Genomic DNA, 115,343 nt, shown 5'->3' on the forward strand with positions numbered 1-115,343 from the left:
CTAAAATAGCTTTATTGTTTTTTATATCGTTAATTAATTTCATGTTTTTTTTTTTAAAATGTTAAATTAACTTTAAGACCAAATCTTTTTCCACTTGGGGCAGCAGAAGTTTCGATACCCTGTAAAGTAGAATTCCCGTAACTAGTAGTTTCTGGGTCAAAATTGGTGTATTTTGGAACATTCGGAGCATAATACCATAAGTTACTACCCAAAATACTAAAGCTAAGTCTGCCAAATGGTGTTTTGTCTAAGACTTTAGAAGGCACATCATAAGTTAAGTTTACTTCTCTTAGTCTAAAAACTGTACCGTCATATATATCAGCTTCGTCAACACTGTTTATTGCAAATGTGTTACCTCCTGCAGGAGAGAAATATAACTCTTGAGTAGATAATTGAATTGTATTTGGTATTTGATTACCATTAGCATCTAAAATTGGCTGACCAGTAGCACTGTCTCCATAGTAACCAGGGATGATATGAGTTTTTTCTCTGTCTTCAGTATCTTTAGTAACACCTCTACCAAGTAATTGTTGAATAGTTGAAGAAGATATATCTCCACCTTGTTTCCAGTCAAATTGAGTTCTTAAGCTCCAAGCTTTGTAAACAAAAGTATTAGCAAAACTCACCTTAAAATCAGCATTTGGATCTCCGATGATTCCTAAGTTAGGATCTTGAATGATTGCTCCTCCAGATCTGTTAATCAAGAAATTTCCTTTTGCATCACGTGCAAATTTTGTACCGTAAAATACTCCAAATGCTTCACCAGGAATAGCGTATGCTATTTGATTAGGGTCTAATTGTATTCTTTCTAATCCTTCTTTTAAAGATAATACTTCATTTTCATTTTTCGTAAAATTAGTGCTTAATGTCCATTTGAAGTTATTTGTTTTTACTGGAACTAAGACTAATCCAATTTCAATACCTTTGTTTCTTATTGAGCCTGCATTTGTTCTTAATACTTCGAAACCAGTTGAACTTGGAACTGTAACATCAGTAATCAAATCGGTGGTTGTTTTGGTATATAAAGTTAAATCTAAAGTTATACGTTTAGAAAAGAATTCTAAATCTGTACCAACTTCAAACTCTTCCGAGAATTCAGGTTTTACTTGCTGATCACCTAATGTTGTATTGTTTCCAAGTTGTGGTTGAGTATTGTAAGCTTGTCCTTGATCATATGAGATTTTTAAAAACTCAGCATCATTATCTCTACCTACTTTAGCGAATGAAGCTCTTAATTTAGCGAAGGTTAATACTTTGCTGTCAATATTAAATGCATCAGTCAAAATTACAGAACTACTTACAGATGGGTAGAAGTAAGAATTGTTATCTTTTGGTAGTGAAGAACTCCAGTCGTTCCTTGCAGTAGCATTAAGGAATAAATAGTCTTTGTATGACAATGTTACATCGGTAAAAACACCTACGTTTCTTTTTTGAGCTCTGTCATCCCCTAAGTTGATAATACTTTTAACATTGTGAAATGTAAATATATCAGGATTAATAAATTCTCTACCTTCGTTTGTAATTCTTGAATAATTATTTTGTAATACGTTATTACCTATTATGGCAGCTAATTTGAACTTTTCACTTAAGTCATAATTGAAGTTAACTAAAAGTGTAGATTCTATGTCTTCATTCATGTATTTATCACTTAACAAGTTTCCTAAACCGTTATTAGCTCTTGATGCTAAATCGCGAATTTGGATTCTGTCTAATGAATATTTGTTTAAACCTACTCTATAGGAAGCAGAAATATTATCGTTGAATGCATAATTTAAATTGATTCCAGCAACAATTCTGTCTGTATTTGTAGTAATTTGATCATGTTCCCAAGACCATAGTGGATGGTCAAATTGAGTTCCGTTTGGTGTTACAGATCCACCCGTAACAGGATCGGTATATGGTAAGTTTAAATCCCAGTTTCTAGCTAAGAATAATGTTCTAGCAAATGATGACGATGCACCTGCGAACTGATTTTCTCCAAAGAAACCTCCAACTTGTTTAGTTTTAGCATAACTCATGTTACCGCCAACAGTAAGCTTTTTGCTTAATTTGAAATTTCCTCCTACAGACATAGAAGTTCTGTCATATGTATTGAATGGAATATATCCATCTTGATCTAAATTAGAAATAGTAGCATTAAAAGTTCCATCAGGTCCAGAGTAGTTAAATCCAATGGTTCTGTCTAGTACGGAGCCTGTTCTAAATAAATCTTTAACGTTGTTAGGTTTAGCAACATAAGGAACTGTAGGTCCAAATTGATCAGGAAATGCAGTTAACAAAGTAGGCCATGTTGGAATTGTTTCTAAAGAATCAAAACGTGGTCCCCAAGATCCATTTGCATTTGAGTATTGATAAAGAGTTCCTGCTCCATATTTGTTTTGGTATTCAGGTAAGTTGGCAATATTTTCCAAATAGGATCCCAAACCAACATTTACGCTTAGTTTTTCTGTTTTAGTTGGTTTTGAAGCTCCTGATTTGGTTGTTACAACGATAACTCCATTCATAGCTCTTGAACCATAGAGTGCTGCCGCTGCGGTACTTTTTAGGACGTTAACACTTGCAATGTCATTTGGATCTAAAGATGATAATGCTGATTCGTAGCCACCACCACCGGTAATTTGACTTGTACTTGTTACTGATACATTACTGTACGCAATACCATCCACGATGATTAGAGGGTCTGTATTTCCAATCAATGAGTTAACACCTCTGATGGTGATTTGGTTAGCAGCCCCTGCTACACCTGTAGATACATTAACATTTACACCTGCAACTTTTCCTTGTAAAGCTTTTGATAAATCAGGCTCTGAAATCTGTGTAAGTTCTTCAGGTTTTACTGAACTAACAGCATATCCTAATTTTTTTGGATTTCTTTTAATCCCAAAAGCAGTTACTACAACCGATTCAAGTTGTGTAGTGTTATCAGCTAACTTTACATTTAAAGATGTTGAGGAAGCAACAATCTCTTGAGCTTTCATCCCAATGTAGCTGAATACCAATACCTGGTTTGGTGAAGCTTTAATAGAGAATTTACCATCAAAGTCTGTTTGTGTTCCAGTTTTTGTTCCTTTAACTAACACACTAACACCTGGTAAAGGCATTCCTGCATTATCGGAAACTGTTCCGGAAACAGCTCTTTCTTGCGCAAATGTGATTTGTGCAAATAGTGCCAATAAAAGCACTAAAAATCCATTGAACTTTAGTTTCATTTTTAAATATTTTGAATTAGTATCGCAAAACTCTTAATAATTTGTTAACTATCCTAATAAATAAAAATGTTTTTTCGGTAAACATCAAAATTTAACATTATAACATATGTTTACGATAGTGTTATATAATTTTAAATTTTGTTCGTCTGTTATGCTATTTGTGATGTTAATTTTTAAAATGCCGCTTGTGGTTTGTATTGTTGTTCCGAGTCCAATTCCTGTTAATTTGTTGAGTTTGGTTTTGTTCTCGCTTCTTGTTAGGTCTTGATATACTCCATAATCAAGAATTGAATTGATATATAGTTTTTTTGAAACAAGGTATCTGTATTCTGTAAGAATTGATAAAAAAAGATTTGCTTGTAAACTGTTTTCCAGAAAACCTCTAATTGAATTTATTCCTCCAAAACGGAATAATTCGTTTGCTATATAGTTTTTACTTGAGAGATAAAAATTTTGTGAATTTATGTTAATAAAATTCTTTTGATTGAGTTCAAAGTTGTATGAGTAGTTTAAGTTAGTGTAAAATTGATTGCTAGAAGTCACTGTTTCGGGTTGGTTGTTTGTGTTTCTCTTTCCAAAAGCTAATAATAAGTTAAGACTGGCCTTTTTTGGTAACAAATAATTAACAGGATCTGTTTTTATATAATCGAATGTGGAAGTGGTAAATGAACTTTTGAAATCGCTTATTGTTGTGCTGTTTGTGTTTTGGATATCACTGGACTCTGTTGTTTGGTATCCTATGTATATTTTGGTGTTGTAATTTAGGTAGTATCCTAGATCGATTGCTGTTTTTGTGTTTTGGAATGTACTGTCCTGTTTAAAAATATTTAGTTGTGCTTTGATTCCTAAGGGAGATTTGAATATATAGGGGATTTCCAGCTTTGTGTTGAATGTTTTTTGTTGGTTTCCATCGCTTTTCCAGTATAGTGAAAATTGTTCTCCAGCTAAAAGAGTGTTTAGTAAGGTTATGTCAAGGTAACCGTTTAGATTGATTTTTTTATTTTCATCATTTGAAAAACCAATGTAACCATCGAAATTGTTTGCTTTTCTTTTTTCGATGTAGATGTAGATTTTTGTAGAGTCATTCGTGAATAATATTTCCGGATATTTAGATTGGTTCACAATGCCAAAATTGTTGATGTCGTCATAAAGTTCTTTGACTGTTTTTTGATTGAATGTTTTATTGATGTATTTTTTGTTTAATTGTTTTAGGTGTCCTTTTGGAAAATAATCTTTACGATTATCGTTTGTGTAATTTACTATAATGGAATTTAGAAGACGTTTTTTTTCTGGATTTAAAAATAAATCGGCATAAATTATCAAATCCTTTCTTCTGATGTTTTCCAGTTTTATTTTGCTCAAAGAGAAACCTAGTTTTTCTGCATCAATAATTTTTTGATTGAGATAGTTTTCGGTCTCATTATATGGTATAATTACAGTGTCTTTTTGTATTTCTGTGTCTTTGAAAAAAGAATGATTTCTACCTATATATATATAGGTGTGTTTTATTTGTTTTCCAATGGATAATTTACAGGTGTATGTTGAGTCGTTTGTTTTGTTGTTTTCAAGTGTTTTGACGTCTAAATATCCTTTTTTGTGGAGTTTTTCTATTGAGGTGATTATTTCGGTTGTTAAGGATTTGGTGTTAGGGTGTTTTTGAATGTAATTTAAAGAGTCTATAATTGTATTTTCAGTTTTATTTGTCCCCTGTATTTTTAAATTAAAACTTTGGGTATAAGCAGGTAAACTTATAAGGTAAAAAAGAAATATTTGGATTAACTGTTTCAAAAGTAATTGTCTTGTTTGTTTAGTTAGAGTCTTGCAAATATCTGCAGATTGTTTCGAAAATCATAAGGATAAATAATGTTGTTGAAAATTAATGATTTAACGTTTGTATACTGGGATTTATTTTATACATTTGCAACCCCGTAAAAAGCGGGAATTTAATAAACATAATAATTTTTAGTATTAATTATGCCAACAATTCAACAATTAGTAAGAACAGGAAGAACTCAGATCACTAAGAAGAGTAAATCGGTTGCTTTAGATTCTTGTCCTCAAAGAAGAGGGGTTTGTACGCGTGTTTACACTACTACACCAAAAAAACCAAACTCTGCAATGCGTAAAGTTGCGCGTGTACGTTTGACAAATGGTAATGAGGTGAATGCTTACATCCCTGGAGAAGGACATAATCTACAAGAGCACTCGATAGTATTAGTGCGAGGTGGAAGGGTAAAAGATTTACCAGGTGTTAGATATCATATCGTTCGTGGAGCGCTTGATACGTCAGGTGTTGCAGGTAGAACGCAAAGAAGATCTAAGTACGGTGCTAAACGCCCAAAAGAAGCAAAAAAGTAATTTAAAAACTTTTAAGAAAAAGACATGAGAAAAAGAGCGGCAAAGAAAAGACCACTTTTACCGGATCCAAGGTTTAATGACCAATTAGTAACACGTTTCGTGAATAACTTAATGTGGGATGGTAAGAAATCTACAGCTTTTAAAGTATTTTATGATGCAATTGATATCATCGAAACTAAAAAGCAAAATGATGAGAAAACTTCATTAGAGATCTGGAAAGATGCTTTAACAAACGTTATGCCTCACGTAGAAGTACGTAGCCGTAGAGTTGGTGGAGCTACATTCCAAATTCCAATGCAGATTCGTCCAGACAGAAAAATTTCTATGGCAATGAAGTGGTTAATACTTTATTCAAGAAGAAGAAATGAAAAATCTATGGCACAACGTTTAGCTTCTGAGTGTTTAGCTGCTGCTAAAGAAGAAGGTGCTGCGGTTAAGAAAAGAATGGATACTCACAAAATGGCAGAAGCTAATAAAGCATTCTCTCACTTTAGATTTTAATTCGTAAGAAATGGCTAGAGATTTAAAATATACAAGAAATATCGGGATTGCTGCTCACATTGATGCTGGTAAAACAACAACAACTGAGCGTATTCTTTTTTACACTGGAAAGTCACATAAAATTGGTGAGGTACACGATGGTGCTGCAACAATGGACTGGATGGCGCAAGAGCAAGAAAGAGGTATTACAATTACTTCTGCTGCTACAACTTGTACTTGGAATTTCCCAACAGAGCAAGGTAAAGTTCTTCCAGAATCATTGCCTTATCACTTTAATATTATTGATACTCCTGGACACGTTGACTTTACTGTAGAGGTAAACCGTTCTTTACGTGTACTTGATGGTTTAGTTTTCTTATTTAGTGCTGTTGATGGTGTTGAGCCTCAATCAGAAACTAACTGGAGGCTTGCTGATCAATATAGAGTTCCTCGTATGGGATTCGTAAACAAAATGGACCGTCAAGGTGCTAACTTCTTAGCTGTATGCGGACAGGTTAAAGATATGTTGAAATCGAATGCGGTTGCAATTACTTTACCTATTGGTGATGAAGCAGATTTTAAAGGTATTGTTGACTTGGTAAAAAATCAAGCTATTGTTTGGCATGATGAAACTCAAGGAGCTACTTTTGATATTGTGGATATCCCAGCTGATATGGTTGATGATGTAAAACACTACCGTTCTATCCTTATCGAAGAGATCGCTACTTATGATGAGAATCTTTTAGATAAATACATGGAAGATGAAAACTCTATTACAGAGGAAGAAATCAACAATGCATTAAGAGCAGCTACTATTGATATGGCAATCATTCCTATGCTTGCTGGTTCTTCTTTCAAAAACAAAGGAGTTCAATTCATGTTAGATGCTGTTTGTAAATATTTACCATCTCCATTAGATAAAGAAGGTATCGAAGGAATTCACCCTGATGATGCTGAATTATTAGAAGAAGATCAAACTAAAATCTTACGTCGCCCAGATGTAAAAGAGCCGTTTGCTGCTTTAGCATTTAAAATTGCTACTGACCCATTCGTAGGTCGTTTAGCTTTCTTCCGTGCTTACTCTGGACGTTTAGATGCTGGTTCTTATGTTTTAAATACTCGTTCTGGTAACAAAGAGAGAATCTCTCGTATTTACCAAATGCACGCTAACAAACAAAATCCAATCGAATTTATTGAGGCTGGAGATATTGGGGCTGCTGTAGGATTTAAAGATATCAAAACTGGAGATACACTTTGTGATGAAAAGAATCCAATCATTTTGGAGTCTATGAAATTCCCAGAGCCTGTAATCGGTATTGCTATTGAGCCTAAAACTAAAGCTGACGTTGATAAGATGGGTATGGCTTTGGCTAAATTAGCTGAAGAGGATCCAACTTTTACTGTAAGAACTGATGAGGCTTCAGGTCAAACTATTATTTCTGGTATGGGTGAGCTTCACTTAGATATCTTAGTTGATCGTATGAAACGTGAGTTTAAAGTAGAGGTTAACCAAGGTGAGCCGCAAGTAGAGTATAAAGAGGCGTTTACTAAATCTGCTCAACATAGAGAAACTTACAAGAAACAATCTGGAGGTCGTGGTAAATTCGGTGATATCGTATTTAGAATTGAGCCTGCTGATGAAGTTGATGGTAAAGTTCCTGTAGGATTACAGTTTGTTAATGAGGTAAAAGGTGGTAACGTTCCTAAAGAATATATCCCTGCAGTTGAAAAAGGTTTCCGTGAAGCTATGAAAACAGGTCCATTAGCTGGATACGCTGTTGATAGTTTGAAAGTAACTTTATTAGACGGATCTTTCCACCCTGTGGATTCTGATGCTCTTTCTTTTGAATTAGCTGCAAGAATGGGTTATAAAGAATCTGGACGTGCTGCTGGAGCTGTTATTCTTGAGCCAATCATGAAAATCGAAGTTATTACTCCTGAAGAAAACATGGGTGATATCGTAGGTGACTTGAACCGTCGTAGAGGTCAAGTTAATGACATGGGTGATAGAAATGGTGCTAAAACTATCAAGGCTGATGTGCCTTTATCAGAAATGTTTGGTTATGTAACTACATTAAGAACATTATCTTCTGGTAGAGCTACTTCAACAATGGAGTTCTCTCACTATGCAGAAACACCTTCTAATATTTCAGAAGAGGTAATCAAAAAAGCAAAAGGTAACGCTTAATTTTAAGAAAATGAGTCAAAAAATCAGAATAAAACTAAAATCTTACGATCACATGTTGGTGGATAAATCTGCTGAAAAGATCGTAAAAACAGTAAAAACTACTGGAGCAGTTGTAACAGGTCCAATTCCGTTGCCAACTCACAAAAAACTTTTCACTGTATTGCGTTCTCCGCACGTTAACAAAAAAGCGAGAGAGCAATTTGAAGTAATGTCATACAAGAGATTGATTGATATTTATTCATCTTCATCTAAAACTATTGATGCTTTAATGAAACTTGAATTGCCAAGTGGTGTTGAAGTAGAGATAAAAGTATAATTTTTTTATATTTTTTCATATAAAAAGCGAGTCAGAAATGTCTCGCTTTTTTTTGTTTTTTAAAATAGCTTTCATTGTGTCTTCTTGCGGGATTTTAAGATTGGATTTTTCTGGAAAATTTATATAAATCCCTTTGTTTTAAAGCGATGCAGAGTTTTTTTGTTGTGATTTTATTAATTAATTGTTATGTGTCATTTGTTTGTTGAAGGAAAAAATAAGATTGAATTTCGGAATAAAGAAGATCGTTTTTAGTCTTTGTTTTGAGCTTGGATTTTGATTATGAGCGATTTAATTTTTGTAACTGTTTGGTATATTCAATTTTAATAACTACTTTTGCACTCCCTGTTTGGAAATTTCTGTTATTTTCAAATTGAAGGGAATTTTAGTAATTAATAATTAATATTTATGTCTGGGTTAATTGGTAAGAAAATCGGCATGACTAGTATTTTCGACGAAAACGGGAAAAACATTCCTTGTACAGTAATCGAAGCTGGTCCATGTGTTGTTACCCAAGTCAGAACCAACGAGGTTGACGGGTATGAAGCGTTGCAACTTGGTTTCGATGACAAAAACGAGAAACATTCTACTAAAGCGGCTTTAGGTCACTTTAAGAAAGCTGGAACTGTTGCTAAGAAAAAAGTCGTTGAATTCCAAGATTTTGCAACTGAACAAAAATTAGGAGATCTTATTGATGTTTCTATTTTTGAAGAAGGAGAATTTGTAGATGTACAAGGTGTATCTAAAGGTAAAGGTTTCCAAGGTGTTGTTAAGCGTCACGGTTTTGGTGGTGTTGGACAAGCTACTCATGGTCAGCACAACCGTTTAAGAGCGCCAGGTTCTGTAGGAGCTTCTTCTTATCCATCTAGAGTGTTCAAAGGAATGCGTATGGCTGGAAGAATGGGAGGAGAAAATGTAAAAGTTCAAAACCTTAGAGTTTTAAAAGTAGTTGCTGAAAAGAACCTACTTGTTGTTAAAGGGTGTATTCCTGGACACAAAAACTCTTATGTAATCATTCAGAAGTAATGGAAGTAAAAGTATTAGATTTCAACGGAAAAGATACTGGAAGAAAAGTTCAACTTTCTGATTCAGTATTCGCAATTGAACCAAACAATCACGCAGTGTATCTTGATGTTAAGCAATATCTTGCTAATCAAAGACAAGGTACTCATAAGGCTAAGGAAAGAGCTGAAGTAGCTGGAAGTACTCGTAAGATTAAAAAGCAAAAAGGAACTGGTACTGCTCGTGCAGGAAGTGTTAAGAATCCTTTGTTTAAAGGTGGAGGAACAGTTTTTGGGCCAAGGCCAAGAAGTTATTCATTCAAATTGAATAAAGGTTTAAAGAGATTAGCTAGAAAATCAGCTTTCTCTATCAAAGCAAAAGAGTCAAATATCGTAGTTGTAGAAGACTTTAATTTTGAAGCGCCAAACACTAAAAATTTCATTAACGTTTTGAAAGCTTTAGGGTTAGAGAATAAAAAATCTTTATTTGTGTTGGGTGAGTCAAATAAAAACGTATATTTGTCGTCACGTAATTTAAAGGCTTCAAATGTCGTAACTAGCTCAGAATTAAGCACTTACGCAATATTAAACGCTAACAATTTAGTGCTTTTGGAAGGTTCTTTAGAGTTAATTGAAGAAAATTTAAGTAAATAATAGGAATATGAGCATCATAATTAGACCTATAGTAACGGAAAAAGTAACCAAAGAAAGTGAAGTTCTAAACCGCTTCGGATTCGTAGTTAACAAAAAAGCAAACAAAGTTGAAATTAAGAAAGCTGTTGAGGCTGCTTATGGAGTAACTATTGTTTCTGTTAACACAATGAATGTGAGACCAGATAGATCTACTAAATACACTAAAAGTGGTTTAATCAGTGGAAAGACAAATGCATACAAAAAAGCAATTGTTCAAGTACAAGAAGGAGAAACAATTGATTTTTACAACAATATCTAAGATAGAAAAATGTCAGTAAGAAAATTAAAACCTATTACCCCGGGTCAGCGATTTAGAGTTGTGAATGGTTATGACGCTATTACAACTGATAAGCCGGAACGCTCTTTGATAGCGCCGATAAAAAACTCTGGAGGTAGAAATAGTCAAGGAAAGATGACCATGCGTTATACGGGTGGTGGTCACAAGCAGAGATATCGTATTATTGATTTCAAAAGAACTAAAGATGGAATTCCAGCTACAGTGAAATCAATCGAATACGATCCAAATCGTACTGCATTTATTGCTTTATTAGCTTATGCTGATGGAGAGAAAACTTATATTATCGCTCAAAACGGATTGAAAGTTGGTCAGAAATTAGTTTCTGGTCCAGAATCTCAACCAGAGATTGGTAATACTTTACCTTTAAGCAGAATTCCTCTTGGAACTGTTATATCTTGTATTGAGTTACGTCCAGGACAAGGAGCTGTAATTGCTCGTTCAGCAGGAACTTTTGCTCAGTTAATGGCAAGAGACGGGAAATATGCAACAATTAAAATGCCATCTGGAGAGACAAGATTAATCTTGTTGACATGTTCGGCTACAATTGGAGCTGTTTCTAATTCTGACCACCAATTAGTTGTATCTGGAAAAGCAGGTAGAACAAGATGGTTAGGAAGAAGACCTAGAACTAGACCAGTAGCGATGAACCCAGTTGATCACCCTATGGGAGGTGGTGAAGGACGTTCTTCTGGAGGGCATCCACGTTCAAGAAAAGGATTGCCAGCTAAAGGTTACAGAACTCGTTCTAAGAAAAACCCGAGTAACAAGTATATCGTAGAACGTAGAAAGAAATAATAAGATATGGCACGTTCATTAAAAAAAGGACCTTTCGTTCATTATAAATTAGACAAGAAAGTTCAAGAAAACGTAGAAAGTGGTAAAAATGCAGTTGTAAAGACTTGGTCTAGAGCTTCAATGATTACTCCAGATTTCGTTGGGCAAACTATCGCAGTTCATAACGGTCGTCAATTTGTACCAGTTTACGTAACAGAAAACATGGTAGGTCACAAATTAGGAGAGTTTTCACCAACTAGATCTTTTAGAGGTCATGCTGGAGCAAAAAATAAAGGTAAAAAATAAGAAGCAATGGGAGTTCGTAAAAGAGAAACAGCAGATGCGAGAAAAGAGGCTAATAAGTCTATTGCTTTCGCAAAATTGAATAACTGCCCTACTTCACCTAGAAAAATGCGCTTAGTAGCGGACTTGGTAAGAGGTCAGAAGGTAGAAAGAGCACTTAACATTTTAAGATTCAGTTCTAAAGAAGCTTCAAGAAAATTAGAGAAACTATTATTATCTGCAATCAATAACTGGGAGCAAAAAAATAGTGAAGGTAATTTAGAAGAAGCTGGATTATTTGTTAAAGAGATCAGAGTAGATGGTGGAATGATGTTAAAAAGACTTCGTCCAGCTCCACAAGGTCGTGCACACAGAATAAGAAAACGTTCTAACCACGTAACAATCGTGCTTGGAGCTATCAATAACACACAAAGCAATTCTTAAGCAGCATGGGACAAAAGACAAATCCAATTGGAAATAGACTTGGTATCATCAGAGGATGGGACTCAAACTGGTATGGTGGAAATGATTACGGTGATAAATTAGCCGAAGATCACAAAATCAGAAAGTATATCCATGCTCGTTTATCAAAAGCTAGTGTATCTAAAGTAATCATCGAGAGAACTTTGAAACTTGTAACCGTTACTATCACTACTGCCAGACCTGGTATCATTATCGGAAAAGGTGGGCAAGAGGTAGACAAGTTAAAAGAAGAACTTAAGAAAGTTACTGACAAAGAGGTTCAAATTAACATCTTTGAAATCAAAAGACCTGAGTTAGATGCTTATCTTGTGGCGACAAGTATCGCTCGTCAAATCGAAAGCCGTATTTCTTACAGACGTGCAATCAAAATGGCTATTGCTGCTTCTATGCGTATGAACGCTGAAGGTATCAAAGTTTTGATTTCTGGTCGTTTGAATGGTGCTGAGATGGCGCGTTCGGAAGGTTTCAAAGAAGGTAGAATTCCTCTATCAACTTTCAGAGCTGATATTGATTATGCTTTGGCTGAAGCTCACACTACTTACGGTAGAATGGGTATCAAAGTGTGGATCATGAAAGGTGAAGTTTACGGTAAGAGAGAACTTTCTCCACTTGCTGGAATGGACAAAAAACAATCTGGTACAGGTGGTGGAAAAGGCGGAGATGCTCCTAGAGGCAAATCTAACTTTAACAAAGGTGGAAAACCAGACGCTCGTAAAAGAAAGTAAATTTTTAAACTAAAGAAAAATGTTACAGCCTAAAAGAACAAAATACCGTAAGGTACAAAAAGGTAAAATGAAAGGTAACTCTCAAAGAGGGCATGAACTTTCTAATGGAATGTTTGGTATTAAATCTGTGCATGAAGATGGAATGTTCTTAACTTCTCGTCAAATCGAAGCTGCGCGTATCGCTGCAACTCGTTACATGAAGAGAGAAGGACAATTATGGATTAAAATATTTCCAGACAAACCTATCACTAAGAAGCCTCTTGAAGTACGTATGGGTAAAGGTAAAGGAGCAGTTGAGTATTGGGCTGCTGTTGTTAAACCAGGAAGAATTATGTTTGAAGTTGGAGGAGTTCCGTTATCAGTTGCAAAAGAGGCTTTACGTCTTGCGGCTCAGAAGCTTCCAGTAAAAACTAAATTCGTCGTTGCTAGAGATTTCGAAGCATAATTTATATTTATTATGAAACAATCAGAAATAAAAGATCTTTCTGCAGCGGAGTTGCAAGAAAAGCTTAGTCAAACTAAGAAAGTATATGCTGACCTAAAAATGGCTCATGCTCTTTCTCCAATTGCTAACCCACTTCAGATTAGAAGTGTTAGAAGAACAGTTGCAAGATTAGCTACAGAGTTAACTAAAAGAGAGTTACAATAATTGTATTCTGCTGAAAGATGGAAGAAAAAAGAAATTTAAGAAAAGAAAGAATAGGTGTTGTTACTTCAAATAAGATGGATAAATCTATCGTTATTTCAGAAGTAAGAAAAGTAAAACACCCGTTATACGGTAAGTTCGTGTTGAAAACAAAGAAATATGTTGCACACGACGAAAAAAACGACTGTAACATTGGAGATACTGTAAGAATTAGCGAAACGCGTCCTTTAAGTAAAACAAAATGTTGGAGATTAGTTGAAATCTTAGAAAGAGCTAAATAATTATGGTACAACAAGAATCAAGACTAAAAGTAGCAGATAACACGGGAGCTAAAGAAGTTTTAACTATTCGTGTTTTAGGAGGTACTAAAAGAAGATATGCCTCTGTTGGTGACAAAATTGTAGTTTCTATCAAAGATGCAACTCCAAACGGAAACGTGAAAAAAGGAGCTGTTTCAACTGCAGTTGTTGTGCGTACTAAAAAAGAAGTGAGAAGAGCTGATGGTTCTTATATCCGTTTCGATGACAATGCATGTGTTCTTTTGAATGCTGCAGGGGAAATGAGAGGAACTCGTGTTTTTGGTCCGGTAGCAAGAGAACTTCGTGAAAAACAATTCATGAAAATTGTATCATTAGCACCAGAAGTGCTTTAATTCGTTTTAAGATGATAAAGCTAAAAATAAAATCAGGAGATATCGTAAGGGTTATTGCTGGAGACCATAAAGGTGCTGAAGGTAAAGTTTTACGTGTTTACCGTGAAAAAAACAAAGCGATCGTTGAAGGAGTAAACATGGTTTCTAAACATACTAAACCAAGTGCTAAAAACCCTCAAGGTGGTATCGTTAAGAAAGAAGCTTCTATTCAAATTTCTAACATTGCTTTAATTGATCCTAAAACTAAGGAAACAACTAGAGTAGGTGTTAGAGTAGAAGGAGATAAGAAAGTAAGATTTTCAAAAAAATCTAATCAAGTACTATAGTAATGGCATATACACCTAGACTAAAAGAAGAATATAAGAGTAGAGTAATCTCTGCTCTTAAAGAAGAGTTCGGATATACAAACGTGATGCAAGTTCCTAAACTTGAAAAAATCGTTTTGAGCCGTGGAGTTGGTGCAGCTGTATCTGATAAAAAACTTATTGACTATGCAGTTGATGAGTTAACAAAGATCACTGGACAAAAAGCAGTTTCTACAATCTCTAAGAAAGACGTTGCGTCTTTCAAATTGAGAAAAGGAATGCCTATTGGAGTAAAAGTTACTTTACGTGGAGAAAGAATGTATGAGTTTTTAGATAGACTTATCACTTCTGCTTTGCCACGTGTTAGAGATTTTGGTGGTATTAAAGCTACTGGATTCGACGGAAGAGGTAACTACAATCTTGGAGTTTTAGAGCAAATCATTTTCCCAGAAATTGATATTGACAAAGTAAACAAAATTTCAGGAATGGATATTACTTTTGTTACTACTGCAAAAACAGACAAGGAAGCAAAGTCATTATTGGCTGAATTAGGATTACCTTTTAAAAAGAATTAAGACATGGCTAAAGAATCAATGAAAGCCCGTGAGGTGAAAAGAGAGAAAACGGTAGCTAAGTATGCTGAAAAAAGAAAAGCTTTATTAGAAGCTGGTGATTATGAAGGCTTACAAAAATTACCTAAAAACGCTTCACCAGTTCGTTTGCACAATCGTTGTAAATTAACAGGTAGACCTAGAGGTTATATTCGTCAATTTGGTATTTCACGTGTAACTTTCCGTGAGATGGCTAATAATGGATTAATTCCTGGAGTTAAAAAAGCGTCTTGGTAATCTCGTAATAAGTTATTACTTTTGCAGACCAAAAAATAATTTTTAATTGATTAAAGGTTCGGGAAACGAGTGTTTCCCGAAAACCATAATCGCAATCAAATACATATGTATACAGATCCTATTGCAGATTATTTGACTAGAGTTCGTAACGCTGTGGCTGCAAACCACAAAGTTGTTGAAATTCCAGCATCTAATCTTAAAAAAGAGATAACTAAGATCTTATTTGATCAAGGTTATATCTTAAGTTACAAATTTGAGCAGAACACAGTTCAAGGTTCTATCAAAATTGCTTTGAAGTATGATAAAGATACTAAAGAGCCTGTAATCAAAGATATCCAAAGAATTAGTAAACCTGGTTTACGTAAGTACGCAGGTGCTGCCAAATTACCTAGAATCCTTAACGGATTAGGAATTGCTATTGTTTCTACATCAAAAGGTTTGATGACAGGAAAACAAGCTAAGCAATTAAATGTAGGTGGTGAAGTAATTTGTTACGTATACTAATTTTAAACACTAGATAAAGATGTCAAGAATAGGTAAAAGCCCAATTGTAATCCCTGCTGGTGTAACTGTTGAAGTTAAAGACGGTATAATTACAGTAAAAGGAAAAAGAGGTCAACTAGTACAAGAGTTTTCGGACGTAAATGTAACTGTTGAAGGCGATCAAGTTTTAGTTGAAAGATCGTCTGATCATAAAGACCATAGAGCAAAACACGGATTATTTAGATCTTTGATCAATAATATGATTGTTGGTGTATCTGAAGGTTTCACAAAAGAACTAGAATTAGTTGGAGTTGGTTATAGAGCTTCAAACCAAGGTCAAAAATTAGATTTAGCTCTTGGATATTCTCACAATATTGTTTTAGAAATTGCTCCAGAAGTATCTTTAGAAACAGTATCTGAAAAAGGTAAGAACCCTATCGTAAAATTAACATCGTTTGATAAACAACTTTTAGGTCAGGTTGCTGCGAAAATCAGAGGTTTCCGTAAGCCTGAGCCATACAAAGGAAAAGGTGTTAAATTTGTGGGTGAAGTATTAAGAAGAAAAGCAGGTAAATCAGCTTAAAATATAAGATTATGTCATTAACAAAATCTGAAAGAAGACAGAGAATTAAATTCAGAATTAGAAAATCGGTTAGTGGTTCTGCTGCAAGACCTAGACTTTCTGTTTTTAGAAGTAATAAAGAAATTTACGCTCAAATTATTGATGATGTAAATGGAGTTACTATCTTAGCTGCATCTTCTAGAGAAAAAGAAATAGGAAAAGGTACTAACGTTGAAGTAGCTGCTGCTGTTGGAAAACTAGTTGCAGAGAAAGCGTTAAAAGCTGGGATTGATACCATCACTTTTGATAGAGGTGGATATTTATATCACGGGCGTATTAAATCATTAGCAGAAGGCGCAAGAGCCGCTGGACTTAAATTCTAATATATTATGTCTAAATACAAAAATGTAGAATTGGTAAAACCTAGTGGTCTTGAATTAAAAGATCGTCTAGTTAGTGTTAATCGTGTTACTAAAGTTACAAAAGGAGGTAGAGCTTTCGGTTTTTCTGCTATTGTAGTTGTAGGTGATGAAAATGGAGTAGTTGGTCATGGATTAGGAAAATCTAAAGATGTTTCTGAAGCAATTGCGAAAGCAGTAGAGGATGCTAAGAAAAATTTGGTTAGAATTCCTTTGAATGGACAATCTGTTCCTCACGAACAAAAAGGTAAATTTGGTGGTGCACGTGTGTTCTTAATTCCAGCATCTCATGGTACTGGAGTTATTGCTGGTGGAGCTGTTCGTTCAGTTCTTGAGTCAGTAGGTATTCACGATGTATTGTCTAAATCTCAAGGATCATCAAATCCACATAACGTAGTAAAAGCAACTTTTGATGCTTTATTGCAAATGAGAAGCGCTCATACTGTTGCAAAACAAAGAGGTGTTTCTTTAGAGAAAGTTTTTAAAGGTTAATTCAGGAAATTATGGCTAAATTATTAGTAAAACAAGTAAGAAGCAAAATCAACTGTCCTCTTTCTCAAAAGAGAGGGTTGGAAGCTTTAGGTCTACGTAAAATTGGACAAGTTGTGGAGCATGAGTCAAATCCTGCTATCCTTGGGATGATAAACAAAGTTAAACACTTAGTTTCTGTTGAAGAAGCTAAATAACAAATACTGTTATGAATTTAAGTAACTTACAACCTGCTGAGGGATCTACACACAATCAAAATAAAAGATTAGGTAGAGGAGAAGGTTCTGGAAAAGGTGGTACCGCTGCACGTGGACACAAAGGAGCAAAATCTCGTTCTGGTTATTCTAAAAAGATTGGTTTTGAAGGAGGGCAGATGCCACTTCAAAGACGTGTACCTAAGTTTGGTTTCAAAAACATCAATCGTAAAGAATACGAAGGTGTTAATTTAGATACGCTTCAATTATTAGTTGATAACGGTGTAATTACTGATTCTGTTTCTATGGCAGATTTCGTAGCAAACCGTCTTGCTTCAAAAAATGAAATCGTTAAGATTTTAGGTAGAGGAGAATTGAAAGCAAAATTAAAAGTAACTGCTCACAAATTTACTGCTACCGCAAAAGCTGCTATTGAAGCTGCTGGAGGTGAGGCCGTAACAATATAATTTTTCTATTGTATGAAGAAATTTATTGAATCAATAAGCAATGTTTGGAAAATCGAAGAGCTGAAAAACAGAATCCTGATTACATTAGGTTTGCTTTTAGTATATCGTTTCGGTGCACACGTAACGCTTCCTGGAATTGATGCAACTCAATTAATGGGATTGGCAGGACAAACTAAAAATGGTTTGGGATCTATTCTGGACATGTTCACAGGTGGTGCTTTCTCTAAAGCTTCAGTTTTTGCTTTAGGGATTATGCCTTATATTTCTGCTTCTATTGTTGTTCAGTTAATGGGAATTGCTATTCCATATTTGCAAAAACTTCAAAATGACGGAGAAAGTGGTAGAAAAAAGATTAATCAAATCACACGTTGGTTAACTATTGCAATTACATTGGTTCAAGGTCCAACTTATATCTATAATTTATACAGAACTTTGCCTAGCAATGCTTTTTTGTTAGGGTTTGACTCTCCTGAGTTTTTATTTTCTTCTGTTATTATCTTAGTTACAGGTACTATTTTTGCTATGTGGCTAGGAGAAAAAATTACTGATAAAGGTATTGGAAATGGGATTTCATTATTGATTATGGTTGGTATTTTAGCTCGTTTACCTCAAGCTTTTATGCAGGAATTTAAATCAGTTGTTACTAATAATACAGGAGGTTTAATGTTAATGGCTATTGAGATTATTGTATGGCTTTTAGTGATTATCTCTTGTGTATTGCTTACTATGGCTGTTCGTAGAATTCCGGTTCAGTATGCACGTCGTACAACAACTGGTGATTATGAGCAGGATTTAGCAGGTGGTAACAGACAGTGGATTCCTCTTAAGCTTAATGCTTCAGGGGTTATGCCAATCATTTTTGCACAGGCAATTATGTTTATACCAGCGGCTGTAGCTGGATTGTCTAAATCAGATACATCACAATCTATCGTTGGGACATTTAGTGATATGTTCGGTTTTTGGTATAATTTTGTATTTGCAACTTTGATTATTGTATTTACATTTTTCTATACTGCAATCACTGTTCCTACTAACAAAATGGCTGATGATTTAAAGAGAAGTGGTGGTTTTATCCCAGGAGTACGTCCTGGTGCTGAAACGTCTGACTTCTTAGACAAAGTGATGTCTTTAATAACTTTCCCAGGATCTTTATTCCTTGCTTTGATTGCTGTGTTCCCAGCTATTGTTGTAAGTATTATGGATGTACAACAATCTTGGGCGATGTTTTTTGGAGGTACCTCGTTAATAATAATGGTGGGAGTTGCAATAGATACGATTCAACAAATCAATTCATACTTGTTAAACAAACATTATGATGGTTTAATGAAGACTGGTAAAAATAGAAAAGCAGTAGCTTAATATATTTATGGCAAAACAATCAGCAATAGAACAAGACGGATCAATCATTGAAGCATTATCTAATGCGATGTTCCGTGTAGAGTTAGAAAATGGACACATTGTAATTGCTCATATTTCTGGGAAAATGCGAATGCATTATATCAAATTATTACCTGGTGATAAAGTGAAACTGGAAATGAGTCCTTACGATTTGTCAAAAGCAAGAATTACTTATCGATATTAAAGGATAATTACTATGAAAGTTAGAGCATCAGTAAAAAAGAGAAGTGCCGAGTGCATTATCGTGCGTAGAAAAGGGAGACTGTACGTAATAAACAAAAAGAATCCTAGATTTAAACAAAGACAAGGATAATTATGGCAAGAATAGCAGGGGTAGATATCCCAAAAAACAAAAGAGGTGTTATCGCACTTACCTACATCTTTGGATTAGGAAAAAGTAGAGCTATTGAGATTTTAGAAAAAGCTCAAGTAAGCCAAGATAAAAAAGTTCAAGATTGGAATGATGACGAGATCGGAGCAATTCGTGATGCAGTTTCGTTTTACAAGATTGAAGGAGAATTACGTTCTGAAGTTTCTTTGAACATCAAACGTTTAATGGATATTGGTTGTTACAGAGGTATCCGTCATAGAACTGGTCTTCCGTTGCGAGGACAAAGAACTAAAAACAACTCTAGAACAAGAAAAGGTAAAAGAAAAACTGTTGCTAACAAGAAAAAAGCAACTAAATAATAAGTAATATGGCTAAAGCAACTGCAAAAAAACGTAAAGTTATCGTTGAATCAACGGGTGAAGCTCATATTTCTGCCACTTTCAACAATATTATTATTTCTTTGACGAATAAGAAAGGTGAAGTTATTTCTTGGTCTTCAGCTGGTAAAATGGGTTTCAGAGGTTCTAAAAAGAACACTCCTTATGCAGCTCAAATGGCAGCAGAAGACTGTGCTAAAGTAGCACTTGAGGCAGGACTTAAAAAAGTGAAAGTTTATGTAAAAGGACCAGGTAACGGACGTGAGTCAGCTATCCGTTCTATTCATAACGGTGGGATTGAAGTTACAGAGATTATCGATGTTACTCCAATGCCTCACAATGGTTGTCGTCCTCCAAAAAGACGTAGAGTTTAATAATATTTTTTAAGTATAACAAGGTAGAATAAACGATTATCGAAGGATATGACCTGAATTCATAATCTCTACCTTAAATTTAATTTTTAGAAATGGCAAGATATACTGGTCCTAAAACTAGAATTGCTCGTAAATTTGGCGAGGCAATCTTCGGAGACGATAGAGCTTTCGAAAAAAGAAATTACCCTCCTGGACAACACGGGATGGCTAAAAAAAGAGGAAAAAAATCTGAATACGCTGTTCAGTTAATGGAAAAGCAAAAAGCTAAATATTCTTACGGAATTTTAGAAAAACAATTCAGAGGTTTGTTTAAAAAAGCATCAGCTACTAAAGGTGTTACTGGTGAGGTTCTTTTACAATTATGTGAAGCAAGGTTAGATAATGTTGTTTTTAGAATGGGTATTGCTCCATCTCGTAGAGGTGCAAGACAATTAGTTTCTCACAGACACATTACTGTAAATGGTGAAGTTGTAAATATTCCTTCTTACCACCTTAAGCCTGGTGATAAAGTAGCTGTTCGTGAAAAATCTAAATCTTTAGAGGCTATCGAACGTTCTTTATCAAATTCAAGTCATGTTTATGAATGGATTACTTGGAACAACGATCTTAAAGAAGGAACTTTCGTTTCTGTACCTGCGAGACTTCAAATTCCAGAAAACATTAAAGAACAATTAATCGTAGAGTTGTACAACAAATAATAATTGACTTAGTCGAAATTTATGGCAATATTTAATTTTCAAAAGCCCGATAAAGTTATCATGATCGATTCAACCGATTTTGAAGGTAAATTCGAATTTAGACCTTTAGAACCTGGTTATGGATTGACTGTTGGTAATGCACTTAGAAGAGTTTTGCTTTCAGCATTAGAAGGTTATGCAATTACATCTGTTCGTATCGAGGGTGTAGATCATGAGTTTTCTACTATTTCAGGTGTTGTTGAAGATGTTACCGAAATTATCCTTAATCTAAAACAAGTACGTTTCAAACGTCAAATTGAAGATATCGATAATGAATCAGTTACTATTTCTGTTTCTGGTAAAGATCAATTAACAGCAGGTGATTTTCAAAAATTTATTTCAGGTTTCCAAGTTCTGAATCCAGACCTAGTTATCTGTAATTTAGATTCTAAAATCAAATTGAACTTCGATTTAACAATCGAAAAAGGTAGAGGATACGTGCCTGCTGAAGAGAACAAAAAACAGAATGCTGCAATTGGAACGATTTTTACAGATTCTATTTTTACTCCGGTAAAAAATGTAAAATATGCAATCGAAAACTTCCGTGTAGAGCAAAAAACAGATTACGAAAAATTAGTTTTTGAAATCAAAACTGATGGATCTATTAATCCTAAAGATGCTCTTACTGAAGCTGCTAAAGTTTTAATTCACCATTTCATGTTGTTTTCTGACGAAAGAATTACACTTGAGGCTGACGAAATTGCACAAACAGAATCGTATGATGAAGAGTCATTGCATATGAGACAATTGCTTAAAACTAAGCTTGTTGATATGGATTTATCTGTGAGAGCATTAAATTGCTTGAAAGCGGCTGAAGTTGATACACTTGGTGATTTAGTATCGTTCAATAAAAATGACTTAATGAAGTTCCGTAACTTCGGTAAAAAATCTTTAACTGAGCTTGATGAGCTTGTTGCAGTTAAGAATTTAACTTTCGGAATGGATTTAGCTAAATACAAATTAGATAAAGAATAATTTACTTCATATTTTGCTCTCCATAGTGGATTGTAGCAAGATGAAGATAAAAAAAACACGTCATGAGACACGGAAAAAAATTCAACCACTTAAGCAGACAGACTGGACATAGAAAAGCTATGTTGGCTAATATGGCTTGTTCTCTTATTGAGCACAAACGTATTAACACTACTGTTGCTAAAGCTAAAGCGCTTAAACAATTCGTTGAGCCTTTAATCACAAAATCGAAAGAGGATACGACTCACAACCGTCGTATTGTTTTTGCTTACTTACGTAGCAAATATGCTGTAACAGATTTGTTCAGAGATGTGGCTGCTAAAGTTGGAGACCGTCCAGGAGGATACACTCGTATCATTAAAGTTGGAAATCGTTTGGGAGATAATGCTGATATGGCAATGATTGAACTTGTTGACTTCAATGAACTTTACAACGGAGGTAAAAAAGAAGTTAAAAAAGCGAAAAGCCGTCGTGGTGGTAAAGCTAAAAAAGCTGAAACTGCTGCTCCAGAAGCTCCTGCTGCTGAATCAGAAACGACTACTGAAGCTTCTGAATAATTATGAGAGTAATCATTCTATAATATTAAAGGATAAACTAATTTTTAGTTTATCCTTTTTTTTTGATTTTTTTAAAATCTTAAAAATCTAACTTATTTAAAATGATAGGTTTTATTTTTAAGAGTGAAAGTTTTAAAAAATCTTGGAAGAGCTTCTTTAAAGAAGTAAATTTGCAAAATATCTAATTATAAATGAGACGGAATAAGTTTCATAAACAATTAAAAAACAATACAAATTAAATAATGAAATACACAACACGACAAAGCGCCATTTTATTACTAAGTGATGGAACTGTTTTTCATGGAAAGTCTATCGGTATTAGCGGTAAAACTTTTGGTGAAGTTTGTTTTAATACTGGGATGACCGGATATCAGGAGATTTTTACAGATCCTTCATATTTTGGTCAAATTATGGTTACTACTAATCCGCATATAGGGAATTATGGTATAAATGATTTAGAAGTTGAATCAGATAGCGTGAAAATTGCTGGTTTAGTTTGTAAAAATTTTAGTTTTAATTATTCGAGAGAAGGTGCTTCAGGTAGTTTAGAGGATTATTTCGCTAAACAAAACCTAATTTGTATTTCTGATGTTGATACAAGAGCTCTTGTTAGTTACATTCGAGATAACGGTGCTATGAATGCTGTTATTTGTACTGATGGAACTTCAGTTGAGGATTTGAAAAAAGAGTTGGCTAACGTGCCTAACATGGAAGGTTTAGAATTGGCTTCAAAAGTTTCTACAACTGAACCTTACTTTGTGGGAGACGAAAATGCAACATATAAAATTTCGGCACTTGATCTTGGAATCAAAAAGAATATTCTAAGAAATTTTGCAAAAAGGGATTGTTATATTAAAGTGTTTCCATACGATGCTTCGTACGAAGATTTAAATTCGTTTAATCCAGATGGGTTTTTCTTGTCAAATGGGCCTGGAGATCCAGATCCTTTGCATGGAGTAATTGAAGTGGCTAAAAAAATTATTGCTGAAGACAGGCCATTATTCGGAATCTGTTTAGGACATCAAATTATTGCTTTGGCAAATGGAGTTCAGACTTATAAAATGTTTGGCGGACATAGAGGAATTAATCATCCTGTAAAAAACCTTTTAACGGGTAAAGGAGAAATTACATCTCAAAATCATGGTTTTGCGGTTAAGAGAGAGGCTTTGGAAGGTCATCCGGAATTAGAGCTTACACATATTCATCTAAATGATGATACTGTTGCCGGAATGAGAATGAAAAACAAGAATTGTTTCTCAGTACAATACCATCCAGAAGCAAGTCCAGGACCACACGATTCGTCGTATTTGTTTGATCAGTTTGTGGAGAATATCAAAACTGCTAAAGCCTAAAACGATGTAGTTAATAAATAAAGGTGTTTAATATTGAGAATGCGTTTATAGTATTAAATATTTTTATAATTTCGAAAAAAAAATATAATTTATTAATAAAAAACAAAAATAATGAGTATTATAATTAAAGTTCACGCAAGACAAATTCTTGATTCTAGAGGTAATCCTACTATTGAAGTTGATGTAGTAACTGAAAATGGAGTTTTAGGTAGAGCTGCTGTTCCATCTGGAGCATCAACTGGAGAGCACGAAGCTGTTGAATTACGTGATGGAGGTAAAGCTTATCTAGGTAAAGGTGTTTTGAATGCAGTGAATAATGTAAATACTGTTATTGCTGAAGAATTAGTTGGAACTTCTGTTTTCGAACAAAACACAATTGACCAATTAATGATTGATTTAGATGGAACTCCAAACAAATCTAAATTAGGAGCTAATGCTATTTTAGGTGTTTCTTTAGCTGCTGCAAAAGCTGCTGCTAACGAACTTGGTTTGCCATTATACAGATATGTAGGTGGAGTTTCTGCTAACACATTACCTGTTCCAATGATGAACATCATCAATGGTGGTTCTCACTCTGATGCGCCTATCGCATTTCAAGAGTTTATGATTTTTCCAGTAAAAGCAACTTCTTTTACACATGCAATGCAAATGGGAACTGAAATTTTCCACAACTTGAAAAAAGTATTACATGATAGAGGTTTAAGTACTGCTGTAGGTGATGAAGGAGGTTTTGCTCCAAACTTGGCTGGCGGAACTGAAGACGCTTTAGATACTATTAAATTAGCAGTTGAAAAAGCAGGATATTCTTTCGGTGACGAAATTATGATTGCTCTTGACTGTGCGGCTTCTGAGTTTTATGTAAACGGAAAATACGATTACACTAAATTTGAAGGTGAAACTGGAAAAATTAGAACTTCTGAAGAACAAGCTGATTATTTAGCTGAACTTGCTGCTAAATATCCAATTATCTCTATAGAAGATGGTATGTACGAAGATGACTGGGACGGATGGAAAGCTTTAACTGAAAAAATTGGAGATAAAGTTCAATTAGTTGGAGACGATTTATTTGTTACTAACGTTGCTCGTTTATCAACTGGTATTGAGAAAGGAATTGCTAACTCAATCTTAGTAAAAGTAAACCAAATTGGTACTTTAACTGAAACTATAGCAGCTGTAAACATGGCTAAAAATGCAGGGTATACTTCAGTAATGTCTCACCGTTCAGGTGAAACAGAAGATAATACTATAGCTGATTTGGCTGTAGCTTTAAACTGTGGTCAAATTAAAACAGGTTCAGCTTCTCGTTCAGATCGTATGGCAAAATACAACCAATTATTAAGAATTGAAGAAGAATTGGGGAATACCGCTTATTTTCCTGGGTTAAACGCTTTTAAGATCAAATAATTGTAAGGATTATATTGTATAGTAAAACCATTCGTGAAAACGGGTGGTTTTTTTTTGGGGTTTTAACAAATTCATAGCATTATTCCTTTTTTAATTAGTCTTAAATTCCTTAGATTTGATAAATTATTATTTTTAAGAATTATTTCCCATATATTATGTCAAAAATAGCTACATTAGAAGTAGATGGTAAGAAAATTGAGCTTCCGGTAATAACAGGAAGCGAAAATGAATCAGCTATCGATATTAACAAATTACGTGATTTAACTGGTATTATTACTATTGATCCTGGTTATAAAAACTCTGGTTCCTGCAAAAGTGAAATTACTTTTCTCGATGGTGAATTAGGAATTTTACGTTACAGAGGATATTCAATCGAAGATCTTGCAGAGAAAGCAAGTTTCTTAGAAGTTTCTTATCTTTTGATTTTTGGTGAATTACCTACTGCTGCACAATTAGAAGAATTTGAAAATGGTATTAAAAAGCATTCTCTGGTAAACGAAGAAATGAAAAATATCATCGATGGTTTTCCTAAAACAGCTCACCCGATGGGAGTTTTATCTGCCTTAACAAGTGCCTTAACAGCATTTAATCCTAAAGCAGTTAATGTTGATAACGAAAAAGAAATGTACGAAGCTATTTGTAAAACAATGGCTAAATTTCTTGTAATTGCTACATGGACTTACAGAAAGTCAATGGGGTATCCTTTGAATTACTACGACAATACAAAAGGATATGTTGAAAGTTTTATGCAATTAATGTTTAAATTACCTACAGGTCCTTACTCTGCAAATCCGGTAATTGTTAATGCTTTAGATAAGTTATTTATTCTTCACGCAGATCATGAACAAAACTGTTCTACGTCTACAGTAAGAATGGTAGGGTCTTCTCATGCAGGCTTGTTTGCTTCAGTATCTGCAGGAGTATCTGCTCTTTGGGGGCCTCTTCATGGTGGTGCAAATCAGGCTGTACTTGAAATGTTGGAAGAAATTAACAAAGATGGTGGGGATACTGATAAATTCTTGGCGAAAGCAAAAGACAAAAATGATCCATTCCGTTTGATGGGATTCGGGCACAGAGTTTACAAAAATTTTGATCCAAGAGCAAAAATCATCAAAAAAGCGGCTAAAGAAGTTTTGGAAACTTTAGGTGTTGAAGATCCGATTTTAGATATTGCAAGAAAGTTAGAAACTGCAGCTCTTGAAGATGATTACTTCAAATCCAGAAATTTGTATCCAAACGTTGATTTTTACTCTGGTATTATTTACAGAGCATTAGGAATTCCAACTGACATGTTTACTGTTATGTTTGCAATTGGAAGATTGCCGGGTTGGATTGCACAATGGAAAGAAATGCGAGAAAATAAAGAGCCAATTGGACGACCAAGACAAATTTATACTGGCCATCCGTTGAGAGAATTCAAATCTAATAAATAATCATACTGAAAGCTTCACTTAACTGTGAAGCTTTTTTTTATATTTGCAACAAAATCTAACATTTATGTTGCAATTAAATATTAAGAACGAAACGTCAAGATTACGCGCCGTTGTTTTGGGGTCTGCCGTTCATAATGGGCCAACTCCATCAATTCAGGAAGCCTATGATCCTAAATCGTTGGAACATATAAAAGCAGGTACATACCCTCTTGAAAAAGATATGGTTCTCGAAATGGATGCCTTTAATGCTGTTTTTCAAAAGTACAATGTAAAAGTTTATCGCCCAAAAATGATTGAAAACTACAATCAGATATTTGCCAGAGATATTGGTTTTGTAATTGATGATGTGTTTGTGAAATCGAATATTTTACCAGATAGGGAGCGTGAATTAGATGCAATTCAGTATGTAATCGATGAGATTGATCCTTTGAAAGTTATACGTCCGCCTGAAGAAGTTCATATTGAAGGTGGTGATGTTATGCTTTGGAATGATCATATCTTTATAGGAACCTATAAAGGAAGTGATTATAAAGATTATATAACTGCCAGAACTAATATGCAGGGGGTTAATTTTATTAAAGAATTATTTCCAAACAAAATTGTCAAAGAATTTGATTTGGTAAAATCTAAAATAGAAGCGAGGGATAATGCACTACATTTGGATTGCTGTTTTCAGCCTGTTGGAAAGAATAAGGGTATTGTCTATAAAAGAGGTTTTCGTGAAGAAGCCGATTATATGTACTTAGTGAATCTCTTTGGAAAAGAAAATTTGTTTCATATAGAAAGAAATGAAATGTATAATATGTTTTCCAATGTGTTTTCTATCGATGAAAATGTTATTGTTTCAGAAAAGAATTTCACAAGATTAAACAATTGGTTAAGGGCTAATGGTTTTATAGTTGAAGAAATACCTTATGCTGAAATTGCTAAGCAGGAAGGTTTATTAAGATGTTCGACATTGCCATTAATTAGAGATTAAAATGGTTTCAGGCTTATCTGTTATGAGTTTAAGACCTGAACAAAAAAAATATAAATCATGAAACAAACAACTAATGCAATAGTAATGATTCGTCCGGTTGCATTCAGAATGAATGAGCAGACAGCTGTAAATAATTATTATCAAAAAGTTTTAGACGGACTTTTGCCAAGTACTGTAAATGCCAAAGCACAGCAAGAATTTGATGCTTTTGTTGAAAAGCTAAGAGCAGCAGGTGTTGATGTCACTGTAGTCGAAGATACGCTCGAAACAGATACACCGGATAGTATTTTTCCAAACAACTGGATTTCTTTTCATGAAAGCGGTGATGTCGCTTTGTATCCTATGTTTGCTGAAAATCGTCGTCAGGAACGACGAGAAGATATTTTGGATATTTTGGAAGAAAAAGGTTTTGAAATTAATGACATCATGGATTATACTTCTGCAGAAGAAGACGGTATTTTTCTTGAAGGAACAGGAAGTTTGCTTTTGGACAGGGCTAACGGAAAAGCATATTGTGCCTTATCTCCTCGTGCAGACGAAGAATTGTTTATTGAATTCTGTGAAGATTTTGACTATGCTCCAGTAATTTTTGAAGCTTTCCAGACAGTGGACGGAGAACGTAAATTGATTTACCATACCAATGTTATGATGTGTATTGGTGAAACTTTTGCAGTTATTTGTGCAGATAGTATTGATGACAAAAAAGAGCGTAAAATGGTTTTGGAAAGCCTGAAGGCTGATAAAAAAGAAATTATTTTAATTACTGAAGATCAGGTGAATAATTTTGCAGGGAACATGCTGGAAGTAAGAGGAAGAAATGATGAAAAATATATCGTTATGAGTGCATCAGCGCACCAGAGTCTAACCGAAAAGCAAATTAAGCAATTGGAAAATCATGCTAAAATTTTAAGTTCAAGTTTAGATACTATTGAAGCTTGTGGTGGAGGAAGTGCCAGATGTATGATGGCTGAAGTTTTTCTGCCGAGAAGCTAATTTTAAAATTTTGAATAATGAAAAATCCAAATTCCACCTTAAATTAATATAGATGGAATTTGGATTTTTTTTTGATGTCTTAAGATTTACATTAAATTTCCTCTTACAATATTAATTATGGAACTGATTATATATTGAATTCCTATTGCAATTACAATAAAACCAATTATTCTGGAAATTGCAACAATACCTGAAGCGCCTAAAATACGCGCTAAGTAATGCGCACTTTTTAAAATGATAAAAATAGTAACTGCTATTGCTAAAATAGCTAAGCTTGAAATTATTATTTCTGTCATTTCATGATGCTCCTGATAAAAAGCTATTAATAAAGAAATAGATCCCGGACCGGCCAGCATCGGAATTGCTAATGGAGTTAATGCGATATCGTTTCTCTTTTGAGCATCATTTTCAATCTTTTTATTGATTCCCCTCTTCTTGCTTATTTTTCCGGACAATAAGGAAAAACCAGAATTCAAAATTACCAAGCCTCCTGCAATGCGCAGTGCATCTATACTGATTCCGAAAAAAGTCAGTACATATTGTCCAATAAAGAATGAAACCATCAAAATAATAAAAACATTAATGGCAGTCCACAATGAAATGCGTGAGCGTTCAGCAGCAGAATCATCATGGGTGAGCCCAACAAAAATAGGAACAGTACCAATTGGATTCAGAACAGAAAAAAGAGCAGCAAATAAATAAATGAATAAATCCATGATGTTTGGGTTGATGAAGTAAAAGTAATTAAATTTTAAGATTTTACTCTAAAATGATGTGAGGATATTGTTTTTTCTCCTTTATGTCTCTAAATCAATAGCGAGCAGGAAATTCAGCCTTTTTTTGATTACTTTTGCGCTATATTCATAAATGATGAAAAACAAAAAAACTTTGCTTATTGGTGCGACAACCAAACCGGAGCGATATGCTTTTAGGGCCATAAATATGCTGACTCAAAAAGGGCATACCGTATTGGCAATTGGACAAAATGCAGGAGAAGTTGCAGGTGTAAAAATTCACACAAAGACTATTCCTGTCAAAAATGTAGATACTGTAACTTTGTATTTAAATCCAGTCCGTCAGCGGGATTACTATAATTACATCATAGAAGCGCAGCCTAAACGGGTAATTTTTAATCCGGGGACAGAGAATCCTGAGTTTTACCAATTATTAGAACTTAACAATATCAAAGCAGAAGTAGCTTGTACGTTGGTTCTTTTAGCAACAAATCAGTATTAATTTTTTGAAGCTGTTCCTGCTGTACACTTTATCTTTTGTGCCAAACCCTGGCACAAAAGGATGCCGTTACCATCAGGGCTAGATATCGGTTAATTAGAACTTTTGCGGGTTTAATAATATTCAGTTTTTTCAAATCGACCAAATTATTTAAAGCGTTATTTTTGTTTTCATGGAATTTTCATCAAAGTTAATAGAAAAAGCAGTCAATGAAATGTCACAATTGCCGGGTATAGGCAAACGTACGGCATTGCGATTGGTACTTCATTTGCTAAAACAGCCTAAAGAGCAGACAACATTTTTATCTCAGGCATTACTCAACATGCGTGAGGATATTAAGTTTTGTGAAAATTGTTATAATATATCTGATGAAAAGATTTGTGAAATATGTATTAATTCATCAAGAAACCAGCGGACAATTTGTGTTGTTGAAGATATCAGAGATGTAATGGCTATAGAAAACACCGGGCAATATAAAGGAATTTATCATGTTTTAGGAGGTAAGATTTCTCCAATAGAAGGAGTTGGACCGGGTCAGTTGAATATAACAGCTTTGACAGAGAAAGTAAAGTTGGGTAAAGTTGATGAAATTATTTTTGCTTTAAGTTCAACTATGGAGGGTGATACCACAAATTTTTATATTTATAAACAAATTTCGGATTCTAAAATTATAATTTCTACCATAGCACGTGGAATTTCTGTTGGAGACGAATTGGAATACGCCGATGAAGTTACGCTTGGCCGGAGTATTTTACATCGTGTGCCTTTCGAAAAAACATTCAAGAATAATTAAAAAATGCAATCGGGTTAGATTTCCTGAAGACTAAATGAATAGCTATATTTGCGTATAAAATTTTTAAAATGACAAAAAACGGTTTTTATCTATTATTAATTAGCACACTTTTTACATCATGTATACCTGTAAAAGATTTGGTGTATTTACAGGACAAAGGATCGGCTGGTAGTGAAACTACAGTTTCCGCAGTAGAATCGAAGCCTTACAGATTACAAGTAAATGATGTTTTGAGTGTAGATATCAAAGCAATAGATTCTAAGTTGACCACTATTTTTAAACCTTCAGAAGATCTTAATAATGGTAAATCAGAATCAGATTTGTATTTTAATGGATTTACTGTTGATGATCATGGTAATATAAGAATGCCGATTTTAGGAGAACTGAATGTAATTGGCTATACACTTGAAGAAGTGCGAGTTAAAATTGAAAAAAAGCTTCTCGAAGAATATTTTAAGGCAGAAGCAAATATTTTTGTTACTGTAAAATTAGCAGGTTTTCGATATACAATAAATGGCGAAGTTGGAAGTACTGGTACTAAAACATTATTTAAGGAGCATGTAAATATTATGGAAGCCGTTGCGAATGCTGGAGATATTACTACTGTAGGTAATAGAAAGGCTGTAACAGTAATACGCCAGACACCTACCGGAGTACAGATGAACGATATTGATCTTACTGATGTAAATGTGATGAAATCTCCATACTACTATCTGCAGCCAAATGATTATATTTATGTAAAACCACTAAAGCAAAAAACATGGGGTACTGGACAGACAGGGCTTCAGTCTTTAGGTACAGTTATAACATTATTATCTCTTGGGACAACACTTTTTGTGTTGTTGAAGAATTAAAAACTAAATAGAAGAAATGTTAGATATAAAAGATTTTTCAATTTTTGAGAATCATTCGAGTTTTGATTTTAAAGGGTTTTTGCTAAAAATAGCCGGATACTGGAAATTGTTTTTGTTAAGCTTAATTATTTCATTCACAATAGCTTATCAGGTTAATATTCGCAAAGAAAAGATTTATGCGATGAAAACTTTGATCTCAATTAAAGAAGAAAGCAATCCTTTTTTTACATCAAATACAAGTCTGGTTTTTAATTGGGGAGGTATTTCAGATCAGGTAAGCGGTATTTCAACCATTTTGCAATCAAGGTCACATAATGAATTGGTTGTCGATAAATTGCAATTTTATATAGATTACCTTGAAAAAGGCGAATACAAAATGATTGATGTGTATGGAGCAGTTCCTTTTTATGTAAATATTGATAAAACCAAACCTCAGTTATCAGGAACATTAATAAGTATTAAGTTTTTAAGTCCAAATGAATATGAAATAAGAATACCTTTTCAGAACAGTTCAGTTTCTTTATTTACCTATTCTAATAATGTTTATAGTAGTACATCTGTTCAGCCTGTTGAATTTGTTAAGCGATATAAAGTTGGAGAAAATGTAGCTCTGCCCTTCTTAAACTGGAAGCTTGAAATTAATGATAATCCTGGCTTTTATAAAGGGAAAGAATATTTTGTGAGATTTAATGATTTTGATGCTACTGTTGCCGGTTACCGGGGAATTGGAGTTGGTGCAGATGAAAAAGCAGGCTCAATTCTGGAGCTTTCTCTTCAGGGAACAAACAAAGCAAGAATGGTTGAATATTTGAATTCTACAGTCAAAATGCTGATTAAGATTCAGTTGGACAGTAAGAATCAGTTTGCTACAAACACCATAAATTTTATTGACAGCACACTTGTAGCAATGGAGTCTCAACTAAAAGAAACCGGTAATGAACTTAAATCTTTCAGAAAAGACAAAAATATTTATGCAATTGAACAAGGTGGAGAGAAATTTTCGGATAAAATTTTAGATTTTGATGTCGAAAAAGACGCTATAGCCCGTAAAATTGCTTATTATAATTCTTTAAAAGCTTATCTAAATAATAGTGTTGATTATTCTAAATTGCCAGCACCTTCTGTTGCCGGAATTGAAGATCCTAATGTTGTTACAAACATTTCAAAACTCATTGCCTTGTCAACCCAAAGATCCGAAATGGCTTATGCGGTAAAAAGTGATAAAATCTTTAAGGATTTTGATAACCAGATGGTTGCCATAAAAAATGTGTTGTTAGAAAATATTGCTTCAGCAAAGTCGTCTTTACAATATGATTTGGCTTTGGTTAATAATAAAATAGGTGAAGCAGAAAGTACTATTAAACGACTTCCGGAAGAGCAACAAGAGTTGTTAAAAATTAAAAGAAAATATGATTTAAGTGACAATATATATAGTTCGTTTCTTCAAAAAAGAAATGAAGCTGAAATCGTAAAAGCTTCTAATTTATCAGATATCCATTTTATAGATACAGCAAAAGACATAGGTGGAGGTTTAATTGGTCCAAAAACTTCTGTAAACTATATTTTGGCTTTGTTTTTAGGAATTTTAATTCCTTTGATTATTGTTTTTATTATTTTCTTTATTAACAATACAATTCAAAATGCTGAAGACATTAGTAAGCAATCACAAATTCCTTTAATTGGAGTTGTAGGTATAAATAAGGAAAGTACAAGTTTAGCAGTTTTTCAAAAGCCAAAATCAGCATTATCGGAAGCTTTTAGGGGTATTCGTTCGTCATTACAGTTTTTATATAAAAAAAAGCAGCTTGATGGAGCAAAAACCTTAATGATAACTTCGTCAATTAGTGGTGAAGGAAAAACATTCTGTTCAATAAACATTGCCACTGTTTTTGCTCTAAGTGAAAAAAAGACCGTTATAATAGGAATGGATTTAAGAAAACCAAGACTTGCAGACGAATTTAGCCTGACGAACCAATATGGTGTTGTTAATTATTTGATAAGGCAAAAAACATTATCTGAAATAGTAAATAAAACTCAAATTCCGTATCTTGATGTTATTCTTTCAGGACCGATTCCGCCTAATCCGTCAGAGTTGATTATTAGTGAGGTAATGGGGGAATTTATAGAAGAACTCAAAAAAACTTACGATTATATCATACTTGATACACCTCCGGTTGGACTTGTGGCCGACGCTTTGGAATTGGTTCATTTTAGTGATGTTACTTTGTATATTGTAAGACAGAACTATTCTAAAAAAGAAATGATTACTATGTTGAATAATCGTGTCAAGCGAGGTGAACTTAATAATGTAAGTATTGTTCTTAATGGTTTTGAAAATAAAGCAAAATACGGTTCTACATATGGTTACGGCTATGGTTATGGAGCATATGCAAATGGTTATCATGAAGAAGATGAGCAACAAGGTTTTGTAAAAAAAGTTTTTAAAAAATTTAAAAAATAATAATTTAAATAGATGAAATCATCCATTCAAAATACTATTTTAATAACAGGAGGGGCTGGTTTTATAGGGTCTAATTTATGTGAGTATTTTTTAAATTCTGGACAAAAAGTAGTTTGTCTGGACAATTTTTCTACAGGACATCGTTATAATCTGAAAGATTTTTTAAGCAATCCTGATTTTAAATTAATTGAAGGAGATATTCGAAACATAAATGATTGTGCGTTGGCTGTTCAAGGCGCAGATTATGTACTGCATCAGGCAGCATTGGGATCTGTTCCAAGATCAATAAATGACCCCATAACCACTAATGATGTAAATGTTTCCGGTTTTTTAAATATGCTGGTTGCGGCAAGAGACGCTAAAGTAAAAAGATTTATTTATGCCGCAAGCTCGTCCACTTATGGAGATTCAGAAGGACTGCCAAAAATTGAAGATGTTATAGGTAAACCATTATCACCTTATGCGATTACCAAATATGTAAATGAATTATATGCAGAGATTTTTAGTAAAACATACGGCCTGGAAACTATAGGATTGCGTTATTTTAATGTTTTTGGAAGAAAACAGGATCCCAATGGTGCCTATGCAGCTGTTATTCCTAAATTTGTAATGCAGTTAATGAATTATGAGAGCCCTGTTATTAATGGAGATGGCAATTACTCAAGAGATTTCACTTATATTGATAATGTAATTCAGATGAATGCATTGGCAATTTCAGTCAAAAATTCTGAAGCGGTTAATACGGTTTATAATACTGCTTTTGGAGATAGAAATACGTTAAATGATTTAGTTGGGTATTTAAAAAAATATTTAAGTGAGTTTGATCCTAAAATAGCTGATGTTCCGGTTGTGTATGGTGAAAAGAGAGTGGGGGATATTCCGCATTCATTAGCTAGTATAAATAAGGCGAAAAAGAGGTTAGGTTATAATCCGGAATATTCGTTGGAGACAGGACTAAAAGAAGCAATACGATGGTATTGGAATAATTTAAAATAATGAAAGTGTAATATAGAAAATATGAAAATCACAAAAATTTGCTGCATCGGTGCAGGTTACGTAGGAGGTCCGACTATGGCGGTAATTGCTCAGAAATGTCCGCATATTCAGGTAACTGTAGTCGATTTGAATGAACAGAGAATTAAAGACTGGAATGACCCAAATACAGATAATATTCCAATTTATGAACCAGGACTTTCGGAAATCGTAGCTGAGGCAAGAGGTAGAAATCTTTTCTTTTCGACAGATGTAGAAAAAGCTATTGATGAAGCAGAAGTTGTTTTTATCTCTGTAAATACGCCAACAAAAACGTATGGTAAAGGTAAAGGAATGGCTGCTGATTTAAAGTATATAGAATTGTGTGCCAGACAAATAGCGAAGGTTTCTAAAGCTAATAAAATAGTTGTAGAGAAATCTACTTTACCTGTTAGAACTGCTGAAGCAATAAAAAGCATTTTGGATAATACCGGAAACGGAGTTCAGTTTCAGATTCTTTCAAATCCAGAATTCTTAGCAGAGGGTACTGCTATTGATGACTTATTAAATCCTGACCGAATTCTGATTGGAGGGGACTCAACACCAGAAGGGCAAGCTGCAATTGATGCTTTGGTAGATGTCTATGCTAATTGGGTGAGCAAGGATAAAATTTTGACAACAAACGTGTGGTCTTCAGAATTGTCTAAGCTCACCGCAAATGCTTTTTTAGCACAGCGTATTTCATCAATCAATGCTATGTCTGAATTGTGTGAAAAAACAGGTGCAGATGTGAATGAAGTCGCACGTGCTATTGGAATGGATAGTCGTATTGGGCCTAAATTTTTAAAGGCTTCAGTTGGATTTGGAGGGTCTTGTTTTCAAAAAGATATTCTGAATTTAGTTTATATAGCAAAATCTTATGGGTTGAATGAAGTCGCTGATTACTGGGAACAGGTAATTATTATGAATGATCATCAAAAAAGAAGATTTTCGAATAAAATTGTTCAGACTCTTTACAATACAGTAGCCGATAAGAAAATAGCTTTTTTAGGCTGGGCATTTAAAAAAGACACAAACGATACCCGCGAATCTGCCGCTATATATGTTGCAGATGATTTAATTAATGAGCTGGCAAAAATTTCTGTTTATGATCCAAAAGTGTCCCGTAATAAAATCTTGAGTGATTTAGATTATTTAGACACTAGAAATTCTTCAGAAAATAGTAATGCAGTTTCTACATTTGAAGATCCATATGAGGCTTGCAAAAATGCTCATGCAATTGCTGTACTTACAGAATGGGACGAGTTTGTAAAATATGATTGGCATAAAATATACGATGCAATGCAAAAACCAGCTTTTGTTTTTGATGGAAGGAATATATTAAATGCAAAAGAATTAAAATCAATTGGATTTATTTACAACGGAATAGGGTCTTAAAATAAATTGCATGAATTGGTATGTCGTTTATACAAAACCTAAGTGGGAGAAAAAAGTAGCAGAAAAATTAAATGAAGCAGGGATAGAATCCTACTGTCCTTTAATCACTCAGATTAAACAATGGTCAGACAGAAAGAAAAAAGTAGAAGTGCCTCTTTTTAATTCTTATGTTTTTGTCAGGTTGTCTGATATGGAAAGGAATTCAGTTTTTCAGGTTCCAGGTGTAGTCCGGTATTTGTTTTGGTTAGGGAAACCTGCCATAGTTCGTGAGGAGGAAATTGTCGAAATAAAAAAAAGCCTTTCTGATACAAATATTTCAGATGTTTTAGTAATGCCTTATAAAAAAGGTGATAAGATAAAATTAGATACGGGCGCTTTTAGTAATCATCAGGCAATTGTTAAGGAAGTAACAAATACACATTATATCCTTGTTTTAGAAACTTTAGGATGTGTTTTGAAAATAAAATATAAAAAAGAATCTTTCTAATTTTTTTTTGTAAGATATTTAGCGCTTAAAATAATAAATTAAAAAAGAATAAAGCATCACTGAATTTAGTGATTTTTTATTCTTTTTTTTTTGACGTTTATTTTTTGTTAACTGACTTATAGCTTTTTAATTTATATTTTTTTTTAGGAGAATTATAAGATGTTTTTAAAGTTGATAAAATTGACTTTATTGTGCTATATTTGCCGAAATTCAATCTTTCTGTCCATTTCACAACTGTGACTTGGAACAGCGAAGCTGTGCAAATAATAAACGAAAATTAAGGAAATGGATATGAAAAATGATGTAAAGGTAGCCGTTATAGGATTAGGTTATGTAGGTTTACCTTTGGCTCGTTTATTTGCTACAAAATATCCCGTTATAGGTTTTGATATCAATCAATCAAGAGTAAAAAGTTTAAAGCAAGGCGTAGATACAACATTAGAAGTTGAAAACAGCACCCTACAAAGTGTCCTGGTTGATACTCCAAATAAAACACAAGGTCTGTATTGTACTTCAGATATAAAAGATATTGCAGATTGTAATTATTTTATCATAACAGTTCCTACACCAGTGGATAAAAATAATCGTCCGGATTTGACTCCACTTTACAAAGCTAGTGAGGCGGTAGGAAAAATGCTGAAGCAAGGCGATATAGTAATTTATGAGTCAACAGTATATCCTGGTGTAACAGAAGAACAATGCGTGCCAGTTTTAGAAAAAATATCAGGATTAAAGTTTAATGATGACTTTTTTGCAGGATATTCACCTGAAAGAATTAATCCCGGAGATAAAGAACATACAGTAGAGAAAATCCTGAAAATTACCTCAGGATCTACTCCTGAAGTTGGTTTAAAAGTAGATGCACTTTATAAATCTGTTATTACTGCCGGTACTTACCTTGCGCCAACAATAAAAGTTGCCGAAGCTGCTAAAGTGATTGAGAATTCACAAAGAGATATTAATATTGCTTTTGTAAATGAACTCGCAAAAATTTTCAACTTAATGAATATCGACACTCAGGAAGTATTAGCAGCAGCAGCTACCAAATGGAACTTTCTGCCTTTTAAACCAGGTTTGGTTGGAGGTCATTGTATAGGTGTAGATCCCTACTATTTAGCTCAAAGAGCACAAGAATTTGGATATCACCCTGAAATAATTTTAGCCGGGCGTCGTTTAAATGACAGTATGGGCGAATACATTGCCTCTCAGATAGTGAAATTAATGATTAAAAAAGGTATTTCAGTAAATCATGCAGAGCTCTTAATGTTGGGGATTACCTTTAAGGAGAACTGTCCTGACGTTCGTAATACTAAAATTGTAGATGTTATAAGAGCATTAAAAGAGTATGGAATTTCCGTAACAATATATGATCCATTGGCAAATACAGAAGAAGTTAAAAAAGAATACGGATTTACAACAACAAGTATTCTTCCAAAAGAAAAATTTGATGCTATAGTTTTAGGTGTCGCACATTCAGAGTTTTTGAAATTGGATTTTCTGGAAATTAAAAAAGACAATAGTTTAATATATGATGTAAAAGGAGTTTTAGGGGCTATAGCAGATAATAGATTATAGTTTTTGACCTTCTTTTTTTATTTAGAAAAATATGGATACAAATAATTCAGTTACACATGTTATTTTAACCGGAGGTGTTGGTAGCAGATTATGGCCTCTTTCCCGTAAAAGTCAGCCTAAACAATATTTAGAAATATTTGAAGGAAAATCATTATTTGAAATGACGGTTGATCGTAACAGTCATTTAGCAAATAAAGTAATGGTAGTAGGAAATGTTGACAACCACCATTTAAGCGGAAATGTTATGGGGAAATCCCAAACAGTATATATAAATATTGTTGAGGCAACACCTAGAAATACTGCAGCGGCTATCGCATTTGCAGCTTTTGCGTCAAACCCTGATGATATATTGATAATAACGCCATCAGATCATATTATTGATAAAATAGAGGATTATGATAATGCTATAGATCAGGCTATTCAAAAAGCACAGGAAGGTTTTATTGTAACTTTCGGAATTATTCCAACTAAACCAGAAACTGGTTATGGTTATATAGAATCAAAAGGAGACAGAGTAATTTCATTCAGGGAAAAACCAAATGAAACTACTGCTAAAGAGTTTATTGCAAAAGGAAATTTTTTGTGGAATAGCGGAATGTTTTGCTTTAAAGCCAGCGTCCTTTTAGAAGAATTGAAACAATTTCAGCCTGAAGTTTACGAAAAATCTAAAATTGTATGGGAGTCAAGTGAAAATGGTTTCTTAGATTTAGAAACTTCTTTAGAAATCCCATCAATTAGTATAGATTATGCTGTAATGGAGCGTAGTAAAAAAATAAAAGTTGTTCCGGCTTCATTTGTCTGGTCAGATTTAGGCTCTTTTGAATCTGTTTATGATTATTTGGTTTCTAAAGGGCATCCAATTGATAAAAACGGGAATATGGTAATAGGGTGTGATAAGCACACTACTTTTCTGGGATTGAAAAATACAATTTTTGTTTATACAGCTACGGCTAATTTAATTTTGCAAAAAGAAAATTCCCAAGATGTAAAGGATATATATAGTGCTTTAGAAAAACAAAACTCTGAATTATTAAATTAAAATGAAAAAAATTCTTATAACTGGGGGTGCAGGTTTTATTGGTTCACATGTAGTAAGGCGTTTTGTGACTAAGTATCCTGAATATCAAATTTATAATTTAGATGCTCTAACTTACGCTGGGAATTTGGAGAATATTAAAGATATAGAGAATCATCCCAATTATAATTTTGTAAAAGGAGATATCGTTGATGAGGCTTTTATTAATGAACTTTTTTCAACTCATAATTTTGAAGGTGTATTACATTTAGCTGCAGAATCTCACGTAGATAGATCAATTGAGGATCCATTGGCATTTGTGAAAACAAATGTAATCGGGACGATGAATTTACTTAATGCAGCAAAAAAGCAATGGAAAGATAATTTTGATGGAAAAAGATTTTATCACATTAGTACAGACGAAGTTTATGGTTCCTTAGGAGCTGAAGGGCTTTTTACAGAAACGACACCGTATGATCCAAACTCTCCATATTCTGCTTCAAAAGCAAGCTCAGACCATTTTGTTAGGGCGTATGGGGAAACCTATGGATTGCCATATGTATTAACAAATTGTTCGAATAATTATGGATCGTATCATTTTCCCGAAAAACTGATTCCGCTTTTTATCAATAACATTATCAATAATAAACCACTGCCTGTTTATGGAGATGGTAATTATACCCGCGACTGGCTTTTTGTAGAAGATCATGCTATTGCAATTGATTTAGTATTTCATGAAGGAAAAAATCACGAGACATATAATATTGGAGGCTTTAATGAATGGAAAAATATTGATTTGGTTAAATTATTATGCCAGATTATGGATCAGAAGTTAGGAAGGGATTCAGGTACTTCCGAAAAGTTAATTACTTATGTTAAAGACAGACCAGGACATGATTTGCGATATGCAATTGATGCAACTAAAATTAACAAGGAACTTGGCTGGAAACCATCAGTAACTTTTGAAGAAGGTCTGGAAAAAACCATTAATTGGTATTTAAATAATGAGGAATGGCTAAAAAATGTTACTTCAGGGGCGTATAAAGATTATTACAAAAAACAATACTCTTAAAATAAATTTATTCTTAATCAGAATCCTTCACCAAAAATCAAACACTATTAGAATGAAATATATAAAGATTATTCTTTTATTTACTTTAATGTTTTCTTTCCAGGTAAAAGCGCAGGATTTAATGAAATCAAGTGATTTAAGCACTGTAAAAGTAGATTATTTATCTGATGCAGATATTGCTAAAATAAGGACACAATTGCAAAATAATAACATGACAATTGATGAGGCGGAAGCTATGATTTTGTCAAAGGGAATGAGTGCAGCAGAATTCTCCAAGTTAAAAGCAAGAGTAAATGAAAAAACAGTCGCAAAAAAAAATACCGAAAATCCTGTTGTAAAGAAAAAAGATTCTGGGCGGGCTCATGACAAAATTTTGAACAATAAGGTAAAAGACTCTGCGAATGCTTTAATATTTGGATCTGAATTATTTGATAACCCAACATTGAATTTTGAACCTGATTCAAATTTGGCCACTCCTATGAATTATATTTTAGGCCCCGGAGATGAACTTCAGGTAAGTGTTTACGGAGTACAGGAGTATAACGCAAGTATACCGGTAAGTGTAGAAGGAAAAATATCCATTCAGTATGTAGGACAAATTTCAGTAGCAGGAATATCAATTGAGGCTGCGACACAAAAAATCAAAGCCGCAATTGCAAAAGTTTATAGTACTGTCAGATCTGGACAATCTCAGGTTAGTGTTAGTCTTAGTCGTATCAGAACCATCAAAATTACTATTGTAGGTGGTAAGCAGCCCGGGAATTATTCTATTTCATCTTTGGCCACTGTTTACAATGCATTACATTTAGCAGGTGGACCAGGCAAAAACGGTAGTTATAGAAATATTGAATTAATTAGAAACAATAAGGTTTATAAAAACATTGATATTTACCGTTTTTTGGTTAAAGGAGATCAATCAGATAATGTGGCTTTAAAGGAAAATGATGTAATTAGGATTCCGGTTTATGCACAAAGAGTTACTGTAGAAGGTGAAGTTAAGAGACCCGGAATTTTTGAGATGAAAAAAGGTGAAAAATTCTCGGATTTATTAAATTTTGCTTCCGGATTTAATGAATTTGCATATACAGCATCAGTAAATGTTCTACAAAAGACAGGTAAGGAATTTAAAGTTTTGGATATTAATGAAAGTGAATTTTCGTCTTATTTGCCAAAATCAGGAGATGTTTTCAGAATCACTAAAATTTTAAACCGATTTGAAAACCGAATTAAAATAGATGGTGCTGTTTTTAGGCCGGATTATTATTCTTATACAGAAGGAATGAGAATTTCAGATCTAATTACACGGGCAGAAGGTCTTAAAGAAGATGCATATACCAAAAGAGCAAGAATCATCCGTTTAAAGTCTGATTTAACTACTGAAATAGTAAATGTTGATTTAGCCAGCGCTTTGTCTGGAGATTTGAGTGCAGATATTGAATTAAAAAGAGAAGATGAAGTAACCGTATACTCAATTTTAGATTTTAGAGAAGAATATAAAATTACGATTGATGGTGAAGTAAAAAATCCAGGCGTCTACGATTATTACGACAATCTCACATTGAATGATTTAGTTGTACAGGTAGGTGGCTTAACAGGTTCAGCTTCTAAAAGAGTTGAAATAGCCAGAATGATTAAATCTGATGAAATTGATGACACTAATCCTAAGCGAATAGAATTGGTTGAATTGGAAATTACAGCTGATAATAATGAACAGGTGAAGAATTTTGTTTTGAAACCTTTTGATGTTATAAACATTAGAAGAATGGCTGTATATGAAAAACCACAAATGGTTACAATTACCGGAGCAGTAGCTTATCCAGGGAAATATGTATTGGCAAATAAAAAAGAGTCTGTATATAATGTAGTGATGAGAGCTGGTGGTCTAACATCTGTTGCTAACCTAGAGGGGATGAAGATTAAGAGGCCTATTAAGGAGGAACAAATTAACGAAATAAAAAGAGTTGATTTAAATTTATCTAAAAATGATACGTTAAAAGAAAACCTTACCAAAAAATTAAAAGAGGAATTAAAATATGTGACAATTCCCGTAGATTGGAAAAAAATTGTTAAAGACAAAGAGCATTATTCAAATGTCACTTTGTTTCCTGAGGATGAAATCGAAATCACAACATTGAATGAAGGAGTTAAAGTTACAGGAAATGTGCTGCTTAATTCTGAAATTCCGTATAGAAGTGGTAAAGGTTTTAAATATTATATAAATGCAGTAGGAGGAGTTGACAGTAAAGGCTGGAAGAAAAAAGCTTATATTATTTATCCAAACGGAAAAGCAGCTGTAACTGGTTCTTTTTTATTCTTTAGGTCTTATCCTAAAGTTACTCCGGATTCTCAAATCGTGGTCCCTGAAAAGCCGGAAACAAAGAAAATGACAACTGGAGAATGGGTTAGTATAGGAAGTGTAATTACTAGTTTGGCATTGCTTATAGTAACTGCATTTAAATAATTTTCTCGACTCAATACTGTTTGCGTTCAGTTAGAAAAACTTAAAAATATATTAACTGATAATAGCGATTCAGAAATGAAACATATATAAAGAATGAGCGATAAAAATCTTAACGACGAAATAACTTTAAAAGAATTATTAGAAAAAATAAAACAATGGTATTTCTATTTGCTATCGAAATGGAAAATTATTCTTTTGGCTGGAGCGATTGGAGGAATTTTAGGATTGAGTTATTCTTTTATAAAAAAGCCAATCTATACAGCAACTTTAACATTTGCTTTAGAAGATGAAAAATCAGGAGGAATGAGTGGAGCCTTAGGGTTGGCTAGTTCTTTTGGTTTTGATTTAGGCGGAGGCGGAGGAAGTATATTCACAGGTTCTAATTTGACTGAGCTGTTTAAGTCTCGTACCATGGTTGAGAACACTTTGTTGACTCCTGTTACAATAAATGGGAAAGTTATTTCGTTGGCCGAAATGTACATTCAAAATAATGATTGGAGGGATGATTGGAATGATAGTCCTAAATTTAAAAATATTCAATTTTTGCCTAATGGTAAACGAGATTATTTTACCAGAGTACATGACAGTATATTGGGAGTAATTTATCAAAATTTGTCTAAAACTTCATTGGCAGTAGCACAAAAAGACAAAAAAACAGCTATTATATCTATGGATGTAGCGTCTACTAATGAATTATTTTCATTGTATTTCAGTGAAGCGCTAGCTAAACAAGTGGGTAAGTTTTATATAGACACCAAAAGCAAAAAAGCACGTATTAACATGGATATTTTGGAACATCAAGTTGATTCGGTTAGAGCTGAGCTAAACAGTGCTATTACAGGTGTAGCTGTGGCTAATGATAATACTTTTAACTTAAATCCGGCGCTTAATGTACGTCGTGCACCTTCAGCTAGAAGGCAGGTAGATGTACAGGCCAATACAGCTATACTTTCTGAATTGGTTAAGCAATGTGAATTGGCTAAAGTGAACCTGCGTAAGGAAACGCCTCTCATTCAGGTAATTGACCGGCCTATCTTGCCACTGCCAAAAGAGCGTTTTGGGAAAGCTAAGGGGCTTATATTGGGGGCTATTTTTACAGCATTTTGGATGATATTATTTCTGATAATTAGAAAAATTACAAGGAATTTAGCTCAATATTAGCAGTTTTTCAATATACAAATTAGATATATTTGGATGAATATAAGGCAGATATTAAATACCATTGGGATTGACGGTGCTATATTTTATACGGTATTGGCCAGAGTGTTACAAGGTGGTGGTGGAGTTATTTCAATTCTTTTTATTGCAAGTTTTTTAACAAAAGTTGAACAGGGTTATTATTATACTTTTGGAAGTATCTTAGCTATTCAGATTTTTTTTGAATTAGGTTTGTCAGGTATTATAACGCAGTTTACGGCACATGAATTTGCCAATTTAAAATGGATAAATAATTATGAATTAGAAGGTTCGCCTGAAGCAATGTCTAGATTGTCTTCTTTGCTTCATTTTTGTATAAAATGGTTTACGGTAATTGCTTTTTTATTATTTTTTATTTTAATTATAACAGGATATATATTTTTTCAAAAATATGGAAAAGGTGATAGCAGTGTTAGTTGGGTATTACCTTGGATAATTATTGCAGCTGCCACCGCAAGCTCATTAGTAGTTACGCCTATTTTGTCTTTCTTGGAAGGTTTAGGCAAAGTTAAAGATGTTGCTGTAATTAGATTAATTCAGCAATGTAGTCAAATTTTTATTCTTTTTATTTGCTTGATATCTGGATTAAAACTTTATTCGAGTCCAATTGCAAATGTGATTTCATTAATTATAGCTCCAATTTTTATAATATATTCAAGTAATTTAAATAGGTTGAAATTTATCTGGACGCAGTTACAGCATTGGAAAGTTAGCTATAAGCTTGAAATTTTTCCTTTTCAATGGAGAATAGCATTGAGTTGGATAAGCGGCTATTTTATGTATCAACTTTTTAATCCAGTCATTTTTGCTACTGAAGGACCTGTTGTAGCTGGACAAATGGGAATTACATTAGCTGTTTTAAATGGTGTCTTAACAGTATCATTAAGTTGGATTAATACTAAAATTCCTTTACTCTCCAGCCTTGTAGCGCAAAAGAATTATGAAATGCTGGACAACGTTTTTTATAGAACCATGAAACAGTCTAACTTTATAAGTTTTATTTGTTTGGCTATTTTAATTAGTGGAGTTGCATTTTTAAAATATAAAGAACTCACTATTGGGAATAGATTTCTGCCTTTATTGCCATTGATTTTATTGTCGGTTACAACTTTTGTTAATCAATTTGTTGCTGGGCTTGCTATTTATTTAAGATGCCATAAGAAAGAACCATTTTTAATTTTTTCAATAGTAATGGGAGTCTTAACCGCAATTTCTACACTTCTGTTGGGTAAAATATATGGACTAATAGGAATAGTGGCTGGTTACTCTGCATTAACTGTTTTTGTAAGTTTGATTTGGGCGCTTTGTATTTTTAAAGTTAAAAAGAATGCTTGGCATACAACATAAGTTCTTATATATTTTAAAAATAATTCCAATACTAACAATAACAAAGAAATGTTTAATATTTTACTTCTGGGGGGGACTGGTTTTATTGGTAAAAATATAATCGAATCATTTCAAAATGAGGTTGATTATAATTTAATTATTGTTTCTCGAAATACGGAATTAATTGATAAATCTTTTTTCCTTGGTAAAAATGCTGAAATTATTTTAGGTTCAATAAAAGATTCTAATTTTATTGAAAAGATTATTCTGGATTATAAAGTGAATGTTGTTTTTCATTTGGTTTCTAGTTTAATACCAGCAAGTTCTCAAACCGATTTTTATAATAGTTTAGATGATGTTATTGTTCCAACATTTAAATTAATTGATTTTATTGCGACGAGAGATATAAAATTAATATTTTTTTCTTCGGGTGGCACAATTTACGGAAATTCAATTGGGTTAATAGAAGAAGATACTAACTTAAGCCCAATTAATAATTATGGGTATTCGAAACTGATAATTGAAAATTATATTAGATATAAAAGCAACATAAGCTTACTTGACTACATTATACTTAGACCATCTAATGTGTACGGAAAATATCAATCTTTTGACGGAAATCAAGGGTTTATTTCCGTAGCAATCAATAAAATTCAAAATGATCAGATAATTACTATATGGGGTACAGGCAAAGTGATTAGAGATTATATCCATGTAGATGATTTGACTGCTGTTTTAAAAAAGATTTTATCAAATTCAATCTGTAATAACTCATTTAATTTAAGTACAGGTATTGGGTTTTCGTTGTTAGATATCATAAAGATTATAGAAAATAATTTAAATAAAAAAGCTGTCTTAAGTTTTGATTGTGAAAGAATTGTAGATGCTAATTCAGTAATTTTAGATAATTCAAAAATTTTAAAAATTATTGATCATGATTTTATAAACATAGAGGAAGGAATAAAATCACAAATTAATCATTTTAATACAACTTTTTATAATGCAATCTAATTTAGCCATTGCGATTCCAACCTATAACCGATCAGAAATACTTAAGTTTAATTTAGAAAGTATACTGGAAGAATTAATAAAATTTAATATTCCAGTATATATTTCAGATGATAGTACAGAAAATAATACCGAATTACTTATTAAGGAATTTAAAAGTAAGCACGGCTTGTTTTATTACAGAAAGAATGAGGTAAGATTTGGACATGATTTAAACTGTGTCAATACAATTACATTTGCTAAAGAAAAATATGTCTGGTATCTTGGAGATTCTATGATTATTGAACCTGGTTCAATCGAACATGTTTTGAAATGCATCGAGAATGAAGATTTTGATTTTATTTGTTGTAATGCGGAGGGGAGAGATTTAAATGTTGAATCAAGTATTTTTACTGATAAAATAGAAATTTTTAAAAATTTATGTTGGCACCTTACACTAACTGGGGCAACAATCTATAATAAAGAAAAGTTAGTGGGACTTCTAAATTTTGACATTTCTAAATTTAAAAATTTTCCTCAAACAGCTATTATATTTGAACAATTAGTAAATAAAAAATCAAATTTGTATTGGATAAATAAAAATCTTGTTCGTAATAATCCAAATAAAACAAGTTATTGGGCTAGTAATGTCTTTAATGTTTTTTTGGAAGATTTAAGTTCTTTTGTATTCAATCTACCTGAAGAATATCCTCTACTTTCAAAAATTAAAGTAGTTAGGGATCATTCTCTGAAAACTGGAATTTTTAGCTATTTTAGTTTTGTAAATTATAGAATTGAAGGTCATTATGATTATAAAACCTTTTTGAAATATAGAAAAAAAATTAAAAGATTTACTCAGAGCAAAATTTATATTTTAGCGATAATAGCCCTGTTTCCTAAGGGGATATTGAAATATATAAGGAATTTATATACAGTAGAACCTTAGTAATTTATAGTCTGATCCATTTATTATATGATTTTGTAAGGCGAAAATATATTTTATCAAAAAAATAAATAAACCATTAGTAGTGAAATTAGCCGCAATTGTTATTGTATATTATCCAAATATCGAAGATTTAAAAATAAATATATTTAGTTTTATTGAAGATATAGACAAGTTGATTATTTGGGATAATACACCAGCAAAAGATCAATCTCATTTTAATTTAGATTTTCCAGAAATTAGAAATAAAACCCTTGTATTTACGACAGGCAAAAATGAATTTATTGCTTATCCATTAAATGAAGCAATAAATTGGTGTTTAGAGAATGGCTATAACTATTTATTGTCAATGGATCAAGATAGTTTATTTGAAAATGGAAGCTTTAGAAGGTATGTCAATAAAATTAAGTTAAACCAAGATTTTAAAATCGCAATATTTGGAGTAAATCCTAATGGTCAATTTTTGACTCGAGAAAGCTTTCTTGAGACAAATTGGTTTATTACTTCTGGTTCTATATATGATGTTAGTATTATAAAAAAAATTGGAGGATTTAGAGAAGATTACCAAATCGATTGTGTCGATAATGAAATTTGCTATAAAGTAATAACAAATGGTTATAAGGTTGTAGTTGATACACATTGTAAAATGAATCAAATTTATGGATCTCCCTTAAAGTCGAAATACGGATTTACAACTTCTGGCTATTCACCATTTAGGACATATTCAATTCTTTGTAATCATATTTTACTATGGAGAGAATACCCTAATATGCTTGATCGTAATCTTAAGAGAACTATCCTTAAAGATTATTTGATATATAGATTTGTAAAGATAATATTGGCGGAAGATAAAAAAAAGAAAAAGCTACTGGCTTTATTTAATGGACTTATAGACGGTTTAAAAGGAAAAAGACAGCAAAAATTTGTTGGCTAAATTATAAGTATGACTAACAATGTAATGATTTCCATAATTATAGTGAATTATAATACAAAAGAACTATTAATTAATTGTATAAATTCAATATATAAGGAAACAAAAGAAGTAGATTTCGAAATAATTGTTGTTGATAATAATTCTAATGATGGTTCAGAGTATGCCATTAGAGAAAAGTTTAAAAATGTAATTTTCATTCAAACTGGTGAGAACTTAGGATTTGGGCGAGCAAATAATATAGGAATAAATAAATCCGGTGGAAAATATCTTTTTCTTTTAAATTCAGATACTATTTTATGTAATAATTCGATTAAGGTTTTTTTTGATTTTTATGAAAAGTATGATAATAAGATTGGTAACATTGGTGCTGTAGGGGGAGAGTTGTTACAAGATGACGGTAAATCAAGAAATCATTCTTCTCACTATTTTCCCAAGATGCAAGATGAATTTAAAATTATTTGGAACGCATTTATTTCTAAGATTTCAAAAAGCATGATTTTGAATACCAAAAAGGAAGCTATTTTAGAAAAAAATGAGAAATTTAAAAAAGTTGACTATGTGACAGGAGCTGATTTATTTATATGCAAATCCAAAATGATTGAAGTGGGGTGTTTTGATAAAAAATTTTTCATGTATTTTGAAGAAACAGACTTGCAGAAACGTTTGATAAAAATGGGTTTTGATAATTATTTAATTTCAGGAACTGAAATTATTCATTATGAAGGCGGAAGTTTTAATAAAAAAAAATCAAGCATTCGTACTTTTATGTTAGATCAAAGTAGATTTTATTACTATAAAAAACACAATAATATAATTTTTTATTTCTTTTTTAGAGTATTATATTTTATAATTACAATTCCGCTTTTTTTTGATTTCAGTTTAAATTATTCCATGCGAAAAAAACTTCTTCTGCTTAGATTGGGATATGGTAGCAATATAGTTGAATGATAAACTCGGTTCCATATCTAATTTTTGTTTTTTTTTATGTTTTATTATTCACATATTCAATATTCATACAAACAGACAAATATGATCTTTTTAAAATAAGAGTTTTTTGTATTGTATTATGTGTTTTATTTTTAGGATGCAGAGGGTTTATTGGCTGGGATTGGTATAATTACTTTGTAACATTTGATGAAGTCCCAAGAATAACTTCAAAAGAGTTATGGGGTTATTTCGGTAATACTTTAATGGAGCCGGGCTTTATTTTATATTGTTCCGTTATTAAGTTTTTTACAAATAATTATCACGTACTAACCCTTGTTAATACATTAATTGATTTAGTTTTTTTAAATTGGTTTTTAAAAAAATATTTGCCACCAAAGTATTATGCTTTCGGATTTACTGCATACTTTTTTTTCGGAGGATTCTATTTTGAGACAGATTTATTAAGAAATGCCAGAAGTTTTTTCATTTTTTTATTTTCAATAAAGTATATTGAGGAAAAAAAAACAGGTTCTTATTATCTATTAAATCTTCTGGGCTTATTTTTTCATTTAAGCTCAATTATTTATCTTTTTGTTTATAAAGTTCTAAATTTCAATATAAAAAGATCTGTTTTTATTGTAATAGTCATTCTAGGAAATATACTTTTTTTGTTTAGAATTGAGTTTGTAAAGCCAATTATACTTTTTGTAGCTAATTTAATCGGAGGTAGATTAACTTATTTGGCAAATGTTTATTTTACAGAAGATGTTCAATCTTATGGTTTTTCCATCGGTTTTGTAGAAAGAAATCTTGTTGCTTTAATGGTTTTAATTTATTTTAATGAAATAAAAAGTTACAATAAAGCTTATAACATTTTTATAAACTCCTATTTTATATATTTTATACTCTTTTTTTTCTTTTCAGAAGTTAGTGTATTAAGTATTCGTTTTGGTCTTTTATTTTACTTTTCTTATTGGATTTTGATTCCTATAATTTTTGATTTGATCAAATCGCGTTTATTCAAATCTGTCTATTTAACTTTCGTGATATCTTTTTTCTTTTTAAAAATGTTTGGTATGACAAGGGAGATAAATTATTCATATGAAAATATTTTAATCGATAACTCTGACTATTATAGAAAAAAAGTTGATTTTGAAGAATTTTTGAATAAGAATAATGATAAAAAAAATTAGATTTTACGAACTGGCAATGTCAGGGGAATATCATGTTGAAATAAACTTAGGCTTATTATTAATAATGTCTAAAATTTATACTGATTATGATTATAAGTTTCATGGTGAAAAAAATCATGTTGCACGTTTGTTGAAGAGAAATGTATCTAAAAAAATTAAGTATAAAGCATTTCCCTTTTTTCCTAAAGCGATATTAAAAACTATTTTACTGAGGGACTTTTTTGGATGTATTTACAGTACAATTGGTTTTTTTACTTCTAAAAAAAATGATATTCTTTTTTTTACCAACGTATTACCGTTTACCCATTGGAGTATTTTTATCTTAAATTGGTTTTTTAGGCGAGATTGTTTTATCTGTTTGCACGGACAATTAGAAGCCTACATGCCTGGAAATAATTTGAGATTCACAAAGTATTATTTTAGTTTGCAGTTGCCTATTTATAAAAATGATAAAAGAAGCAAATATGTTGTTTTTGGGGATATGATTTATAAACAAATTAAAAATATTTTTAACAATGATGCAAAATGTATTGTTATTGATCACCCATATATTTATGATTACAAATTAGATTCGAAAATAAAATTAGATTTACCTATCAAAATTGGTCAAATAGGTGTTGGAGATTATGGAAAAGGAACCCAGTTTATCTTCAAACTTGCAGACTTACTAAAACCCTATATTTTGGAATCAAAGGTTAAGATATATCTAGTAGGTAAACTAAATGAAGGTTTACGTTATTTAGATAACGGTTTGGTAGAATGGAATACTGAGCCATTATCAAGAGAGGATTTTAATTCTAAAATTGAAGAGCTTCATTTTAGTCTTTTTTTTAGAGATAAAACTACAGGTACAGTAGTAGCTAGTGGTTCATTTATGGATACTGTTAAGTATTTAAAACCATATTTGGCAATTGATAATCCTTATATTGAATTTTATAACAGTAAATTTCCAAATTCCGGCGAGCTTTTTGAAAATGTAGAAATGATGGCGCTTTATATCTCTAATTTTATTGAGCTTTCAAACAAAAATGAATACTTTGATAAAATCTCTTCCCTAAGGGCTTTACAGGATTCATTGTCAATGGTAAGCATAACCCAAAAATTTAAAGAACAGATATAATGAAAATAGCCCTGCATCTTCTAAAATCACTAAAACATGGAGGAGGTGAAACTGTAGCATTGAATTATGCCAAGATTTTGAATGACTTAGATGTTAAATCTGTTTTCGTAGGGAAAAAAGTTTCTTTAGAGTTCACAGATATGATTTCAAAATATGGGAATGTTCAAGAAAAAATAAGTAAATCTGATATACTTAAATCAGATTATTTATTTGTTCACACAAATATGAATTTATTAAAGCTAATCAGATATTTGCCACTTATTAAAAGACATAAAAAAAGGGTTTTTTATATTCAGCATTTAAATTACTCTGAAAGAAAATTTAGTATACTTTGCAAAATAATTAATTTGGTTTGTACTGATTTTATACAAATAACTCCAATTATAGCAACTAACGTAAAAAAGTATGTAAAAATAAAAACATCATATTTGAATAATTTTTATTTGAATTTAGAGAAAGAAAAAGATTGGGATGAAATTAGACGAATAAAGCGTCAAGAGTTAAATATTAACTCAACTGCTGAGGTTATAATGTTCTCTGCAGTTTTCAAAGAGGGTAAAGGTCTTAGAGATATGTTAGATTTAGTTTTAACTACGATAGAATCTTCTGAAAAAGATTATGTCTATTTAATTGTTGGTGACGGTCCTGAAAGATATTTAATTGAGAATTTTAAGTATAGAAATAAAGTAATATGGACAGGATTCGTTAATAGGGTTGAAGATTATCTAATTGCTAGTGATATATACTTTTTTCCTTCTCTTTTTAATTTTGAAATGATGCCTATGGCATTGATTGAAGCTATAAATCTTAATAAAAAGATATTGTCTTACAAGACTGATATAAATGATTACTTACTTAATGATCTTACATGTAAAAATCTTGATGAAGTTTTACATAATTTGAAAAATGATATTTATCCCGGTGAAATGATGAAATATAATTATCAATATGCATTTAAAAAATTTAGTGATATATTATGAAGATTCTTCAGTTAGTTAAATACTACGATCCTTGCCAAGGAGGTATGGAAACGGTAGTCAAGAATATAGTAGAGGGCTGTGTAGCTAGTTTTAAAAATAAAAGTTTTACCGTGTACTCGAATAGTCACAAACAAAATTTTAAAAAATCTGTTGAATTAAAAAATAGAGAAACAATAATAAAAGAAATTACGCCAGCTCATTTAAAAAGCCAACCTTTAAATTTGAGATATCCATCACTAAAAGGTCTGATAATAGATAATGATGTTATTCATCATCATTATCCTTTTCCAACAATGGAGTTTACTTTATTAAGATATTTAAAATACATGTCTCATAAGAAATTTATTATTACATGGCATGCTAATATAAAAAATTCAAGATGGAGTTGGATTGAAAGGATTTATAATCCCATGATTGAAAAACTACTTGATAGAGCAGATTCAATAATTGTTACTTCTCCTCAACTTTTTGAAACATCAATCATACTTCAAAAGTATAAACACAAGGTTCGAACAATACCACTTAGTTTTGATCCTAAATATTCATCAGTTAGTTCTAAATTATACCCTTCAAATAGATGTTTTGAATTATTATTTGTAGGTAAGCTACGTAAATACAAAGGTGTTGAATTTTTGATAAAAGCAATTGAAAATTTAGATGTTAAATTGAATGTTGTTGGGAATGGTGAAGAACTTTATAAGCTAAAGTTATTAGTTGATGAATTGAATATTAAAGAAAAAGTGTTTTTTACTTCTGACGTTAATGATGAAGAGTTATCTAAATTTTATAAAAAGTCCGATTTGTTTATTCTCCCTTCAATCAATGAGGCAGAAGCATTTGGAGTTGTTCAGTTAGAAGCGATGGCAAATGCGCTTCCGGTAATAAATACAAAATTAGATTCTGGTGTGCCTTTCGTCTCATTAAATGGTTATTCAGGAATTACAGTATTACCTAATGATGTTGATGGATTAAGAGTTGCAATTGAAGATATAATTTCAAATAAAGATTTGTATGAACTATATTCTAAAAATGCTTTAGACAGGGTGAGTTTTTTTTCCAGAGAAAAAATGTCCAATGCCTATAAAGATTTATATGAAGGGAATTGATAGAATGAAAATAACTATAACTGGACAATCCGGATTTGTAGGTACGAATCTTAAAAATTATCTGAATTCATATAAAGTTGAACCACTAAGTATCCGTTATATACCAAATCAAAAAATTGAGATTAATACAGAAATTGTTATTCACCTTGCTGGCAAAGCACACGATTTAAAAAAAGTTTCTCAACCAAAAGATTACTATGAGGCAAATTACGAATTGACTCAACAATTGTTCGATTCTTTTTTAAATTCAGAAGCTTCAGTTTTTATTTTTATCAGTACTGTAAAAGCGGTAGCAGACGAAGTGGAAGGAATTGTAACTGAAGAAATGAGACCTGATCCCAAAACCCATTATGGTATTTCGAAACTACAAGCAGAGGAATATATTTTAAGAAAGGAGTTGCCTGAAGGGAAACGAGTTTACATACTTAGACCCTGTATGATTCACGGTCCGGGAAATAAAGGAAATTTAAATTTGCTTTATCAATTGGTCGCTAAAGGTTTTCCTTGGCCATTAGGAGCCTTTGAAAATCAACGTTCTTTTTTAAGTATTGAAAACTTATGTTTTGTGATAAAGGAATTATTGGAACAACCAAATATACCATCAGGTATTTATAACGTTGCGGATGATGGTTATTTATCAACAAACGAGTTAATATCGATTCTGGGTGAAAGTTTGGGTAAAAAAGTAAGTATTTTAAAAATTCCGATTAAGATTATAGAAACTATTGCTCTCTTTGGTGATTCATTAAAACTTCCGCTTAATAAGGACAAACTTCAAAAATTAACGGAAAGTTATATGGTAAGTAATAAAAAAATAAAGAAAGCAATTGAAAAGCCATTGCCAGTTAGCTCTAGGGAAGGTCTAAAAAATACATTTGATTTTTTTAGACATAATAGGCAAATAAACTAATTAAGTTCTTTATTAAAATGAATCTATTTTCAAGATTTGAATAGTTTGTGATTGATCCTTTGTTAAATATTCTGAATTTTGGGTAATCTGATAACTGCAAGCATAGTCCTTTTTCAATCTGATGTTTCAGAAATAAAAAAAAATGTTGATTGTATTTTGGACACTGGAGGGAATATCAGGCTTTATTTAATTGATAATTCGGCCGGATCTCATTTTTCTTTTTTTTCTGTAATAGATAATAGAATTGAATATATTCATAATGATATTAATGTAGGTTATGGCGGTGGGCATAATATAGCTCTTAAAAAGGCAATAGAATTAGGTGCCAAATATCATTTTGTTATTAATCCAGATATTTGTTTTAAGTCGGATGTTATTATCACAATGGTAGAATATATGGAAATTAATAAGGAAGTTGGTATGATGATGCCTCAGATTCTTAACGAAGATGGCTCCATTCAGTTCCTGCCTAAATTGTTGCCCAGACCATTTGATGTTATTATGAGAAAATTGAAATGGCCTCATTTTTATTATAAAAAGTTTATTGAACGTTATGAGATGAGAATAGCTCCAAATGATATTGTATATTGTACTCCAGTTCTTTCAGGCTGTTTTAATATTTTGAGGCTTGAGTCAATTAAAGAGGTAGGTATGTATGACGAAAACTATTTCATGTATTTTGAAGATTGGGATTTATCCCGAAGGATGTTTAAAAAGTATAAAACAGTTTATTATCCGAAAGTTTCGGTGTATCACGGATACGAATCAGGGGCTTCAAAAAAAATTGGCTTGTTTTTTACTTTTTTGAAATCTTTTTTTATTTATTTTAACACATGGGGTTGGTTTATTGATTTGGATAGGGCAAAATGGAATAAATATGTATTGTCTCAATTCTCATTTTTAAAACAAGATAATTTTTAATATTATATGTTTATCATCGCAGCGATAGCTTATGCATTTTCAATATTTATCGATGTGTCTGTGTATCATTTTAAATATTACATTCAGGATGATAAAAATATTAGGCATTTATTTTCAATGATTAATATTTTTCAATATTCAGCCCGTTTTTTTATTTTGATATTTACACCTATTATGGCGTATTTGACTGAGTCGGTAAAGGACAGAAATGAGGTTTGGTTTGTTACTCTTTTGTCTCATTTTTTTGTTGTATTGTTTTTGTTGCCTCTTTATTCGTATAGGTTTAGTTCTTGTTTTTCAAAGAGAATAATAAACATTCTAAATTTATTTTTCGGAAAATCTAAACCACTTAAATTAACATATATTGAAAAGCAGAAATACTTACAAAAACCCTTTATCTGGTCTGATTTTTATTTGTTTTTAACTAATTATATTGCAGGTTTTTTATTTTCTATAAGTATTACTTTTCTATATTTTATTAGTTTTTATTATCCGCAGAAAGCTTTAATGCTAAGTTCCGGTACGCAAATTATTAACATGTTTGGGTCAATGTTGCTAATATTATTTATTGACCCAAAGATTATGGGGGCTATTGATGATGGTAGGGGACATCAGGAAATTACGATTTTAACCACAAGCCGCATTTTAGTTCATATAACATTGATATTGATACTTCTTTCTATTAGATGAGTTTAGTAATCCTATCTTCATTGCTAACGTTTATTTTTTTTTATTTAGCGTGTTATAACTATGCTAATTCAAAAAAGAAGTTGTGGCTTATGATTTGTTTTGTTGTTTGTTCTTTTTTGTTAAGAATAGTAATTGATCCAGTCTTAAATAATGACTTTGATTTGTATTATAATTTTAAAATTTTTCATAAGCCAAGAAGTTTTTTTGCTTTTTTTCTAAAAGAGCCTTATTTGTATTCTGTTTATGCTTTTTTTGATATTTTTTCAAACGACAAAGGAATAATTTTTTCCTGTCTGTATTGGTTTAATTATATAATAATAACCCTTTTTTTTGTCTGGCTAATAAAACTTAAAGATATTGAAGTATGGAAAAAGATACTCCTGTTTTCAGTTTTTTACTTTTTTTTCGCTTTTACTTTGTTAAGAAATGCTCCTGCGTATGTATTATTTGCAATGTATTTTTATTATAGCTATAGAAATTTAAAATTCAATTATGTATTGTTTACTCCATTTATGCATATCAGTTCCATTTTAATGTTGATTGTTTATTTTCATAAATGGAAAAACTACTATTTATTTTTTGTTAGTATTTGCATTTTAGGGCCAGTTTTTTTTTTAGCATTTAAGCCTTATTTCGAAAGTATCGATGTTTTTCATTATATATTTTACAAAATTAACACTTATTCCAAAGGAAATATTGCAATTAGTTACACGCATTGGCTTTTTTTTGCTTTTATATCAATTTTTATTTTATTGGGAATAATATTATATAAAAAAAGAATGTTACATCCCTTTGTAGTTACTACCGCTTTTTTTTATTATGTAAGCTATTTTGTTAGCCCAATTATGGCTTTCCGTTTTACTCCTTATGTTTTATTCGCTTTGTTGTTTTTGAATTTTGACGCACTAAAAAAGCAAACTAACAGAATACTGAATTTGTCATCTGTTTTTCTTTTTGTTATATATTTATTTGTCTTATATCATACACATAATAAACTCATCCCTACTTGAAATAATACTAATAGTTTATTGGTTTTACCTTTGATAAGTTCTAAAAATCAAATCCTAGTTTTATTTAAATAATTCAATGCTATAAATTTTCATGCAATACATTTTTATAATTTTACTTTTTTTTGCAGCAGAACTATTTTATTTTATGGTTGCTGAAAAATATAATATAATAGACAAACCCAACGAGAGAAGTTCTCATACAGAAATCACCTTGCGCGGAGGAGGAATTATTTTTTGGTTTGCAGCTTTGCTTTATTTTGCAAAACATATCCAGACAAATTATTTTTTCTTTATCGGAATTACATTGGTTAGCTTGGTAAGTTTTTGGGATGATATTCAGAGTTTATCCAATAAAATAAGGATATCAGTGCATTTTTTGGCAATTACGCTTTTGCTTTTGGATTTAGGGGTTTTTAATGAAATTCCATTCTTTGTAATTCTACTGATTTACATCGCTGCAATTGGTTTCATAAATATTTATAATTTTATGGATGGTATAAACGGGATTACAGGTTTATATACTTTGGTAATAATGGGTTCATTGCTATATGTAAATCAAAATATTCAGTTATTTACAGATAGTACTTTTATAATATATCCGATGATTGCCAGTTTAACTTTTCTTTTCTTTAATTATAGAAAAAAAGCCAAATGTTTTGCAGGAGATATAGGAAGTATAGCCATTGCTTTTTGGGTTATCTATTTTATTTTAAAGTTAATTTTAGCAACAAATTCTGTAATATGGATTCTGTTTTTTGCAGTTTATGGAACGGATGGTGTTTGTACAATTTTGCATCGTTTGTATCTGAAACAAAATATTTTTGAAGCCCATCGTTTACACTTGTATCAGATTCTGAGTAACGAATATAAAATTCAGCACAGATTAGTTGCGTTATATTACGCTCTGGCACAAATAGCGGTATCTGTGATAGTACTGTTTTTATATCAAAAAGTTCAGGACGGATTGATATTTATAATAGTTATAGTTCCTTTATTTTTCCTTTATACTTCAAAATTTTATTTGTTGAAAAAAAAGAATTTAAAATTTAATTAATGCAACCTAAAGTAATTAAGGGCGGAAGTTTTTCAGATCACCGTGGAACTATTTCTTATGTGAATGATTTTAGTTTTAAGGATATCGAAAGATTTTATATCATAAGTAATTCTGACGAAAACCCAATTCGGGCATGGCAGGGGCATAAATTAGATGCTAAAAACTTTTATTGTATAAATGGATCATTCAAGATTCACTTTGTAAAAATTGACAATTGGGAAAATCCTTCAAAAGATTTGTTTGTTGAAACTATAATTGTGAGTGATTCAGAAAGCAAAATTGTGCATATTCCTGCAGGTTATGCGAATGCAATTGAATCATTAGAAACAGGTTCAAAATTAATATCATTTTCTACTTTACCATTGACAGCTGTGGGCGATGATGATGTTCGTTATGCTTCAGATTATTGGGGAATTAATGGATAACAAAAGAATTTTTTTATCGCTCTCAACACAAAGCGGTTTCGAACAGCATTATATCCAAAAGGCATTTGATGATAACTGGATTACTTCAGGGGGACCTAATGTAGATGATTTTGAGGAAGTTTTAGGAAACTATCTAAAGGACGATTTATATATTACAGCTCTGAATTCAGGGACATCTGCAATTCATTTAGCGTTGCTTTTATTAGAAGTTGGAAGAGGAGATGAGGTAATTTGTCAAAGTCTGACATTTTCGGCATCGGCCAATCCAATTTTATATCAAGGAGCAATTCCGGTATTTGTAGACAGTGAGCCTGAAACCTGGAATATATGTCCTGAACACCTTGAAATAGCAATTGCCGACAGGATAAAAAAAGGAAAAAAACCTAAAGCGATAATAGCGGTGCATTTGTACGGCAGTCCATATAAAGCAGATGAAATTCATGCCATTGCAGAACGATATCAAATTCCAGTTATAGAGGATAGTGCCGAGGCTTTAGGAAGCTCTTACAAAGGGAAAAAATGTGGGACTTTTGGAACTTTTAGTATTTTTTCTTTTAATGGAAATAAGATTATTACCACTTCTGGAGGAGGAGTTTTAATTTCGAAATCAAAAAAATCAAAAGAAAAAGCCATTTTTTATGCGACCCAATCCAAAGATGAAGCTGTTCATTATCAACATAGTGAAATAGGTTACAATTACAGGATGAGCAATATTTGCGCCGGCGTTGGTCTTGGTCAGATGAAAGTTTTGGATAAAAACATAAGCTCCAGAAGAGAGATAAATGGTTTTTATAGGGAGATTTTTAAGGATATTAAAGAAATAGAATTGTTCCAGACGGTTAATAATGATTTTTTTTCGAATTATTGGTTAAGCACAATTTTAGTTAAAGAGAACGAAAATGTAAACAGGGAAAGTTTAAGACTTGCATTTGAAACTGTCAATGTTGAATGTCGTCCCATTTGGAAACCAATGCATTTACAACCTGTTTTTTCCGACTATCCGTATTATGGGAGTAATGTAGCTGAAAACTTATTCAAAGAAGGATTGTGTTTGCCATCGGGTTCAGGTCTTACAAAAGTAGAAAAAGAGAGAATAAAAGAAGTAATCCATAGCTTCTTTAATAATTATAATAGTTAATATGAAAATTGAAGAGACATTTATAAAAGATTTACTAATAGTTGAACCAACAGTTTTTGGAGATGAGAGAGGTTATTTTTTTGAATCATATAGCAAAACAAAATTTGAAAGTTTAGGAATAGATATCGAATTTGTTCAGGACAATCAGTCTTTTTCTAAAAAAGGGACTTTACGCGGCTTGCATTATCAAAACCTTCCTTTTGCACAAACTAAGCTGGTTAGGGTACTGGAAGGCGAAATTATAGATGTGGCAGTAGATTTAAGAAAAGATTCTCCTACTTACGGAAAATCATTTAGTATTTTGCTTTCGGCAGAGAATAAAAAACAATTACTAGTGCCTCAGGGATTTGCTCATGGTTTTTCGGTTATCAGTGAAACAGCTTCTGTAATGTATAAATGCGACCAGTTTTATAACAAAACTTCAGAAGGCGGAATTAAATTTGATGATCCATCTTTAAATATTGATTGGGGAATGGACTTGAAAGATGCAATTGTATCTGAAAAAGATCAGATTTTGCCTTTTATTGAAAATTGTAATAGCTTATTTTAATGAAAAGAATTTTAGTAACAGGAGCTAATGGACAATTAGGATCTGAACTTTCAAGACTTTCTTCAGATTATCCTCAGTACGAGTGGATGTTTGCTGACAGAACTCAGATTACATTAAATGATATAGATTTGCTAAATACTCAGTTAAGCAAAATTAAACCTGATATTATTCTTAATTGTGGGGCTTATACAGCTGTAGATAAGGCAGAATTAGAAAAGGATTTGGCTTTTGCAGTAAATCATTTAGCAGTAGAACAGATAGCTAAATATGCAAAAGATAATAATGTAAAATTAATCCATATTTCTACAGACTATGTTTTTGACGGAACCTCTTCAGTAGCTTTAAATGAAGAGGCAGAAACAAATCCGATAAATATTTATGGAGCCAGTAAATTAGCAGGTGAAGTGGCTTGTTTAAAAGAAAATCCAGATTCTATTGTTATCCGGACTTCATGGGTTTACAGTAAATACGGAAATAATTTTGTTAAAACAATGCAGCGGTTAATGCAAGAAAGGGATACTGTTAATGTGGTAAATGATCAGATTGGTTCTCCAACTTATGCCGGAGACCTGGCAAAAGCTATGATACTTATTCTGGAATCTGGAATCTGGAAACCTGGAGTCTATAATTATTCGAATGAAGGTGAAATAAGCTGGTATGAATTTGCGTTGAGCATCAAGGAATTTGGAAATTATGATTGTAATGTGGGAGGAATTCCTTCAGAATCATATCCTACTCCGGCCAGGCGTCCAGAATTTTCATTATTAGATAAGAAAAAAATAAAAGCCACATATAATTTGGATGTGCCAGATTATAAAGAAAGTTTAAAAAAAATGTTTATTTAAAATAGTTTTGGACTAAAATGATAAATAGAAATCTAAAAAATAGCAATCTATGAAAGGAATTATACTTGCCGGCGGATCCGGTACTCGTTTACATCCATTAACACTTGCTATGAGCAAGCAAATGATGCCTGTGTATGATAAGCCAATGATTTACTACCCATTATCAACACTAATGATGTCAGGGATAAATGAAATATTAATTATTTCTACACCTCATGATTTACCCAATTTTAAAAAGTTATTGGGAGATGGTTCCAGTTTGGGGTGTAAATTTAGTTACGCCGAACAGGCTGTCCCAAATGGTTTGGCCCAGGCTTTTGTAATTGGTGAAGAATTTATAGGTGATGATGATGTGGCCTTAATATTAGGTGATAACATATTTTTCGGATCCAATATGCAAGAACTTTTAAAATCAAATACAAAGCCAAATGGAGGTGTTGTTTTTGCATATCATGTTTCGGATCCGGAAAGGTATGGAGTTGTAGAATTTGATGAGAATTTAAAAGCAATTTCTATTGAAGAAAAACCAGAAGATCCAAAATCAAGTTATGCTGTTCCTGGACTATATTTTTATGATAATTCAGTTGTAGAAATTGCTAAAAGCATTCAGCCAAGTGCAAGAGGTGAATATGAAATTACAGATGTCAATAAGGTATATTTAGAAAAAGGGTTGTTAAAAGTTGGTATTTTGAGCAGAGGGACAGCCTGGCTGGATACCGGGACTTTTAATAGCTTAATGCAGGCTGGACAATTCGTTCAGGTCTTAGAAGAAAGACAGGGGCTAAAAGTAGGCTGTATCGAAGAAATTGCATGGAGACAAGGTTTTATCTCCGATAAAGAATTAGAACAACTGGCTTTACCACTCATTAAATCAGGATATGGGGCTTATCTCATGGAATTTTTAAAACAAAAGAAAAAAGGAAACTGATTTTAATTTTAAAAGAAATATTTTTTAAAATCTTTAATTAGTATTTTTGTAAGTGTAATTTTTCAATACTTAAAGTAACTAACTTGGAGACAAACCCATTAACCAGAATAGCAGCTTTGTTGCATAATAAATTCTCGCCAAGGAACATTAAAGCAAATATTAATAATCTTAGTTATTTGCCCAGATGGATTATCGTGGCTATAGATGTAATGGTTCTTGTTTTTTCGTTCACTTTTACTTACATGTTGTTTGAGGGAACAGCCTTAGGTTATGTGATAACAAGATATCATTTTTATTTTGTGACCAGCCTTTTGACTACTAATATATTTTTCTTTTGGCTTTTTAGGACATATTCTGGTATTATTAGGCATTCTTCCTATATTGATGCTATAAAATTGTTGTTTTCTCAAATGTCAGTTTTGATTTTCTTTTTGATTTTCAATTTGTTTTTTGAGTTGTATACAGGGCACAAAGCATTTTTAAATACAGCACTTTTTATAAATTTAGTGCTTTCTTTCTGTGGTTTATTTTTATATCGTGTAATTGTAAAGCAGACGTTTGAAATCTATTTTTCAGAAAAAACGGATTCGAAGCTAATACGTACAGTTATTTACGGTACCGATGCCAACGCAATTTCAGTTGCCAATGCATTAAAATTTGAAACACCTTCTAGATTTAAAATTGTTGGTTTTGTTGATAAAAACAATCAAAATGCTTCAAAACGAATGTTGGATTTGCCAATATTAATTCAGAAGAAGAGATTGCCCGCTTTAATGAGATCAGTAGCGGCAGAAGGTGTTATTATAGCAGATAAAAGTTTGACCAAAGACGAGCAATTGATAATTGTCGACCAATGTCTTGAATTCAATTACAGAGTATATACTGTCCCATTAATTTCAGATTGGGAGAATCAAAAAGAAATTTCTCAGAAAGTAAAGAATATCCAGATAGAGGATTTACTGGAAAGAAAACCAATCGTATTAGACAGCAAATCGATTTCTAAGCAATTAAAGGATAAAGTTATACTTATTACCGGAGCAGCAGGTTCTATAGGTAGTGAAATTGTAAGACAGGTTTTAGGGTTTGATCCAAAGACCATAGTGATTCTTGACCAGGCAGAAACACCTTTACATAATTTATGTTTGGAGACGATGGCATTGGATTCCCAGACAAAAATTAAAGCTGTTATTGCAGATGTTAAAAGCAAAAAAGCTATGGAAAAAGTGTTTAGCGATTTTAAACCTCAAGTAGTTTTTCATGCAGCTGCTTATAAACATGTTCCACTGATGGAAGAAAATCCTTCACAAGCGATTCTTACGAATGTTAAGGGAACTAAAAATCTGGCAGATCTGTCCTGTAAGTATAATGTGAAGAAATTTGTAATGGTTTCTACAGACAAAGCAGTGAATCCAAGTAATGTTATGGGGGCCAGTAAAAGAATTGCAGAAAAATATGTTCAGTCTTTGTTTTTAAAAAATCAGAATGAACATTCGGGGTGCAAGACTAAATTTATTACTACACGTTTTGGAAATGTTTTAGGATCTAATGGTTCCGTAGTACCGCTCTTTACAAAACAAATTGCCGAAGGCGGACCGGTAACAATTACACATCAGGATATTATTCGTTACTTTATGACTATTCCTGAAGCTTGTCAGCTGGTTTTAGAAGCCGGTGCAATGGGTAATGGAGGCGAAATTTATATTTTTGACATGGGTAAACCTGTTAAGATAATTGATTTGGCTAAAAAAATGATTAAGTTAGCCGGTTTTATTCCTGATAAAGAAATAAAAATAAAAATTGTGGGGCTTAGGCCAGGCGAAAAGCTTTATGAAGAATTATTAAACGATACTTCGAAAACGCTTCCAACTTATCACAACAAAATTATGATCGCGCAGGAAATCCAGGATGAATATCTAAATTTGCACAATGAAATTGAAGAACTTATAGAGATTGCAAATTTTTACAGTAGTGGAGAAATGGTAAGTAAAATGAAAAAAATAGTTCCTGAATTTAAGAGTATGAACTCTACTTTTGAAGTTTTGGATAAATAATTATAAGGTAAAATTAAAATGAAAAGGTGTTTTGTAAAAAAACGCCTTTTTGCTTTTTTAATCTTTCCATGCACAGGTAAAATCCTGTTAATTGTGCAAGTTGAGGTAATAAAAGCATTACAGACAAATAGTTTAAGATGAACCATAGTAATGAAAATAAGGACTGGCTGTTTGAAATAACGCCAAAAAATAAATTTTTCTCATTAAATTTTAGAGAGATATGGCAATACAGAGATTTACTATTCCTCTTTGTTAAACGGGATGTAATTACAGTTTATAAGCAAACAGTTTTAGGACCATTGTGGTATTTGATACAGCCATTGTTTACTTCGGTTACATTTACTATTATTTTTAATAATGTGGCCGGAATTAATACAGGTAAAATTCCTCCGTTTTTATTTAACCTTGCCGGCATTTCAGTCTGGAATTATTTCACTGCTTGTCTTAACGGGACTTCTGATACATTTAAAGCCAATGCAAGTATTTTTGGTAAAGTGTATTTCCCGAGAATTATTACTCCTTTATCTATTGTAGTTTCAAATCTTATAAAATTTGGAATCCAGTTTTTGATCTTTATTATCTTCTATATTTTTTTTCTTTTTAATGGAGCAGATTTGAGTATCAATCCGATAGTTGTTTTTTTTCCGGTACTGGTTATACTTATGGGGATATTAGGACTAGGATTAGGAATGATTATATCTTCGATGGTTACAAAATACCGTGATTTAAGTTATTTGATAGGTTTTGGGATTCAGTTATTAATGTATTTATCTGCAGTAATGTATCCGATGGCATTGATAAAAGAGAAACTTCCTTCATTTGGATGGATGGTAGAATATAATCCTTTGGCTTACATTATCGAAACATCCCGTTATATGCTCTTGAATACCGGAGAAATTTCTGCCTTAGGATTAATTTGTACGTTTTTGGTTACCATTGCCCTGTTTTTTATAGGTCTTTTGATTTTTAATAAAGCAGAGAAGAGTTTTATCGATACGGTTTAATAATCAAAGACAAAATGCAATATAAAAGAAATACTGATTTTCAATTTCTAATTTTCAACTTCTAGCAGTGAAAGACATTATATTAAAAGCCGAAAACATTTCCAAGCAATATCGTTTGGGTCAGGTAGGAACCGGGACCCTGAGCCATGACCTGAACCGCTGGTGGCATAAAATCAGGGGGAAGGAAAACCCATATCTAAAAATAGGGGAGGTTAATGATCGTTCTACTAAAGGAACTTCAGATTATGTGTGGGCATTGCAGGATATAAATTTTGAAGTAGAACGGGGAGAAGTACTTGGAATTATTGGTAAAAATGGAGCTGGAAAATCAACACTTTTAAAAATTTTATCTAAAGTTACAGCACCTACTACAGGAAGTATAAAATCACGCGGACGTATTGCTTCACTGCTGGAGGTGGGTACAGGATTTAATGGTGAAATGACCGGGCGTGAGAACATTTTCTTAAACGGAGCTATTCTCGGAATGACCAAAAAGGAAATAGCCTCCAAACTTGATGAAATAATTGAGTTCTCAGGCTGTGAGCGATATATTGATACACCTGTAAAAAGATACAGTAGTGGTATGACTGTTCGTTTGGCTTTTGCTGTAGCCGCTTTTCTGGAACCCGAAATATTGGTCATTGATGAGGTATTGGCTGTTGGCGATGCCGAATTTCAGAAAAAAGCCATTGGCAAAATGCAGGATATTTCTAAAGGAGAGGGAAGAACTGTTTTATTTGTGAGTCATAACATGGCGGCGGTAAAGAGTTTGTGTACGAAATTAATTGTACTAAAAAATGGGGCTGTCTTTTTTGAGGGAGATGTAGATGAAGGTATCGCAGTTTATTTGAATGCAGAAAATGATAATTTTGACGATAATGCAATATACGAATTTATAAAAAATCAAAAAGATGATTCTTTTATCTTGAAAAATGTTTTTTTATGTCAAGATTTTTCTTCAGAGAATAATTTTTACACAAATAAAGAAATTATTATTAACATTGAATATGAAATATTAAAGGATATTCTTGGTTTAAGAATTGGTTTTGATTTGATTGATTTAACTTCTGGAGTAGTAATTTTTAGATCATTTCATGATGATTTGGAAAGTGATATCAAATATGCAAATAAAGGAAAATTTTCTATTAGGACTTCTATATCAGAAAATTTTTTAAAGAACGGGTCATTTGGAATTAAATTAGCTATAGGAATTCATAATACAAGATGGATAGTTTATGATGATAATCTAGTGTTGAAGTTTAATATGACGAATGTAGGTGGTTTGAATAGTGCCTTTACAGATTCGAGACCTGGATTTATAATGCCTCAATTGAATTGGCAATATGTTGATAATTAAAAAAATGAAATAATGAATAAAAGCTTTTTTAAGAGACCGTTATATAATATTGCGGGTAAAATTTCCAAAGTTATGAGAGATTTTCAAAAGAGGCAGGATGAAAAAAAGATCATTGCCGCTGATGAAAGTTGGAATAAATTATTTAAGAGTAATAATTTTTTTGAATATAATTTAAATAGTAAGGTAAAAATTAATCTTTATAAAGATAGCGTTTTGTCAAGATTAATTTATGAAGGTTTTGAAAAAGAAGAAACAGATTTTTTAGAAAAAACACTTACAGAAGGAGATATTTTTGTAGATATTGGAACTAATATTGGTTTGTTTTCTTTATTAGCTGCAGAAATTGTGGGCATAGACGGTAGAGTATTATGTTTTGAACCTGCTCCAGATACATTTTCTAGGTTAAACGAAAATATAATTTTAAATGATTTCAAAAATATTCACATAAACAATATAGGTCTTTCTAATGAACCAGGAGAGTTAACTTTTTATGTTTCAAATAATGGACATGATGCTTGGAATTCTTTTGCGCCAAGTTCAGATAATAAATTAGAAAGTTCTATTCAAGTGCCAGTTTCAACCTTAGATTTAGAATTAAAAGACATTGATAAATCTAAAATAAAATTAGTAAAGATTGATGTTGAAGGTTGGGAGAAATTTGTCTTAAATGGAGGAAAAGATTTTTTTATAGAATTTAGCCCGGTAGTAATGGTGGAATTTACTGAATCGAATACATTTAATGCAGGGTATTCAGTTCACGAAATATACGATATAATGCAAGATCTTGGTTATGTCTGGTATACTGTCAAAAATAAGACATTGCTCTTGGAAACAAAAAGACTTCATTATCCATATAATAATTTAATTGCTATTAAAGAGTCAGAAAAAATACCGGTAAAAAATATTATTGGATTAAAGTGAAAAAAAAACTCTCAATTATTACTATAAATTACAACAATCTCGACGGACTAAAAAGAACAGTCGAAAGTGTTATTAACCAAACCTGGCAAGAGTTTGAATATATTGTTATTGATGGTGGTTCTACAGATGGAAGTGCTGAATATATTGAATCCCAAAGGGATAAAATTGATTATTGGGTAAGTGAACCCGACAAAGGGATTTATAACGCAATGAATAAGGGGATTTACAAAGCAAAAGGTGAATATGTTGTTTTCCTGAATAGTGGAGATTTTTTTCTTTCCTCAGCAATACTTCAAGATTGCTATGCTATAATTAGAAATGGGAATGCTGATGTTTTTTATGGACAAATCAAAATTGATCATCATCATAAGGAAAAAACCATTGTTTACCCAGATTTATTAACTCTTAGTTATATGAAAGATATGGTCATTAATCATCAGGCTTGTTTTTTTAAATTGACTACCCTTCTAGAGCATAATGGATATGATGAAAAATATAGTTTAGCAGCAGATTATCATTATTATTTAAAATTGTACATAAAAGGAAAAATCTTTTGCCCGATTTTGTTTCCTACAGTCAAATATGATATTTCAGGCGTCAGTAGTTTACGTATGGAAGAATATAGGGCAGAAATGAAACAAGTCTGGACAGATACTATTCCTACTTTTTTAATAAAATTAGAAAAGGATTATTTTAATTTGGTATCTACTATTGAAAGTAGTTTAATTTTGAAATTAGCTTTTAAGTTAAGAAAATACAAAATAAAATGGTTTCATGGGAAATAGTGGATTAGTTTCAATAATAATGCCTGCTTATAATCCTGGAGAGTATATTAATGATGCAATCCGTTCAGTATTAGATCAAACATATTCAGATTGGGAACTAATCATAGTTGACGATGGTTCAACTGATAATACTGCTCAAAAAGTTAAATCATGGATTGAAAAAGATAATCGCATACAATACTATTATCAGGAAAATGGGAAACAAGGGAAAGCTAGAAATCTGGGTGTTTCAAAATCAAAAGGTGAATATTTAGCCTTTCTTGATGCAGATGATTTATGGCTTTCAGAAAAATTGGAGTTTCAAATCAAAGAAATTCAAGAGAAAAAGGTGGATTTGGTTTTTTCAGATTCATATGTTTTTAATAACAATGAAATAGTAGATACTTCTAAAAGAATGAATGTTCCTGATGAAGTTTTCTATAGTGAAAATGACATAAAATTGTTTTTGGAAGGAAATAGAATTCCAATTTTAACAGTTTTAGTAAAAAAAGAAAAAGTTATTAATGTTGGTTGTTTTTCAGAGGAATTACCAATTCAAAATGTAGAGGATTATCATCTTTGGTTAAAATTACTTATGTCGAATTATCTTTTTTATTCTTCAAATCGAGTGATGGGAATGTATAGGGTTCATAGTAATGCAGCCACTTCTTCCGATAAACTTGTATTAAATAAAATTCCTAATGTTTTATTTGATTTAAAACATCGCCACCCGGATTATAAAAATGAAATTCAACAAGCTTTAAAGATTAAATTTAGATTTATTTACAACAGAAATCTTTTTACGAAATCAGAATTGGCTTTTTGGATAAAGATCAATACACAATATTTATCAAAATCATATTTAGTTTTTATTTATTTATTTCTAAATATATTGCTCCCTACAAAAATTACAAAACGGTCTTTAATATATTTTTTGAATGCATAATTTTAGTCTGAAATGATAACAATAATATATCCGTTTAGGAACAGGGAGTTAAACAGGATTAAAAACTCTTTAGATTCTTTAACAAATCAATCGAATAAGGGATTTAATGTTGTTTTTGTAGATTATGGTTCTGATTTAGAAATAGCATCATCAGCTCAAGAGCTTTTAAAACAATATGAATTTGTAAAATATATTTATTCTTATCATAATAATCAGCCTTGGTCCCGCTCTAAAGCAATAAATATTGGATTACGATTTACTGAAACTGAATATGTTTTTATTGCCGATATAGATATTATTTTCCATTGCAGATTTATTGATTTACTATTTGAACTCAAAAATGAAAAACAGAATTTTTATTTTCAGGTTGGATATTTGAGCGAGTCTGAAAGTAAAGAACTTAAAGAATTCGAAAATTATACAATTGTTTCTAAGAGTATTCCTGAAGGACAGGGTTTATCTTTTTTTAAATTAGATTGTTTATTGAAGATTGGTGGATATGATGAATTTTTTCATTTTTGGGGAGCAGAAGATGAAGATTTACATTTTAGGCTTCAAAACGCTGGATTTCATTCAGAATTTTATAATAAAGAAATTTTACTATTGCATCAGTGGCATACAAGTTTTGAAAATCTGAAAAAAAAACAATTAACAATAGAGCCGATGTTGTCTGATATATTTGCTTTAAACAAGCAAAAGATGAGGTTTAATCAGAAAAACAAGATAATAAAAGTTAATTATGCAGATTGGGGGAAATTAATTACGGAACAAGAGTTTCAAATTTTGAATAATAGTCCAAAATCAGTCGTTTTGCTTAACAAGAAACATATAATAGAAAATTTTATAGATATTATTTTACCAAATACTAATGGAGAAGTCATTAACGTTGTTTTTAAGGATCATCTTTATAGATTTTCTTTAAATTATAAAATCAAGAGATTATTACGTATAAAGACTCATGAATACTATTCATTAAAAGAAATCAATGATTTATTACTCAAAAATTTGGTAATTCACTATAGGAGTTGTTTATATAACTATAAAGTAAATACTGATTTAAAAAGTATTCAGTTGAAAATTAAGAAGTAGTTCAGCTTATGGCTTTATTAATTTCTATAATAATCCCAACATTCAATCGAGCTCACTTAATAACAGAAACTCTCGATAGTATTTTGGTACAAACATATGAAAACTGGGAATGTATAGTTGTGGATGATGGCTCTACCGACAATACGGCCGATGTTTTAGCAGATTATATAAAAAAAGATAATAGATTTCAATATTATGATAGGCCCAAAGAAAGAATAAAAGGACCTAATTCATGTAGAAATTATGGTTTTGAATTAAGTAAAGGAGATTATGTTAAATGGTTTGATAGTGATGATATGATGATGTCTGATTTATTAGAAAAACATATTTCGTCATTTGAAAAAAATATTGATGTTAGTGTTTGTAAATTGACTTATTATGATTTTGGTTTAGGGATTTCTTTAAAAGAAAATACAATATATTCTAAGAGTTTAATTGAAGATTATTTCACTGGGAAAATTACATTTTATGTCTCAGGCCCGATGTGGAAAAGAAGTTTTCTTAAAAAACAAGCCAATTTATTTGATGAATCCATCACTAACCTTGACGACTGGGATTTTAATTTGAGAATGTTATATCAAAAGCCTGTAATAGAATATATTGATGAATCTTTAATTCAATATCGAATTCATGAAAATTCCCTTTCAAGTGAAATAGGTAAACTTAATTATTCTGAAATACGTTCAGAATTTAGCGCGAGAGAAAAACACTTGAAATTAATAAAAATCAACAAATGTGTAAATCCGGGCATTTTAGAAAATTATATAAAAGACCGATATCGATATATTTTGAGAGAGGCACTAGTACAAAAGGATAAAAACAAAATATATTTTTTTAAAAATTTTTTGGTTTATCAACTCAAAATGAAGGATTTTGGAGGAATGACTAAAACTTTTTTTGGATTTATGTTTTATACGATTTTTAATAAAGGATATAAATTTTTATAATTATGAAAATCCTCTTTGTTTCCATGCCATCTGTTCACGTGATTCGCTGGATAGAGAATTTAAAAGATACAGATCATGAATTGTATTGGTTTGATGTTTTAAATAGGGGAAAATTGAAAACTTTAGATTCTGTGATTCAATTTACAGATTGGAAAATAAGAAAATTGCCCTATTTAAAAGGAGAATATTTTTTAAGTAAAAAAATTCCTTCTTTATATCAAAAAATTATTCCTTATTTGGAAGTAACAGCAAATGAAGCTTTAGAAAAAATAATTTTAGAAATTCAGCCTGATGTAGTTCAGAGTTTTGAAATGCATTATTGCTCATATCCCATTTTGCAGACAATGAAAAAACATTCTGATATAAAATGGATTTATTTTTGCTGGGGAAATGATATTTTTAGGCATCAAGTTTTAAGAAGTGATTTGAAAAAAATTCGTTCCGTTTTGAAAAGAGTAAATTTTTTAATAACAGATTGTAAAAGAGATTTTTTTTTATCAGAAAAGTACGGATTTAAAGGGAGGTTTTTAGGGGTTTTACCGGGAGGCACGGGTTATGATATAAAAGATATAACATCTAATTATAAAGATTTAACCACTAGAAGAATTATTTTAATAAAAGGATATCAAAATGAAATAGGAAGAGCAATGTTTGCTATAGAAGCTATAAAATCAGTAATAAAAGAATTAGGAAATTTTGAAATCTATGTTTTTTCAGCCAGAGGGATGGTTGCTGATTTTATTCTTTCCGATTCAGAATTGAATAAAAAAATTACAATACTAAATGAATTAACCCAATTAGAATTATTCAGTTATTTTGGTCAATCATTTATGTATATTGGTAATAACATTTCAGATGGTATGCCAAATACATTATTAGAGTCTCTTTTATTGGGGGCATACCCCTTGCAGTCAAATCCAGGCGACGCTACAAAAGAGCTTATAGGGAAAAAATATTTTGGGCAGATAATTGATGATCCTGAAAATTCTGATGAAATAGCACGAAAAATATCGCAGATAATTAATGATCGGGAAAATATTTTACATCATGCAAATATGAATCACGAAAATGCAATTGAAGATTATAATTATGAAAAAATAAATAAAAAAATTGTTGACTTATATAGTTTATTATAAATGAATTACCCTTTGGTTTCCATAATTATTCCGACATACAACAGGGCTGATGTTATAGGAGAAACACTTGATAGTGTAGCGTTACAGACATATCAAAATTGGGAATGTATCATAATAGATGACAGAAGTATTGATAATACGTATGAAATAATTGAAAATTATTTAAAAAATGATTCACGTTTCAAGTTTATAAAAAAAGATTTTGGAGATAAAGGAGCGAGTGCTTCGAGAAATTTAGGTTTAAAAAATGCAAATGGAAAATATATCCAGTTTCTTGATTCGGATGATATATTGCACCCTGAAAAAATTGAACACCAGATTAATTTATTAATTAAAAACGATACATTAACAATTAGCACATGTAAATGGGAAAGAATCCAGAATTCTGTTTTAGAAATAAAAGAGTTTAGTAATAAAGCAGATTATCAAAATTATATTGATACTAAAGATTATTTTGATGTGATTGGTAAATACGGTGGCTTTTTCCCTCCAGAAGCATATCTTATTTCAAGAGAAATTATTGATTTTTCTGGTCATTGGAATGAAAATTTAACCAATAATGATGATGGGGAATTTTTCTTTCGCATTATTTCAAATGCCTCAAAGATGCTCTTTGTAGAAAATTCAATAGTATATCATAGAAATGCTTCACTCAATCATCACAATTTGAGTGAGTTGAATTCTGATGATAAAATTATAAGTCTGATTAACAGTTGGAAGATAATTGAAGCGTTGTATGTTACCAGATACGGCAAGGAAAATTCTATTTACATTGCTAAAAAGAAAGAGGCAGTATATAATTCAATTCAATTAAAGTACAAACATCTCGTAAAGGATAATAAGCACTTCTTTAAAACTCAGATTAAGAATGATAATTTCGTATTGAAGGTAAAAAAAATTATAAAAAAAATTAAATTAAGATTTAGAAATAATGCGAATAGGCTACAATCCACATAAAGACAAAAAAAATGATGAGACTCAATATATTCATCAGGTCATTATTCCGGTTTATATCCCTAATCAGAAAGGTTATTTTAAGGATAGTTTTGCTATTCTAAAATTATGTTTGGAATCCCTTTTTAATACGGTTCATGGAAAAACTTTTATTACTATCGTTAATAATGGAAGTGATAAAATAATTGCAGATTATCTGGACTTAATCTTTAAAGAAAACAAAATTCAGGAGCTTATTCATACAGAGAATATCGGGAAGCTAAATGCTATACTGAAAGGCTTAGCAGGAAACAATATAGAACTGGTAACTATTTCAGATTCGGATGTTTTCTTTTTACCTAATTGGCAAAAAGAAACTATTAAAGTATTTAATGAAGTACCTAAAGCGGGTGTAGTGGGAATTGTACCTCAATTTAAAATGTATGAAAGCAATTGCGGGAATGTCTTGTTTGATACTTTATTAAGTTCCAAACTTCAGTTTATACCTGTAAAAAACAAAGAAGCTTTAGTTAAGTTTTATGATAGTATAGGCTGGGATCGGGATTACAATCAGGATTATCTGAAATATACTTTAGGATTAAAAATTAATCCAGAATTGAATGTCTTAATAGGTTCAGGGCACTTTGTGGCAACTTATAAAAAAGATATTTTTGAAAATATTACCACATATATAGGTTATAAAATGGGAGGAGGCAGCGAAAGTTATCTGGATAATTTACCTTTAAAAAAAGATTATTGGCGATTGACTACCTACGATAATTACGCTTATCATATGGGAAATGTCCTCGAGGATTGGATGAATGTCCCCATTTTAAACGAAGAACTTCATGCAAATTTAGAAACTAATTTTTCTAAAAATAAAAGGCAACACAAGTTTCTATATTTTATAAAAAACAGGGTTTTTGTCAAGTTTATTTCGATAAAATGGATTATGAAATTTTTTATAAGATATAAAAAATTACCCGGGACAATGATTGAAAAGTATTAAGGTGCAAATGGGAAAAAAATTTTCAATCCTGATTACCACCAAAAACCGAATTCAGGATTTGAGTTTTACTTTAAATAAAATTCAATATTTATTGGATAGGGAAGATGTGGTTTGTCTTATATGTGACGATGGTTCTACTGATGGTACTTTTGAATATATCCAAAATAATTTTCCTCAAATCCAATTGATTAAAAATTTTAAAAGCAAAGGTTTAATTTACTCTAGAAATAGGTTGTTGGATTTGGTTGTGTCTGAATTTGCTATTTCTATTGATGATGATTTGCATTTTATTACTCAAAATCCGTTAGGAAGTATCGAAACAGCTTTTCGAAAAAATCCAAAAATAGGTTTGATCGGTTTCAGAATTTACTGGAATCTAAATGAACCTGAAATAACAAAATCGTATGCTGTTTCCCATCGAATGAAAAGTTTTGTAGGTTGTGGGCATGTATGGCGTATGAGTGTCTGGAGAGAAATTCCTGATTATCCCGAATGGTTTGTTTTTTATGGCGAGGAAGATTTTGCTTCCTATCAGCTGTTCAAGAAAAATTGGGAAATACATTATTTACCTGAAGTTTTGGTTAATCATAGGGTTGACATCAAATCAAGAAAGAAAGGTTCAGATTATAGTATTCGCTTGAGACGTTCTCTACGATCGGGGTGGTATTTGTATCTTTTGTTTTTACCATACTCCTTAATTCCAAGAAAGATGAGTTATTCTATTTGGATGCAATTAAAATTAAAAGTTTTTAAGGGAGATTGGGACGTTTTGGCGGCTCTTTTGCTGGCAATGAAAGATTTAGTATTTGCCTTACCTAAGATTTTAAAAAGCAGTAATCGATTGACAAAAGCAGAGTACAAATCGTATCAGGAATTGGCAGATACAAGATTATACTGGAACCCAGAAGATGAGTTACAACAGAACAACAATCGAGCATAAATGAAAACTATCGCAATCATTCCGGCACGAGGAGGTTCAAAACGTTTGCCTCAAAAAAATATTCTTCCTTTAGGCGAAATCCCACTGGTTGCTCATGGTATTTTATATGCTAAAGCAAACAGCGAAATTATTGATGAAATCTACGTTTCAACAGACGATGCAGAAATAAAGAAAGTTGCACTACAGTTTGGTGCGAAAGTAATTGACAGACCCAAATCTTTAGCGGGAGATTTGGAACCAACAGTTTCAGCTCTTAAAAACACATTAGAACAAATAGATAGTGATATAGAAAATGTAGTTCTTTTGCAGCCTACAAATCCGTTACGTCCAAAAAGTTTACTCAAAGAAGCTTTTGATATTTATAAAAAAGGAAATTATGAAAGTCTTTTTAGCGTTTCCAGAAATCATCAGAAATTCGGAAAAATAACTGATCATAAATTTATTCCGTTTAATTATGCGATCGGACAGCGAAGCCAGGATTTAGATCCTTTATTTTTTGAAAATGGACTGTTATATATTACTAAAGCTTCTTTAATTTTAGATGATATTATTGTTTCAGAAAATGCTTTTCCATTCGAAGTAAATCATATTTTTGCCAATGTTGATATTGACACTCAGGAAGATTTTGAGTATGCTGAATATCTTTATCAAAAACTTATAACTCATAACTCATAACTCATTTTATGAACCCATATATAGAAATTTCAGGAAGAAAAATAGGCCCGGATTTTCCGCCATTAGTTATTGCCGAAATTGGAATTAATCATGAAGGCTCTTTACAAGTAGCTAAAGAAATGGTAGATGCAGCCCACAGGGCAGGTGTTGAGGTTGTTAAACACCAAACACATATTGTGGAGGATGAAATGAGTGGTGCTGCGAAAAAGGTAATTCCGGGTAATGCTGATGTTTCTATTTATGAAATCATGGAGCGCTGTTCTCTGAATGAGACTGATGAATTGGAACTTAAAAATTATGTAGAAAGCAAAGGGATGATCTTTATTTCCACACCTTTCTCCAGAGCTGCAGCTGAACGATTAAAAAAGTTTGATATTCCGGCTTATAAAATTGGTTCAGGAGAATGTAATAATTATCCTTTATTAGAGCATATTGCTTCTTTTGGAAAACCTGTTATTTTGAGTACCGGAATGAATACAATAGAAAGTATTCAGAAGGCAGTTGCTGTTTTTGATAAACATAATATTCCCGTAGCACTTTTGCATACGACCAATTTATACCCAACACCGATACATTTAGTTCGTTTTGGTGCAATGACCCAATTACACCAGGCTTTTCCTGACAAAGTTTTTGGATTAAGTGATCATACCCTGAATAATAATGCCTGTTTAGGAGCTGTTGCGCTTGGTGCCAGTATTCTGGAAAGACACTTTACAGATCACATGCAGCGTACCGGGCCGGATATTGTGTGTAGTATGGATGAAAAGGCATGTCAGGAATTAATTATTTCCAGTGTCGAAATAGCACAAATGCGAGGTGGAACAAAAAAACCGGCTGCAGAAGAACAAGTTACAATTGATTTTGCATTTGCAACGGTTTGTGCTATTGCACCAATAAAAAAAGGAGAAATTTTAACTAAAGAAAATATTTGGGTTAAAAGACCTGGCACAGGTAAAATTTTAGCAGAACATTTTAATGAATTACTGGGTAAAACTGCTATGAGGGATATTGAAAATGATGAGCAACTTGATTTTTCTGACTTTGCATAAATGAAAAAAATCCTATTCCTTACGGGAACCCGCGCTGATTTTGGTAAAATAAAATCATTGATTTCAATTTTGGAAAAGCAGTCTGAGTTTGAAGTTTTTGTTTTTGTTACGGGTATGCATTTACAAGAGGTTTATGGTTATACTTTAATCGAAATTGAAAGATGTAATTTTAAAAATATACATACTTTTCAGAATCATACGCACGAAACCACAATGGATTTGACACTTGCCAAAACCATTGAAGGGCTGTCTAATTATTGTAAAGAAGTAAATCCGGATATGATAATAGTGCACGGTGACAGAGTAGAGACGCTTGCCGGAGCTATTGTAGGGTCATTGAACAATATTTTGGTAGCCCACATTGAAGGCGGAGAAATTTCGGGAACCGTTGATGAATTGATCAGGCACAGTGTGAGTAAATTGAGTCATATACATTTTGTTTCAAACAAACAGGCTGAAAAAAGACTTATACAAATGGGAGAAATAAAAGAATCTGTTTTTACAATTGGATCTCCTGATATTGACATTATGTTTTCAGATCAATTGCCGGATCTGCAAACAGCAAAAGCATATTATAATATTGATTTTGAAAGTTTTGCCATTGTTATGTACCATCCTGTAACCACAGAAATTAATGATATGCAACAATATGCAGAAACTTTTGTTGATTCCTTGTTACAAGACAATCATAATTATATAGTGGTTTATCCAAATAATGATTTAGGAAGTCAGTTTATTATTGATGCGTACCAAAGATTAAAAGAAAATTCAAGGTTTAGAATTTTTCCTTCGTTTCGTTTCGAGTATTTTTTAACACTTTTAAAAAACAGTCAGTTTATAATTGGCAACAGCAGCGCTGGTATCAGAGAGGCTCCTTATTATGGAATACCAATTATTAATATAGGAACCCGCCAGCAAAACAGGGCGATTCATGCCGATATTATCAATACAGATTATTCTAAAGAAAAAATTAGCAAAGCACTTTCACTGATTGATTCTCATGAAGTTCGAGTTTCTGATAATGATTTTGGAGAGGGAAATAGTTCAGAATTGTTCTTGCAAAGTCTTCAAAAAGCAAATATTTGGAAGCTTAATCATCAAAAACAATTTAGAGATTTTTAAAAAATGATAATAAAAATTGAACGGTACTTCAATTATCCTGATTTAAAAAGACAAACGCCTGATAATTCTATGAAATGGGGCGATTTACTTTTTACAGAAGATGCTATTGATGAATGTGATTATTTAGTTGTTTTAGATTATCCAAAGAAAGATTTTTCTATTAAAGTCAATAGAGAAAATGTTATACATATTTGTTTAGAACCGCCGAATGAGGTTTCTAAATACAGACAATATGCAAATAAAAATGTAAAACTGATAATTAATCAGTTAGATATTAAGAAAAACAATATTTTATCTCATGGGGCATTACCCTGGCATATTAATAAAAGTTTTGATTTTTTAAAGGGGTTAAAAGCTGAAAATTTAACAAAAGAGGATAATGTAGTCTGGATAACAAGTAATCAAAGGTCTTCGAAAGGACATACGAAAAGAATGGACTTTTTGGACAACATTAAAAATCTTCCTTTTGTGAACCTTTATGGCAGAGGCATAAATCCGATAGATGATAAATGGGATGTTTTGAGCAAAGCTAAATATGCAATTGCTTACGAAAACTTTCAGAGTGATTATTACTGGACAGAAAAAATAGCAGATTGCTTTTTAAGTTATACAATGCCTTTGTATTTTGGATGTAATAAAATAGAAACTTTTTTTCCAAAGGATTCTTTTATACAGATTGACCCAAAAGACAAGCATATTAATTTGTTTTTAAAAGAGATAGTATCATCTAATAAATGGGAAGAAAATTTAGACGCTATTGTAAAAGCAAGAGAATTAATACTGAATGAATATCAGTTATTTCCATTTTTATCGAATAAAATTAAGATATTAGAAGCAGAAAAAAAAGATAATTTAATAATTGAAAAAGATATAATTCAATTTAAAGGAGGGAATGATTATTTTGATAATTTTCCATTAGAGGTTAAAATCGAAAAAGAAGCTTTTAAAATGATAAAGCGAATAGGGAAGCTATTTTAATGAACATAGTTGTTGATAAATACAATTGGGTAAATGCCCTTAGGGGGTATGCAATATTGTTGGTTATACTAATTCATAGTTCACAATCATTTAAGGTGTCTGATTTTGGTAGAAATTTTTATGATAATGGAGATTTAGGAGTTCAGTTATTTTTTATTTTAAGCAGTTTTACTTTATTTAATTCTTATTCTAAAAGAAAATTGAAAGAAGGAGAGTTTATAAACCGAAATTTCTTTATTCGCAGATTTTTTAGAATTGCTCCCTATTATTATATTGCAGGATTAATTTATGTTTTTTATAAAGTTTTAATTAAGCATAATACAATTAATTTGAAAAATTTAATTGCAAACTATACTTTTACAAACGGAATTTATCTACCAGGAATTAATGATATACCGCCCGGTGGCTGGTCAGTAGGAATAGAAATGCTCTTTTATTTGTTGATTCCAATATTGTTTAAATATATAAATTCTTTAAGAAAAGCAATTTGTTTATTCTTAATTACAATTCTGTTTTCAATTGCTATAAATCATTTGTTTTTAAATTACACTATGTTTTTGTTGAATTCGATTTTTGGAAGTATAAATAAATGGTCTTTGTATTTTTGGCTACCAAATCAATTGCCAATATTTGTTTTGGGAATTATTTTGTACCACATTAATAAGAATCTTACTTTCTCTTTTAATTTTGGACAAATAGCATTGATGATTTCAATTCTTTTATATATTGGATTTTCTTTTTTTAAGTTTAATTTGGAATATCCATTCTTTTTCATAAAAAGAGAATATGTCTACGGAATCATATTTGTTTTATTTTCAATAGGTACCTACACAACCAATAATAAGTTTGTTATTAATGATTTTGTTCAGAAAATTGGTGTTGTCAGTTTTAGTATGTATTTAAATCATTTTATCATACTGTATATTTTGGGTTATGTTCTTAGAGGTATTTGTGAAAAAGTTACGGTTCATTTTCATTTCTCTTATTTTGTTTTGCATAATGATTTTCTTTTCTTTTCTTTTTATTTTTTAATAATTAAAGTGTCATATTTTCTTTCAAAAATAACATATAATAATATTGAGGTTAAGGGCATTGATTTCGGTAATTATGTATTAAATAAAATTTCTAATAAAAATGATCTAAAAGGTGTCTAGTATTTATAAAATTATATTAAAAAGGCAATCGGCAGTAGTAAAAAAAGAGTTTGAAGTAGTCTTAATCAATTATGCGAATGATTTATTTAAGAAAAGTCAAAAAATAAATAGCAGGACGGGGAAAAAAACAGGATCTTTTACTAAAATAATTTCATATAATCCAAATAATATTGATGCAGAGTTTAGGAATATAAATAAAAAAATTCTGGAACAAAAGAGAGGTGATGGATATTGGTTATGGAAACCATATTTTATAAAAAAGACATTAGAAGATTTGAAGTTTAATGATTTTTTATTCTATTGTGATTCCGGTTCTTACTTTGTAAATTCTATTGAAGATTTAATTTCCTTGTGCCATGAAAAAAATCAGGATATAATTCCTTTCGAACTCTCACATACCGAAAGCCATTGGACAAAAAGAGACGCATTCATTTTAATGAATTGTGATAGCCCTGAGTATTTTGATACAAAACAAAGGCTAGCAAGCTTTATTTTAATAAAAAAAACAGAGCGATCATTAAAATTTATGGAAGAGTGGCTGAATTTTGCAGAAGATGAAAGAATCTTAACAGACATTGAAAATAAATGCGGATTTGAGAATTATCAAGATTTTAGAGAGCATCGTCATGATCAGTCAATTTTTAGCCTTCTTACAAAAAAATATGGTTTTACTGCTTTTAAAGACCCTTCACAAAATGGTAATTCCGTCGAGGTAGTATATCCTGATTCAAATTACAAAGAGATGATTGTGCACAATAGAAAAAGAAACTATCCTGTTCATATTAGAATTAAAAAATATTTACAAAGAAAAAAACAGGTGTTAAAAAATATGCTTAAGATATAGAACTTTTGAAATGAAAAAAAAAATTGGAATAGTAATAACTGATGGTGTAGGTTTTAGAAACTTTATTATGAGTGACTTTATTAATGAAGCAGTACAAAAAAATGATAGCATAGTTATATATTCCGGATTACCAATTGGTTGTTACAGTAGATTTGATTATCCTAATATTGAAATAAAAGAATTACCGGTTTTTAGCGAAGATAGAAAAACCTGGTTTTTTAGAAAATGGAAAGAATTGGCTCATCTGCAAAAAAATAAAAATTTTTATGGGATGAAGGATAATTTAATTTCAGGATATCCTAAAGGTTTTTCGTCAAGAGGAGTTGTAATTAAAATGCTACATTTCTTTACTAGTATTTTTAATAGTAATTCAAGTATTTTATTAGCAGAAAAATTTCAGTTTTTATCATTTTCGAAAAATAAAGTAACAAAAGAATATATTGAAATATTAAAAAAAGATAAACCTGCTCATTTATTTTTTACACACCAGCGACCGCCATATTTAGCCCCTTTTTTATTTGCGGCAATTCAATTGAAAATATCAACAAGTACTTTTATTTTCAGTTGGGATAATTTGGCGTCAAAAGGACGAATGCTCGGGACATTTAATTATTTTTTGGTCTGGAGCAAATTAATGAAAGAGGAATTGCTGTATTTTTATCCGAATGTAAAAAAAGAAAATGTACGGGTAGTTGGAACACCGCAATTTGAACCGTATGTTCTAAAAAAATATGAAACTGTAAGAGAGCATTTTGTAAGTAAATTTGCCTTGGATGACCATAAAAAGATAATCTGTTTTAGCTGTGCTGATGTCTCTATAGGGCAAAACGATCCAATTGTTATAGACTCCATTGCCAATGCTATACGAAATAATAAAATAAAACATTCTGTACAGCTTTTAGTAAGAACTTCTCCGGCTGAAGATGATAGCAGGTTCAGAGCAGTAAGGGAAAAATATCCTGAAATCATCTGGAACGTTCCAAAATGGATTTTAACAAGAGAGGGGCATGTTGAAAGTTGGTCACAGAGAATTCCGAGTGATGAAGATATTAAGGATTTGAGAGCTTTATTGGAATTTGCCGACCTCAATATTAATATGTGCTCAACAATGAGCCTTGATTTTATGCTTTTTGATAAACCCGTAATCAATACCGTTTTTGGTAATTTAGAAAATGGATTGTATAACGATCAAAGGTTTTTAAAATATGATCATTTTAAAAAAGTAGTAGATAGCAAGGCAGTCACTATTGCTTTAAATCCACAACAACTAATAGATCAAATAAACGATGCTTTGAAAAATCCTGAAAAAAGAAAATCAGAAAGAAAATCAATGATTGAATTACAGGTTAGCGAGCCTCTATTAGGCACAAGCAAAAGAATCGCAGAAACATTATATAATTTTGAGTAATAAAGAGTCTTACCATAATACTGGAAGAATAAAAATTTTGGATGGTTTTCGGGCTATTGCTATTTTAGCAGTTGTTTTTTATCATTATTTTTATCGTTGGAATGATCCTGTACAGCCATATTTTGGGGCTGATTTTTTTCATTATGGTTTTAGAGGGGTCCCTTTTTTCTTCATGATTAGCGGTTTTGTTATTTGTTATACATTAGAGGGAACAGACAATAAAATTACTTTCTGGAAAAAAAGATTCATACGGCTGTTTCCTTCTATGCTTATTGCATCGGTTATAACTTTTGTATTTTTAAAATTGTTTGATACTACACATACTTTTGATGAGAGTAATCATTTTAGGAATTTAATAACCAGCATAACTTTTTTGCCTCCAAATGTCTTCGATTTAATTTGTAGAACTCAAAGTCATTTTAGTTACATCAATTATTCGTACTGGAGTCTGTGGCCTGAAATTCAATTTTATTTTTTGGCAAGTACTATTTATTTTCTAAACACACAGAGGTTTAAACGAAATTTTATTGCAGTTTCTTTTTTAATATTATTGATTTTTAATGGAATACTTTTTTTAGGACTAAACCAAATTAAAATTATTGAGAAATTCATTAATTTATTTAATCTTGTACAAAATCTGTCTTTTTTTCTTTCTGGGGCCCTTTTTTACATGTTATATAAGAACAAATCTAATTTTTGGAATTTACTATTTATAGCAGTGACATTTGGGTTAATAAACATATCTTTTAGTATAAATGAATTAGTGTCATTTTCAATTATGTTTGGGTTGTTTTTTTTATTTGTTTACAACCCTGAGGTTTTATCATTTTTTGAAAGTAAACTCTTAGTGATTATTGGTTTTTCATCCTATTTCTTATATCTGATTCATGAAAACATTGGGGTGGCCTGGATCCGGAGAATAGTGCATTATTTTTATCCATATAGTTTTATTGCACCTCTTTTAATAATAATTTGCATGATTTTTTTTAGCATATTTTACACTCAAAAAGTAGAATCAAAGATTATTAAACATCTCAATAAAAGTTTACTCAAAAAGAAAAATGACTAAGATAGCCTTAATCTGCAATTACCAACTGCTTCCGGAAAGAGTAGGAGGGATGGATTATTTTTTTTGGGAATTTGATAAGCAGTGTAAGTCGAATGGAATTGAAGTAGACTGGTTTTTTCCAAATTTTTCAGATCATGGAGGATATTCCGCATTAACCATTCATAGTAGTAAAACTAAAAACTCCGAAAAAAGTTTTCTTGATTTTTGCAAAGAAAACAAACCGGATTATACGCATATCATAACTCATTTTGTAGAATTATGTACGCCTTTTTTTGCTGCAATCAGGAAATACTCTAAAGCACAAATTATCGCTGTAGATCATAATCCAAGACCGTTAAATGGATATTCGTTCAAAAAGAAAATTCAAAAAAAACTGAAAGGAATTCTATTTTCAAAACACATTGAGGTATTTGTTGGGGTGTCAGATTATACAGTAAATGCTATTTTGAAAGATTTTGGAAGGCATTTAAAATCCAAAACACAAACAATTTATAATGGTGTAATTATAGATCATATTTTAGTAAGGGAAATAAGAAGTGTAACTAAACCACGTTTTCTGGTAGCTTCACATCTGAGAGAGTCAAAAGGAATTCAGGATTTGATTATTGCAGTTGATCTTCTTCCTTCTCAAATAAAAAGCGAAATTAAAATTGATATCTATGGTGATGGTCCTTATAAAAATCAATTAGTCGAAAAAATTAGAACTTATGGACTCGAAAATTGTTTTGCTTTTAAAGGAAACAGTTCAAATCTGAATGAAATTTTTTCGCAATATGATTATATGTTACAGCCAACACATATGGAATGTTTTAGTTTGTCTATTTTAGAAAGTTTAGCAGCAAATGTTCCTGTAATCACAACAAATGTTGGAGGTAATAAAGAAGTAATTACTGAAGCCAAAAACGGATTTATAGTTGATGCAAAAAATACCCGACAATTAGCTGAAGTTTTAGAAAATGTATACTTAGGAAATAAAAACATATCAATAAACACAAGGGAATTAATTGCTAATTCGTTTTCTTTGCAAAAAATGGTAGAAAACCATTTTCAACTGCTTACGTAGAAGTAACATAAATTTAAGCTTTCAACAAAATCCTATAAATGTTTTTCAACTCATTAACATTTGCCATTTTTCTGCCAATCGTTTTTTTTCTCTACTGGTTTGTTTTTAATAAAACCAAAAGTACTCAAAATGCATTGTTAATTATTTCCAGTTACTATTTCTATTCCTGTTGGGACTGGAGATTTTTATTCTTATTGGTGTTTTCAACTTTTTTGGATTATTATACAGGGATTCAAATCGAAAAAGCAGCTGATGAAAAGAATCGTAAATTTTGGTTTTGGTTAAGTATTATGGTCAATCTGGGGTTTCTGGGCGTTTTTAAATATTACAACTTTTTCTCAGCTTCGTTTGCACAAATGTTAACTACAGTTGGTTTTAACGCGAGTCCAATCTTATTAGATGTAGTTTTGCCGGTAGGGATTTCATTCTACACTTTCCACGGATTATCGTATGTAATTGATATCTATTATAAAAGAATAAAAGCTGAGTATAATTTCATCGATTATTCTCTTTTTGTGAGTTATTTTCCGCTTCTTGTAGCCGGACCAATCGAAAGGGCCACTCATTTGTTGCCTGAAGTAAAAGTTAAAAGAGAATTTGATTTTCAAAAAGCAAAAGAAGGAATTTATCAAATCATTTGGGGACTTGTCAAAAAAGTCGTTATTGCTGATACTTGTGCTACTTATGCCAATGCTATTTTTGATAATTATACTTCAATGAATTCATTCTCATTGATGTTGGGAGCTGTTTATTTCGCATTTCAGATTTACGGAGATTTTTCAGGTTATTCAGATATGGCTTTGGGAACCTCAAAACTATTCGGATTAGATTTACTTAGAAATTTTAATTACCCTTATTTTTCAAGAGATATAGCCGAATTCTGGCGCCGTTGGCATATTTCGCTTTCATCCTGGTTTCGTGATTATTTGTACATTCCTCTGGGAGGAAGCAAAGGTGGGCTATGGATGAAAATTAGAAATACATTCATCATTTTTGTGGTAAGTGGTTTTTGGCATGGTGCCAATTGGACATACATCGCCTGGGGATTCATAAATGCAGTTTACTTCTTGCCTTTACTTTTATCAAACAGCAACAGAAATAATATGGATACAATAGAATTGAAATCGGATTTTAGTTCTGTAAAAATTGTGTTAAGTATTTTTTCTACCTTTTTGATTACTTGTGTTGCTTGGGTGTTTTTTAGGGCAAAAACCATAACAGACGCTGTTTTATATTTGAAACGTGTATTAACAAACAGACATTTCGATTTTCAATATTTAGCAAACGAACGCTATAATTATGAATTGATTCTTATGATAGTATTATTTGTTTTGGTAGAATGGAATAATCGTACTAAAACAGAACCTATTTCAGGAAAAAGAAGTTTGCTAAAAGCAGCTTTGGCAATTATGGCAATTATGGCTTTTGGTACTTTTTCAGATTATAAAGAGTTTATATATTTTCAATTCTAATGAAGAAATTCTTAATCTATACGGCCAAAATTTTTGTTGTAATCCTTCTGATAGCTGTTGGTTTAGACGGAATTTATACTTACGCTTTTTTACAATCTAAAAATAGGGGAAAAATTGAAACTGTTTTTAATTCAAAAGCAAAAAGTTATGATGTTGTTATACTTGGATCATCCCGTGCCAATAATCATTTTGTGTCACAAATGTTTGAAGACAGGGGATTAAAAATCTTTAATTACGGAATGAGCGGAGGACATTTGTTTGAAGCTTCATTAATGCTTAAATTAATGATTGAAAGAAAGTATGAAATTAAAAATGTAATTCTGGAAGCTGATTTAAATCTTTCAAACGATCATCAGTCAGAAGGTGTTTCAGCTAAATTTTTACCGTATATTCATAATTCTGAAGTCATAAAAAATCATTTTGAAACTCAGGAAGATTTCAACGAATTGTATTATATTCCTTTTTACAGATATATAAAATTTGATGGAAAAATAGGTTTTCGTGAAATTTATAAGATTGTGAAAGGAGAAAAAACAAATCTTTTAGATAATTCAGGATACTATCCGTTGATAAAACACAAGAAAGGCAATATGAAAAATAATATAGCAAATTTAAATCCGTTGCCTCATAATAAGTATTACGAAGAAATAAAAAACATTTGCAAAGCAAACCATATCAGGTTTATTGCGATTATGACTCCAATGTGCGAAAACGTTATGGGTATGAATTACTTCGATAAAGTAAAAAAAGCCTATCCCGAAATCCATAACTATGAAAATGTAGTGGTGGAGAATAAATATTTTTCGTCTTGTGGACACATGAATGACGCTGGCGCCAAAATGTTTACAGCCAGAATTCTGACAGATTTTTTTAAGAAATAAATCATGAAAATTGCTTTTTTAACACCTGAATATCCACATCCTAATACAGGAAACTCAGGCGGTATTGGTACAAGTATAAAAAATCTGGCAATTGGTCTCTTAGCAGAAGGCGTTGAAGTTAGGGTTCTTGTGTATGGTCAAAACGAAGATTCATGTTTTGAAGATAATGGTGTTTTTGTCCAGACAATAAAAAATGTAAAGCTTAAAGGCTTGTCCTGGTTTTTGACAAAAAAGAAAATAGAGAAAATAATTAATCAATTACATTCAGATAATAAAATTGATGTAATAGAGGCACCAGACTGGACAGGTATGACATCATTTATTAAACCTGATAAATGCCCTTTGGTAATAAGACTGCATGGTTCAGATGCTTATTTTTGTCATATGGATAACCGGCCTGTAAAATGGATAAATAAGTTTCATGAAAAAAGAGCTTTACAAAAAGCAGATGCTTTGTTGTCTGTAAGTAGTTATACTGCAGAGACAACTAATATGGTTTTTGGGTTAAACAAAAGTTTTACGATTATCCCGAACGGTATTGATACAAATTTATTTCATTTTGAAAAAATAGCTGATACTAATGAAAAACAAGTTTTATATTTTGGAAGCCTGATTCGAAAAAAAGGGCTTTTAGAATTACCCTTAATATTTAATAAAGTAATTGAGAAAAACCCTGATGCTAAGCTGGTTTTGATTGGAAAAGATGTTCCGGATGTTATTTCTGGAAATTCATCAACCTGGCAAATGATGCAATCTCTTTTTTCAGATCAGGCCTTTAAAAATGTAACGTATTTAGGAAGTATTCCTTATTCTAAAATAAAAGAAAAAATTGAACAGGCAACAGTTTGTGTATTCCCTTCTTTTGCTGAAGCTTTTCCTCTGTCATGGCTGGAAGCAATGGTAATGGCAAAACCTATCGTAGCTTCTAATATAGGCTGGGCAAACGAAATGATAGATGATGAGGTTAATGGTTTTTTAATTAATCCTGTCAATCATAGTGGTTTTGCTCAAAAAATTAGCGATATATTGAATAATGAAAAGATGTGCCTGAAAATAGGTAAATCTGCAAGAGAAAGAGTTGAAAAAGATTATGATATTAAAGGAATTGCGAAACAAAATATTGAATTTTATAAAAAGATGATTAACCAAAATAATAACCTCAGATTATGGTTGTAATTTATCATAGAGATTATAAAGTTGTTGCCATTGAAAGGGAAGGGGAAAGTATTATTTTTTCTGCAAAAAATATATCTAAAGCGATATTCGAAATAGCTTCTTACTTTCCTAATGATTTGCTCATTTGGTGTGAAATCTGTTTAAAACCAAATATTAATTTCTCAGAAATAAATGATATTTTTCATCATCATAAAATAATGGCTTCTTATAGTTTGTCAGAAAAAGTATTTTTATCTGATTTGATTGGTTATGTAGAAGACTCACCTTTCATAAAAATTAATAAAAAAGTAAGGTATCCCACTTGGCTAATGAGTAGTGATGTTGGAGGGATACACGCTTCAGTTTTATTAGTTTTGAAAAAGGATTTAAGTAAATCTGAGAATTTTGATTATTTTTTGAATTCGTTGGCAAAATTAGCCATGTTTAAAGGACTTTTTTGTTATTCAGAACCAGCTTTACTAATTGATGTTTTAGAGAATGATGATAAACATAAAAAAAATAATTTCCTGCTGTTCCGTTTTGTAAAACAGCATTACAAGATTCAATGGACATTTTTGCTGTTCGCTAATTTGTTTTTATATGAAAGAAAGATAGTTTTTTTACCATTTTTTCTTAGCTTATTTCACAGTAAAAAAGTACTAAGTGAAAATTTGCTCGAAAGTATTGAAGTACAGTCAACAAAAAGAGTTTTGGATAATAAGACGATTGATGTTATTATTCCAACTATCGGAAGAAAACAATACTTATATGATGTTTTAAAAGATTTATCAAAACAAACCCATTTACCAAATAAGATTATTATTGTAGAGCAGAATCCGCAAACAGATAGCGTTTCGGAGTTGGATTATTTATCTACGGAAACTTGGCCGTTTACAATTAAGCACATTTTTACGCATCAGTCAGGTGCTTGTAATGCTAGAAATTTAGCTTTGGAAGAAGTAACTAGCGAGTGGGTATTTTTTAATGATGATGATATTCGTTTTGATGAAAAATTAATTGAAAATGTATTTAAAAAATCGGTACAATATGGAACAAATGCAATTACTACTGTGTGTTTACAACCCAATCAGATCCAATATTTTAATGACACTCATCAATCGGGAATTTTTGGATCAGGGTATAGTTTTATCAAAACAAATGCTTTAGCTCAGATTCGTTTTGATATGTCTCTTGAATTTGGTTATGGTGAAGATACTGATTTTGGTTGTCAACTACGTAATTTAGGGAATGATATTATTTTTTTTCCTGATTTGAAAATTACTCATCTGAAAGCTCCAATGGGAGGATTTAGAATCAAAATAAAAAAGCAATGGGAAGATGATGAAATTCAGCCAAAACCATCACCAACAATAATGTATTTAAAAAGAAAACATTTTACGGATGAACAGATAAACAGTTATAAATTAATTTATTTTATAAAATCAATCAAAAACCAGTCATTTATAAAATGGTATTCAGTGTATAAAACGTTGCAAAAAGGATGGGAATCTAGTATTGTATGGAGTAAAAAAATATAATTTGAAAAGGTTATTTAAAAAAGTAAAAAAATATATATCATTAAAAATAAAGCAGTTAATTCTGTTTAATTACTATATCCGGAGAATCTCATTTTTCTCCAAACAGGAGAAAAGGCAGATTATAATATGTTTTGATGGTAAAGTGCCACATGGAGGATTGGTTGATAGATTAAAAGGGATCATTTCCTTTTATGAAGTTTCTAAACTAATTCATTCAGATTTTAAAATATTGTTTGACCATCCGTTTGAATTAGAGTCATTTTTGATTCCTAATAAGATAGACTGGAAAATAAATAAGACAGAAATTAGATATAATGTTTTTTCTACAAAAATATTTTATTTGGTTAATAATTTTAATATCAATCCTTTAGAATTGATTGAAAGGACAAATGCAAAAACAATACTGATTTATTGTAATGTCGATTATTTAACAACATTATATAAAGAGAATGACAGTCAAGAAATAAATCTAATTTGGAGAAAAAATTATTTAGAACTTTTTAAGCCTTCTGATTATTTGTTAAGTAATGTAATGAAGCTTTCAAAAACAGAAAGAATTGTGATTCATACTCGATTTACTTCCTTAATGGGTGATTTTAAAGACACAACTAAAATAGAATTAAAAAATCAAGAGAAAGATAATTTAATTCAAAAAGTAATATCAAAAATTGAAGAAGTAAGTAAGGAATATCCTGAAGAAATAAAATATGTTTTATCTGATAGTGAAACATTTTTAAACTATATAAGAGCAAAAACTAATTACAAGACACTGGAGGGAATGCCATATCATTTGGAAAATAATAAAAGCAATAAAGAATATCATTTAAAAACATTTTTGGATTTTTATTTTATTATTGAAAGTGGTACAGTTTGTTTTGTGAAAATTGATCAAATGTATAATAGTAGTTTTTCAAAATATGCTTCTATTATTGGGGGTAATAAATTTATTTCATGAGTATGTTAAAATTATATACAGACACTATGTGCCTAATTCCTGAGAATCGAAAGTTTATTTTTCCTTTATTATTGGATTTATGTTATATTAATAATGTCAATTTGTTAACTAAATATACTATTGTAAATGACATAAAAGATTGTGATATTGCTGTGGTACCCATTGATATTGCAAGATATGACAGAACTAAAAGTCAGGAAAAATTATCTGCTTTTATCAAAAAAGCAAATAAATACGATAAAAAAGTATGGATTTACAGCGGGGGAGATTTTGGCAGAACTATTAGGAATACTAATAATGTATATACTTTTCGATTAGGAGGATTTGAATCGAAGTTAGATGACAAAACGTTTATTTTTCCTTCTTTTATTTCGGATCCTTTTAGATATTTAAATACGGGGTTTGTTCCCCTCAAAAAAAAGGATAAACCCCAAGTCGGCTTTGTAGGACACGCTAATAATTCGTTTGTAAAAAGAAGTAAAGAAATTATAATTTTCTTAAAATACAATATGAAAAGATGGTTAGGGAAAATACAAACTGACTATCAGTCTTTTTTTCCTTCAAGCCTTAAACGATTTAAATTGTTAAAGAAACTCGAAAATAGTGATCTTATCAGTACTGATTTTATTTATAGAAATAGTTATAGAGCAGGGGTACAAAACGATGAAGATTTACGAAGAACGACTACTGAATTTTTTGAAAACATTGTTCGTAATCCTTATACTTTCTGCATGCGTGGAGCAGGCAATTTTTCAGTACGTTTTTATGAAACTCTTGCTATGGGACGAATACCATTAATTGTAGATACTGATTTTAGGTTTCCACTTGCAGGTCAAATTGAATGGGAAAAGCATTGTTTAATTTGTAAAGAAGATTCTATAGTAGATACATTAATAGATTTTCATCAAAAAATTAGTTCAGATGATTTTGAATTAATGCAAAGAAATAATCGGGATTTATGGGTGAAGCACTTAGAGAGAGAGGCTTATTTTTTGAATATTTATTCTATTTTTAAAACAAATATTCAATGAAATTTACTTTAATTATCTGTACCTACATGCGCCCTGAACCATTGCTGAAATTATTGAAGTCGGTTCAGGTACAAAGCTTATATCCAGATGAAATTTTAATTATTGACGGATCACTCAACAATGAAACACAGTCTGTTCTTCTTAAAAATCAATTTAAAAATCTAAAATATTTTCTGGTTGATAATGAAAATCGGGGATTAACAAAACAAAGAAACTTTGGAATTAAAAATGTAAACAATACAACTGAAATTATTTGCTTTTTGGATGATGACACTGTTTTAGAACCAGATTATTTTGAAGAATTAATAAAGACTTTTAAATCAGATTCAAGCATATTCGGGGTAGGAGGCGTAGCTATCAATGAAAACAATTGGAAACCAATAGAAGAAGGTAAAAAGTATAATCCCAAAAAGTATTATTTTTTTGACGAGTTTGTTTATAAAGAAGGACAACGTAATGTGGTGCGCAATTTTTTAGGATTACAATCTAATCTGGCACCAGGTAAAATGCCAAACTATTCGCATGGTCGTACCTGTGGTTTTCCTTTAAATAACAAAATTCATGAAGTTGATTTGTTAATTGGAATGTCGATGTCTTTTAGAAAATATGTTTGTGATCATATTAAATTTTCCAAATATTTTGAGGGATATGGTTTGTATGAAGATGCAGATTTTAGTTTGCGAGCTTTACAATTTGGTAAAAATGTAATTAATACAAATGTTCATTTATCTCATTTTCACGCTGCCTCTGGAAGGCCAAATCAATATAAGTATGGTAAAATGGTTGTTAGAAACGGCTGGTATGTGTGGCGAGTAAAAAATCCTAAACCTGGTTTTGTGGATTATTATAAATGGAATGCGATAACTATTTTATTAATACTAATCAGATTTACAAATTCAGTTACCGGCAAAAATAAAAAGACAGCTTTAACAGAAGCTTTGGGAAGGACTGTTGGGTGGTGCTCTTTGCTTTTTAACAAACCAAAACTGAATTGATTTTATTCAAAATACATTATGTATAAATAGATTTAAGAGATTGTTTCTAACAAAATTAGACTCCAGCAAGAATAATTTAGTCAAAAGCGAATGAAATTTATAATTATTACTCATGTTGTTCATATTAAGAAAGATGAAAAATATTTTGGCTATGCACCTTATGTTCGAGAGATGAATGTCTGGTTAAAATACACTGACGATTTAATTATAGTTGCTCCCTTGACGAAAAACAATCCGGGAGCTATTGATATACCGTATAGTTTTAAAAATATCGATTTTAAGCAAATTCCAAATTTTAATGTTACAACTTTAAAAAATACTTTAAGTTCGATATTTAAGTTGCCTTTAATATTTTGGAGGATTTTTTGGGCGATAAAGAAGTCTGATCATATTCATTTACGTTGTCCGGGAAATGTTGGGTTGATTGGCTGTTTGGTTCAGATACTATTTCCGCATAAAACCAAAACAGCAAAATATGCCGGAAACTGGGATCCAAAATCTAAACAGCCATGGAGTTATCGGGTACAGAAATGGATATTGAATAATGCATTTTTAACTCGAAATATGAAGGTTTTGGTCTATGGCGAATGGGAAGGAAGTACAAGTAATATTAAACCTTTTTTTACGGCTACTTACTCAGAAGAAGATGTGATACCAATAAAAATATTGAATTTAAAGGAAAAAATCCATTTTGTATTTGTAGGAACATTGTCTCCGGGCAAAAATCCTTTGTATACGATACAACTAGTTGAAGAATTATTTAGAAAAGGATACAATGTGATACTTGAATTGTATGGAGAGGGTATAGAACGAAAGGCACTGGAGAATTATATTGCTTCCAATGCATTAAATGAAATTGTTGTTCTGAAGGGAAATCAAAATCAGGAAACAGTGAAAAAGGCATATCAAAACAGCCATTTTGTGATTTTACCTTCCAAAAGTGAAGGCTGGCCAAAAGCTATTGCTGAGGGAATGTTTTGGGGATGTGTTCCAATTTCGACTAAAGTTTCCTGTGTTCCTTTTATGCTGGATTATGGTAACAGAGGACTTTTGCTTGAAATGGACTTTAATAAAGATGTATCAAAAATTGAAAATATCATCCTTAACGAAGATGATTTTATTTTTAAAAAAAAGTTAGCAAGCCAATGGTCACAGCAATACACTGTTGAGTTTTTTGAAAATGAAATTAAAAAACTTATATTGAAATGAGAATCATTCAAATTATAGATTCACTTGAACCAGGGGGGGCTGAACGTATGGCTCTTAATTACGCAAATGTTTTGGCTGATAAAGTTCAGTTTTCAGGTTTGGTTGCGACTCGTAAAGAAGGTCACTTAATGAATCAATTGAATCAGAACGTGTCTTATTTGTTTTTGAATAAAAAAAAGCAACTTGATTTTAAAGCTCTTTTTCGGTTGCGATCGTTTGTTTTAAAAAACAAGGTTTCTTATGTCCATGCACATAGCACTTCCTTTTTTTTTGCCTTTTTATTAAAAATAACATATCCTTCGTTAAAAATAATTTGGCATGACCATTATGGAAGTAGTGAATTTTTGGATAAAAGATCTTCATTTGTTTTAAGATTGGTTCTTCCTTTTTTTAACGGAATTATAGCAGTAAATCAAAAGTTAAAGAACTGGGCTGAGGAAAAGTTAGGGGCTAAAAATGTTGTTTATTTACCGAATTTTCCTTTAAATACAAATCAGGTTTCTGGAAATACTGTTTTGAAAGGGATTCAGGGGAAGCGAATAGTATCTCTGGCAAATCTTAGAGAAGATAAAGATCATTTCTTGTTGTTGGAAGTGGCAAAAAAAATCCGGGAATCTTACCCGGAATGGACATTTCATTTGGTTGGGAAAGATTTTGAAGATGATTGTTCAAAAGAAATAAAGAAAAGGATCTCTGATTTTAATCTTAGAAATAATGTTTTCATATATGGTTCAAGACAAGACGTTCCGGCAATTTTAGCACAGGCTGATATTGCTGTTCTGACTTCAAAATCAGAAGGTCTTCCCGTTGCACTTTTAGAATATGGTTTACATAAAAAGGCAGTTGTGGTTACCAGTGTTGGAGAAATACCAACTATTATAAAGCATGGAAAGAATGGGTTTTTAATTGATCCAGGTGAACCGGATTTGTTTTGTCAATCTCTAAAGGAATTGCTGAACGATGAGGCTTTAAGGATTACTTTTAGAAATGCTCTTTATGAAATTATTCAAACAGAATATACTGCCGAAAGTGTAATGAAAAAATATTTAAAATGGGTGAAAAATGATTTAAAATGAAGAAAGAAGATTTATCATATGTTTATTTATTGTTAATTCATGTTTTTATTGGAGCATTGATATATGTTTTACCCATTATTTCGACAGGATATACCCTGATACTGTTTGTATTTGGATTTTATTATATTTTTAAAAATAAAAACAAAAATCATGAAGCGCTTATTATGTCTGCTTATGTGGTAAGTGTAGAAGTGCTTTTAAGAATGACAGGAGGGGGTATTTTTAATGAATTTGGTAAATATTCCGTCATAGTTTATATGTTTCTCGGAATGATTTATTCAGGAATTTCAAGATTTAGTATTATATATTGGTTCTTTTTAATATTATTAATTCCGGCTATCGTAGTATCTTCTTTTTCTTTAAGTTTTGATACAGACATTCGAAAAGCTATTGCTTTTAATATATCAGGTCCGGTTTGTTTGGGTTTTTCTGCAATTTATTGTTACAAACGAAAAATAACATTCGATCGTTTAAAGGGAGTTATTACAGCATTTTGCCTGCCTCTGACTTCTATAGTCGTTTACTTGTTTTTGTATACGCCAAGCGTTAGGGATGTTGTTACAGGGACACAATCTAATTTTGAAACCTCGGGAGGATTCGGTCCTAATCAGGTTTCTACGATTTTGGGCTTGGGTATTTTTGTTTTCTTTGTACAATTACTACTGAATTCAAAGAGTAAATTGCTGCAAATGATAAATGCAGGCTTTGTGTTAGTTTTTGCTTTTCGGGGCATCGTTACTTTTTCAAGAGGCGGAATATTTACAGCGATTGTAATGATATTTATACTTATGATTGTATTGTATTTTATGGCTAATTTTAATGCAAAACCCAAAATAGGTTTGATTATTATATTTTCTTTTTTGGCAGGATTGGGAGTCTGGGGATATAGCTCTTTACAAACAAAGGGATTAATTAATAAACGCTATGCTAATCAGGATGCTGCCGGAAGGGAAAAGAAAAGTAAATTAACAGGTAGGGAAACACTTATGGAATCTGAGCTGAAAATGTTTTTTGATAATCCTGTTTTAGGAGTAGGTGTAGGAAGAAACAAAGAAATTAGAGCACAGGAAACAGGAATTGTCGCAGCATCACACAATGAGATTACCAGAATGCTGGCAGAGCATGGCTCACTTGGAGTAATTGGTTTATTAATTTTGTTTTTTACTCCACTGATTTTATTCTTGAATGATCGTCAGAATATATTAGCATTGTCTTTTTGGGTTTTTTGGCTGTTAACTATAAATCATGCGGCTATGCGACTTGCAGCTCCAGCTTTTGTATACGCATTGTCACTTCTTGCTGTGCAGATTAAAATTCCTGAAAAAGCAGAAAATTCAGGCGATTAATTTCTGTTTTTTATAATACATTTGCCTCAAATTAAAGCGCTTAAAAAATAGAATATATGCAAACAAAAAAAAGAATGCATTTCGAAATATCAGAGAGGAAATTACTTCTTAGGCTTTTTGATATTGGCTTTATTTTGTTTGCCTTATATGTGATAGATCAGTTTTTCGATTATCATTATTTTGAGTTTAAAAAATTAAAATTTCAGGGACTCTTTTTGCTGGTGTGTTATGTAAATCTTTTCGGGATGATTTTCGAAATGTACAATCTACAAGTAGCAAGCAACCGTTTCCAGATTCTTCAAAGTGCAATTCTTACTGTTACTACAACAGTTTTATTTTATTTGTTTACACCAGTTTTATCTCCTGAACTACCTAAAAATCGCTCTACTATAATTATTTTTTATTTTACTGTACTTACAGGTTTATTGTTATGGCGTTTCTTCTATGTTTACTTTTTGGCTACCCATAGATTTTCACAGAATGTAATTTTAATTTGTAATAAGCATCAGGCTGATGAGCTTGTTTTAGGATTAGAAAATGTAGATCCTCATTATAAAATTATTGGTTTTGTGAATTCGGACTATTTATCTCAGGAAGATTTTCCTTTAAATTATATAAAAGAAATTGAAAAGAATGATTTACCGCGTTTTGTAAGTAAGAATAACGTTTCTGAAATTGTCATAGCTTCACAAAAAACTGATGGTATTACACCTGATTTATATCAACAATTACTTCATTTACTGGAGTCAGGAAATATTATTCGAGAGTATACTCAGGTATACGAAAGCAAAACGCAACGTATTCCCGTTCAGTATATTTCAAGGGATTTTTATCGTTTTTTTCCATTCAGTCGCAGTAATAATAATAAACTGTATTTATTGCTGGTAGGCTTACTTGAATTTGTTTTTTCTTTTATAGGCTTATGCATTTGTGCTGTTTTCATTCCGATAATTTTTATATTGAATTTCTTTTGGAACAAAGGCTCTTTGTTTTATACTCAGGAACGTGTGGGTAAATATGGCAAAGTATTCCAAATTTACAAGTTCAGGACTATGACGGAGAATTCTGAAAGCAACGGGGCTGTTTTTGCAACGTCAAATGATAAAAGAATTACTCCATTGGGCAGACTAATGCGAAAAACAAGAATTGATGAGCTGCCTCAGTTTATCAATGTTTTAAAAGGTGATATGGCTGTTATTGGCCCAAGACCTGAAAGACCGTTTTTTGTGAAGGAAATTGCAGATATAATGCCATTCTATGAAACAAGGCATGTCATAAAACCAGGGCTTACTGGCTGGGCTCAGGTTAATTATTCATATGGTGAATCTATTGAAGAAAGTCTGATAAAACTCCAATATGATTTGTATTACATCAAACACCGAAGTGTTTTTCTCGATTTGAGCATTACTTTTAGAACTATAACAACTGTTTTGTTCTACAGAGGACAGTAATCTTTAGATAATTATCGGAATTCTTTTTTTAGTCCTGATTGCCACTCTAACCAGAACAAATCCGCTTGTAATTAGCATTGGTAAGACAATGAAAAAATGTGCTTTGTTAATTATAAAAAGGGTATAGATAAGTAATAAAATCAGATGTAAGAGCGCAAGTCTGTATGTCCATTTTTTGTTCTTTATTGCTGAAAAAACAATCAAAAGCAGTAAAAGCGGGCTAAATAACAACACATTGTAATTCATCGCTAATTCGTGGTGAAAAGAATAAAATCCCATTGAAACAAAAAAGATCCCCATTAAAGATAAAATGAATAAATAGATTTTATCGATAAATTTTTTGTTTATCAAAATAATAAAACCAAGCAGAATAATGTAACTGTAAGCATTGTTCCACCAGGATGCTGGTGTTTCTTTTTCAAAACTTAATAATGTTTTGCTTTTACCCACAAGAGCATGATTTTGAAAAGTTGTTTTTTCTAAACTATTTTTCAGTTCAAATGGCAGGAATATTTTAGTGCCTAATTGATCTACTTTTGTTCCAAAAATGATACTTGTTCCTAACTTTTCGTAGAAATGACCGTCAAAGTAAGGAAATAAAATACTTCTATAAGTCATGTTGGTGTCACCTTTTTTGGTAATTACTTTTTCATTTAATGTTTTATTAATAATATCCACTACCATCGAAGTGCAGTTTTTATCAATAAATTTGTAAGTATAATAGCGTTCGTCAGAGAGTAAAGTGCTGTTTAAGTTGTCAAAAAGTTTTTGTTTTGCCTCTTGCGGAACAAGTAATTCCTGTTCATAAACACTTCTTTTTTCATAATTATATTCGTTTATAAAATCAGAGTAAGAATGTGCAATCACAAAATATTGTAAATCACCTTTTGCGAATTTTGCAACAAAGTTAGGAGTCCTGAAATCAAAGGCTCCATAATTATATACAACATCAATATTGTTTGCAGGATCTGCAACACGAATGGCGGTATGACCAAAGAAAGAATAGGATTCATTGCCGAGACCACACGTTAAAACACTTATATGCGCTTCTTTTGATAATGGTAAATTTTGTCCAAAACTAAAATTGACTATGAATAGTAGTAATAATACTGTTTTTCGAAAGATAGAATTTTTCATGTTTGGTTTTTTAATAAATCTTTATCTAAAGATACCCAAATCGACTTTAAGGGAAAAAATGTTGGAATATATGGCTGTACTTTGGTTTCCAAGATCTGTAAGGGCATAATCAACCTGAATGCCTTTGTATTTAAAACCAAGCCCAATGTTAGGCTGAAAATTTAATTTTTCAGAATTGTCTAATTGTGTTACATTCTGAAAATTACCAGCACCGGCTCTTAAAAAAACAAGGTCAGTGTATGCAAATTCAAGTCCGAGAGCGGGATCGATACTAACCATTTTTGATGAAATAACATCATTAGTCTGCTCAAAACGCATATTTAAATTTGTGGCAACCAAAAGACTGGTGTCATTATGAAATTCAAATTTTTTTGAAACTCCTAATTGTGCTTTCGGAAGTGTGATTTCAGTACTCTCAGGCAGTTCATTGTTTTCTCCCGGAATAGCGTCTGCAATTTTTTGATATTCGTCTTCATCAATATTCCAGATGTTGTATGTCGTAGTTATGTCCCGTAACATCAATCCGAACATCCAGTCGTTTTTCTCAAACTGAAGTCCAAAATCAAAACCAAAACCCCAGGAATTAGCAAATTTTCCGATGATGCGTCGAATCACTTTGGCGTTTACGCCGTATTGAAATCCTTCCAGAGGTAATCTTCTGGCATAGGAAAAAGTAAATCCGTAATCTGCTGTAGAAAACAAACTGATGCGGTTATAATCAATATTTCCCTGATTGTCGATTAATTGGGTGGTGTCCATAATGTCATCAACTCCAAAACGAATCATCGAAATTCCCCACGCGCTTCTTTCATCAATTACACTTGCATATCCGATATAATCGTACTGCGCAATGTTAGCAAAATAATTGGCATGCATTAATGAAATTTGATGATCTTCCAGATGTGTCAGTCCGGCAGGATTCCAGTAAACCGAATTGACATCATTTGTAGAAGCCACCACAGCACTTGACATCGCCAAAGCTGCAGCATCAACTCCAATATTCATAAACTCATTCGAATATTTTCGAACCGTTTGTGCATAATGTGAAGTGCAACTCCAAAATAATAAAAATACTAAGATTTTTTTCAACGTATTTATTTTTTCAAACCTAAGCTTGTTTAAATTTTTACCAAAAATATAATTTTTTACTGAGCTTATTTCTTCCTTTTCACAAATAATACAAAAGTTTGCTAATGGATAAAAAACTCTATTAAAAACGCATATAAGATGGACTTATTATGCTAAATTTGCTTTCTATTTCTGCAAATTTATAAAAGATGAACATTAAAAAGCACATTCCTAATTTAATTACACTAATCAATCTTTTCTGTGGCTGTATTGCTGTTGTTTTTGTTTCCCAACAAGACTATGAAATGGCTTTTTACATGGTTTGTTTAGGGATATTTTTTGATTTTTTTGATGGTTTTTTTGCGAGATTATTTAAGGTGTCCAGTCCTCTTGGATTACAATTGGATTCTTTGGCAGATATGGTGACCAGTGGAGTTGTGCCAGGGTATGTAATGTATAGCTTGTTTGTAAAAAGTGCCAACCCTCATGAGGTAATCGGCTCGGTTTTTATTCCGTTTTTAGGATTTATCGTAACCTTAGGGTCTTGTTACAGACTGGCTAATTTCAATATTGATACACGTCAAACGGATTCTTTTATTGGATTGCCAACGCCGGCAAATGCGCTTTTTATATTGAGTCTGCCTTTGGTAATTGAATATTCAGATTCATTTATGCTATTCGAAATTTTGACAAATCATTGGGTTTTGTTTGCTATTGTTTTATGCAGTGCTTACATTTTGAATGCCGAAATCCCATTGTTTGCCTTAAAAATTAAGAAATTTACTTTCAAAGATAATGTACTGCAAATAGTGTTTTTAACCACTTCTCTTGTGTTGCTTTTTTTGCTTCAATTTTGCGCACTTCCAGTAATTATTATTTTTTATGTATTGTTATCAGTCATAAATAATAAGTTTTTGAAAAAGTAGTTTTATCCGAATGGCAAGAAGAACTTCTTATTCCCGAAAAGCAAAACCTAAAAAATCAATTTTTAGAAGAGGTTTACGGTTTATCATTTTTTCTTTTTTTGTATTGCTTTTTGTAAGTATAATTTATCATTATCGTGATGGATTGTCTTATTATCTCGGATTTAAATCGGATAAAGCTTTAGAAGAAGATGAAGTTGACAAGCATCTTTCTGATGTTAGGAATATTCAGGTTTTAGAAAAACATAAAGGAAAAGTAATCGGAATTGATGTTTCTGAATTTCAGGGAAAAATAGATTGGGATGAAATAGAACTTTTAGAAGAAAAGTACCCTGTGCAATTTGTTTTTATTCGCGCGACTGCCGGGAATAATTGGGTAGATAGTAAATTTAAAAAAAACTGGTTCGGTGCCAAAGAGCATAAAATTATGCGAGGTGCTTATCATTATTACCGTCCTAATGAAAATTCAATAGAACAGGCAAACCTTTTTATAAAAACGGTAAAACTGCAAAAAGGCGATTTGCCGCCTGTTTTGGATATCGAAAAACTGCCTAAAAACCAGCCTTTGGATAGTTTGAAAAAAGGATTAAAACGATGGCTGAACAAAGTCGAAAACCATTATGGCGTACGTCCTTTAATTTATAGTGGAGAGAGGTATTATGATGATTTTTTAAAAGAAGAATTCAGTGATTATCTATTTTGGATAGCCAATTACAATTTTTACAGAGAAAAAATTGATGAGGATTGGCTTTTTTGGCAGTTTACAGAAAAAGCTTCTCTGCCGGGAATCAAACATCGTGTTGATGTGAATATCTACAACGGTGATTTTGAACAATTACAGTTTATTACAGTGGAATAGTTTAAAGTAGCAGTTTTCAGTCACAGTTTCCAATATTACTGTGACTGGAAACTGTGACTAAAAACTTTTTTTAAAACTCTAGTTTCTTTTTACGAAGCTCGAAATTTTGTCCGAGATAAACTCGACGAACCATTTCATCTTCGACCAATTCTTCCGGGACTCCTGCTTTAAGGATTCCTCCTTCGAACATTAAGTATGTTTTATCTGTAATCGCTAATGTTTCCTGTACGTTGTGATCGGTAATCAGGATTCCGATATTTTTATTTTTTAGCTGAGCTACAATTCGTTGAATGTCTTCAACCGCAACAGGGTCAACTCCAGCAAAGGGTTCATCCAATAAAATGAATTTTGGATCTGTGGCCAATGCACGTGCAATTTCGGTACGACGACGCTCTCCTCCGGAAAGTAAATCGCCTCGGTTGGTACGAATATGTTCCAGGCTGAATTCGGCGATTAATTCTTCCATTTTGGCAATTTGAGCTTCTTTTGAAAGTTTGGTCAATTGTAAAACACTTAAAATATTGTCTTCTATGCTTAATTTTCTAAATACAGATGCTTCCTGCGCCAGATAACCAATTCCTTGTTGAGCACGTTTGTACATCGGATAATCGGTAATGTTCAAATCATCAAGATAGATGTTTCCCTGATTTGGTTTTACCAATCCTACAATCATATAAAAAGAAGTTGTTTTTCCTGCACCATTTGGTCCTAAAAGTCCAACGATTTCTCCCTGATTTACTTCAACAGAAATGCCTTTTACAACACTGCGTCCTTTGTATGTTTTGATTAAATTATCGGCTCTTAGCTTCATTTCTTAATTAGATAATTAGATAATTTGAAAATGAGATAATTATATGCTAACTCAAAATCAATTTTAAAATTTGTTTGAAAGGCAAAATAAATGCAAAATAATCAATCCGATGAATCAATTAACAAATTATTGCATTTTCAAAATTTAGAATTTGTATTTCAGAATTTAATAAATTAGAGTATTCCCAAAAAATATCTAATTATCAAATTGGCACATTACTTAGATTCTTCCAAAGCCTCCCAAAATTCGTATGCTCTTCTTAAATGAGGAATGACAATTGTTCCGCCCACAAGAGTTGCAATTCCCATTGCCTCCATCATTTCTTCTTTAGTGACACCTTCTTTATAGCTGGTTTCTAAGTGATATTTTACACAGTCATCACATCTCAAAACAGTTGATGCAACTAAACCTAAAAGCTCTTTTGTTTTTACATCAAGAGCGCCTTCTGCATAAGCATTGGTGTCAAGGTTGAAAATTCGCTTCACAATTTTATTGTTATCAGCGAGTAATTTTTCGTTCATTTTAGAACGATAGTCGTTGAATTCCTGAATAATATCTGACATTTTTATTTTGTTTTATTTTTATAAACTATCTTCGAAATCAGGATACTTACTTCGTATATAACCAGCATTGGGATGGCTACAATGGTTTGGCTTACTACGTCCGGAGGTGTTACGATTGCAGCAACAATTAAAATAATTATAACAGCATATTTCCAGTATTTTCTTAAGAACTCAGGTGTGACTAAGCCTAATTTAGTTAGGAAATAAATGATAATAGGCAGTTCAAAAAATAATCCGCTGGCAAGAATACTTGTTTTTACCATTCCCATATAGGATTCTAATGTAAACTGATTTACCACGACATCACTTATGGAGAAAGTTGCTACGAAGTTCACAGACATAGGAATAACAACATAATATCCAAATACAACTCCTAAAAAGAAAAGCAATGATGAGGTAAAAATAAACACTTTGGCATTTTTTCTTTCATTTTCGTATAAAGCAGGACTAATAAATTTCCAAAGCTCCCATAATATGTAAGGGAAGCCCAAAATGAAACCAACCAAAATACACATCCATACAAAAATATTGACCTGTCCTTCCATTTCAGTATTTTGAATAATGAAGTTCAGTTCAGTAATACAAATGCTGTCTGCAAATCCTAATTGATGTGATAAATCGCAAAACCATACATAAGTAAAAAAGCTCGGCCTTGTTGGGCCTAAAATGATTTGATCAAATAAGTAATCACTAAAAAAATAAGCGATAAAAGCCATTACAAGAATAGCAATTGTACTTCTTACCAAAAGCCATCTTAATTCTTCAAGATGGTCTAAAAATGACATTTCGCCAAGATTTTTCTTTGCCATTATACGATTCCTTCTTTTAAAATGTCATGTAAATGTAAAACTCCTTTGTATTCTCCCTGATCGGCAACAATTAGTTGCGTTATTGAAAAATCTTCTAAAATATTCAATGCATCAACCGCCATCGTTTCAGGTGAAACCAGTTTCGGATTTTTGCTCATAATATCTTTTGCTGTTAAATCGGCAATAGTGTCACGGTCGTTAAGCATTCTTCGGATGTCTCCGTCGGTAATGATGCCAACAATTTTGTCGTTTTCGACCACAGCGGTAACTCCCAGTCTTTTTTCAGAAATTTCGAAAATCACTTTTTTAACGGAGGTGTCAGGGCTTACTGTAGGTTTTAACGAATGCTCGATCATGTCTTTAACACGTAGCAATAATTTTTTTCCCAAAGCCCCGCCAGGATGATAAACCGCAAAGTCTTCAGGCTTAAAATCGCGCATTTCCATTAAACAAACAGCCAGGGCATCTCCCATAACAAGCTGCGCTGTAGTACTGTTGGTTGGGGCAAGATTTATCGGACATGCTTCAGTTTCAACCGTGGTGTTAAGCACGTAGTCAGAACCTTTGGCTAAAAACGAAGTTATATTTCCGGTCATTCCGATTAAAGTATTTCCAAAACGTTTTAATAAAGGAACTAAAGCTTTGATTTCGGGACTGTTGCCGCTTTTTGAAATGCAAATGATGATGTCCTCGTTTTGAATCATTCCCAAGTCGCCATGAATTGCTTCAGAAGCGTGAAGAAACATTGAAGGTGTTCCGGTTGAATTGAATGTGGCGACCATTTTTTGCGCAATGATGGCGCTTTTTCCAATTCCCGTAACAATTAATCTGCCTTTTGTTTCGTAAATGCGTTGTACAGCTTCGTAAAAATTTTCGTCCAGAAAATCAATAAGCTTTGTAATTGCCTCACTTTCAGATAGTATTGTTTTTTTTGCGATAGCTAAAATATTTTCTTTTGTAATCAAAACAGGAAAGTTAAAATTTGTGAGTGTGAAAGAAATTCGTATCTTTATGTGTTGCAAATTTATACAAAATATCCATTAATATAAAGAATGAGTTCAAACGAAATTGAAATACATAAGGAATTAAAGAAGTATTTCGGCTTTAGCCAATTTAAAGGCTTGCAGGAGCAAGTCATTACGAGTATTTTAGATGAGAAGAATACTTTCGTAATTATGCCTACGGGCGGTGGAAAGTCTCTTTGTTATCAATTGCCCGCTTTAATTAAGGACGGAACTGCGATTGTTGTTTCTCCTTTGATTGCTTTGATGAAGAATCAGGTTGATGCGATTCGAAGTCTGTCTTCTGAAAACGGAATTGCACATGTGCTCAATTCTTCCCTCACCAAAACTGAAATTGCTCAGGTCAAAAAGGATATTACCTCTGGATTAACGAAACTTTTATATGTTGCTCCGGAATCATTAACAAAAGAAGAGTATGTGGCTTTTTTACAAAGCGTGCCAATTTCTTTTGTTGCTATTGACGAAGCGCATTGTATTTCTGAATGGGGGCATGATTTTAGACCGGAATACAGAAATCTTAGAAATATTATTAAACAATTAGGTCAAGTGCCTATCATAGGGCTTACTGCAACTGCAACACCAAAAGTGCAGGAAGATATTTTGAAGAATCTGGATATGTCTGATGCAAATACTTTTAAAGCATCTTTCAACAGACCTAATTTGTATTACGAAGTTCGTACAAAAACAAAAAATGTTGAATCGGATATCATTCGGTTTATCAAACAACATAAAGGTAAATCAGGAATTATTTACTGCCTGAGTCGTAAAAAAGTAGAGTCGATTACAGAGGTTCTGCAGGTTAACGGAATAAGTGCAGTTCCTTACCATGCAGGTTTAGACGCAAAAACCCGTGCCAAGCATCAGGATATGTTTTTGATGGAAGATGTGGATGTTGTGGTTGCTACAATTGCATTCGGAATGGGTATTGATAAGCCAGACGTTCGTTTTGTAATTCATCATGATATTCCAAAATCACTCGAGAGTTATTATCAGGAAACCGGTCGTGCAGGACGTGATGGAGGTGAAGGGCATTGCTTAGCTTATTACTCTTATAAAGATGTAGAAAAGCTGGAGAAATTTATGTCAGGAAAACCGGTTGCTGAGCAGGAAATTGGTTTTGCACTTTTGCAGGAAGTAGTGGCTTATGCAGAAACTTCTATGTCACGAAGAAAATTTCTTCTTCATTATTTTGGTGAAGAATTTGATAGTGAAAACGGCGAAGGTGCAGATATGGATGATAATGTCCGTAATCCGAAAAATAAAATCGAAGCGCAAGAGCAAGTCGTTAAACTTCTTGAAATTGTACGGGACACCAAGCATATTTATAAATCAAAAGAAATTGTGTTTACCTTAATTGGACGTATAAATGCAGTTATTAAAGCACACAAAACTGATACACAGTCTTATTTTGGATCAGGCTCTGATCATGACGAAAAATACTGGATGGCCTTGTTGAGACAGGTTCTTGTGTCGGGGTATTTGTCAAAAGACATTGAAACGTATGGTGTGATCAAAATTACGAAAGCTGGTTTGGATTTTATTAAAAAACCGGTTTCATTCCTTATGTCTGAAGATCACGAATATAGTGAGTCTGATGATGAAACAGTGGTAACAGGTTCCAAGTCTTCAGGAACAGCAGATGAGGTTTTAATGGGGATGTTACGTGAACTTCGTAAAAAAGTAGCCAAAAAACTAGGAGTTCCCCCATTTGTGGTTTTTCAGGATCCATCTCTTGAGGATATGGCTTTAAAATACCCAATTTCATTAACTGAGTTGTATAATATCCACGGTGTTGGTGAAGGAAAAGCTAAAAAATATGGTGGGGATTTTGTGACATTAATCAGTAGGTATGTGGAGGATAATGATATTATCCGTCCGGATGATTTAGTAGTTAAATCTACTGGTGTTAACTCTGCTAATAAATTATATATTATTCAGAATATCGATAGAAAATTGCCATTAAATGATATTGCTTCGGCAAAAGGACTTTCGATGGATGCTTTAATTAAAGAAATGGAGCAAATCGTATATTCAGGAACAAAACTGAATATTAAATATTGGATTGATGATATGCTTGATGATGATCAGCAGGAAGAAATTCATGATTATTTCATGGAGTCAGAATCGGATAAAATTGAAGATGCGCTTAAAGAATTTGATGGTGACTACGATATAGATGAATTGCGTTTAATGCGTATTAAGTTTATTAGCGAAGTAGCGAACTAAAGTTAAATTCCAAAATATAAATTCCAAATTCCAATGATTTTTAAACTTGGAATTTGGAATTTTTTTATAGAAATTTCCCAAGTATTGGAATTTTATTCAGTATATAATTCCCCCCGATGAGGTTTCAAAGCATCTCTTACCTGAATCATATTCTCATCAGTTACTACCATAAAAGCGGTGGAATGCATATCATTTATTATTTTAAATCCGGTTATATTCAGAGGGAGCTTTTCAATTGCAATATATTCTTTTAAATGAATCTCGTGATGTTCGGCCGTTTTTGCAGAAGCCGGACCACGGAAATCCCAAATCAGTTTTATTTTTCTAGACATTTTTTTAAAGGTACAAAGGTTGTTAGGTACAAAGATACAAAGTCTTTCTTAATGGTTCTATGTAGAGAAGCACTGTAGCGCTACACAACCTTTGCAGGTATATTAGATGTACTGCGTTGCATCTCTGCGATATTCTTTGTGCTAAAAATCTGTTTCGATCTATTTTAATCTGCATGCAATTTTTACAGTAAATACATAATCTCATTTCAAAATAGTATTTTTGCATCTTCTTTTCATAGAAAGAAAAGCTAATAGCATAAATAAGATACAATGCCAAGAGAACTTTTACTTCAGGTAACGCCGGAAATTGCTGCAAACGAATCATTGCTAAAAGACCATTTGTCTAAGCAGATCAAGGTTTCTCCAAAAGAAATTCAGCATATTTCGATTTTAAAACGCTCTATTGATGCACGTCAGAAAGCGATTAAAATAAATTTGAAAGTTCTTATTTATTTAAATGGTGAGTCTTTTCAGGAAACTAAACTTGGGCTTCCTATATATAAAGATGTTTCCAATGCTCAGGAAGTTATCGTTGTTGGTGCAGGTCCGGCAGGTCTTTTTGCAGCTTTACAATTAATAGAATTAGGATTGAAGCCTATTGTACTCGAACGAGGAAAAGACGTTCGTGGTCGTCGTCGGGATTTAAAGGCTATAAATCGTGAACATATCGTAAACGAAGATTCAAATTATTGCTTTGGTGAAGGGGGAGCCGGAACGTACTCAGATGGAAAATTGTACACACGTTCTAAAAAACGTGGTGATGTAACCCGAATTTTAGAGCTTTTAGTTGCTTTTGGTGCTTCCGAAGATATTTTGATTGAAGCACATCCACATATTGGAACCAATAAACTCCCAAAAATTATTGAAGACATTCGAAATAAAATTAGGGAATTTGGTGGCCAGGTTTTGTTTGAAACCCGTGTTGAGGATATATTGGTAAAGAATAATGAAGTTGAAGGAATTGTTACTCAAAACGGTGATAAAATTCACGCCAATAAACTAATTTTAGCTACAGGACATTCAGCTCGTGATATTTTTGAATTATTAGATAAAAAGAAAATTTTAATAGAAGCAAAACCCTTTGCTTTGGGAGTTCGTGCAGAACATGCCCAGGGATTAATTGATAGCATTCAATACAGCTGTGATTTTCGCGGGGAACATTTGCCTCCAGCACCATATTCAATTGTAAAACAAGTTAATGGCCGCGGAATGTATTCGTTTTGTATGTGTCCGGGAGGTGTAATTGCACCATGTGCGACAAGTTCGGGGGAGGTGGTTACAAACGGCTGGTCGCCTTCAAAACGTGATCAGTCAACAGCAAATTCAGGAATTGTAGTAGAATTGAAATTGGAAGATTTTAAACCTTTTGCAAAATTTGGTGCTTTGGCTGGAATGGAATTTCAAAAAAGTATCGAACAAAAAGCCTGGCATCTGGCTGGAGAGACCCAAAAAGTTCCGGCACAAAGAATGATTGATTTTACGAAAAGCAAAGTTTCATCAGATATTCCTAAAACTTCGTATGTTCCCGGAACAACTTCGGTTGAATTAGGACAGGTTTTTCCTGGGTTTTTAACTCAGATTATGCGCCAGGGTTTTCAGGAATTCGGAAAATCAATGCGTGGTTATTTAACAAATGAAGCGATTTTGCATGCGCCGGAAAGTAGGACTTCTTCACCAGTGAGGATTCCCAGAGACCCTTTGACTTTGGAACATTTGCAAATTAAAGGTTTGTATCCTTGTGGTGAAGGTGCCGGTTATGCCGGAGGAATTATTTCTGCAGCAATTGATGGAGAAAAATGTGCTTTAATGATTGCTGAATCTCTAAAGTAATTTTATAGCAAACTGTAATATCTTGGGGTTCTTTTAATAAGATCTAAATGTTTTAACGCAGGTATAATGAAAAACTTTTTCACCAGTTTATTTAATAGAAATAATGATCCAAAATCAATTATTTCTTTTGATGTTATGGATTCAATTTATGCTTATTTGTATCATGAACAGGCAAGTCTTGAATTTAAGGTAAAAGGTCTTCGGGATAACGTTACGGTTAATCTGTTTTATTTTCCCGGTTCGTTTAATCATGAAGAAGGAAAAAAGGAAATAAAAAAGGCAGGGTTTAAAAATGCTTATCAGGTCTTAAATGAATTGTATAAGAAGCTTGATATTGGGCCTTTGTCTCAGGAAATTATAGAGGAGGGGTTGGAGTATGATTTTATACATGTTCAGTTTTATTCTGAACCAACTCCTGAAACGAAACAGTATTTTAAACGGGTTCTGAATAATTTTGTAATCTTCTTTTGCTGCACAAATAGTCTTGAAACAAACGATTTCAAAATATTGTATTCCAGTGGTCATTTTATCGATTATACAAAAGGTTTGCTGGACTCAGAATATCTGGATTTTGAAAAGCCAAAAAATGCCACCCAGGAAACGGGAGTCAGAGATTTTAAAATTGTTTTGCAGGGAATTTGTGAGTATTTGAATATTGAAATTCCAAAAAGTGTGGAGCTTCCTTCATCTGAAAATTTAATAGAAACAGAAGAAGTTACATTAGAAACTTTTGAGGAATTTATAAAGCTGGTTTCAAGAGGAGCCATTGAAAAAGAAGTGCTGAAAAAACAATCTCAAAAACTTTTTAATAATTTTAATAGACCACCAAGTGATTATCATAATATAATAGAAGGATATTTTGATTTTTTCGAAACTATTGATGCGTGGAATAGCGACTGGAAATTTGATCCTGAAGATGCGGAGTACTTTATCTCTGAAATGATCGGTGGGGAACTAAATTTTGAATATCCGGAAGAAACCTATAGCCACGATTTATTCCCTTATATTCAGACTGCATTAGGAAAACGTAATTTGGAATTGATGAGTTATGATACAGAAGGGGATAATTATTTGTTTTTTGTAGTAAATAAAAATGACGTCGATAGAATTATGACTTTGTCTGAAATTACTAATATAAAAATTGATAAACTCTCTTAAAACCGTCATTTTAGTTCATGTAATAAAATGCAGTTTGCAAAGCCAATTTGTGTTTTGCTACATATTTTTCCCCTTACAATTTTACTTTTTGATAATGTTAACTATAATGCAATTCTTTTTTGTGTGTAATTACTTTGTAATTCTTTTGTTTTATTAAAAAATAACACCATTGGTTTTTTAAATAGATAAAAACTAATTTGTGTAATATTCAAAGATTCATGGCTCCTTCTTTTTTTTTCGTAAACTTGATCGTTTAATTTTGATTCATAATCACAAAAATTAATTTTTTTATGTGTTTTTTTAAGAAATAGAAAAAAATAATAAAAAAAATATAGGGAAATTAAAAAAAAAATATAATTTTATGCAATCGATTACAAAATGGTATTTGGGAGAAAAATTAAAATAAACTTGAAATTTATTCTTGGAACATTTTTTGCTCATGAACTTGTCTTGAAAATCGAATTACATATTTAAATTAATCCAAAAACAGCCAAAAAAAATGAAAAAAATTAGAACTTATCTATTGTTATTATTAACAAGTACTACTTTAATTCATGCTCAAAAAGCACCAAAAATAGATTTGACTTTGTGGAAATTAACAATTCCGGAGGGTTCCGTAACAACATATAAAGCGCCTAAGCTTTTGGATTATTCTGAAAATTTAGAAATTACTAAATTTATGTTTAATGATTTGTCAGACAGATCTTTGGTTTTTTATGTTTATCCGTCTATTAAGTCTAAAAGATCTTTTAATAAAACAGATTTAAAAGAGCAAAACTCATTCGGAGGTGATGCAAGCTGGTCTTTTAAACAAGGGGCTAAGCTTAAAGCTTCTGTTAAAATGGGTGAAATTTCTAAAAAGAACGATCAGTACCCACGTATTATATTTGCTCAGATCGGCGGAAGGTTAAAAGAAGATCAGGTTAATCAGATAGGGGCAAAAGATAAATCTGCTCCGTCAATCCTGAAAGTTTTTTGGGATAATGGCTATGTGAAGCTGAGATCAAAGAGATTGGCAGATCCGTCTATTACCGGAATCGATGTTTTAAAAGAAGATTCATGGATTGATGATGATGGTTACACCTTTAAAAATAAAGTAGATTTTGATAAATTTAATTTCCAGATTGAAATTTCTGATGGAAAAATGGAGGTTAGTGTAAACGGTGAGAAAAAAGTATATTCTGGAGGTGATTACAAATTATGGAATTCATTTGATAATTATTTCACCGTGGGATGTAATCTTCAGGGGGATGAAACCGGTGCATTTGCGAATGTTAAATTTTATTCCTTGGATGTGACTCACTAAGAAAAACTTAAAATAAAATAGAATTTAAGCCTGTATCATAATAGATTCAGGCTTTTTTAATTTTGGTTAGGAAGAATACTTCTTTTATGATTTCTTTTTCAGTTTATCTTTAAAAACTTTTTCAAATTTTTCTATTTTAGGCTGAATTACCATTTTGCAATACGGCTGATTTTTATTGTTTGTGTAATAGTTCTGATGATAATTTTCGGCTTTATAGAATTTTGAAAAAGGCTCTACTTTGGTTACGATTGGATTATTGTAAACCTTTGCCTTGTTTAAATCAGTAATTATGTTTTGGGCTGCTTTTTTTTGTTCTTCATTTTTGTAGAAAATTATTGACCTGTATTGGGTTCCCACATCAGCACCCTGCCGGTTTAGAGTTGTAGGGTCATGGACTGTAAAGAAAACTTTGAAGATTTCGTTTATATTGGTGATATTTTTGTCATAAGTGATCTGTACTACCTCAGCATGACCAGTGGTTCCGGTGCAGACTTCATCGTACGTGGGATTATCTACTTTTCCTCCGGAAAATCCTGAAACCACAGATTTTACGCCTTCTAAATTTTCATATACAGCTTCTACACACCAATAACAGCCTCCGCCAAGTGTAATGGTTTCAAAATTAGATTCTTTTTTTTGAGAAAATCCGTTTATTGATAAGGTGAAAAAACAGATTAAAAAAATATTTTTCATAGTTGTTTTATTGGTTATCCGGAATAAAATCAAGAGCAATCGAATTCATGCAATAACGCTTTCCGGTAGGTTCCGGGCCATCGTCGAATATATGTCCTAAATGACCGCCACAGCGCCCGCAAAGTGTTTCAATTCTTTCCATTCCGAGTGAATTATCATCTTTAAAGACGATGCTTTTTTTGTTTTCCTGTTCAAAGAAACTGGGCCAGCCGCAACTGCTTGAAAATTTAGCAGTCGATTTAAAAAGCAGGTTACCGCAAGAAGCGCAATAATAAGTTCCTTTTTCGTTGGTATTCCAGTATTTTCCGGTATAAGGCCTTTCGGTATCTGCCTCTCGCATTACAGCATAAATATCATCAGGCAAAACCTTTTTCCACTCTGTATCGCTAACTTTTAGTTTTGTGGTGTCTGTATTTGAGTAATAAGGATTTCCGGGCTTTTTTATTTTGTTTTCTATGCCAGCTTTATTTCCAGATTGTTTTTGTTTGTTTTGCCCGCATGCCTGCAAAATAAAAAGAGGTATAAGAAAGCAAAAGGCAAACCAAGTATTTCTTGTTTTCATCATTTTTAAATATATAATTGAGGTGTACCAAAGTTACAATGAGTTTTGATGTAAAAATGCGTATAGATTGTAATTGAGATATTTTTAAGTATGTTTTAACTTTTTGTTTGTTTATGTTAAATGAGGAATTTGTGATTTTTAATTCTTGTTTTAAAGGCTTTTGAATATAAGCCTGGATTTAATTTTCTGTATTTCAGTAAAATAGAGTGATTCGGGGCTTAGTTAAACTTTTCATAATCTTTTCTGAGATTTTCAAGCCATTTCTTTTTTCGTATTTTTGTTACTTCAACACGCCTTATGACAGAAGAAAACGTAATATTAGTTAATCAAAATGACGAGCAAATTGGTTTAATGCCAAAACTAGAAGCACACGAAAAAGCAGTTTTACATCGGGCTTTCTCGGTTTTTATTTTAAATAATAAAAATGAAATTATGCTACAGCAGCGTGCTCATCAAAAATATCATTCGCCTTTGCTTTGGACCAATACTTGTTGTAGTCATCAGCGTGAAGGAGAGTCTAATAAAGAAGCCGGAAGCAGACGATTGTTTGAAGAAATGGGTTTCAAGACCGAATTGAAGGAGTTATTTCATTTTATATACAAAGCCCCATTTGATAATGGTTTGACTGAACATGAACTAGATCATGTGATGATAGGGTATTATAATGATAATCCGGCCATTAATTTAGAAGAGGTAGAGGATTGGAAATGGATGAAAATCGAAGACATAAAAGAAGATATTGAAAAACAGCCCGAAATTTATACCGTGTGGTTTAAAATAATTTTTGATGAATTTTATCATTATTTAGAAGACCATAAAATTTAACATTACCAACCATAACTTGATGAGAGTAACCATATCAAGAAAAGCGCATTTTAATGCTGCACATCGATTGTACAGGAAAGACTGGTCATTTGAAAAAAACGATGCTGTTTTTGGAAAATGTAATAATCCTAATTTTCACGGTCATAATTATGGTTTAACAGTAAGTGTTACAGGAAAAATTGACCCGGAAACTGGTTTTGTTTTAGATGTGAAAGTATTAGCGGATATTATACGTGAAGAAGTAGAACTTCCGTTTGATCACAAAAACCTGAATCTGGATGTGCCGGAGTTTCAGGATTTGAATCCAACTGCAGAAAATATTGCTGTTGTGATATGGAATAAAATTAGAAAAAGAATTCAATCCGATTTTGATTTAGAAGTCGTATTGAATGAAACGGACCGCAATTTTGTAACTTATAAAGGAGAATAAAGAATGTCACTAAAAATAGGAGATATAGTTCCGAATTTTACTGCAAAAGATAGTCACGGACAAGTTTTTGAAAGCAAGAGTGTTTTGGGTCGAAAGCCGCTCGTGATTTATTTTTACCCAAAAGATAATACCCCTGGCTGTACTACCGAAGCTTGTAGTTTTAGGGATCAATACGAAGATTTTAAAGATTTAGGTGCCGAAGTGATTGGAATTAGCAGTGATAGTGTAAAGTCACATCATAAGTTTGCTAAAAAACACGAATTGCCTTTTATCTTATTATCAGATCAGGATAAAAGACTAAGGCAACTTTTTGGAGTCCGAAATAATTTATTTGGACTTTTACCAGGAAGAGTGACTTACGTTATAGACAGAAATGGTGTTGTAATTCTTATTTTTGATAGTATGAATGCTGCCAGTCATATTCCGAAAGCTTTGGAAACAATTAAGGAATTAGTGTTGTAAATAAAAAAAGGATTAGATAAATATTTAAAACAATAAAGAGATTAGCCAAAAAATATGGAACCAAAATTATACCCTTTACAATTTGAACCGATCTTAAAAGAAAGAATCTGGGGAGGAGAAAAACTAAAAACAATTCTAAATAAACCAATTGTATCAAAAATTACTGGCGAGAGCTGGGAGCTTTCAACTGTTGAGGGTGATGTGAGTGTTGTGGCTAATGGTGATTTGAAAGGGAAATCATTAGCGGAGCTTATTGATGATATTCCGAATGAGATTTTGGGAACAAGGGTTTACGAGCGTTTTGGAAAACAATTTCCTTTGCTTTTTAAATATTTAGACGCAAGAGAGGATCTTTCGATTCAGGTGCATCCAAATGATAAGTTAGCTAAAGAAAGACATAATTCATTTGGTAAAACTGAAATGTGGTACGTAATGCAGG

At 31.8% G+C, this 115,343-nt stretch carries 122 protein-coding genes (2 of these 122 only partly in view); 109 read left to right on the forward strand and 13 right to left on the reverse strand.

Annotated features, from left to right (window positions below; genetic code table 11):
• The 3 genes from AAEO57_RS02205 to AAEO57_RS02215 form a co-directional block, all read right to left on the reverse strand.
• Positions 1–43, reverse strand: partial view of a SusD/RagB family nutrient-binding outer membrane lipoprotein gene (locus AAEO57_RS02205; protein WP_341689103.1) — the start only. 1,667 nt of this gene lie to the left of the window's left edge; only the first 43 of its 1,710 coding nucleotides appear in the window; its start codon is at positions 41–43; the stop codon falls past the left edge of the window.
• Between the two features lie 10 nt (positions 44–53).
• Positions 54–3,209, reverse strand: coding sequence for a SusC/RagA family TonB-linked outer membrane protein (locus AAEO57_RS02210; protein ID WP_341689105.1), 3,156 nt, complete (start codon positions 3,207–3,209; stop codon positions 54–56).
• Positions 3,210–3,293: 84 nt separating this feature from the next.
• Positions 3,294–4,997: a BamA/TamA family outer membrane protein gene (locus tag AAEO57_RS02215; protein ID WP_341689107.1), complete on the reverse strand. Its 1,704-nt coding sequence runs from the start codon at positions 4,995–4,997 to the stop codon at positions 3,294–3,296.
• 186 nt (positions 4,998–5,183) lie between these two features.
• Between AAEO57_RS02215 and rpsL the strand changes: the two genes are divergently transcribed.
• From rpsL to ctlX, 37 genes are all read left to right on the forward strand, one after another.
• Complete coding sequence (gene rpsL, locus AAEO57_RS02220) at positions 5,184–5,567, forward strand: 30S ribosomal protein S12 (protein WP_007136570.1); 384 nt, start codon at positions 5,184–5,186, stop codon at positions 5,565–5,567.
• A 24-nt stretch (positions 5,568–5,591) separates the two neighbouring features.
• Positions 5,592–6,068, forward strand: a complete 477-nt coding sequence (rpsG, locus tag AAEO57_RS02225) for a 30S ribosomal protein S7 (protein ID WP_026727879.1) — start codon at positions 5,592–5,594, stop codon at positions 6,066–6,068.
• A gap of 10 nt (positions 6,069–6,078) precedes the next feature.
• Positions 6,079–8,235, forward strand: a complete 2,157-nt coding sequence (fusA, locus tag AAEO57_RS02230) for an elongation factor G (protein WP_144338060.1) — start codon at positions 6,079–6,081, stop codon at positions 8,233–8,235.
• Positions 8,236–8,245: 10 nt separating this feature from the next.
• Positions 8,246–8,551, forward strand: coding sequence for a 30S ribosomal protein S10 (gene rpsJ / locus AAEO57_RS02235; RefSeq protein ID WP_007803605.1), 306 nt, complete (start codon positions 8,246–8,248; stop codon positions 8,549–8,551).
• 405 nt (positions 8,552–8,956) lie between these two features.
• The gene (rplC, locus tag AAEO57_RS02240) at positions 8,957–9,574 is read left to right on the forward strand and encodes a 50S ribosomal protein L3 (protein WP_026727877.1); all 618 of its coding nucleotides are present in this window, start codon (positions 8,957–8,959) and stop codon (positions 9,572–9,574) included.
• On the forward strand, positions 9,574–10,203 hold the full coding sequence (gene rplD, locus AAEO57_RS02245) for a 50S ribosomal protein L4 (protein ID WP_341689114.1): 630 nt from the start codon (positions 9,574–9,576) through the stop codon (positions 10,201–10,203). Before rplC ends, rplD begins: the two co-directional genes overlap by 1 nt.
• A gap of 7 nt (positions 10,204–10,210) precedes the next feature.
• Positions 10,211–10,501: a 50S ribosomal protein L23 gene (rplW, locus tag AAEO57_RS02250; protein WP_008464286.1), complete on the forward strand. Its 291-nt coding sequence runs from the start codon at positions 10,211–10,213 to the stop codon at positions 10,499–10,501.
• 9 nt (positions 10,502–10,510) lie between these two features.
• Positions 10,511–11,335, forward strand: coding sequence for a 50S ribosomal protein L2 (gene rplB, locus AAEO57_RS02255; RefSeq protein WP_091496650.1), 825 nt, complete (start codon positions 10,511–10,513; stop codon positions 11,333–11,335).
• Between the two features lie 6 nt (positions 11,336–11,341).
• Positions 11,342–11,620, forward strand: coding sequence for a 30S ribosomal protein S19 (gene rpsS / locus AAEO57_RS02260; protein ID WP_008464288.1), 279 nt, complete (start codon positions 11,342–11,344; stop codon positions 11,618–11,620).
• A gap of 6 nt (positions 11,621–11,626) precedes the next feature.
• On the forward strand, positions 11,627–12,040 hold the full coding sequence (gene rplV / locus AAEO57_RS02265; RefSeq protein WP_007803631.1) for a 50S ribosomal protein L22: 414 nt from the start codon (positions 11,627–11,629) through the stop codon (positions 12,038–12,040).
• A 5-nt stretch (positions 12,041–12,045) separates the two neighbouring features.
• Positions 12,046–12,804, forward strand: coding sequence for a 30S ribosomal protein S3 (rpsC, locus tag AAEO57_RS02270; protein WP_008464292.1), 759 nt, complete (start codon positions 12,046–12,048; stop codon positions 12,802–12,804).
• A gap of 19 nt (positions 12,805–12,823) precedes the next feature.
• Positions 12,824–13,249 carry a 50S ribosomal protein L16 gene (gene rplP, locus AAEO57_RS02275; protein WP_017495016.1) on the forward strand — a complete coding sequence of 142 codons (426 nt, stop codon included), beginning with the start codon at positions 12,824–12,826 and terminating at the stop codon, positions 13,247–13,249.
• Positions 13,250–13,261: 12 nt separating this feature from the next.
• Positions 13,262–13,453 carry a 50S ribosomal protein L29 gene (gene rpmC, locus AAEO57_RS02280; protein WP_341689124.1) on the forward strand — a complete coding sequence of 64 codons (192 nt, stop codon included), beginning with the start codon at positions 13,262–13,264 and terminating at the stop codon, positions 13,451–13,453.
• Between the two features lie 17 nt (positions 13,454–13,470).
• The gene (gene rpsQ / locus AAEO57_RS02285) at positions 13,471–13,731 is read left to right on the forward strand and encodes a 30S ribosomal protein S17 (protein ID WP_008464298.1); all 261 of its coding nucleotides are present in this window, start codon (positions 13,471–13,473) and stop codon (positions 13,729–13,731) included.
• Between the two features lie 2 nt (positions 13,732–13,733).
• Positions 13,734–14,102 (forward strand): 50S ribosomal protein L14, encoded by a 369-nt coding sequence (gene rplN, locus AAEO57_RS02290; RefSeq protein ID WP_007803649.1) that lies wholly within the window; start codon positions 13,734–13,736, stop codon positions 14,100–14,102.
• Positions 14,103–14,113: 11 nt separating this feature from the next.
• Complete coding sequence (gene rplX, locus AAEO57_RS02295; RefSeq protein WP_144338057.1) at positions 14,114–14,428, forward strand: 50S ribosomal protein L24; 315 nt, start codon at positions 14,114–14,116, stop codon at positions 14,426–14,428.
• A 2-nt stretch (positions 14,429–14,430) separates the two neighbouring features.
• Positions 14,431–14,982, forward strand: a complete 552-nt coding sequence (gene rplE, locus AAEO57_RS02300; protein ID WP_341689129.1) for a 50S ribosomal protein L5 — start codon at positions 14,431–14,433, stop codon at positions 14,980–14,982.
• Between the two features lie 3 nt (positions 14,983–14,985).
• Positions 14,986–15,255 (forward strand): 30S ribosomal protein S14, encoded by a 270-nt coding sequence (gene rpsN, locus AAEO57_RS02305; protein ID WP_031456037.1) that lies wholly within the window; start codon positions 14,986–14,988, stop codon positions 15,253–15,255.
• 105 nt (positions 15,256–15,360) lie between these two features.
• The gene (rpsH, locus tag AAEO57_RS02310) at positions 15,361–15,759 is read left to right on the forward strand and encodes a 30S ribosomal protein S8 (RefSeq protein WP_008464306.1); all 399 of its coding nucleotides are present in this window, start codon (positions 15,361–15,363) and stop codon (positions 15,757–15,759) included.
• A 19-nt stretch (positions 15,760–15,778) separates the two neighbouring features.
• Positions 15,779–16,321, forward strand: a complete 543-nt coding sequence (gene rplF / locus AAEO57_RS02315; RefSeq protein ID WP_248728271.1) for a 50S ribosomal protein L6 — start codon at positions 15,779–15,781, stop codon at positions 16,319–16,321.
• Positions 16,322–16,332: 11 nt separating this feature from the next.
• A complete protein-coding gene (rplR, locus tag AAEO57_RS02320; RefSeq protein WP_035650451.1) occupies positions 16,333–16,683 on the forward strand; it encodes a 50S ribosomal protein L18 in 351 nt (116 codons plus the stop codon).
• Between the two features lie 3 nt (positions 16,684–16,686).
• The gene (gene rpsE, locus AAEO57_RS02325) at positions 16,687–17,211 is read left to right on the forward strand and encodes a 30S ribosomal protein S5 (RefSeq protein WP_085949269.1); all 525 of its coding nucleotides are present in this window, start codon (positions 16,687–16,689) and stop codon (positions 17,209–17,211) included.
• A gap of 11 nt (positions 17,212–17,222) precedes the next feature.
• A complete protein-coding gene (rpmD, locus tag AAEO57_RS02330) occupies positions 17,223–17,405 on the forward strand; it encodes a 50S ribosomal protein L30 (protein ID WP_008464315.1) in 183 nt (60 codons plus the stop codon).
• Between the two features lie 11 nt (positions 17,406–17,416).
• A complete protein-coding gene (gene rplO / locus AAEO57_RS02335; protein ID WP_008464317.1) occupies positions 17,417–17,869 on the forward strand; it encodes a 50S ribosomal protein L15 in 453 nt (150 codons plus the stop codon).
• Between the two features lie 12 nt (positions 17,870–17,881).
• Positions 17,882–19,228 carry a preprotein translocase subunit SecY gene (secY, locus tag AAEO57_RS02340; RefSeq protein WP_341689140.1) on the forward strand — a complete coding sequence of 449 codons (1,347 nt, stop codon included), beginning with the start codon at positions 17,882–17,884 and terminating at the stop codon, positions 19,226–19,228.
• Between the two features lie 7 nt (positions 19,229–19,235).
• Positions 19,236–19,451 (forward strand): translation initiation factor IF-1, encoded by a 216-nt coding sequence (infA, locus tag AAEO57_RS02345; RefSeq protein ID WP_007136545.1) that lies wholly within the window; start codon positions 19,236–19,238, stop codon positions 19,449–19,451.
• Positions 19,452–19,463: 12 nt separating this feature from the next.
• Positions 19,464–19,580 (forward strand): type B 50S ribosomal protein L36, encoded by a 117-nt coding sequence (ykgO, locus tag AAEO57_RS02350; protein WP_002987490.1) that lies wholly within the window; start codon positions 19,464–19,466, stop codon positions 19,578–19,580.
• A gap of 2 nt (positions 19,581–19,582) precedes the next feature.
• Positions 19,583–19,957: a 30S ribosomal protein S13 gene (rpsM, locus tag AAEO57_RS02355; RefSeq protein ID WP_341689143.1), complete on the forward strand. Its 375-nt coding sequence runs from the start codon at positions 19,583–19,585 to the stop codon at positions 19,955–19,957.
• 8 nt (positions 19,958–19,965) lie between these two features.
• Positions 19,966–20,349: a 30S ribosomal protein S11 gene (gene rpsK, locus AAEO57_RS02360; protein ID WP_026727866.1), complete on the forward strand. Its 384-nt coding sequence runs from the start codon at positions 19,966–19,968 to the stop codon at positions 20,347–20,349.
• Between the two features lie 92 nt (positions 20,350–20,441).
• Complete coding sequence (gene rpsD, locus AAEO57_RS02365) at positions 20,442–21,047, forward strand: 30S ribosomal protein S4 (protein WP_163407832.1); 606 nt, start codon at positions 20,442–20,444, stop codon at positions 21,045–21,047.
• A gap of 21 nt (positions 21,048–21,068) precedes the next feature.
• The gene (locus AAEO57_RS02370; RefSeq protein ID WP_008464329.1) at positions 21,069–22,061 is read left to right on the forward strand and encodes a DNA-directed RNA polymerase subunit alpha; all 993 of its coding nucleotides are present in this window, start codon (positions 21,069–21,071) and stop codon (positions 22,059–22,061) included.
• Positions 22,062–22,123: 62 nt separating this feature from the next.
• Complete coding sequence (rplQ, locus tag AAEO57_RS02375) at positions 22,124–22,615, forward strand: 50S ribosomal protein L17 (RefSeq protein WP_113676534.1); 492 nt, start codon at positions 22,124–22,126, stop codon at positions 22,613–22,615.
• Positions 22,616–22,857: 242 nt separating this feature from the next.
• The gene (gene carA, locus AAEO57_RS02380; RefSeq protein WP_341689150.1) at positions 22,858–23,967 is read left to right on the forward strand and encodes a glutamine-hydrolyzing carbamoyl-phosphate synthase small subunit; all 1,110 of its coding nucleotides are present in this window, start codon (positions 22,858–22,860) and stop codon (positions 23,965–23,967) included.
• Positions 23,968–24,078: 111 nt separating this feature from the next.
• Entirely contained in the window at positions 24,079–25,371 is a 1,293-nt protein-coding gene (gene eno, locus AAEO57_RS02385) for a phosphopyruvate hydratase (RefSeq protein WP_341689152.1), read from the forward strand.
• 155 nt (positions 25,372–25,526) lie between these two features.
• Positions 25,527–26,804 carry a citrate synthase gene (locus tag AAEO57_RS02390; protein WP_341689155.1) on the forward strand — a complete coding sequence of 426 codons (1,278 nt, stop codon included), beginning with the start codon at positions 25,527–25,529 and terminating at the stop codon, positions 26,802–26,804.
• Positions 26,805–26,868: 64 nt separating this feature from the next.
• Entirely contained in the window at positions 26,869–27,783 is a 915-nt protein-coding gene (locus AAEO57_RS02395) for a dimethylarginine dimethylaminohydrolase family protein (protein WP_341689157.1), read from the forward strand.
• A 57-nt stretch (positions 27,784–27,840) separates the two neighbouring features.
• Complete coding sequence (ctlX, locus tag AAEO57_RS02400) at positions 27,841–28,776, forward strand: citrulline utilization hydrolase CtlX (protein WP_341689160.1); 936 nt, start codon at positions 27,841–27,843, stop codon at positions 28,774–28,776.
• Between the two features lie 86 nt (positions 28,777–28,862).
• Here the strand turns inward: ctlX and AAEO57_RS02405 are convergent, their stop codons facing one another.
• On the reverse strand, positions 28,863–29,492 hold the full coding sequence (locus AAEO57_RS02405) for a MarC family NAAT transporter (RefSeq protein WP_341689163.1): 630 nt from the start codon (positions 29,490–29,492) through the stop codon (positions 28,863–28,865).
• A gap of 154 nt (positions 29,493–29,646) precedes the next feature.
• Between AAEO57_RS02405 and AAEO57_RS02410 the strand changes: the two genes are divergently transcribed.
• The 62 genes from AAEO57_RS02410 to AAEO57_RS02710 all read left to right on the forward strand — a co-directional run bounded on the left by AAEO57_RS02410 (position 29,647) and on the right by AAEO57_RS02710 (position 97,888).
• Positions 29,647–30,012, forward strand: coding sequence for a CoA-binding protein (locus tag AAEO57_RS02410; RefSeq protein ID WP_341689165.1), 366 nt, complete (start codon positions 29,647–29,649; stop codon positions 30,010–30,012).
• A 169-nt stretch (positions 30,013–30,181) separates the two neighbouring features.
• On the forward strand, positions 30,182–30,802 hold the full coding sequence (gene recR, locus AAEO57_RS02415; protein ID WP_341689167.1) for a recombination mediator RecR: 621 nt from the start codon (positions 30,182–30,184) through the stop codon (positions 30,800–30,802).
• A 68-nt stretch (positions 30,803–30,870) separates the two neighbouring features.
• The gene (locus tag AAEO57_RS02420) at positions 30,871–31,656 is read left to right on the forward strand and encodes a polysaccharide biosynthesis/export family protein (RefSeq protein WP_341689169.1); all 786 of its coding nucleotides are present in this window, start codon (positions 30,871–30,873) and stop codon (positions 31,654–31,656) included.
• 16 nt (positions 31,657–31,672) lie between these two features.
• Positions 31,673–34,117, forward strand: a complete 2,445-nt coding sequence (locus tag AAEO57_RS02425; RefSeq protein WP_341689171.1) for an exopolysaccharide transport family protein — start codon at positions 31,673–31,675, stop codon at positions 34,115–34,117.
• Positions 34,118–34,129: 12 nt separating this feature from the next.
• Complete coding sequence (locus AAEO57_RS02430) at positions 34,130–35,113, forward strand: SDR family oxidoreductase (RefSeq protein ID WP_341689173.1); 984 nt, start codon at positions 34,130–34,132, stop codon at positions 35,111–35,113.
• A gap of 21 nt (positions 35,114–35,134) precedes the next feature.
• Complete coding sequence (locus AAEO57_RS02435) at positions 35,135–36,526, forward strand: UDP-glucose 6-dehydrogenase (RefSeq protein ID WP_341689176.1); 1,392 nt, start codon at positions 35,135–35,137, stop codon at positions 36,524–36,526.
• A gap of 10 nt (positions 36,527–36,536) precedes the next feature.
• Positions 36,537–37,013 carry a UpxY family transcription antiterminator gene (locus AAEO57_RS02440; protein WP_341689178.1) on the forward strand — a complete coding sequence of 159 codons (477 nt, stop codon included), beginning with the start codon at positions 36,537–36,539 and terminating at the stop codon, positions 37,011–37,013.
• 291 nt (positions 37,014–37,304) lie between these two features.
• Positions 37,305–38,588 carry a nucleotide sugar dehydrogenase gene (locus tag AAEO57_RS02445; protein ID WP_341689348.1) on the forward strand — a complete coding sequence of 428 codons (1,284 nt, stop codon included), beginning with the start codon at positions 37,305–37,307 and terminating at the stop codon, positions 38,586–38,588.
• A 31-nt stretch (positions 38,589–38,619) separates the two neighbouring features.
• Positions 38,620–39,627, forward strand: a complete 1,008-nt coding sequence (locus AAEO57_RS02450) for a mannose-1-phosphate guanylyltransferase (protein ID WP_341689180.1) — start codon at positions 38,620–38,622, stop codon at positions 39,625–39,627.
• A gap of 1 nt (position 39,628) precedes the next feature.
• Positions 39,629–40,675, forward strand: coding sequence for a dTDP-glucose 4,6-dehydratase (gene rfbB, locus AAEO57_RS02455; RefSeq protein WP_341689182.1), 1,047 nt, complete (start codon positions 39,629–39,631; stop codon positions 40,673–40,675).
• 52 nt (positions 40,676–40,727) lie between these two features.
• Positions 40,728–43,136: an SLBB domain-containing protein gene (locus AAEO57_RS02460; RefSeq protein WP_341689185.1), complete on the forward strand. Its 2,409-nt coding sequence runs from the start codon at positions 40,728–40,730 to the stop codon at positions 43,134–43,136.
• A gap of 93 nt (positions 43,137–43,229) precedes the next feature.
• Positions 43,230–44,297, forward strand: coding sequence for a Wzz/FepE/Etk N-terminal domain-containing protein (locus AAEO57_RS02465; RefSeq protein ID WP_341689187.1), 1,068 nt, complete (start codon positions 43,230–43,232; stop codon positions 44,295–44,297).
• Positions 44,298–44,330: 33 nt separating this feature from the next.
• Positions 44,331–45,680, forward strand: coding sequence for a polysaccharide biosynthesis protein (locus AAEO57_RS02470; protein WP_341689189.1), 1,350 nt, complete (start codon positions 44,331–44,333; stop codon positions 45,678–45,680).
• A gap of 48 nt (positions 45,681–45,728) precedes the next feature.
• On the forward strand, positions 45,729–46,670 hold the full coding sequence (locus AAEO57_RS02475) for an NAD-dependent epimerase/dehydratase family protein (RefSeq protein WP_341689191.1): 942 nt from the start codon (positions 45,729–45,731) through the stop codon (positions 46,668–46,670).
• Positions 46,660–47,592, forward strand: a complete 933-nt coding sequence (locus AAEO57_RS02480) for a glycosyltransferase family 2 protein (protein ID WP_341689193.1) — start codon at positions 46,660–46,662, stop codon at positions 47,590–47,592. The genes AAEO57_RS02475 and AAEO57_RS02480 overlap by 11 nt, the downstream gene beginning before the upstream one ends.
• Before the next feature lie 82 nt (positions 47,593–47,674).
• Entirely contained in the window at positions 47,675–48,523 is an 849-nt protein-coding gene (locus tag AAEO57_RS02485; protein ID WP_341689195.1) for a glycosyltransferase family protein, read from the forward strand.
• Positions 48,524–48,532: 9 nt separating this feature from the next.
• Positions 48,533–49,471 carry a glycosyltransferase family 2 protein gene (locus tag AAEO57_RS02490; RefSeq protein ID WP_341689197.1) on the forward strand — a complete coding sequence of 313 codons (939 nt, stop codon included), beginning with the start codon at positions 48,533–48,535 and terminating at the stop codon, positions 49,469–49,471.
• Positions 49,468–50,643 (forward strand): EpsG family protein, encoded by a 1,176-nt coding sequence (locus AAEO57_RS02495; RefSeq protein ID WP_341689199.1) that lies wholly within the window; start codon positions 49,468–49,470, stop codon positions 50,641–50,643. Before AAEO57_RS02490 ends, AAEO57_RS02495 begins: the two co-directional genes overlap by 4 nt.
• Entirely contained in the window at positions 50,627–51,763 is a 1,137-nt protein-coding gene (locus AAEO57_RS02500) for a hypothetical protein (protein ID WP_341689201.1), read from the forward strand. The genes AAEO57_RS02495 and AAEO57_RS02500 overlap by 17 nt, the downstream gene beginning before the upstream one ends.
• Entirely contained in the window at positions 51,763–52,743 is a 981-nt protein-coding gene (locus AAEO57_RS02505; RefSeq protein ID WP_341689203.1) for a glycosyltransferase, read from the forward strand. Before AAEO57_RS02500 ends, AAEO57_RS02505 begins: the two co-directional genes overlap by 1 nt.
• A complete protein-coding gene (locus AAEO57_RS02510) occupies positions 52,740–53,849 on the forward strand; it encodes a glycosyltransferase (RefSeq protein ID WP_341689206.1) in 1,110 nt (369 codons plus the stop codon). Before AAEO57_RS02505 ends, AAEO57_RS02510 begins: the two co-directional genes overlap by 4 nt.
• A complete protein-coding gene (locus AAEO57_RS02515) occupies positions 53,836–54,759 on the forward strand; it encodes an NAD-dependent epimerase/dehydratase family protein (RefSeq protein ID WP_341689208.1) in 924 nt (307 codons plus the stop codon). Before AAEO57_RS02510 ends, AAEO57_RS02515 begins: the two co-directional genes overlap by 14 nt.
• 78 nt (positions 54,760–54,837) lie before the next feature.
• The gene (locus AAEO57_RS02520) at positions 54,838–55,680 is read left to right on the forward strand and encodes a glycosyltransferase (protein WP_341689210.1); all 843 of its coding nucleotides are present in this window, start codon (positions 54,838–54,840) and stop codon (positions 55,678–55,680) included.
• Between the two features lie 6 nt (positions 55,681–55,686).
• Positions 55,687–56,370: an alkanesulfonate monooxygenase gene (locus AAEO57_RS02525; RefSeq protein ID WP_341689212.1), complete on the forward strand. Its 684-nt coding sequence runs from the start codon at positions 55,687–55,689 to the stop codon at positions 56,368–56,370.
• Positions 56,371–57,471: 1,101 nt separating this feature from the next.
• Complete coding sequence (locus AAEO57_RS02530) at positions 57,472–58,434, forward strand: MraY family glycosyltransferase (protein WP_341689214.1); 963 nt, start codon at positions 57,472–57,474, stop codon at positions 58,432–58,434.
• A complete protein-coding gene (locus tag AAEO57_RS02535) occupies positions 58,434–58,859 on the forward strand; it encodes a WxcM-like domain-containing protein (RefSeq protein ID WP_341689216.1) in 426 nt (141 codons plus the stop codon). The genes AAEO57_RS02530 and AAEO57_RS02535 overlap by 1 nt, the downstream gene beginning before the upstream one ends.
• Entirely contained in the window at positions 58,852–59,997 is a 1,146-nt protein-coding gene (locus tag AAEO57_RS02540) for a DegT/DnrJ/EryC1/StrS family aminotransferase (RefSeq protein WP_341689349.1), read from the forward strand. The genes AAEO57_RS02535 and AAEO57_RS02540 overlap by 8 nt, the downstream gene beginning before the upstream one ends.
• Position 59,998: 1 nt before the next feature.
• Complete coding sequence (gene rfbC / locus AAEO57_RS02545) at positions 59,999–60,547, forward strand: dTDP-4-dehydrorhamnose 3,5-epimerase (RefSeq protein ID WP_341689218.1); 549 nt, start codon at positions 59,999–60,001, stop codon at positions 60,545–60,547.
• Positions 60,547–61,392 (forward strand): dTDP-4-dehydrorhamnose reductase, encoded by an 846-nt coding sequence (rfbD, locus tag AAEO57_RS02550; protein WP_341689220.1) that lies wholly within the window; start codon positions 60,547–60,549, stop codon positions 61,390–61,392. Before rfbC ends, rfbD begins: the two co-directional genes overlap by 1 nt.
• A gap of 49 nt (positions 61,393–61,441) precedes the next feature.
• Complete coding sequence (gene rfbA / locus AAEO57_RS02555; protein ID WP_341689221.1) at positions 61,442–62,320, forward strand: glucose-1-phosphate thymidylyltransferase RfbA; 879 nt, start codon at positions 61,442–61,444, stop codon at positions 62,318–62,320.
• Between the two features lie 83 nt (positions 62,321–62,403).
• A complete protein-coding gene (locus tag AAEO57_RS02560; protein WP_341689223.1) occupies positions 62,404–64,371 on the forward strand; it encodes a polysaccharide biosynthesis protein in 1,968 nt (655 codons plus the stop codon).
• Between the two features lie 137 nt (positions 64,372–64,508).
• On the forward strand, positions 64,509–65,375 hold the full coding sequence (locus AAEO57_RS02565) for an ABC transporter permease (RefSeq protein WP_341689225.1): 867 nt from the start codon (positions 64,509–64,511) through the stop codon (positions 65,373–65,375).
• Positions 65,376–65,442: 67 nt separating this feature from the next.
• On the forward strand, positions 65,443–66,732 hold the full coding sequence (locus AAEO57_RS02570; RefSeq protein ID WP_341689227.1) for an ABC transporter ATP-binding protein: 1,290 nt from the start codon (positions 65,443–65,445) through the stop codon (positions 66,730–66,732).
• A 12-nt stretch (positions 66,733–66,744) separates the two neighbouring features.
• Positions 66,745–67,653 carry an FkbM family methyltransferase gene (locus tag AAEO57_RS02575; RefSeq protein WP_341689229.1) on the forward strand — a complete coding sequence of 303 codons (909 nt, stop codon included), beginning with the start codon at positions 66,745–66,747 and terminating at the stop codon, positions 67,651–67,653.
• Entirely contained in the window at positions 67,650–68,438 is a 789-nt protein-coding gene (locus AAEO57_RS02580; protein ID WP_341689231.1) for a glycosyltransferase family 2 protein, read from the forward strand. The genes AAEO57_RS02575 and AAEO57_RS02580 overlap by 4 nt, the downstream gene beginning before the upstream one ends.
• The gene (locus AAEO57_RS02585) at positions 68,428–69,363 is read left to right on the forward strand and encodes a glycosyltransferase family 2 protein (RefSeq protein WP_341689233.1); all 936 of its coding nucleotides are present in this window, start codon (positions 68,428–68,430) and stop codon (positions 69,361–69,363) included. The genes AAEO57_RS02580 and AAEO57_RS02585 overlap by 11 nt, the downstream gene beginning before the upstream one ends.
• 12 nt (positions 69,364–69,375) lie before the next feature.
• A complete protein-coding gene (locus AAEO57_RS02590) occupies positions 69,376–70,452 on the forward strand; it encodes a glycosyltransferase family 2 protein (protein WP_341689235.1) in 1,077 nt (358 codons plus the stop codon).
• Positions 70,453–70,460: 8 nt separating this feature from the next.
• Positions 70,461–71,399 (forward strand): glycosyltransferase family 2 protein, encoded by a 939-nt coding sequence (locus AAEO57_RS02595; RefSeq protein ID WP_341689237.1) that lies wholly within the window; start codon positions 70,461–70,463, stop codon positions 71,397–71,399.
• Between the two features lie 2 nt (positions 71,400–71,401).
• Complete coding sequence (locus tag AAEO57_RS02600) at positions 71,402–72,535, forward strand: glycosyltransferase (RefSeq protein WP_341689239.1); 1,134 nt, start codon at positions 71,402–71,404, stop codon at positions 72,533–72,535.
• Positions 72,536–73,492 (forward strand): glycosyltransferase family 2 protein, encoded by a 957-nt coding sequence (locus tag AAEO57_RS02605; RefSeq protein WP_341689241.1) that lies wholly within the window; start codon positions 72,536–72,538, stop codon positions 73,490–73,492.
• Complete coding sequence (locus AAEO57_RS02610; RefSeq protein ID WP_341689243.1) at positions 73,467–74,477, forward strand: glycosyltransferase family A protein; 1,011 nt, start codon at positions 73,467–73,469, stop codon at positions 74,475–74,477. Before AAEO57_RS02605 ends, AAEO57_RS02610 begins: the two co-directional genes overlap by 26 nt.
• Before the next feature lie 7 nt (positions 74,478–74,484).
• Positions 74,485–75,417 (forward strand): glycosyltransferase family 2 protein, encoded by a 933-nt coding sequence (locus tag AAEO57_RS02615; RefSeq protein ID WP_341689245.1) that lies wholly within the window; start codon positions 74,485–74,487, stop codon positions 75,415–75,417.
• Positions 75,418–76,092, forward strand: coding sequence for an acylneuraminate cytidylyltransferase family protein (locus AAEO57_RS02620; RefSeq protein WP_341689247.1), 675 nt, complete (start codon positions 75,418–75,420; stop codon positions 76,090–76,092).
• A gap of 8 nt (positions 76,093–76,100) precedes the next feature.
• Positions 76,101–77,141, forward strand: a complete 1,041-nt coding sequence (gene neuB / locus AAEO57_RS02625; RefSeq protein ID WP_341689249.1) for an N-acetylneuraminate synthase — start codon at positions 76,101–76,103, stop codon at positions 77,139–77,141.
• On the forward strand, positions 77,142–78,263 hold the full coding sequence (neuC, locus tag AAEO57_RS02630) for a UDP-N-acetylglucosamine 2-epimerase (protein ID WP_341689251.1): 1,122 nt from the start codon (positions 77,142–77,144) through the stop codon (positions 78,261–78,263).
• A gap of 3 nt (positions 78,264–78,266) precedes the next feature.
• Complete coding sequence (locus AAEO57_RS02635; protein ID WP_341689253.1) at positions 78,267–79,241, forward strand: glycosyltransferase family 10 domain-containing protein; 975 nt, start codon at positions 78,267–78,269, stop codon at positions 79,239–79,241.
• The gene (locus AAEO57_RS02640; RefSeq protein WP_341689255.1) at positions 79,241–80,395 is read left to right on the forward strand and encodes an acyltransferase family protein; all 1,155 of its coding nucleotides are present in this window, start codon (positions 79,241–79,243) and stop codon (positions 80,393–80,395) included. Before AAEO57_RS02635 ends, AAEO57_RS02640 begins: the two co-directional genes overlap by 1 nt.
• Positions 80,388–81,239: a hypothetical protein gene (locus AAEO57_RS02645; protein ID WP_341689257.1), complete on the forward strand. Its 852-nt coding sequence runs from the start codon at positions 80,388–80,390 to the stop codon at positions 81,237–81,239. Before AAEO57_RS02640 ends, AAEO57_RS02645 begins: the two co-directional genes overlap by 8 nt.
• A 10-nt stretch (positions 81,240–81,249) precedes the next feature.
• A complete protein-coding gene (locus tag AAEO57_RS02650; protein WP_341689259.1) occupies positions 81,250–82,647 on the forward strand; it encodes a hypothetical protein in 1,398 nt (465 codons plus the stop codon).
• Positions 82,648–82,684: 37 nt separating this feature from the next.
• Positions 82,685–83,716 carry an acyltransferase family protein gene (locus AAEO57_RS20845; protein WP_423972136.1) on the forward strand — a complete coding sequence of 344 codons (1,032 nt, stop codon included), beginning with the start codon at positions 82,685–82,687 and terminating at the stop codon, positions 83,714–83,716.
• A complete protein-coding gene (locus AAEO57_RS02655) occupies positions 83,709–84,779 on the forward strand; it encodes a glycosyltransferase family 4 protein (protein ID WP_341689261.1) in 1,071 nt (356 codons plus the stop codon). The genes AAEO57_RS20845 and AAEO57_RS02655 overlap by 8 nt, the downstream gene beginning before the upstream one ends.
• 38 nt (positions 84,780–84,817) lie before the next feature.
• On the forward strand, positions 84,818–86,251 hold the full coding sequence (locus AAEO57_RS02660; RefSeq protein ID WP_341689263.1) for an MBOAT family O-acyltransferase: 1,434 nt from the start codon (positions 84,818–84,820) through the stop codon (positions 86,249–86,251).
• Positions 86,251–87,132 carry a hypothetical protein gene (locus AAEO57_RS02665; RefSeq protein ID WP_341689265.1) on the forward strand — a complete coding sequence of 294 codons (882 nt, stop codon included), beginning with the start codon at positions 86,251–86,253 and terminating at the stop codon, positions 87,130–87,132. The genes AAEO57_RS02660 and AAEO57_RS02665 overlap by 1 nt, the downstream gene beginning before the upstream one ends.
• A 3-nt stretch (positions 87,133–87,135) precedes the next feature.
• Positions 87,136–88,308, forward strand: a complete 1,173-nt coding sequence (locus AAEO57_RS02670) for a glycosyltransferase family 4 protein (RefSeq protein WP_341689267.1) — start codon at positions 87,136–87,138, stop codon at positions 88,306–88,308.
• A complete protein-coding gene (locus AAEO57_RS02675) occupies positions 88,299–89,825 on the forward strand; it encodes a glycosyltransferase (RefSeq protein WP_341689269.1) in 1,527 nt (508 codons plus the stop codon). The genes AAEO57_RS02670 and AAEO57_RS02675 overlap by 10 nt, the downstream gene beginning before the upstream one ends.
• Position 89,826: 1 nt before the next feature.
• Positions 89,827–90,780, forward strand: a complete 954-nt coding sequence (locus AAEO57_RS02680; RefSeq protein WP_341689271.1) for a hypothetical protein — start codon at positions 89,827–89,829, stop codon at positions 90,778–90,780.
• Positions 90,777–91,811 carry a hypothetical protein gene (locus AAEO57_RS02685; protein WP_341689274.1) on the forward strand — a complete coding sequence of 345 codons (1,035 nt, stop codon included), beginning with the start codon at positions 90,777–90,779 and terminating at the stop codon, positions 91,809–91,811. Before AAEO57_RS02680 ends, AAEO57_RS02685 begins: the two co-directional genes overlap by 4 nt.
• Complete coding sequence (locus AAEO57_RS02690; protein ID WP_341689275.1) at positions 91,808–92,806, forward strand: glycosyltransferase family 2 protein; 999 nt, start codon at positions 91,808–91,810, stop codon at positions 92,804–92,806. The genes AAEO57_RS02685 and AAEO57_RS02690 overlap by 4 nt, the downstream gene beginning before the upstream one ends.
• Before the next feature lie 90 nt (positions 92,807–92,896).
• A complete protein-coding gene (locus tag AAEO57_RS02695) occupies positions 92,897–94,015 on the forward strand; it encodes a glycosyltransferase (RefSeq protein WP_341689277.1) in 1,119 nt (372 codons plus the stop codon).
• Positions 94,012–95,091 (forward strand): glycosyltransferase, encoded by a 1,080-nt coding sequence (locus AAEO57_RS02700; protein WP_341689279.1) that lies wholly within the window; start codon positions 94,012–94,014, stop codon positions 95,089–95,091. Before AAEO57_RS02695 ends, AAEO57_RS02700 begins: the two co-directional genes overlap by 4 nt.
• Positions 95,088–96,437 carry an O-antigen ligase family protein gene (locus AAEO57_RS02705; RefSeq protein WP_341689281.1) on the forward strand — a complete coding sequence of 450 codons (1,350 nt, stop codon included), beginning with the start codon at positions 95,088–95,090 and terminating at the stop codon, positions 96,435–96,437. The genes AAEO57_RS02700 and AAEO57_RS02705 overlap by 4 nt, the downstream gene beginning before the upstream one ends.
• Before the next feature lie 56 nt (positions 96,438–96,493).
• Positions 96,494–97,888, forward strand: a complete 1,395-nt coding sequence (locus tag AAEO57_RS02710; protein WP_341689283.1) for an exopolysaccharide biosynthesis polyprenyl glycosylphosphotransferase — start codon at positions 96,494–96,496, stop codon at positions 97,886–97,888.
• Between the two features lie 3 nt (positions 97,889–97,891).
• On the opposite strand, the gene AAEO57_RS02715 is transcribed toward AAEO57_RS02710, so the two are convergent.
• Positions 97,892–99,025 (reverse strand): lipoprotein N-acyltransferase Lnb domain-containing protein, encoded by a 1,134-nt coding sequence (locus AAEO57_RS02715; RefSeq protein ID WP_341689286.1) that lies wholly within the window; start codon positions 99,023–99,025, stop codon positions 97,892–97,894.
• 21 nt (positions 99,026–99,046) lie between these two features.
• On the reverse strand, positions 99,047–100,114 hold the full coding sequence (locus AAEO57_RS02720) for a putative type IX sorting system protein PorV2 (RefSeq protein WP_481129029.1): 1,068 nt from the start codon (positions 100,112–100,114) through the stop codon (positions 99,047–99,049).
• Positions 100,115–100,302: 188 nt separating this feature from the next.
• On the opposite strand from AAEO57_RS02720, the gene AAEO57_RS02725 reads away from it, so the two are divergent.
• The gene (locus AAEO57_RS02725) at positions 100,303–101,019 is read left to right on the forward strand and encodes a CDP-alcohol phosphatidyltransferase family protein (RefSeq protein WP_341689288.1); all 717 of its coding nucleotides are present in this window, start codon (positions 100,303–100,305) and stop codon (positions 101,017–101,019) included.
• A gap of 10 nt (positions 101,020–101,029) precedes the next feature.
• Complete coding sequence (locus tag AAEO57_RS02730) at positions 101,030–101,875, forward strand: glycoside hydrolase family 25 protein (protein ID WP_341689290.1); 846 nt, start codon at positions 101,030–101,032, stop codon at positions 101,873–101,875.
• 70 nt (positions 101,876–101,945) lie between these two features.
• On the opposite strand, the gene lptB is transcribed toward AAEO57_RS02730, so the two are convergent.
• The 4 genes from lptB to AAEO57_RS02750 all read right to left on the reverse strand — a co-directional run bounded on the left by lptB (position 101,946) and on the right by AAEO57_RS02750 (position 105,023).
• Entirely contained in the window at positions 101,946–102,686 is a 741-nt protein-coding gene (gene lptB / locus AAEO57_RS02735) for an LPS export ABC transporter ATP-binding protein (protein WP_341689292.1), read from the reverse strand.
• A gap of 215 nt (positions 102,687–102,901) precedes the next feature.
• Positions 102,902–103,249: a carboxymuconolactone decarboxylase family protein gene (locus tag AAEO57_RS02740; RefSeq protein WP_341689294.1), complete on the reverse strand. Its 348-nt coding sequence runs from the start codon at positions 103,247–103,249 to the stop codon at positions 102,902–102,904.
• A gap of 2 nt (positions 103,250–103,251) precedes the next feature.
• Positions 103,252–104,058, reverse strand: coding sequence for a twin-arginine translocase subunit TatC (tatC, locus tag AAEO57_RS02745; RefSeq protein WP_341689296.1), 807 nt, complete (start codon positions 104,056–104,058; stop codon positions 103,252–103,254).
• Positions 104,058–105,023, reverse strand: a complete 966-nt coding sequence (locus AAEO57_RS02750) for a KpsF/GutQ family sugar-phosphate isomerase (protein WP_341689297.1) — start codon at positions 105,021–105,023, stop codon at positions 104,058–104,060. The genes tatC and AAEO57_RS02750 overlap by 1 nt, the downstream gene beginning before the upstream one ends.
• A gap of 87 nt (positions 105,024–105,110) precedes the next feature.
• Here AAEO57_RS02750 and recQ point away from each other — a divergent pair, with 87 nt between their 5' ends.
• The gene (recQ, locus tag AAEO57_RS02755) at positions 105,111–107,306 is read left to right on the forward strand and encodes a DNA helicase RecQ (protein ID WP_341689299.1); all 2,196 of its coding nucleotides are present in this window, start codon (positions 105,111–105,113) and stop codon (positions 107,304–107,306) included.
• A 92-nt stretch (positions 107,307–107,398) separates the two neighbouring features.
• On the opposite strand, the gene AAEO57_RS02760 is transcribed toward recQ, so the two are convergent.
• On the reverse strand, positions 107,399–107,638 hold the full coding sequence (locus AAEO57_RS02760; RefSeq protein WP_341689301.1) for a hypothetical protein: 240 nt from the start codon (positions 107,636–107,638) through the stop codon (positions 107,399–107,401).
• Positions 107,639–107,908: 270 nt separating this feature from the next.
• Between AAEO57_RS02760 and AAEO57_RS02765 the strand changes: the two genes are divergently transcribed.
• The 3 genes from AAEO57_RS02765 to AAEO57_RS02775 all read left to right on the forward strand — a co-directional run bounded on the left by AAEO57_RS02765 (position 107,909) and on the right by AAEO57_RS02775 (position 111,932).
• On the forward strand, positions 107,909–109,468 hold the full coding sequence (locus AAEO57_RS02765) for an NAD(P)/FAD-dependent oxidoreductase (protein WP_341689303.1): 1,560 nt from the start codon (positions 107,909–107,911) through the stop codon (positions 109,466–109,468).
• Between the two features lie 66 nt (positions 109,469–109,534).
• The gene (locus tag AAEO57_RS02770) at positions 109,535–110,626 is read left to right on the forward strand and encodes a DUF6630 family protein (RefSeq protein ID WP_341689305.1); all 1,092 of its coding nucleotides are present in this window, start codon (positions 109,535–109,537) and stop codon (positions 110,624–110,626) included.
• Between the two features lie 499 nt (positions 110,627–111,125).
• A complete protein-coding gene (locus tag AAEO57_RS02775; protein ID WP_341689308.1) occupies positions 111,126–111,932 on the forward strand; it encodes a polysaccharide lyase family 7 protein in 807 nt (268 codons plus the stop codon).
• An 84-nt stretch (positions 111,933–112,016) separates the two neighbouring features.
• Here AAEO57_RS02775 and msrA read toward each other — a convergent pair whose 3' ends face one another.
• Positions 112,017–112,625: a peptide-methionine (S)-S-oxide reductase MsrA gene (gene msrA / locus AAEO57_RS02780; RefSeq protein WP_341689310.1), complete on the reverse strand. Its 609-nt coding sequence runs from the start codon at positions 112,623–112,625 to the stop codon at positions 112,017–112,019.
• A 7-nt stretch (positions 112,626–112,632) separates the two neighbouring features.
• Entirely contained in the window at positions 112,633–113,187 is a 555-nt protein-coding gene (msrB, locus tag AAEO57_RS02785) for a peptide-methionine (R)-S-oxide reductase MsrB (protein ID WP_341689351.1), read from the reverse strand.
• A 297-nt stretch (positions 113,188–113,484) separates the two neighbouring features.
• Here msrB and idi point away from each other — a divergent pair, with 297 nt between their 5' ends.
• The 4 genes in view from idi to AAEO57_RS02805 are tightly spaced (at most 54 nt apart) and all read left to right on the forward strand, a layout consistent with a single transcriptional unit that may run on beyond the window.
• On the forward strand, positions 113,485–114,012 hold the full coding sequence (gene idi / locus AAEO57_RS02790) for an isopentenyl-diphosphate Delta-isomerase (RefSeq protein WP_341689312.1): 528 nt from the start codon (positions 113,485–113,487) through the stop codon (positions 114,010–114,012).
• A gap of 19 nt (positions 114,013–114,031) precedes the next feature.
• Positions 114,032–114,442: a 6-carboxytetrahydropterin synthase gene (locus AAEO57_RS02795; RefSeq protein WP_341689314.1), complete on the forward strand. Its 411-nt coding sequence runs from the start codon at positions 114,032–114,034 to the stop codon at positions 114,440–114,442.
• A 3-nt stretch (positions 114,443–114,445) separates the two neighbouring features.
• The gene (locus AAEO57_RS02800; RefSeq protein WP_341689316.1) at positions 114,446–114,904 is read left to right on the forward strand and encodes a peroxiredoxin; all 459 of its coding nucleotides are present in this window, start codon (positions 114,446–114,448) and stop codon (positions 114,902–114,904) included.
• 54 nt (positions 114,905–114,958) lie between these two features.
• Positions 114,959–115,343, forward strand: partial view of a type I phosphomannose isomerase catalytic subunit gene (locus tag AAEO57_RS02805; RefSeq protein ID WP_341689318.1) — the 5' end (the start) only. It continues 584 nt past the right edge of the window; only the first 385 of its 969 coding nucleotides appear in the window; it begins with the start codon at positions 114,959–114,961; its stop codon lies beyond the right edge, outside the window.

The organism is Flavobacterium calami (genome assembly GCF_038290035.1).
Taxonomy (GTDB): domain Bacteria; phylum Bacteroidota; class Bacteroidia; order Flavobacteriales; family Flavobacteriaceae; genus Flavobacterium; species Flavobacterium calami.

Excerpts from the sequence above, each read along its gene's own strand:
- AAEO57_RS02210 (WP_341689105.1), bottom strand. The coding sequence starts at position 3,209 with ATGAAACTAAAGTTCAATGGATTTTTAGTGCTTTTATTGGCACTATTT.
- rpsL (WP_007136570.1), top strand. The coding sequence starts at position 5,184 with ATGCCAACAATTCAACAATTAGTAAGAACAGGAAGAACTCAGATCACT.
- rpsG (WP_026727879.1), top strand. The coding sequence starts at position 5,592 with ATGAGAAAAAGAGCGGCAAAGAAAAGACCACTTTTACCGGATCCAAGG.
- fusA (WP_144338060.1), top strand. The coding sequence starts at position 6,079 with ATGGCTAGAGATTTAAAATATACAAGAAATATCGGGATTGCTGCTCAC.
- rpsJ (WP_007803605.1), top strand. The coding sequence starts at position 8,246 with ATGAGTCAAAAAATCAGAATAAAACTAAAATCTTACGATCACATGTTG.
- rplC (WP_026727877.1), top strand. The coding sequence starts at position 8,957 with ATGTCTGGGTTAATTGGTAAGAAAATCGGCATGACTAGTATTTTCGAC.
- rplD (WP_341689114.1), top strand. The coding sequence starts at position 9,574 with ATGGAAGTAAAAGTATTAGATTTCAACGGAAAAGATACTGGAAGAAAA.
- rplW (WP_008464286.1), top strand. The coding sequence starts at position 10,211 with ATGAGCATCATAATTAGACCTATAGTAACGGAAAAAGTAACCAAAGAA.
- rplB (WP_091496650.1), top strand. The coding sequence starts at position 10,511 with ATGTCAGTAAGAAAATTAAAACCTATTACCCCGGGTCAGCGATTTAGA.
- rpsS (WP_008464288.1), top strand. The coding sequence starts at position 11,342 with ATGGCACGTTCATTAAAAAAAGGACCTTTCGTTCATTATAAATTAGAC.
- rplV (WP_007803631.1), top strand. The coding sequence starts at position 11,627 with ATGGGAGTTCGTAAAAGAGAAACAGCAGATGCGAGAAAAGAGGCTAAT.
- rpsC (WP_008464292.1), top strand. The coding sequence starts at position 12,046 with ATGGGACAAAAGACAAATCCAATTGGAAATAGACTTGGTATCATCAGA.
- rplP (WP_017495016.1), top strand. The coding sequence starts at position 12,824 with ATGTTACAGCCTAAAAGAACAAAATACCGTAAGGTACAAAAAGGTAAA.
- rpmC (WP_341689124.1), top strand. The coding sequence starts at position 13,262 with ATGAAACAATCAGAAATAAAAGATCTTTCTGCAGCGGAGTTGCAAGAA.
- rpsQ (WP_008464298.1), top strand. The coding sequence starts at position 13,471 with ATGGAAGAAAAAAGAAATTTAAGAAAAGAAAGAATAGGTGTTGTTACT.
- rplN (WP_007803649.1), top strand. The coding sequence starts at position 13,734 with ATGGTACAACAAGAATCAAGACTAAAAGTAGCAGATAACACGGGAGCT.
- rplX (WP_144338057.1), top strand. The coding sequence starts at position 14,114 with ATGATAAAGCTAAAAATAAAATCAGGAGATATCGTAAGGGTTATTGCT.
- rplE (WP_341689129.1), top strand. The coding sequence starts at position 14,431 with ATGGCATATACACCTAGACTAAAAGAAGAATATAAGAGTAGAGTAATC.
- rpsN (WP_031456037.1), top strand. The coding sequence starts at position 14,986 with ATGGCTAAAGAATCAATGAAAGCCCGTGAGGTGAAAAGAGAGAAAACG.
- rpsH (WP_008464306.1), top strand. The coding sequence starts at position 15,361 with ATGTATACAGATCCTATTGCAGATTATTTGACTAGAGTTCGTAACGCT.
- rplF (WP_248728271.1), top strand. The coding sequence starts at position 15,779 with ATGTCAAGAATAGGTAAAAGCCCAATTGTAATCCCTGCTGGTGTAACT.
- rplR (WP_035650451.1), top strand. The coding sequence starts at position 16,333 with ATGTCATTAACAAAATCTGAAAGAAGACAGAGAATTAAATTCAGAATT.
- rpmD (WP_008464315.1), top strand. The coding sequence starts at position 17,223 with ATGGCTAAATTATTAGTAAAACAAGTAAGAAGCAAAATCAACTGTCCT.
- rplO (WP_008464317.1), top strand. The coding sequence starts at position 17,417 with ATGAATTTAAGTAACTTACAACCTGCTGAGGGATCTACACACAATCAA.
- secY (WP_341689140.1), top strand. The coding sequence starts at position 17,882 with ATGAAGAAATTTATTGAATCAATAAGCAATGTTTGGAAAATCGAAGAG.
- infA (WP_007136545.1), top strand. The coding sequence starts at position 19,236 with ATGGCAAAACAATCAGCAATAGAACAAGACGGATCAATCATTGAAGCA.
- ykgO (WP_002987490.1), top strand. The coding sequence starts at position 19,464 with ATGAAAGTTAGAGCATCAGTAAAAAAGAGAAGTGCCGAGTGCATTATC.
- rpsM (WP_341689143.1), top strand. The coding sequence starts at position 19,583 with ATGGCAAGAATAGCAGGGGTAGATATCCCAAAAAACAAAAGAGGTGTT.
- rpsK (WP_026727866.1), top strand. The coding sequence starts at position 19,966 with ATGGCTAAAGCAACTGCAAAAAAACGTAAAGTTATCGTTGAATCAACG.
- rpsD (WP_163407832.1), top strand. The coding sequence starts at position 20,442 with ATGGCAAGATATACTGGTCCTAAAACTAGAATTGCTCGTAAATTTGGC.
- AAEO57_RS02370 (WP_008464329.1), top strand. The coding sequence starts at position 21,069 with ATGGCAATATTTAATTTTCAAAAGCCCGATAAAGTTATCATGATCGAT.
- rplQ (WP_113676534.1), top strand. The coding sequence starts at position 22,124 with ATGAGACACGGAAAAAAATTCAACCACTTAAGCAGACAGACTGGACAT.
- carA (WP_341689150.1), top strand. The coding sequence starts at position 22,858 with ATGAAATACACAACACGACAAAGCGCCATTTTATTACTAAGTGATGGA.
- eno (WP_341689152.1), top strand. The coding sequence starts at position 24,079 with ATGAGTATTATAATTAAAGTTCACGCAAGACAAATTCTTGATTCTAGA.
- AAEO57_RS02390 (WP_341689155.1), top strand. The coding sequence starts at position 25,527 with ATGTCAAAAATAGCTACATTAGAAGTAGATGGTAAGAAAATTGAGCTT.
- AAEO57_RS02395 (WP_341689157.1), top strand. The coding sequence starts at position 26,869 with ATGTTGCAATTAAATATTAAGAACGAAACGTCAAGATTACGCGCCGTT.
- ctlX (WP_341689160.1), top strand. The coding sequence starts at position 27,841 with ATGAAACAAACAACTAATGCAATAGTAATGATTCGTCCGGTTGCATTC.
- AAEO57_RS02405 (WP_341689163.1), bottom strand. The coding sequence starts at position 29,492 with ATGGATTTATTCATTTATTTATTTGCTGCTCTTTTTTCTGTTCTGAAT.
- AAEO57_RS02410 (WP_341689165.1), top strand. The coding sequence starts at position 29,647 with ATGAAAAACAAAAAAACTTTGCTTATTGGTGCGACAACCAAACCGGAG.
- recR (WP_341689167.1), top strand. The coding sequence starts at position 30,182 with ATGGAATTTTCATCAAAGTTAATAGAAAAAGCAGTCAATGAAATGTCA.
- AAEO57_RS02420 (WP_341689169.1), top strand. The coding sequence starts at position 30,871 with ATGACAAAAAACGGTTTTTATCTATTATTAATTAGCACACTTTTTACA.
- AAEO57_RS02425 (WP_341689171.1), top strand. The coding sequence starts at position 31,673 with ATGTTAGATATAAAAGATTTTTCAATTTTTGAGAATCATTCGAGTTTT.
- AAEO57_RS02430 (WP_341689173.1), top strand. The coding sequence starts at position 34,130 with ATGAAATCATCCATTCAAAATACTATTTTAATAACAGGAGGGGCTGGT.
- AAEO57_RS02435 (WP_341689176.1), top strand. The coding sequence starts at position 35,135 with ATGAAAATCACAAAAATTTGCTGCATCGGTGCAGGTTACGTAGGAGGT.
- AAEO57_RS02440 (WP_341689178.1), top strand. The coding sequence starts at position 36,537 with ATGAATTGGTATGTCGTTTATACAAAACCTAAGTGGGAGAAAAAAGTA.
- AAEO57_RS02445 (WP_341689348.1), top strand. The coding sequence starts at position 37,305 with ATGAAAAATGATGTAAAGGTAGCCGTTATAGGATTAGGTTATGTAGGT.
- AAEO57_RS02450 (WP_341689180.1), top strand. The coding sequence starts at position 38,620 with ATGGATACAAATAATTCAGTTACACATGTTATTTTAACCGGAGGTGTT.
- rfbB (WP_341689182.1), top strand. The coding sequence starts at position 39,629 with ATGAAAAAAATTCTTATAACTGGGGGTGCAGGTTTTATTGGTTCACAT.
- AAEO57_RS02460 (WP_341689185.1), top strand. The coding sequence starts at position 40,728 with ATGAAATATATAAAGATTATTCTTTTATTTACTTTAATGTTTTCTTTC.
- AAEO57_RS02465 (WP_341689187.1), top strand. The coding sequence starts at position 43,230 with ATGAGCGATAAAAATCTTAACGACGAAATAACTTTAAAAGAATTATTA.
- AAEO57_RS02470 (WP_341689189.1), top strand. The coding sequence starts at position 44,331 with ATGAATATAAGGCAGATATTAAATACCATTGGGATTGACGGTGCTATA.
- AAEO57_RS02475 (WP_341689191.1), top strand. The coding sequence starts at position 45,729 with ATGTTTAATATTTTACTTCTGGGGGGGACTGGTTTTATTGGTAAAAAT.
- AAEO57_RS02480 (WP_341689193.1), top strand. The coding sequence starts at position 46,660 with ATGCAATCTAATTTAGCCATTGCGATTCCAACCTATAACCGATCAGAA.
- AAEO57_RS02490 (WP_341689197.1), top strand. The coding sequence starts at position 48,533 with ATGACTAACAATGTAATGATTTCCATAATTATAGTGAATTATAATACA.
- AAEO57_RS02495 (WP_341689199.1), top strand. The coding sequence starts at position 49,468 with ATGATAAACTCGGTTCCATATCTAATTTTTGTTTTTTTTTATGTTTTA.
- AAEO57_RS02500 (WP_341689201.1), top strand. The coding sequence starts at position 50,627 with ATGATAAAAAAAATTAGATTTTACGAACTGGCAATGTCAGGGGAATAT.
- AAEO57_RS02505 (WP_341689203.1), top strand. The coding sequence starts at position 51,763 with ATGAAAATAGCCCTGCATCTTCTAAAATCACTAAAACATGGAGGAGGT.
- AAEO57_RS02510 (WP_341689206.1), top strand. The coding sequence starts at position 52,740 with ATGAAGATTCTTCAGTTAGTTAAATACTACGATCCTTGCCAAGGAGGT.
- AAEO57_RS02515 (WP_341689208.1), top strand. The coding sequence starts at position 53,836 with ATGAAGGGAATTGATAGAATGAAAATAACTATAACTGGACAATCCGGA.
- AAEO57_RS02525 (WP_341689212.1), top strand. The coding sequence starts at position 55,687 with ATGTTTATCATCGCAGCGATAGCTTATGCATTTTCAATATTTATCGAT.
- AAEO57_RS02530 (WP_341689214.1), top strand. The coding sequence starts at position 57,472 with ATGCAATACATTTTTATAATTTTACTTTTTTTTGCAGCAGAACTATTT.
- AAEO57_RS02535 (WP_341689216.1), top strand. The coding sequence starts at position 58,434 with ATGCAACCTAAAGTAATTAAGGGCGGAAGTTTTTCAGATCACCGTGGA.
- AAEO57_RS02540 (WP_341689349.1), top strand. The coding sequence starts at position 58,852 with ATGGATAACAAAAGAATTTTTTTATCGCTCTCAACACAAAGCGGTTTC.
- rfbC (WP_341689218.1), top strand. The coding sequence starts at position 59,999 with ATGAAAATTGAAGAGACATTTATAAAAGATTTACTAATAGTTGAACCA.
- rfbD (WP_341689220.1), top strand. The coding sequence starts at position 60,547 with ATGAAAAGAATTTTAGTAACAGGAGCTAATGGACAATTAGGATCTGAA.
- rfbA (WP_341689221.1), top strand. The coding sequence starts at position 61,442 with ATGAAAGGAATTATACTTGCCGGCGGATCCGGTACTCGTTTACATCCA.
- AAEO57_RS02565 (WP_341689225.1), top strand. The coding sequence starts at position 64,509 with ATGAACCATAGTAATGAAAATAAGGACTGGCTGTTTGAAATAACGCCA.
- AAEO57_RS02575 (WP_341689229.1), top strand. The coding sequence starts at position 66,745 with ATGAATAAAAGCTTTTTTAAGAGACCGTTATATAATATTGCGGGTAAA.
- AAEO57_RS02585 (WP_341689233.1), top strand. The coding sequence starts at position 68,428 with ATGGGAAATAGTGGATTAGTTTCAATAATAATGCCTGCTTATAATCCT.
- AAEO57_RS02590 (WP_341689235.1), top strand. The coding sequence starts at position 69,376 with ATGATAACAATAATATATCCGTTTAGGAACAGGGAGTTAAACAGGATT.
- AAEO57_RS02595 (WP_341689237.1), top strand. The coding sequence starts at position 70,461 with ATGGCTTTATTAATTTCTATAATAATCCCAACATTCAATCGAGCTCAC.
- AAEO57_RS02600 (WP_341689239.1), top strand. The coding sequence starts at position 71,402 with ATGAAAATCCTCTTTGTTTCCATGCCATCTGTTCACGTGATTCGCTGG.
- AAEO57_RS02605 (WP_341689241.1), top strand. The coding sequence starts at position 72,536 with ATGAATTACCCTTTGGTTTCCATAATTATTCCGACATACAACAGGGCT.
- AAEO57_RS02610 (WP_341689243.1), top strand. The coding sequence starts at position 73,467 with ATGCGAATAGGCTACAATCCACATAAAGACAAAAAAAATGATGAGACT.
- AAEO57_RS02615 (WP_341689245.1), top strand. The coding sequence starts at position 74,485 with ATGGGAAAAAAATTTTCAATCCTGATTACCACCAAAAACCGAATTCAG.
- AAEO57_RS02620 (WP_341689247.1), top strand. The coding sequence starts at position 75,418 with ATGAAAACTATCGCAATCATTCCGGCACGAGGAGGTTCAAAACGTTTG.
- neuB (WP_341689249.1), top strand. The coding sequence starts at position 76,101 with ATGAACCCATATATAGAAATTTCAGGAAGAAAAATAGGCCCGGATTTT.
- neuC (WP_341689251.1), top strand. The coding sequence starts at position 77,142 with ATGAAAAAAATCCTATTCCTTACGGGAACCCGCGCTGATTTTGGTAAA.
- AAEO57_RS02635 (WP_341689253.1), top strand. The coding sequence starts at position 78,267 with ATGATAATAAAAATTGAACGGTACTTCAATTATCCTGATTTAAAAAGA.
- AAEO57_RS02640 (WP_341689255.1), top strand. The coding sequence starts at position 79,241 with ATGAACATAGTTGTTGATAAATACAATTGGGTAAATGCCCTTAGGGGG.
- AAEO57_RS02650 (WP_341689259.1), top strand. The coding sequence starts at position 81,250 with ATGAAAAAAAAAATTGGAATAGTAATAACTGATGGTGTAGGTTTTAGA.
- AAEO57_RS02655 (WP_341689261.1), top strand. The coding sequence starts at position 83,709 with ATGACTAAGATAGCCTTAATCTGCAATTACCAACTGCTTCCGGAAAGA.
- AAEO57_RS02660 (WP_341689263.1), top strand. The coding sequence starts at position 84,818 with ATGTTTTTCAACTCATTAACATTTGCCATTTTTCTGCCAATCGTTTTT.
- AAEO57_RS02665 (WP_341689265.1), top strand. The coding sequence starts at position 86,251 with ATGAAGAAATTCTTAATCTATACGGCCAAAATTTTTGTTGTAATCCTT.
- AAEO57_RS02670 (WP_341689267.1), top strand. The coding sequence starts at position 87,136 with ATGAAAATTGCTTTTTTAACACCTGAATATCCACATCCTAATACAGGA.
- AAEO57_RS02675 (WP_341689269.1), top strand. The coding sequence starts at position 88,299 with ATGGTTGTAATTTATCATAGAGATTATAAAGTTGTTGCCATTGAAAGG.
- AAEO57_RS02685 (WP_341689274.1), top strand. The coding sequence starts at position 90,777 with ATGAGTATGTTAAAATTATATACAGACACTATGTGCCTAATTCCTGAG.
- AAEO57_RS02690 (WP_341689275.1), top strand. The coding sequence starts at position 91,808 with ATGAAATTTACTTTAATTATCTGTACCTACATGCGCCCTGAACCATTG.
- AAEO57_RS02695 (WP_341689277.1), top strand. The coding sequence starts at position 92,897 with ATGAAATTTATAATTATTACTCATGTTGTTCATATTAAGAAAGATGAA.
- AAEO57_RS02700 (WP_341689279.1), top strand. The coding sequence starts at position 94,012 with ATGAGAATCATTCAAATTATAGATTCACTTGAACCAGGGGGGGCTGAA.
- AAEO57_RS02705 (WP_341689281.1), top strand. The coding sequence starts at position 95,088 with ATGAAGAAAGAAGATTTATCATATGTTTATTTATTGTTAATTCATGTT.
- AAEO57_RS02710 (WP_341689283.1), top strand. The coding sequence starts at position 96,494 with ATGCAAACAAAAAAAAGAATGCATTTCGAAATATCAGAGAGGAAATTA.
- AAEO57_RS02715 (WP_341689286.1), bottom strand. The coding sequence starts at position 99,025 with ATGAAAAATTCTATCTTTCGAAAAACAGTATTATTACTACTATTCATA.
- AAEO57_RS02725 (WP_341689288.1), top strand. The coding sequence starts at position 100,303 with ATGAACATTAAAAAGCACATTCCTAATTTAATTACACTAATCAATCTT.
- AAEO57_RS02730 (WP_341689290.1), top strand. The coding sequence starts at position 101,030 with ATGGCAAGAAGAACTTCTTATTCCCGAAAAGCAAAACCTAAAAAATCA.
- lptB (WP_341689292.1), bottom strand. The coding sequence starts at position 102,686 with ATGAAGCTAAGAGCCGATAATTTAATCAAAACATACAAAGGACGCAGT.
- AAEO57_RS02740 (WP_341689294.1), bottom strand. The coding sequence starts at position 103,249 with ATGTCAGATATTATTCAGGAATTCAACGACTATCGTTCTAAAATGAAC.
- tatC (WP_341689296.1), bottom strand. The coding sequence starts at position 104,058 with ATGGCAAAGAAAAATCTTGGCGAAATGTCATTTTTAGACCATCTTGAA.
- recQ (WP_341689299.1), top strand. The coding sequence starts at position 105,111 with ATGAGTTCAAACGAAATTGAAATACATAAGGAATTAAAGAAGTATTTC.
- AAEO57_RS02760 (WP_341689301.1), bottom strand. The coding sequence starts at position 107,638 with ATGTCTAGAAAAATAAAACTGATTTGGGATTTCCGTGGTCCGGCTTCT.
- AAEO57_RS02765 (WP_341689303.1), top strand. The coding sequence starts at position 107,909 with ATGCCAAGAGAACTTTTACTTCAGGTAACGCCGGAAATTGCTGCAAAC.
- AAEO57_RS02770 (WP_341689305.1), top strand. The coding sequence starts at position 109,535 with ATGAAAAACTTTTTCACCAGTTTATTTAATAGAAATAATGATCCAAAA.
- AAEO57_RS02775 (WP_341689308.1), top strand. The coding sequence starts at position 111,126 with ATGAAAAAAATTAGAACTTATCTATTGTTATTATTAACAAGTACTACT.
- msrA (WP_341689310.1), bottom strand. The coding sequence starts at position 112,625 with ATGAAAAATATTTTTTTAATCTGTTTTTTCACCTTATCAATAAACGGA.
- msrB (WP_341689351.1), bottom strand. The coding sequence starts at position 113,187 with ATGAAAACAAGAAATACTTGGTTTGCCTTTTGCTTTCTTATACCTCTT.
- idi (WP_341689312.1), top strand. The coding sequence starts at position 113,485 with ATGACAGAAGAAAACGTAATATTAGTTAATCAAAATGACGAGCAAATT.
- AAEO57_RS02795 (WP_341689314.1), top strand. The coding sequence starts at position 114,032 with ATGAGAGTAACCATATCAAGAAAAGCGCATTTTAATGCTGCACATCGA.
- AAEO57_RS02800 (WP_341689316.1), top strand. The coding sequence starts at position 114,446 with ATGTCACTAAAAATAGGAGATATAGTTCCGAATTTTACTGCAAAAGAT.